Source organism: Anaerorhabdus furcosa (assembly GCF_900167375.1).
GTDB classification, from domain to species: Bacteria; Bacillota_I; Bacilli_A; order Erysipelotrichales; family Erysipelotrichaceae; genus Anaerorhabdus; species Anaerorhabdus furcosa.
In genome coordinates this window covers 57,672-173,014 of record NZ_FUWY01000002.1, presented here as the reverse complement: position 1 = coordinate 173,014, position 115,343 = coordinate 57,672, and the positions used below count along the sequence as shown (strand labels likewise).

Annotated in this window: 122 protein-coding genes, 1 tRNA gene and 1 pseudogene (2 of these 124 cut by a window edge); 42 read left to right on the top strand and 82 right to left on the bottom strand. The window is 31.4% G+C overall.

Features of this window, described 5'->3' with window-relative positions; genetic code table 11:
• Together B5D14_RS03970 and B5D14_RS03965 are read right to left on the bottom strand one after the other, a co-directional pair.
• Positions 1-299, bottom strand: partial view of an ABC transporter ATP-binding protein gene (locus tag B5D14_RS03970; protein WP_078711301.1) — the beginning only. The gene continues 391 nt to the left of window position 1, outside the view; 299 of the gene's 690 nt are visible here — the first part of the coding sequence; it begins with the start codon at positions 297-299; its stop codon lies off the left edge, out of view.
• The gene (locus tag B5D14_RS03965) at positions 296-1,207 is read right to left on the bottom strand and encodes an efflux RND transporter periplasmic adaptor subunit (RefSeq protein WP_078711300.1); all 912 of its coding nucleotides are present in this window, start codon (positions 1,205-1,207) and stop codon (positions 296-298) included. The genes B5D14_RS03970 and B5D14_RS03965 overlap by 4 nt, the downstream gene beginning before the upstream one ends.
• A 139-nt stretch (positions 1,208-1,346) precedes the next feature.
• Between B5D14_RS03965 and B5D14_RS03960 the strand changes: the two genes are divergently transcribed.
• Positions 1,347-3,080: an ABC transporter ATP-binding protein gene (locus tag B5D14_RS03960; RefSeq protein ID WP_078711299.1), complete on the top strand. Its 1,734-nt coding sequence runs from the start codon at positions 1,347-1,349 to the stop codon at positions 3,078-3,080.
• A 15-nt stretch (positions 3,081-3,095) separates the two neighbouring features.
• Here B5D14_RS03960 and B5D14_RS03955 read toward each other — a convergent pair whose 3' ends face one another.
• The gene (locus B5D14_RS03955) at positions 3,096-3,944 is read right to left on the bottom strand and encodes a Nif3-like dinuclear metal center hexameric protein (RefSeq protein WP_078711298.1); all 849 of its coding nucleotides are present in this window, start codon (positions 3,942-3,944) and stop codon (positions 3,096-3,098) included.
• 132 nt (positions 3,945-4,076) lie between these two features.
• On the opposite strand from B5D14_RS03955, the gene B5D14_RS03950 reads away from it, so the two are divergent.
• From B5D14_RS03950 to ytvI, 3 genes are all read left to right on the top strand, one after another.
• Positions 4,077-5,261, top strand: a complete 1,185-nt coding sequence (locus tag B5D14_RS03950; protein ID WP_078711297.1) for an ATP-grasp domain-containing protein — start codon at positions 4,077-4,079, stop codon at positions 5,259-5,261.
• Positions 5,262-5,278: 17 nt separating this feature from the next.
• Positions 5,279-6,031, top strand: a complete 753-nt coding sequence (locus B5D14_RS03945) for an esterase family protein (RefSeq protein ID WP_078711296.1) — start codon at positions 5,279-5,281, stop codon at positions 6,029-6,031.
• 88 nt (positions 6,032-6,119) lie between these two features.
• A complete protein-coding gene (ytvI, locus tag B5D14_RS03940) occupies positions 6,120-7,193 on the top strand; it encodes a sporulation integral membrane protein YtvI (RefSeq protein ID WP_078711295.1) in 1,074 nt (357 codons plus the stop codon).
• Between the two features lie 49 nt (positions 7,194-7,242).
• Here ytvI and B5D14_RS03935 read toward each other — a convergent pair whose 3' ends face one another.
• The 10 genes from B5D14_RS03935 to ygiD form a co-directional block, all read right to left on the bottom strand.
• Entirely contained in the window at positions 7,243-8,073 is an 831-nt protein-coding gene (locus B5D14_RS03935; protein ID WP_078711294.1) for a PTS system mannose/fructose/sorbose family transporter subunit IID, read from the bottom strand.
• Entirely contained in the window at positions 8,057-8,830 is a 774-nt protein-coding gene (locus B5D14_RS03930) for a PTS mannose/fructose/sorbose/N-acetylgalactosamine transporter subunit IIC (protein WP_078711293.1), read from the bottom strand. Before B5D14_RS03930 ends, B5D14_RS03935 begins: the two co-directional genes overlap by 17 nt.
• Positions 8,831-8,845: 15 nt before the next feature.
• Positions 8,846-9,319, bottom strand: a complete 474-nt coding sequence (locus B5D14_RS03925) for a PTS sugar transporter subunit IIB (RefSeq protein WP_078711292.1) — start codon at positions 9,317-9,319, stop codon at positions 8,846-8,848.
• A 4-nt stretch (positions 9,320-9,323) separates the two neighbouring features.
• The gene (locus tag B5D14_RS03920) at positions 9,324-10,058 is read right to left on the bottom strand and encodes a BtpA/SgcQ family protein (RefSeq protein ID WP_078711291.1); all 735 of its coding nucleotides are present in this window, start codon (positions 10,056-10,058) and stop codon (positions 9,324-9,326) included.
• A gap of 14 nt (positions 10,059-10,072) precedes the next feature.
• Complete coding sequence (locus B5D14_RS03915) at positions 10,073-10,492, bottom strand: PTS sugar transporter subunit IIA (RefSeq protein ID WP_078711290.1); 420 nt, start codon at positions 10,490-10,492, stop codon at positions 10,073-10,075.
• 67 nt (positions 10,493-10,559) lie between these two features.
• Entirely contained in the window at positions 10,560-11,291 is a 732-nt protein-coding gene (locus tag B5D14_RS03910) for a GntR family transcriptional regulator (RefSeq protein WP_159443718.1), read from the bottom strand.
• Positions 11,292-11,521: 230 nt separating this feature from the next.
• A complete protein-coding gene (locus B5D14_RS03905) occupies positions 11,522-12,721 on the bottom strand; it encodes an acetate/propionate family kinase (RefSeq protein ID WP_078711288.1) in 1,200 nt (399 codons plus the stop codon).
• A gap of 150 nt (positions 12,722-12,871) precedes the next feature.
• A complete protein-coding gene (locus B5D14_RS03900; RefSeq protein WP_078711287.1) occupies positions 12,872-13,315 on the bottom strand; it encodes a MerR family transcriptional regulator in 444 nt (147 codons plus the stop codon).
• Positions 13,316-13,413: 98 nt separating this feature from the next.
• A complete protein-coding gene (locus B5D14_RS03895) occupies positions 13,414-14,631 on the bottom strand; it encodes an acyltransferase family protein (protein ID WP_200804753.1) in 1,218 nt (405 codons plus the stop codon).
• Between the two features lie 165 nt (positions 14,632-14,796).
• Entirely contained in the window at positions 14,797-15,558 is a 762-nt protein-coding gene (gene ygiD / locus B5D14_RS03890) for a 4,5-DOPA-extradiol-dioxygenase (protein ID WP_159443717.1), read from the bottom strand.
• A gap of 184 nt (positions 15,559-15,742) precedes the next feature.
• On the opposite strand from ygiD, the gene B5D14_RS03885 reads away from it, so the two are divergent.
• Positions 15,743-16,069 carry a DUF898 family protein gene (locus B5D14_RS03885; protein WP_078711285.1) on the top strand — a complete coding sequence of 109 codons (327 nt, stop codon included), beginning with the start codon at positions 15,743-15,745 and terminating at the stop codon, positions 16,067-16,069.
• A 192-nt stretch (positions 16,070-16,261) separates the two neighbouring features.
• On the opposite strand, the gene B5D14_RS03880 is transcribed toward B5D14_RS03885, so the two are convergent.
• Together B5D14_RS03880 and B5D14_RS03875 are read right to left on the bottom strand one after the other, a co-directional pair.
• Positions 16,262-17,005: an ABC transporter permease subunit gene (locus B5D14_RS03880; protein ID WP_078711284.1), complete on the bottom strand. Its 744-nt coding sequence runs from the start codon at positions 17,003-17,005 to the stop codon at positions 16,262-16,264.
• Positions 16,998-17,912 carry an ATP-binding cassette domain-containing protein gene (locus tag B5D14_RS03875; protein ID WP_078711283.1) on the bottom strand — a complete coding sequence of 305 codons (915 nt, stop codon included), beginning with the start codon at positions 17,910-17,912 and terminating at the stop codon, positions 16,998-17,000. Before B5D14_RS03875 ends, B5D14_RS03880 begins: the two co-directional genes overlap by 8 nt.
• A 275-nt stretch (positions 17,913-18,187) precedes the next feature.
• Here B5D14_RS03875 and B5D14_RS03870 point away from each other — a divergent pair, with 275 nt between their 5' ends.
• The 4 genes from B5D14_RS03870 to B5D14_RS03855 all read left to right on the top strand — a co-directional run bounded on the left by B5D14_RS03870 (position 18,188) and on the right by B5D14_RS03855 (position 21,861).
• Positions 18,188-19,228 carry an alpha/beta hydrolase gene (locus B5D14_RS03870; RefSeq protein ID WP_078711282.1) on the top strand — a complete coding sequence of 347 codons (1,041 nt, stop codon included), beginning with the start codon at positions 18,188-18,190 and terminating at the stop codon, positions 19,226-19,228.
• Between the two features lie 105 nt (positions 19,229-19,333).
• Positions 19,334-19,975, top strand: a complete 642-nt coding sequence (locus tag B5D14_RS03865; protein ID WP_078711281.1) for a hypothetical protein — start codon at positions 19,334-19,336, stop codon at positions 19,973-19,975.
• Between the two features lie 148 nt (positions 19,976-20,123).
• Entirely contained in the window at positions 20,124-21,203 is a 1,080-nt protein-coding gene (locus tag B5D14_RS03860; RefSeq protein ID WP_078711280.1) for an SH3 domain-containing protein, read from the top strand.
• A gap of 421 nt (positions 21,204-21,624) precedes the next feature.
• Positions 21,625-21,861: a tyrosine-type recombinase/integrase gene (locus B5D14_RS03855; protein WP_245289554.1), complete on the top strand. Its 237-nt coding sequence runs from the start codon at positions 21,625-21,627 to the stop codon at positions 21,859-21,861.
• Between the two features lie 255 nt (positions 21,862-22,116).
• Here B5D14_RS03855 and B5D14_RS03850 read toward each other — a convergent pair whose 3' ends face one another.
• The 5 genes from B5D14_RS03850 to B5D14_RS03830 all read right to left on the bottom strand — a co-directional run bounded on the left by B5D14_RS03850 (position 22,117) and on the right by B5D14_RS03830 (position 27,859).
• Positions 22,117-23,265 (bottom strand): hypothetical protein, encoded by a 1,149-nt coding sequence (locus B5D14_RS03850; RefSeq protein WP_078711278.1) that lies wholly within the window; start codon positions 23,263-23,265, stop codon positions 22,117-22,119.
• A 93-nt stretch (positions 23,266-23,358) separates the two neighbouring features.
• Entirely contained in the window at positions 23,359-24,276 is a 918-nt protein-coding gene (locus B5D14_RS03845) for an HNH endonuclease (RefSeq protein ID WP_078711277.1), read from the bottom strand.
• Positions 24,277-24,281: 5 nt separating this feature from the next.
• The gene (locus B5D14_RS03840; RefSeq protein ID WP_078711276.1) at positions 24,282-26,180 is read right to left on the bottom strand and encodes an AAA family ATPase; all 1,899 of its coding nucleotides are present in this window, start codon (positions 26,178-26,180) and stop codon (positions 24,282-24,284) included.
• Positions 26,181-26,453: 273 nt separating this feature from the next.
• Positions 26,454-27,356, bottom strand: coding sequence for a recombinase family protein (locus tag B5D14_RS03835; protein WP_078711275.1), 903 nt, complete (start codon positions 27,354-27,356; stop codon positions 26,454-26,456).
• A gap of 11 nt (positions 27,357-27,367) precedes the next feature.
• Positions 27,368-27,859, bottom strand: coding sequence for a recombinase family protein (locus B5D14_RS03830; RefSeq protein WP_078711274.1), 492 nt, complete (start codon positions 27,857-27,859; stop codon positions 27,368-27,370).
• Positions 27,860-28,385: 526 nt separating this feature from the next.
• Here B5D14_RS03830 and B5D14_RS03825 point away from each other — a divergent pair.
• Both B5D14_RS03825 and B5D14_RS03820 read left to right on the top strand, forming a co-directional pair.
• Positions 28,386-30,302 carry a hypothetical protein gene (locus tag B5D14_RS03825; RefSeq protein ID WP_078711273.1) on the top strand — a complete coding sequence of 639 codons (1,917 nt, stop codon included), beginning with the start codon at positions 28,386-28,388 and terminating at the stop codon, positions 30,300-30,302.
• A gap of 72 nt (positions 30,303-30,374) precedes the next feature.
• On the top strand, positions 30,375-31,235 hold the full coding sequence (locus B5D14_RS03820; protein ID WP_078711272.1) for a hypothetical protein: 861 nt from the start codon (positions 30,375-30,377) through the stop codon (positions 31,233-31,235).
• A gap of 323 nt (positions 31,236-31,558) precedes the next feature.
• Here the strand turns inward: B5D14_RS03820 and B5D14_RS03815 are convergent, their stop codons facing one another.
• Positions 31,559-31,801: a helix-turn-helix domain-containing protein gene (locus B5D14_RS03815; RefSeq protein ID WP_159443716.1), complete on the bottom strand. Its 243-nt coding sequence runs from the start codon at positions 31,799-31,801 to the stop codon at positions 31,559-31,561.
• 418 nt (positions 31,802-32,219) lie between these two features.
• Here B5D14_RS03815 and B5D14_RS12125 point away from each other — a divergent pair, with 418 nt between their 5' ends.
• From B5D14_RS12125 to B5D14_RS03780, 8 genes are all read left to right on the top strand, one after another.
• A complete protein-coding gene (locus tag B5D14_RS12125) occupies positions 32,220-32,396 on the top strand; it encodes a hypothetical protein (protein ID WP_159443715.1) in 177 nt (58 codons plus the stop codon).
• A 501-nt stretch (positions 32,397-32,897) separates the two neighbouring features.
• Entirely contained in the window at positions 32,898-33,608 is a 711-nt protein-coding gene (locus tag B5D14_RS03810) for a hypothetical protein (RefSeq protein WP_078711270.1), read from the top strand.
• Between the two features lie 334 nt (positions 33,609-33,942).
• Positions 33,943-34,890, top strand: coding sequence for a hypothetical protein (locus B5D14_RS03805; RefSeq protein WP_078711269.1), 948 nt, complete (start codon positions 33,943-33,945; stop codon positions 34,888-34,890).
• 206 nt (positions 34,891-35,096) lie between these two features.
• On the top strand, positions 35,097-36,032 hold the full coding sequence (locus tag B5D14_RS03800) for a DUF2971 domain-containing protein (RefSeq protein ID WP_078711268.1): 936 nt from the start codon (positions 35,097-35,099) through the stop codon (positions 36,030-36,032).
• Between the two features lie 349 nt (positions 36,033-36,381).
• Positions 36,382-36,843, top strand: coding sequence for a hypothetical protein (locus tag B5D14_RS03795; protein WP_078711267.1), 462 nt, complete (start codon positions 36,382-36,384; stop codon positions 36,841-36,843).
• A 513-nt stretch (positions 36,844-37,356) separates the two neighbouring features.
• Positions 37,357-37,647 carry a DUF5411 family protein gene (locus B5D14_RS03790; protein WP_078711266.1) on the top strand — a complete coding sequence of 97 codons (291 nt, stop codon included), beginning with the start codon at positions 37,357-37,359 and terminating at the stop codon, positions 37,645-37,647.
• A 106-nt stretch (positions 37,648-37,753) separates the two neighbouring features.
• Complete coding sequence (locus tag B5D14_RS03785; RefSeq protein ID WP_078711265.1) at positions 37,754-38,554, top strand: RcpC/CpaB family pilus assembly protein; 801 nt, start codon at positions 37,754-37,756, stop codon at positions 38,552-38,554.
• A complete protein-coding gene (locus tag B5D14_RS03780; RefSeq protein ID WP_078711264.1) occupies positions 38,547-38,897 on the top strand; it encodes a hypothetical protein in 351 nt (116 codons plus the stop codon). The genes B5D14_RS03785 and B5D14_RS03780 overlap by 8 nt, the downstream gene beginning before the upstream one ends.
• Here B5D14_RS03780 and B5D14_RS03775 read toward each other — a convergent pair.
• On the bottom strand, positions 38,894-39,280 hold the full coding sequence (locus B5D14_RS03775) for a hypothetical protein (RefSeq protein WP_078711263.1): 387 nt from the start codon (positions 39,278-39,280) through the stop codon (positions 38,894-38,896). The genes B5D14_RS03780 and B5D14_RS03775 overlap by 4 nt on opposite strands.
• Before the next feature lie 636 nt (positions 39,281-39,916).
• A tRNA-Leu gene (locus B5D14_RS03770) sits at positions 39,917-40,001 on the bottom strand.
• Between the two features lie 235 nt (positions 40,002-40,236).
• Between B5D14_RS03770 and B5D14_RS03765 the strand changes: the two genes are divergently transcribed.
• Entirely contained in the window at positions 40,237-40,659 is a 423-nt protein-coding gene (locus tag B5D14_RS03765; RefSeq protein ID WP_159443714.1) for a potassium channel family protein, read from the top strand.
• A 10-nt stretch (positions 40,660-40,669) separates the two neighbouring features.
• On the opposite strand, the gene B5D14_RS03760 is transcribed toward B5D14_RS03765, so the two are convergent.
• From B5D14_RS03760 to B5D14_RS03745, 4 genes are all read right to left on the bottom strand, one after another.
• Positions 40,670-42,181, bottom strand: coding sequence for an aryl-sulfate sulfotransferase (locus B5D14_RS03760; RefSeq protein ID WP_078711261.1), 1,512 nt, complete (start codon positions 42,179-42,181; stop codon positions 40,670-40,672).
• A 143-nt stretch (positions 42,182-42,324) separates the two neighbouring features.
• Positions 42,325-43,530 (bottom strand): FMN-binding protein, encoded by a 1,206-nt coding sequence (locus B5D14_RS03755; protein WP_159443713.1) that lies wholly within the window; start codon positions 43,528-43,530, stop codon positions 42,325-42,327.
• 152 nt (positions 43,531-43,682) lie between these two features.
• Complete coding sequence (locus B5D14_RS03750) at positions 43,683-45,590, bottom strand: sensor histidine kinase (protein WP_078711259.1); 1,908 nt, start codon at positions 45,588-45,590, stop codon at positions 43,683-43,685.
• On the bottom strand, positions 45,580-46,257 hold the full coding sequence (locus B5D14_RS03745) for a response regulator transcription factor (protein ID WP_078711258.1): 678 nt from the start codon (positions 46,255-46,257) through the stop codon (positions 45,580-45,582). The genes B5D14_RS03750 and B5D14_RS03745 overlap by 11 nt, the downstream gene beginning before the upstream one ends.
• Positions 46,258-46,390: 133 nt before the next feature.
• Between B5D14_RS03745 and B5D14_RS03740 the strand changes: the two genes are divergently transcribed.
• Positions 46,391-47,572, top strand: a complete 1,182-nt coding sequence (locus B5D14_RS03740; RefSeq protein WP_078711257.1) for an alanyl-tRNA editing protein — start codon at positions 46,391-46,393, stop codon at positions 47,570-47,572.
• Between the two features lie 18 nt (positions 47,573-47,590).
• Here B5D14_RS03740 and B5D14_RS03735 read toward each other — a convergent pair whose 3' ends face one another.
• Positions 47,591-47,938, bottom strand: coding sequence for a tRNA-binding protein (locus B5D14_RS03735; RefSeq protein WP_078711256.1), 348 nt, complete (start codon positions 47,936-47,938; stop codon positions 47,591-47,593).
• Between the two features lie 93 nt (positions 47,939-48,031).
• Here B5D14_RS03735 and B5D14_RS03730 point away from each other — a divergent pair, with 93 nt between their 5' ends.
• Positions 48,032-49,315, top strand: a complete 1,284-nt coding sequence (locus tag B5D14_RS03730; RefSeq protein ID WP_078711255.1) for an HdeD family acid-resistance protein — start codon at positions 48,032-48,034, stop codon at positions 49,313-49,315.
• A 25-nt stretch (positions 49,316-49,340) separates the two neighbouring features.
• Here the strand turns inward: B5D14_RS03730 and B5D14_RS03725 are convergent, their stop codons facing one another.
• The 8 genes from B5D14_RS03725 to B5D14_RS03690 form a co-directional block, all read right to left on the bottom strand.
• The gene (locus B5D14_RS03725; RefSeq protein ID WP_078711254.1) at positions 49,341-49,769 is read right to left on the bottom strand and encodes a hypothetical protein; all 429 of its coding nucleotides are present in this window, start codon (positions 49,767-49,769) and stop codon (positions 49,341-49,343) included.
• Between the two features lie 72 nt (positions 49,770-49,841).
• Positions 49,842-50,528: a hypothetical protein gene (locus B5D14_RS03720; protein WP_078711253.1), complete on the bottom strand. Its 687-nt coding sequence runs from the start codon at positions 50,526-50,528 to the stop codon at positions 49,842-49,844.
• A 63-nt stretch (positions 50,529-50,591) separates the two neighbouring features.
• Positions 50,592-51,242: a CBS and ACT domain-containing protein gene (locus B5D14_RS03715; RefSeq protein WP_078711252.1), complete on the bottom strand. Its 651-nt coding sequence runs from the start codon at positions 51,240-51,242 to the stop codon at positions 50,592-50,594.
• Between the two features lie 4 nt (positions 51,243-51,246).
• Positions 51,247-51,951, bottom strand: coding sequence for an ABC transporter ATP-binding protein (locus B5D14_RS03710; RefSeq protein ID WP_078711251.1), 705 nt, complete (start codon positions 51,949-51,951; stop codon positions 51,247-51,249).
• Position 51,952: 1 nt separating this feature from the next.
• Entirely contained in the window at positions 51,953-52,714 is a 762-nt protein-coding gene (locus B5D14_RS03705) for an ABC transporter ATP-binding protein (RefSeq protein WP_078711250.1), read from the bottom strand.
• Positions 52,711-53,682: a branched-chain amino acid ABC transporter permease gene (locus tag B5D14_RS03700; RefSeq protein WP_078711249.1), complete on the bottom strand. Its 972-nt coding sequence runs from the start codon at positions 53,680-53,682 to the stop codon at positions 52,711-52,713. The genes B5D14_RS03705 and B5D14_RS03700 overlap by 4 nt, the downstream gene beginning before the upstream one ends.
• Before the next feature lie 9 nt (positions 53,683-53,691).
• The gene (locus B5D14_RS03695) at positions 53,692-54,570 is read right to left on the bottom strand and encodes a branched-chain amino acid ABC transporter permease (protein ID WP_210188160.1); all 879 of its coding nucleotides are present in this window, start codon (positions 54,568-54,570) and stop codon (positions 53,692-53,694) included.
• Positions 54,571-54,644: 74 nt separating this feature from the next.
• Positions 54,645-55,802: an ABC transporter substrate-binding protein gene (locus B5D14_RS03690; protein WP_078711247.1), complete on the bottom strand. Its 1,158-nt coding sequence runs from the start codon at positions 55,800-55,802 to the stop codon at positions 54,645-54,647.
• Between the two features lie 207 nt (positions 55,803-56,009).
• Here B5D14_RS03690 and B5D14_RS03685 point away from each other — a divergent pair, with 207 nt between their 5' ends.
• Together B5D14_RS03685 and B5D14_RS03680 are read left to right on the top strand one after the other, a co-directional pair.
• Complete coding sequence (locus B5D14_RS03685) at positions 56,010-56,492, top strand: hypothetical protein (RefSeq protein WP_078711246.1); 483 nt, start codon at positions 56,010-56,012, stop codon at positions 56,490-56,492.
• Positions 56,493-56,640: 148 nt separating this feature from the next.
• A complete protein-coding gene (locus tag B5D14_RS03680; protein WP_078711245.1) occupies positions 56,641-57,552 on the top strand; it encodes a DUF4396 domain-containing protein in 912 nt (303 codons plus the stop codon).
• A 73-nt stretch (positions 57,553-57,625) separates the two neighbouring features.
• On the opposite strand, the gene B5D14_RS03675 is transcribed toward B5D14_RS03680, so the two are convergent.
• Genes B5D14_RS03675 through B5D14_RS03665 form a run of 3 tightly spaced genes read right to left on the bottom strand, consistent with a single transcriptional unit; the run spans position 57,626 to position 61,089 of the window.
• Complete coding sequence (locus tag B5D14_RS03675) at positions 57,626-58,615, bottom strand: aspartate-semialdehyde dehydrogenase (RefSeq protein WP_078711244.1); 990 nt, start codon at positions 58,613-58,615, stop codon at positions 57,626-57,628.
• Positions 58,616-58,626: 11 nt separating this feature from the next.
• Complete coding sequence (locus B5D14_RS03670; RefSeq protein ID WP_078711243.1) at positions 58,627-59,934, bottom strand: aspartate kinase; 1,308 nt, start codon at positions 59,932-59,934, stop codon at positions 58,627-58,629.
• Positions 59,935-61,089 (bottom strand): homoserine dehydrogenase, encoded by a 1,155-nt coding sequence (locus tag B5D14_RS03665; protein WP_078711242.1) that lies wholly within the window; start codon positions 61,087-61,089, stop codon positions 59,935-59,937. It abuts the gene before it with no gap.
• Between the two features lie 80 nt (positions 61,090-61,169).
• Here B5D14_RS03665 and thrC point away from each other — a divergent pair, with 80 nt between their 5' ends.
• The 3 genes from thrC to B5D14_RS03650 are packed head-to-tail and all read left to right on the top strand — an operon-like array spanning position 61,170 to position 63,969.
• The gene (thrC, locus tag B5D14_RS03660) at positions 61,170-62,654 is read left to right on the top strand and encodes a threonine synthase (RefSeq protein ID WP_078711241.1); all 1,485 of its coding nucleotides are present in this window, start codon (positions 61,170-61,172) and stop codon (positions 62,652-62,654) included.
• Positions 62,655-62,657: 3 nt separating this feature from the next.
• On the top strand, positions 62,658-63,533 hold the full coding sequence (gene thrB, locus B5D14_RS03655) for a homoserine kinase (RefSeq protein WP_078711240.1): 876 nt from the start codon (positions 62,658-62,660) through the stop codon (positions 63,531-63,533).
• 1 nt (position 63,534) lies between these two features.
• Positions 63,535-63,969, top strand: coding sequence for an ACT domain-containing protein (locus B5D14_RS03650; protein ID WP_078711239.1), 435 nt, complete (start codon positions 63,535-63,537; stop codon positions 63,967-63,969).
• Positions 63,970-64,016: 47 nt separating this feature from the next.
• Here the strand turns inward: B5D14_RS03650 and B5D14_RS03645 are convergent, their stop codons facing one another.
• Positions 64,017-65,291 carry an L-cysteine desulfidase family protein gene (locus B5D14_RS03645; RefSeq protein WP_078711238.1) on the bottom strand — a complete coding sequence of 425 codons (1,275 nt, stop codon included), beginning with the start codon at positions 65,289-65,291 and terminating at the stop codon, positions 64,017-64,019.
• 149 nt (positions 65,292-65,440) lie between these two features.
• On the opposite strand from B5D14_RS03645, the gene bilQ reads away from it, so the two are divergent.
• The 5 genes from bilQ to B5D14_RS03620 all read left to right on the top strand — a co-directional run bounded on the left by bilQ (position 65,441) and on the right by B5D14_RS03620 (position 69,615).
• Positions 65,441-65,911, top strand: coding sequence for a bilirubin utilization transcriptional regulator BilQ (gene bilQ, locus B5D14_RS03640; RefSeq protein WP_078711237.1), 471 nt, complete (start codon positions 65,441-65,443; stop codon positions 65,909-65,911).
• Positions 65,853-66,959 (top strand): bilirubin reductase, encoded by a 1,107-nt coding sequence (gene bilR / locus B5D14_RS03635; RefSeq protein WP_078711236.1) that lies wholly within the window; start codon positions 65,853-65,855, stop codon positions 66,957-66,959. The genes bilQ and bilR overlap by 59 nt, the downstream gene beginning before the upstream one ends.
• A gap of 3 nt (positions 66,960-66,962) precedes the next feature.
• Positions 66,963-67,460: a flavodoxin family protein BilS gene (gene bilS / locus B5D14_RS03630; RefSeq protein WP_078711235.1), complete on the top strand. Its 498-nt coding sequence runs from the start codon at positions 66,963-66,965 to the stop codon at positions 67,458-67,460.
• Positions 67,461-67,495: 35 nt separating this feature from the next.
• A complete protein-coding gene (locus B5D14_RS03625) occupies positions 67,496-68,989 on the top strand; it encodes an amidohydrolase (RefSeq protein ID WP_078711234.1) in 1,494 nt (497 codons plus the stop codon).
• A 131-nt stretch (positions 68,990-69,120) separates the two neighbouring features.
• Positions 69,121-69,615 (top strand): hypothetical protein, encoded by a 495-nt coding sequence (locus B5D14_RS03620; RefSeq protein ID WP_078711233.1) that lies wholly within the window; start codon positions 69,121-69,123, stop codon positions 69,613-69,615.
• On the opposite strand, the gene B5D14_RS03615 is transcribed toward B5D14_RS03620, so the two are convergent.
• Positions 69,616-70,167: a chromate transporter gene (locus B5D14_RS03615; RefSeq protein ID WP_078711232.1), complete on the bottom strand. Its 552-nt coding sequence runs from the start codon at positions 70,165-70,167 to the stop codon at positions 69,616-69,618.
• The gene (locus tag B5D14_RS03610) at positions 70,167-70,718 is read right to left on the bottom strand and encodes a chromate transporter (RefSeq protein ID WP_078711231.1); all 552 of its coding nucleotides are present in this window, start codon (positions 70,716-70,718) and stop codon (positions 70,167-70,169) included. The genes B5D14_RS03615 and B5D14_RS03610 overlap by 1 nt, the downstream gene beginning before the upstream one ends.
• Before the next feature lie 99 nt (positions 70,719-70,817).
• On the opposite strand from B5D14_RS03610, the gene B5D14_RS12120 reads away from it, so the two are divergent.
• Both B5D14_RS12120 and pepD read left to right on the top strand, forming a co-directional pair.
• Positions 70,818-70,961 (top strand): hypothetical protein, encoded by a 144-nt coding sequence (locus B5D14_RS12120; protein ID WP_159443712.1) that lies wholly within the window; start codon positions 70,818-70,820, stop codon positions 70,959-70,961.
• Between the two features lie 18 nt (positions 70,962-70,979).
• Positions 70,980-72,410: a beta-Ala-His dipeptidase gene (pepD, locus tag B5D14_RS03605; RefSeq protein WP_078711230.1), complete on the top strand. Its 1,431-nt coding sequence runs from the start codon at positions 70,980-70,982 to the stop codon at positions 72,408-72,410.
• Between the two features lie 28 nt (positions 72,411-72,438).
• Here pepD and zwf read toward each other — a convergent pair whose 3' ends face one another.
• Genes zwf through B5D14_RS03590 form a run of 3 tightly spaced genes read right to left on the bottom strand, consistent with a single transcriptional unit; the run spans position 72,439 to position 76,187 of the window.
• Entirely contained in the window at positions 72,439-73,851 is a 1,413-nt protein-coding gene (gene zwf / locus B5D14_RS03600; RefSeq protein ID WP_078711229.1) for a glucose-6-phosphate dehydrogenase, read from the bottom strand.
• Positions 73,835-75,235: an NADP-dependent phosphogluconate dehydrogenase gene (gndA, locus tag B5D14_RS03595; protein WP_078711228.1), complete on the bottom strand. Its 1,401-nt coding sequence runs from the start codon at positions 75,233-75,235 to the stop codon at positions 73,835-73,837. Before gndA ends, zwf begins: the two co-directional genes overlap by 17 nt.
• The gene (locus tag B5D14_RS03590) at positions 75,228-76,187 is read right to left on the bottom strand and encodes a beta-propeller fold lactonase family protein (RefSeq protein WP_159443711.1); all 960 of its coding nucleotides are present in this window, start codon (positions 76,185-76,187) and stop codon (positions 75,228-75,230) included. Before B5D14_RS03590 ends, gndA begins: the two co-directional genes overlap by 8 nt.
• Before the next feature lie 94 nt (positions 76,188-76,281).
• Here B5D14_RS03590 and B5D14_RS03585 point away from each other — a divergent pair, with 94 nt between their 5' ends.
• Entirely contained in the window at positions 76,282-76,842 is a 561-nt protein-coding gene (locus B5D14_RS03585) for a GNAT family N-acetyltransferase (RefSeq protein WP_078711226.1), read from the top strand.
• Positions 76,843-76,854: 12 nt separating this feature from the next.
• On the opposite strand, the gene B5D14_RS03580 is transcribed toward B5D14_RS03585, so the two are convergent.
• The 9 genes from B5D14_RS03580 to B5D14_RS03540 all read right to left on the bottom strand — a co-directional run bounded on the left by B5D14_RS03580 (position 76,855) and on the right by B5D14_RS03540 (position 86,588).
• The gene (locus B5D14_RS03580; RefSeq protein ID WP_078711225.1) at positions 76,855-78,636 is read right to left on the bottom strand and encodes an ABC transporter ATP-binding protein; all 1,782 of its coding nucleotides are present in this window, start codon (positions 78,634-78,636) and stop codon (positions 76,855-76,857) included.
• 1 nt (position 78,637) lies between these two features.
• Entirely contained in the window at positions 78,638-80,368 is a 1,731-nt protein-coding gene (locus B5D14_RS03575) for an ABC transporter ATP-binding protein (protein WP_078711224.1), read from the bottom strand.
• A 51-nt stretch (positions 80,369-80,419) separates the two neighbouring features.
• Positions 80,420-81,817, bottom strand: a complete 1,398-nt coding sequence (locus B5D14_RS03570; protein WP_078711223.1) for an MATE family efflux transporter — start codon at positions 81,815-81,817, stop codon at positions 80,420-80,422.
• A 1-nt stretch (position 81,818) separates the two neighbouring features.
• On the bottom strand, positions 81,819-82,256 hold the full coding sequence (locus B5D14_RS03565) for a MarR family winged helix-turn-helix transcriptional regulator (protein WP_078711222.1): 438 nt from the start codon (positions 82,254-82,256) through the stop codon (positions 81,819-81,821).
• A 128-nt stretch (positions 82,257-82,384) separates the two neighbouring features.
• Positions 82,385-83,053, bottom strand: a complete 669-nt coding sequence (locus tag B5D14_RS03560; protein ID WP_078711221.1) for a helix-turn-helix transcriptional regulator — start codon at positions 83,051-83,053, stop codon at positions 82,385-82,387.
• 16 nt (positions 83,054-83,069) lie between these two features.
• Entirely contained in the window at positions 83,070-83,555 is a 486-nt protein-coding gene (locus B5D14_RS03555) for a PTS sugar transporter subunit IIA (protein ID WP_078711220.1), read from the bottom strand.
• A gap of 1 nt (position 83,556) precedes the next feature.
• Entirely contained in the window at positions 83,557-84,759 is a 1,203-nt protein-coding gene (locus B5D14_RS03550) for a pyridoxal phosphate-dependent aminotransferase (protein ID WP_078711219.1), read from the bottom strand.
• Between the two features lie 64 nt (positions 84,760-84,823).
• A complete protein-coding gene (locus tag B5D14_RS03545) occupies positions 84,824-86,200 on the bottom strand; it encodes a PTS transporter subunit EIIC (RefSeq protein WP_078711218.1) in 1,377 nt (458 codons plus the stop codon).
• Between the two features lie 13 nt (positions 86,201-86,213).
• Positions 86,214-86,588 carry a RidA family protein gene (locus B5D14_RS03540; protein ID WP_078711217.1) on the bottom strand — a complete coding sequence of 125 codons (375 nt, stop codon included), beginning with the start codon at positions 86,586-86,588 and terminating at the stop codon, positions 86,214-86,216.
• Between the two features lie 163 nt (positions 86,589-86,751).
• On the opposite strand from B5D14_RS03540, the gene B5D14_RS03535 reads away from it, so the two are divergent.
• Complete coding sequence (locus tag B5D14_RS03535; protein WP_078711216.1) at positions 86,752-88,200, top strand: glycoside hydrolase family 1 protein; 1,449 nt, start codon at positions 86,752-86,754, stop codon at positions 88,198-88,200.
• A gap of 83 nt (positions 88,201-88,283) precedes the next feature.
• Here B5D14_RS03535 and B5D14_RS03530 read toward each other — a convergent pair whose 3' ends face one another.
• The 3 genes from B5D14_RS03530 to B5D14_RS03520 form a co-directional block, all read right to left on the bottom strand.
• Positions 88,284-89,099: a putative manganese transporter gene (locus B5D14_RS03530; protein WP_078711215.1), complete on the bottom strand. Its 816-nt coding sequence runs from the start codon at positions 89,097-89,099 to the stop codon at positions 88,284-88,286.
• A gap of 75 nt (positions 89,100-89,174) precedes the next feature.
• Positions 89,175-89,588: a hypothetical protein gene (locus tag B5D14_RS03525; protein WP_078711214.1), complete on the bottom strand. Its 414-nt coding sequence runs from the start codon at positions 89,586-89,588 to the stop codon at positions 89,175-89,177.
• Between the two features lie 65 nt (positions 89,589-89,653).
• Positions 89,654-90,466 carry a C39 family peptidase gene (locus B5D14_RS03520; RefSeq protein ID WP_078711213.1) on the bottom strand — a complete coding sequence of 271 codons (813 nt, stop codon included), beginning with the start codon at positions 90,464-90,466 and terminating at the stop codon, positions 89,654-89,656.
• A 470-nt stretch (positions 90,467-90,936) separates the two neighbouring features.
• Here B5D14_RS03520 and B5D14_RS03515 point away from each other — a divergent pair, with 470 nt between their 5' ends.
• On the top strand, positions 90,937-91,980 hold the full coding sequence (locus B5D14_RS03515) for a hypothetical protein (protein WP_078711212.1): 1,044 nt from the start codon (positions 90,937-90,939) through the stop codon (positions 91,978-91,980).
• Between the two features lie 157 nt (positions 91,981-92,137).
• Here the strand turns inward: B5D14_RS03515 and B5D14_RS03510 are convergent, their stop codons facing one another.
• The 7 genes from B5D14_RS03510 to B5D14_RS03480 form a co-directional block, all read right to left on the bottom strand.
• Positions 92,138-92,584 (bottom strand): nucleoside-diphosphate kinase, encoded by a 447-nt coding sequence (locus B5D14_RS03510; protein ID WP_078711211.1) that lies wholly within the window; start codon positions 92,582-92,584, stop codon positions 92,138-92,140.
• A gap of 94 nt (positions 92,585-92,678) precedes the next feature.
• On the bottom strand, positions 92,679-93,086 hold the full coding sequence (locus tag B5D14_RS03505; RefSeq protein ID WP_078711210.1) for an arsenate reductase ArsC: 408 nt from the start codon (positions 93,084-93,086) through the stop codon (positions 92,679-92,681).
• Positions 93,079-93,396, bottom strand: a complete 318-nt coding sequence (locus B5D14_RS03500) for a thioredoxin family protein (protein ID WP_159443710.1) — start codon at positions 93,394-93,396, stop codon at positions 93,079-93,081. The genes B5D14_RS03505 and B5D14_RS03500 overlap by 8 nt, the downstream gene beginning before the upstream one ends.
• A gap of 10 nt (positions 93,397-93,406) precedes the next feature.
• Entirely contained in the window at positions 93,407-94,420 is a 1,014-nt protein-coding gene (locus B5D14_RS03495) for a permease (protein WP_078711208.1), read from the bottom strand.
• Positions 94,411-94,710, bottom strand: coding sequence for an ArsR/SmtB family transcription factor (locus B5D14_RS03490; RefSeq protein ID WP_078711207.1), 300 nt, complete (start codon positions 94,708-94,710; stop codon positions 94,411-94,413). The genes B5D14_RS03495 and B5D14_RS03490 overlap by 10 nt, the downstream gene beginning before the upstream one ends.
• Before the next feature lie 94 nt (positions 94,711-94,804).
• Positions 94,805-95,476, bottom strand: a complete 672-nt coding sequence (locus B5D14_RS03485; RefSeq protein WP_078711206.1) for an MBL fold metallo-hydrolase — start codon at positions 95,474-95,476, stop codon at positions 94,805-94,807.
• 1 nt (position 95,477) lies between these two features.
• The gene (locus B5D14_RS03480; RefSeq protein WP_078711205.1) at positions 95,478-95,846 is read right to left on the bottom strand and encodes a VOC family protein; all 369 of its coding nucleotides are present in this window, start codon (positions 95,844-95,846) and stop codon (positions 95,478-95,480) included.
• 150 nt (positions 95,847-95,996) lie between these two features.
• Here B5D14_RS03480 and B5D14_RS03475 point away from each other — a divergent pair, with 150 nt between their 5' ends.
• From B5D14_RS03475 to B5D14_RS03465, 3 genes are all read left to right on the top strand, one after another.
• Positions 95,997-97,307 carry an alpha-amylase family glycosyl hydrolase gene (locus B5D14_RS03475; RefSeq protein WP_078711204.1) on the top strand — a complete coding sequence of 437 codons (1,311 nt, stop codon included), beginning with the start codon at positions 95,997-95,999 and terminating at the stop codon, positions 97,305-97,307.
• Positions 97,308-97,404: 97 nt separating this feature from the next.
• The gene (locus tag B5D14_RS03470) at positions 97,405-97,755 is read left to right on the top strand and encodes a helix-turn-helix transcriptional regulator (RefSeq protein ID WP_078711203.1); all 351 of its coding nucleotides are present in this window, start codon (positions 97,405-97,407) and stop codon (positions 97,753-97,755) included.
• 117 nt (positions 97,756-97,872) lie between these two features.
• The gene (locus tag B5D14_RS03465) at positions 97,873-98,790 is read left to right on the top strand and encodes an exopolyphosphatase (protein ID WP_078711202.1); all 918 of its coding nucleotides are present in this window, start codon (positions 97,873-97,875) and stop codon (positions 98,788-98,790) included.
• Positions 98,791-98,858: 68 nt separating this feature from the next.
• Here B5D14_RS03465 and B5D14_RS12420 read toward each other — a convergent pair whose 3' ends face one another.
• The 9 genes and pseudogenes from B5D14_RS12420 to guaA form a co-directional block, all read right to left on the bottom strand.
• Positions 98,859-99,791, bottom strand: a complete 933-nt coding sequence (locus B5D14_RS12420; protein WP_425351955.1) for an ABC-F family ATP-binding cassette domain-containing protein — start codon at positions 99,789-99,791, stop codon at positions 98,859-98,861.
• A gap of 123 nt (positions 99,792-99,914) precedes the next feature.
• Positions 99,915-100,454 (bottom strand): annotated as a pseudogene (locus tag B5D14_RS12415) (ATP-binding cassette domain-containing protein); the annotation flags it as partial.
• A gap of 206 nt (positions 100,455-100,660) precedes the next feature.
• Positions 100,661-100,855 (bottom strand): YwbE family protein, encoded by a 195-nt coding sequence (locus tag B5D14_RS03455; RefSeq protein ID WP_078711200.1) that lies wholly within the window; start codon positions 100,853-100,855, stop codon positions 100,661-100,663.
• A 17-nt stretch (positions 100,856-100,872) separates the two neighbouring features.
• Positions 100,873-102,279, bottom strand: a complete 1,407-nt coding sequence (locus B5D14_RS03450; RefSeq protein ID WP_078711199.1) for a DEAD/DEAH box helicase — start codon at positions 102,277-102,279, stop codon at positions 100,873-100,875.
• 141 nt (positions 102,280-102,420) lie between these two features.
• A complete protein-coding gene (locus B5D14_RS03445; RefSeq protein WP_210188157.1) occupies positions 102,421-103,107 on the bottom strand; it encodes a DUF2461 domain-containing protein in 687 nt (228 codons plus the stop codon).
• Entirely contained in the window at positions 103,100-103,963 is an 864-nt protein-coding gene (locus B5D14_RS03440) for an RNA polymerase sigma factor (protein ID WP_078711198.1), read from the bottom strand. Before B5D14_RS03440 ends, B5D14_RS03445 begins: the two co-directional genes overlap by 8 nt.
• Before the next feature lie 174 nt (positions 103,964-104,137).
• Positions 104,138-105,019: an alpha/beta fold hydrolase gene (locus B5D14_RS03435; RefSeq protein ID WP_159443709.1), complete on the bottom strand. Its 882-nt coding sequence runs from the start codon at positions 105,017-105,019 to the stop codon at positions 104,138-104,140.
• Positions 105,020-105,134: 115 nt separating this feature from the next.
• Positions 105,135-106,046, bottom strand: a complete 912-nt coding sequence (locus B5D14_RS03430) for a restriction endonuclease (RefSeq protein ID WP_078711196.1) — start codon at positions 106,044-106,046, stop codon at positions 105,135-105,137.
• Between the two features lie 197 nt (positions 106,047-106,243).
• A complete protein-coding gene (guaA, locus tag B5D14_RS03425; protein WP_078711195.1) occupies positions 106,244-107,785 on the bottom strand; it encodes a glutamine-hydrolyzing GMP synthase in 1,542 nt (513 codons plus the stop codon).
• 189 nt (positions 107,786-107,974) lie between these two features.
• On the opposite strand from guaA, the gene B5D14_RS03420 reads away from it, so the two are divergent.
• Complete coding sequence (locus B5D14_RS03420; protein ID WP_078711194.1) at positions 107,975-109,264, top strand: DUF2130 domain-containing protein; 1,290 nt, start codon at positions 107,975-107,977, stop codon at positions 109,262-109,264.
• Positions 109,265-109,497: 233 nt separating this feature from the next.
• On the opposite strand, the gene B5D14_RS03415 is transcribed toward B5D14_RS03420, so the two are convergent.
• The 9 genes from B5D14_RS03415 to B5D14_RS03380 all read right to left on the bottom strand — a co-directional run bounded on the left by B5D14_RS03415 (position 109,498) and on the right by B5D14_RS03380 (position 114,997).
• Positions 109,498-109,824 (bottom strand): hypothetical protein, encoded by a 327-nt coding sequence (locus B5D14_RS03415; protein ID WP_078711193.1) that lies wholly within the window; start codon positions 109,822-109,824, stop codon positions 109,498-109,500.
• Between the two features lie 11 nt (positions 109,825-109,835).
• Positions 109,836-110,243, bottom strand: a complete 408-nt coding sequence (locus tag B5D14_RS03410; RefSeq protein WP_078711192.1) for a helix-turn-helix transcriptional regulator — start codon at positions 110,241-110,243, stop codon at positions 109,836-109,838.
• A gap of 317 nt (positions 110,244-110,560) precedes the next feature.
• Positions 110,561-110,878 carry a type II toxin-antitoxin system RelE/ParE family toxin gene (locus B5D14_RS03405; RefSeq protein ID WP_078711191.1) on the bottom strand — a complete coding sequence of 106 codons (318 nt, stop codon included), beginning with the start codon at positions 110,876-110,878 and terminating at the stop codon, positions 110,561-110,563.
• Positions 110,865-111,182, bottom strand: a complete 318-nt coding sequence (locus B5D14_RS03400) for a type II toxin-antitoxin system RelB/DinJ family antitoxin (RefSeq protein WP_078711591.1) — start codon at positions 111,180-111,182, stop codon at positions 110,865-110,867. Before B5D14_RS03400 ends, B5D14_RS03405 begins: the two co-directional genes overlap by 14 nt.
• A gap of 68 nt (positions 111,183-111,250) precedes the next feature.
• The gene (locus B5D14_RS03395) at positions 111,251-112,084 is read right to left on the bottom strand and encodes a class I SAM-dependent methyltransferase (protein ID WP_078711190.1); all 834 of its coding nucleotides are present in this window, start codon (positions 112,082-112,084) and stop codon (positions 111,251-111,253) included.
• A 289-nt stretch (positions 112,085-112,373) separates the two neighbouring features.
• Positions 112,374-112,778 carry a VOC family protein gene (locus B5D14_RS03390; RefSeq protein WP_078711189.1) on the bottom strand — a complete coding sequence of 135 codons (405 nt, stop codon included), beginning with the start codon at positions 112,776-112,778 and terminating at the stop codon, positions 112,374-112,376.
• A gap of 41 nt (positions 112,779-112,819) precedes the next feature.
• Complete coding sequence (locus B5D14_RS03385; protein ID WP_078711188.1) at positions 112,820-113,653, bottom strand: helix-turn-helix domain-containing protein; 834 nt, start codon at positions 113,651-113,653, stop codon at positions 112,820-112,822.
• A gap of 156 nt (positions 113,654-113,809) precedes the next feature.
• Positions 113,810-113,914, bottom strand: a complete 105-nt coding sequence (locus B5D14_RS12410) for a hypothetical protein (protein WP_425351954.1) — start codon at positions 113,912-113,914, stop codon at positions 113,810-113,812.
• A 150-nt stretch (positions 113,915-114,064) separates the two neighbouring features.
• Positions 114,065-114,997, bottom strand: coding sequence for a helix-turn-helix domain-containing protein (locus B5D14_RS03380; protein ID WP_078711187.1), 933 nt, complete (start codon positions 114,995-114,997; stop codon positions 114,065-114,067).
• A 226-nt stretch (positions 114,998-115,223) separates the two neighbouring features.
• Here B5D14_RS03380 and B5D14_RS03375 point away from each other — a divergent pair, with 226 nt between their 5' ends.
• A protein-coding gene (locus B5D14_RS03375) for a hypothetical protein (protein WP_078711186.1) crosses the window boundary here: on the top strand, positions 115,224-115,343 show its beginning. It continues 513 nt past the right edge of the window; 120 of the gene's 633 nt are visible here — the first part of the coding sequence; it begins with the start codon at positions 115,224-115,226; the stop codon falls past the right edge of the window.

The window sequence follows — 115,343 nt, the reverse complement described above, 5'->3', positions numbered from 1 at the left end:
TTCATCAAGTTAAATGATTGAAAAATAAATCCAAATTTCTTCAGTCTTAAATTGGTTAATTGCTTTTCAGAGTAACTTGTAACATTTTCACCATTCAAGTGATATTCTCCACTTGTTGGTTTATCCAATAAACCTAATGTATTCAGTAATGTACTCTTACCACTACCGGAAGCACCAATAATTGACACAAACTCACCTTTATGAATCTTGAATGATACACCTGCTAATGCATGCGTTTCATTAACACCAGGATTATAAATCTTTTTGATGTCTATACATTCAATAACGACTTCACTCATTGTCTTGGCACCGTTACGATTGCACTGTATCCATAAGGAACTTCTTCTGGTATTTCAATATCTACATTGTAGTAAGATGTATCTTGTGTTTCTAAGTTGTTTGGCATTGTATCTACTGCAAGCACTTTGCATGTATATGTCTTCCCTGTACTCTCAATCGCCACTTCAACATCTTGACCAACGGATACTAGTTGATATTCGTATTCAGATACGCTAATTCTTACTTTCTTTGATGTTGAATATAGAACAATATAAGCACTACCTGTTTTACTTGAAGGATCAATTGAATTCGATTCATTTACTTTATAAACAAGTCCACCAATATCTGAAATAATTTTGCCATCTTTTTTGACTTTTCTTAGATTTTCAATTTTAGCTTCAGCATTTGTCCATTCTACCTTGATTTCACTAATTCTTTTCTCTGCATTGTTGTATTCTACTTGTAAGAAATTAATATAAGATTTATCAGATTGATCTGCACCAGCAATTTCACCTTTTATATTTTCTAAACGAGTATAATAATCATCTAGCTCTTGTTGCATGTTAACAAAGTTTTTATCTAATACATCAATTTGAGCATCAATACTATTATCTACTTTATAATCAAAAAGGATTGTTTTATCTTCGATAATATCTCCTTCTTTTACATAGACTTTATTAAATGTTAACGTTGGATCTTTAGAATAGTAATAGGTATCCACGGGTACAACTTTTCCGTTATAGACAATCCCTTTGTCAGTTTCCACTAAATCACTTTGAGTTGTATTTCCCATCATCATACTATTCATTGTTTCAGTTAGTTCTTTATTCTCATCAGCGCTAGGTTTTGGCATTAATAAATTCAATGCAAAGAACCCCGCAACAACCACAACCAATATAATCCCAATCCATTTGAGTACTTTCTTCATATATCCTCCACTATCTCATTGTACTAGTTTATTAATACAATAGTAATTGTACCACGTTGTTATTCAATTGCAATGACAAAATCTATCATTTTAACAAAATTTATCGTAAACTAGATAAAGACTTAAGGGGGACAAATCAATGAATAATCGGGTTAAAAAATTCTTATCCTATTACAAACCATATAAAAAACTATTCTTTGCGGATATGTTTTGTGCTCTAGTTGTAGCAGCTATCTCATTAATTCTACCTTTATGTACTAGAGAAATTACCAATACAATCCTTGTAAAAACACCTATTGAATACAATGCTATTTTCATGATTGGTGCCTTTATGATTGGCTTAGTTTGCATTGAATTTGCTGCTAATTTCTTTATTACTTATAAAGGACACTTGATGGGTGTTTATATGGAACATGATATGCGTAATGACTTATTTACACATTATCAAAAATTATCATTTAGTTTCTATGATGAGCAAAAAACAGGAATTCTCATGTCAAGATTAACACATGATTTATTTTCACTTGCTGAATTATATCATCATGGTCCTGAAGATATCGTTATTTCAATAATTAAATTCGTAGGTGCATTTGTCATTCTATTGAATATTAATCCATTACTGACTTTCATCGTCTTCATAACATTACCACCTATGATTTTATTTACATTCTATTGCAATCGCAAAATGAAAACAGCTTTCAAGTTAAATAAAAAGCGTGTCGGTGAAATCAATGCTCGCATTGAGGATAATTTATCTGGTATTCGTGTTGTAAAATCATTCGCAAATGAATCAGATGAAATCGAAAAATTTGATTACGAAAACAACAACTATGTAAAAAGTAAAACGAAGAGTTATTTTGCAATGGCACAATTCCATTCAGGATTAGGTGCATTTATTACTTTAGTAACTGTCATTGTTATTATTGCAGGTTCGATTTTTATTGGTAATGGTACAATAATCCTTGGCGATTTACTTACATTCTTACTTTATATTGGAAATTTCACAGATCCTATTAAAAAACTAATTAACTTTACTGAGCAATTCCAAGAAGGAATTACAGGTTATGAACGTTTCATGGAAATTTTAGAAATTGAACCTGATATCGTCGATAAGAAAGATGCTGTTGATTTAGTTGATGTTAAAGGGGCTGTATCATTTAACAATGTTGGTTTTCGATATAATGAAAAATCAGATTATGTATTAAAAAATATTAATTTAAATGTTGCTCCTGGGGAATACATTGCCCTTGTAGGATCAAGTGGTGCTGGAAAAACAACACTGTGTTCTTTGATTCCACGTTTCTATGAAGTAAGTGAAGGTAACATCACCATTGATGGACACGACATTCGTGATGTGAAAATGAAATCACTTCGTTCTAAGATTGGTATTGTTCAACAAGATGTTTATTTGTTTACAGGTACAATTCTTGATAATATACGTTATGGTAAACCAGAAGCAACAGATGAAGAAATTATAGTTGCAGCTAAAAATGCAAATGCCCACGACTTCATTTTAGATTTACCTGAAGGATACAACACAGATATTGGGCAGCGTGGTGTTAAACTATCTGGTGGTCAAAAACAACGTTTAGCAATTGCTCGTGTTTTCCTAAAGAATCCACCAATCTTAATCTTCGATGAAGCAACAAGCGCTCTAGACAATGAAAGTGAAAAAGTAGTTCAAGATTCACTAGAAGGTCTAGCAAAAAATAGAACTACGTTTGTTATTGCTCATCGATTATCAACAATTAGAAATGCAAAGAAAATCCTAGTCCTTTCTGAAGAAGGTATCATTGAGGAAGGAAGCCATGATGAACTAATTCAAAATGGTAAAACTTATGCAAATCTATACAATATGCAATTTAGTAAATAAGGGCTTTCGCCCTTTTTATTTTGTAATAAAGTGATACATATCTCCAGATTGAATAAATTCTGAACAAATGTCTTCTTTCAAGATAGAAGGTAATAGAGTTGCAAAATAATTCATACCTGGTTCTTCTAGATTAAAATGACCTATTGCAAGAATAACTTTTGATTGTTCAAGCTCTGCTGCATCTTTAATATAACTTGCAACAGTAAAATCAATGCACTCCATCGCAAGCACGCAATCGACATTTTGTTCTTCAATTAATTCTATAATACGATAATCATTTTCTCCCATGATATGTTCTGCAATAAGAACTCTTTTAATTGTTGCATTTTCATTTCCAATGATTTTGATTCCATTTAGATTTAATTTATCTGTGATTAATGATGCTAACTCTTTTGTATTTGTTTCTGGAATATCAAATAACATTGGTGTTCTAATTGGTGCAATTAAATATTTCTCCCAATCTAGTATTTTCATTAAACCATAAAAAATACCATCCGTTAATTCGCCTTGATCATTTTTCATACCAGAGTGGATATAATCATGATTTCGCCATACAACAATTCCAAATTCTTCTAATAAACGCTTTTTCTCTACTAACGTTTTATTTCGATTCATACTTTCTGTGCTAGCCCCACGATTATAAAATGCTGATTCATGACAAATAATCAAATTCGCTTTCTTTTCTATTGCTTGCTTAATCACATTGATTGAACAATAACATGTTGTAACAATTCCTGTGCATTTTTGGTTAGTATTGCCATATAAAACTTGGTCTCTTGTTTTCTCATCATCAATTTTATTTCCATGAAAATCAATTCCTGCATAGTATTCCTTAATTGTTTGAATCACATCTTGAATTATCATATTTTACTCTCCTTTATTCATTGAATTCATTATATGTCACTCTTTCACTTTACTCAATCCAAAACAATACTGAATTCTATCTTCTATTTTCTTTTGTATTTGGTATAATATTTTAAAGAGAGGTATAGTTTGATGAATTTTATTTTTATTTCACCAAACTTTCCAAAGTCCTATTATTTATTTTGTGAAGCACTCAAGAATAATGGTGTTAGAACACTTGGAATTGGTGAAGATTCACTTGTACAATTAAGTCCTGCATGTCGGGATTCCTTAGATGATTATTATCAAGTACAATCACTAGAAGATTATAATCAAGTTTTCAAAGCGGTTGCTTTCTTTTCTTATAAATATGGAAAGATTGATTGGGTAGAATCAAACAACGAATACTGGCTTACACAAGATGCAAAATTAAGAACAGATTTTAATATCCAAACAGGTGTTCAATATAATGATATTCGGCCTTATAAATTTAAATCCGAAATGAAAAAGTATTATAAAAAAGCAAACGTAGTTACGGCTCGTCATCATTTAGTATCAACCCTTGATAAAGCAAAAGAGTTCATCCTTCAAGTAGGATATCCTGTTATTGTAAAACCTGATAGTGGCGTTGGTGCCTCTACTACTTATAAATTATCAAATGAAAAAGAAGTAATGAAATTCTTTAAAAATATCCCTTCCTATCAAGTCATTATGGAAGAATACATTGAAGGAGAGATTATTTCATATGACGGTATATGCGATGCAAATTCAAATATTATCTATGAGACAGCACATCAATTTCCAAATTCAATTATGGATATCGTTAATGAAAAAAAAGAAATATTTTATTATTCCTATAAGCATGTTCCATCTGATTTAAAAGAAATTGGACAACGTGTTATTCGTGCCTTCGATGTTAAAAGTAGATTCTTTCATTGTGAATACTTTAGATTATTGCATGATAAAGAAGGCATTGGTAAAAAAGGCGATCTTGTTGCACTAGAAGTCAACATGCGTCCTCCTGGTGGTTATACACCTGATATGATGAATTTTGCAAGTGATATCAGTGTTTATCAAATCTGGGCTAATATGATTTGTTTCAATGAAGGACAGTTTGATCCTGAACACCGTCCTTATGTTTGTGTATATTATGGTAGACGTGATGAAATTAATCACAAGTTATCACATAGTGATGTTTTAAAAAAATACAAAGATCATCTTTGCATGTGTGAAAGAATGCCTGAAATATTTCAAGAAGCAATGGGAAATCAAATGTATACAGCACGTTTTGAAACCACAAAACAAGCACTTAATTTTATTCATCAACTTCAACAATAAATTACAAGGAGAACAAAATGAAAATCGAACATTTTCAAGAGTATAGTTTTAATTTGAATCGTGATATGGAATTCAAAGTATATGGTCATAGTGGGAAACCTTGTATTGTATTTCCTGCTCAAGATGGACGATACTTTGATTTTGAAAATTTCAAAATGATTGAAGCCTGCCAAAGACAAATTGACCAAGGTTTGATACAGTTTTTTTGCGTAGATAGTATTGATTTAGAATCATGGTCAAATACCAACAAATCTGCAAGAGATAGAATCGAACAACATGAACGTTGGTATAATTACATCTGCGATGAATTTGTACCTAGAGTAAAACAAATTAGTAAAGATGCCAATGATCACAAGGATTTGGGTATTCTATTAACAGGATGTAGTATGGGTGCTGCCCACTCATTGAACTTTTTCTTAAGAAGACCTGATTTCTTTGATTCTGTCATTGCTTTAAGTGGTATTTATCATGCTGGCCACTTCTTCAAAGATTATAGTGATGATTTAGTCTACAATAATTCGCCAATTCAATATATCGAAAATATGCATTATGATCATTTCTACGTTGATTTATATCGCCAAAGAAATATCATCCTATGTGTAGGACAAGGTGAATGGGAAGATGAAATGATTGTTGATACGAGAAAAATGGAAGAACTATTTCGATACAAAGACATTCCCGCAACAATTGAATATTGGGGATTTGATGTAAATCATGATTGGCCATGGTGGCGTAAACAATTACCTTACTATCTAACAAAAATTATATAAATTTCAAAAGTCAGCATCTTGTTTGTTGACTTTAATTTTTGCTTACCCTAGAATTACATACATACCAACACTTTGGTAGGAGGTATTTGTGAATATAGAAAAAAAGAAGAACTTTATTATTAATTCATTATATATTGCAATCATTGCAATACTTGTATTTTTTGTTATTAAATATGGTTTAGGCTTGCTTGCTCCATTTATCATTGCATTTTTTATTGCTTATATTTTGAGAAAACCTACAAATTGGGTTACAAAAAAATTCAAACTGCCTTCGAAGTTAGCATCAATACTCATGGTTATTCTGTTTTATTCAACCATCGGGGTTGTTATCGTCTTGCTTACAATTCGTCTTGGTAGTGCAATAGCTTACGCTTTTGCTTTTCTACCTGAATTCTATACTACAGAATTAAGTCCATTGTTGATGAACTTCTTTGAGGCCATTGAAAATACTTTTAGAACTATGGATCCGCAATTGGTACAAACATTAAACGATTTATTTAATCAATCACTTAAAGCTCTAGGCGATTTATTATCTAGCTTATCGGTACAAGTGATTTCCCTTATATCAAGTTATGCAACATCATTACCTGAATTATTAATTAGAATACTATTTACAATTATTTCAACATTCTTTATTGCTTCAGATTACAATCAAGTTGTTTCATTTCTAAATCGTCAACTAACACCAAAAACTGCTAATTTATTAAGACATATAAAAGACTATATTGTTGGTACTCTATTTGTTTGTATTCGCTCTTATGCTTTAATTATGTTTATTACTTTTGTGGAGTTAGCAATTGGCTTAAGTATTATTCAAGTTGAGAATTCTATCTTTATTGCATTTTTAATCTCAATATTTGATATTCTACCTGTTCTTGGAACTGGTGGAATTATGATTCCTTGGATTATTCTTGTAGCATTCCAAGGTAATTATGCATTATCCATTGGTTTATTGGTGGTTTACCTTGTGATTACCGTTATTCGAAATATCATTGAACCAAAAATTGTAGGTCAACAAATTGGGCTTCATCCAGTAGTTACCTTATTAAGTATGTTTATTGGTACAAAGCTCTTTGGTATGTTGGGATTATTTGGACTACCAATTACACTTTCACTTCTTAAACATCTAAATGATGATGGAACAATTAAAATCTTTAAATAAGATTAATGCAAAAGAAAAGATGCCTAGGCATCTTTTTACTTTTACAATATTATAAACCAAAGATGAATGATACTGCACAACATACAACAACAAGTGATAATAAAATTGTTGTTGTTTTTACTTTTTTACCAAGAATCCAATACATGAATCCGAAGACACCAAGTTGAATTAAACAAGGCATAATTTGATCAAGGTAATATGTTAATGGTTGTGCAAAGTCTCCACTACCTACCATGATTGGTAAATCCAACCAGATTTGTTGACAAATCATACCACCAATAACCATTAATCCTACAATACCTGCATAATAAGATACTTTATTCATAATGCCGCTTTTTGCGATTTTTTCAATGAAGCTTGATCCAAATGAATAACCAAACTTCAAACTATACCAACGAATAATAAATGCTGGAATATTAAATATCAGCAAATAAAGAATAGGTCCTAAAATATTTCCTGCCGATGCAAATGAAATGGCAATACCTGCAGCAATGATACGTAATGTTCCTGGAATTAATGAATCCCCAATACCTGCTAACGGTCCCATTAATGAAGTCTTAACCGCGTTGATAGAGTTGCCATCAAAACTACTATTATTGGCATTTTCTTCTTCCATTGCAGCATTGATACCCATCAGTAATGGAGATATTTGTGGTGTAATTGCCATGAATTCAAGTCCACGTCTTAATGCTTCAATTCTCTTTTCTTCATCTTCTTTGTTTGGATATAATTTACGTACAACAGGAGTAAGTGCATAAGCATATGCAATGTGTTGTTGTCGTTCATAGTCCCACGAAATATCTAATTGACATGAACGAATAAAGATTTGATTTAATTCTTTTTTAGTAAGTTTCTTCATGCTACTAGAACTCATTGTCATCTTGTACACCTCCATCCATAACTACTGTATTGTTTCTTTTTTCATTGAAATATAAGAATGCTACGATACATGAACCAATTCCTGCAAGTCCAATAATTGGCATATTTAAATAGGCACACAATAAGAATCCAAGAAATAAGAAACAAGCTAATTGTTTGTTCATGATCATTCTTGCAATCATAGCAAACCCAATTGCTGGGATAATACCAGTTGCATAATTCAATCCACTATTTAACCATTGTGGAATGCTTGCAATAACACTTTCAATTACAGGTTGTCCAAAGTAGAATGCTAGAGCTACAATTCCTGCTTGTGGAATGATTTGAACTACTATTGCAAGATAATGCATCATATCAACACCGTTACAATCTCCTTTATCTGCATAGCGATCTGCTCTGTGTCCAATAATTGGAACAACGAACATCATCATGAAGTTTGATAATAGAGCTGTTAATGTTGCTACTGGAACTGCTAGTAATACTGCTGAAGCTACATCTGCTCCGGTAAGAATTACATAAGCTGTTCCAAGGATTGCACCAGAGGTATAATCTGGTGGATTGCTTGCTCCAATTGGGAATGCCCCTAACCAAACAAGTTCTAATGTTGCCCCTGCAATAATCCCTGTTCTTAAATCATTTAAAGCTAAGCCAACTAATGTGGAAACTACTAGTGGTCTACCAATGTTTGAACTTGCAAAAAAGCTATTCAAGTAACCAAAGGCAGCAATACAGAAAATCAATAATGCTTGTACTATCATTTTACTATCCTCCTTTTATTTAATAAGGTCCATTACATTTTGACCCTTATCTTCCGGTACCATTTTTACTTCTACTGAGATTCCTCTTTGGTTCATCTGGTTTAATCTTGCAATCTCTTCTTGAGAAACAAAGACTGCCATTGATATTTGTTTCTTCCCTTCTTCAGTTTTTACACCACCTAAATTAATATTTTTAATAGAAGGTACTTGTTTAGTTAGTTCATCCGCATCTTTAATTGATTCAAGTATAACCATCAAATGATATTTATCAGTTACCCCTGAATTTAAAGCTTGTACTGAATCTTCAATACTTTTAATCACTAGTTTCACACCACTTGGCGTTGCCATTCTTAGTGCAGACATTCTTAGATTATCTTTTGCAACTTCATCATTTGCGATAAGAATACAATCTGTACCTAAACTCTTAGTCCATGCAAAGGCTACTTGCCCATGAAGTAGACGGTGATCAATTCTTACTAGATTTATCATTTGTTTATCCTCTCATTCTTTTTATGATGTCAGTAATTTCTTTCACATGCTCAGCACATACATCACCTGTATCAACACGTGTATCTTTGAAATAGCTACCAATAATTGCTGCATCTGCTATAGTCATTTGTTCTTCTAATGTATCTTTTGTAATTCCTGCTGCTACAATAACTGGAAAATCTTTTACAACTTCTTTGAACTGTTTTATTTTTTCGATTGACGTATTTTCTCCAGTAGCATCACCAGTAACACAAATTCCATCACATCGTGTCATTGCTGTTTTCAAATCTTCCTCAACTGTATGAATCGATAATACAGGTTGATATTTAAACCTTACTCCACCAATTAAACAAGCTTCTGAGTTTTCTCTTTCCAATTTGAAGAATTCATGAAGCGAAGCTTCATCTCTTTCTCTTACATGACCCACTACTGAATCAATCTGAACAAATTGTGCATGATATTTATTCGCTAAATGAAAACCTAAGTGATCCACATTTAAACAATTAACACCATAAGGAATCGGAAGATTACTTTCTTCTACATAGCTTAATATTCTTTCCAGTTGATAGTAATTACCAAAATAGGTTTCTAAAATAATTCCATCAATTCCGTTACTTACATAAATTTCTATTTCTCTTTTTGCTCTTTCAAATACATCTTCGTCATCATCTCCTTTAAGATGAATCATACCAATAATTGGTTTCTCATTTTGAAATAGCGACAAAAAATCTCTACTCATTATTCTCCCTCTTTCTAAAAGTCATTTTCGACTTGATCCGATTGATTTTCAATTTCAATAAATTGAATACCATCTTGTGATTGATTTACCACCTCTTGTATTGTAAGTTGTGTTAATGGTTCAACATAACTCAAGAGTAAATTAAGTACCATGGATAAGCATAGTCCACTAAATAACTTAACATTTGGATTTAATGTCAATGGCATCATAGATGAACATACACTTGCACCATACAAATCAGTTACAATAACAAATTCTGTTTCTGGATTAGATTGAATTTCTATTTGTAATACTGCTGCATAATCCGAAGGTGATTGCCCAGGTAATAGACAATAAGTTTCTATTGATTCTGCTAAGTCTCCCGTGATTAACTTTGCTGCATCTTTCATACCTTCTGCTAGATGCCCATGTGATGCTAAGATTAACTTTCTCATACTGTTCTCCTCTTTTTGGGTACACTAAAAACATCTTTTAAAAATTATTTTTATTTATTTTGGAATACTACTTATTTGTTGATCTTACTGAAAATTTATAAATATCACTTCGAATATATTGTTCATTGTAGTAAAGTACTTGATTCATATCCCCTACAACTAACTGACTAATATAAAGTAATGGTGTCCCCACAACACAATCAAGATATTTTGCTTGCTCTTTTGTAGCATACTTTATTTCAATTACATCATCAAAGAATTTCGCAGTGTTTCCTGTATTTTCTCTTATTACATCTAGTAAAGGTTGTTGCTCAACATTTTTACTTAGCATAAAGTCAAAACTCGAGATGAAATAGTCTTCTTCTAACATACTTGCACGTCCATCAATCAATCTAAGACGCTGAATATGAATCACTTTTTCTTGTTCATCAATATTCAATTGACTACAAATACGCTTATCTACATTCCTTAATCCTTTAAAGATTATTTCAGTACTAGGTACTTGCCCCATTTGTAAACATGACTTTGTAAAACTACCTTCTGCACTTACCATTTCAGTATAAACAGGCAATGAAACAAAAGTTCCTTTTCCGTGTTTCTTAACAAGTACATTATCATCACAAAGTTTTTGAATTGCACTTCTTACTGTAATACGACTCACTTTATAAATTTGACTTAATTGTTCTTCAGAAGGAATTTGATTCCCTACTTGGTACTCACCAAGCGTAATTTTTTCCATGATTGCATCATAGAGTTGTTGATATAAAGGTGATGCAACATTACTGTGTAGATTACTCATAACATCCTCCATTGTATTTATCGTATTATATCATACATTCAATAATACGTGTTATGACATCTCTTTTATATAAGACATCATAACACATATTATTCCTTTGTCAAATAAAAAATAGCTTAAGTTTTCTTTTAAATCCAGCTATTTTTCATTTACTATAAAATTCTTTATTTCATTAATTTTCGCTTTTCCACATTACAAGAAGCGAATTAAATTATTATTATTGTTAAGCGCTATACTTTATTTTGAAATATCTCATAACAATCTCTAGCAATTACAATTTCTTCATCTGCAACCACGACAACAAGATTCACCATTGAATTTGTGGTAGATATTATCGCCTCACTTCCCATGGTGCTCGAATTTTTGTCATAGTCTAGTTCTATTCCAAGTGCCTCTTTTATTTTGTCTACTATGCACTCACGCATGCGATAGTCATTTTCACCAACCCCTGCAGTGAAGACCAAAGTATCTAAACCACCTAATTGAACATAATAGGCACCAATATAACTTGCAATTCTCTCTGCATACATTTCCAATGCTAGTTTTGATTGCTCATCACCATCATTCGCTGCTTTTCTAACATCACGTAAATCATTTGAGAGTTCAGATACACCTAAAATTCCACTTTCTCTATTTAATTGGTTTAATACTTCTTCAACAGCTATGTTTTCTTTCTGTGCTATGAACTCCACAATTGATGGATCAAGATCACCACATCTAGTTCCCATCATAAGACCACCTAAGGGTGTTAATCCCATAGAAGTATTAATTGACTTTCCATCTTTTATTGCAACAATAGAAGCTCCATTTCCCAAATGACAAGCTATGATTCTTCCACTTTTTTCTTTACCTAATATCTCCTCAACTCTTCGAACAACATTTCGATAACTTGTTCCATGAAATCCATATTTTCTCATTCCATATTTCTTATAGTATCGATATGGTATTGGGTAAGTATACACTTCGCTTGAAATATCTTGATGAAAGGATGTATCAAATACTGCAACATGAATCGCATGACTTAATATCTTCTTCATCTCCTCATATCCTTGAAGATTTATTGGATTGTGTAATGGAGCTAGATATTCGATTTCTTTAATTTTAGCAACAACATCTTCAGTAATCATCTCACTTTTTTTAAAATATTCACCACCATGGGCAACACGGTGACCACAAGCTACAATATCTCCAATAGTATAAATCACTTTATTCTCTATTAGTTTTTCTACAAGAAAATGAAAAGCTTCTTTATGATTGCTTAATTCTTGATGATAAACTGTTTTATTTCCATTGTAGATTAATGTTAATACAGCTTCTTTTTCACCAATTTTCTCTATTAATCCTGAGGATACTTTAACTTCATAAGGCATCTCAATTAATTGATATTTGATTGAACTACTTCCTGCATTAATGACTAATACTTTATCCAACTCGCTTCCCTCCATTAAAAAGGATGAATTTATCATCCTTTAGTTTTATTTCTATTATTTTAAGCATACACTACCCCTGAATATAATTGCAATCGTAAGATGAATCTTAGTTTAATCTAATTTAAAACCATCTCATTAGAGGTAAAGGTTTCATTCATCTCGATGTGCATTATCATAATGCTTTTGAATGTCTTGAGGTAGATGGTCTGGTAACATTTCATAGATTTCATCTTCACACCCATCCTCAATGGCCTTACTATAATACCAACATTTGTATTCCAGCATATCCATCACTTTTTCTAATTTCTTCATCTCTGCTTGAACAACTTGTTTTTGATTTTCAAACAATTGCTTACGTTGCTCATATGTTTTATTCCCTTGAGTGGACCATTCCATAAATTGTTTGATATCTTTTATTTCTAAACCCGATCTTTTCAAACATTCTATAATTCTCAATCTTTCAATTTCCTTTTCTGAAAATTGGCGAATCCCTGATATTTTTTGCATGTTTGGAAATAGACTTTCTGCATCATAATACCTAAGTGTTGATATAGGTAAGTTAAACATTTTTGATATTTGCCCAATTGTATACACGATCATCCTCCATGTGTTAATCTCAACACTAACCCTAAAGTTAACTTTATGTTATCCCATATTATTATGTTTTCAGGTGGATGTCAATTCAGGAATAATTAAAAGTTTAATCTCCCCTGCTTTCTTATTTTGCGTAATGTAAGTAAGTAACAGCTTGTAAAGCTAAGGAAGAAACATATACAAGAAGTCCATTCAAATTTAACCACAAATGAAGATGGTATTTGCTCATAGAAATAACTTGCAGTAATTGAAGTAAACAACATTCCAATAATTAATGAAAAGAAGATTGTTTTGCGTTTTAGATAGACTTGATGCAAAACAATGATAAAGCTACTTAGCATATGGGACAGAATTAAAATGAAGACTAAACTAACAATCCCACTAGCTAAAATAGGTAAATCAAAAGCCTTCCCAATTTCTTCAATAATAACAATGCATACAGGATGTATAAAGTAAATGTATTTCGATAATTCACGTACTCTACGTGTATCATTTTTAATCGCTATTGGACAGCTTAATAATGTGATAAAAGAAACAAAACTAAATGGAACTAACATGATTAGAAAATTCATATCTAAACCTGGTACATTGTAAATAGCAAACCCTTCAATGATTAAAAGTAGTGCACAAACTATTGTCGCTATTCTCATGCCTTTTATATTTCGCCTTAAATCTTCTTGATGATCAACTATATAAAATCCCAACGTTACAAATATCAATCCATAAAAAAGTCCACTTCTTGTTGTAAACATAAAACTAATTAATAAATCGAAGAAATCTTTAAACCATCCATTTTGCAAAAACCCATAATAAGTCTCAATACTACCAAATAAGAAAAATCCAAAGCACACGATAATGATTGTTTTATATCCAAAATATTTCAGTAATTTTGTAATCGCAAACAAAGAAAATATCATTGCTGGAATATACCATAGATGATAATAAGTACCGGTATGAAATAAGCCAACTAAAAATGCTATGGGCATAAGTTCTTCTGAAATTGTTAAGTTCTGTTGAATCCAATTTAAACCGATCGGTAGAAAAATAATACTCCATAATAAATAAGAATAAATCGATTTTTTCAAATACTTCCCCAAATACTTTTGATCCTTATTGTATCCCTTTCTAAAGAAATATGCACTGCTTATAAAAAAGAAAGGAACGGCTACTCGACATATAATTTGTCTAAAAAAGAAATCCAAAATATCAATTGGAAATAGTTGTGTACAATGAATACATACAATCATAATTGCCGCTATGTATTTAACATAATCAATTATTTTATAGTTTTGTAATTCTTTGTATTCTTCCATCATCCAACTTCCCCCCTACTCAAATATTGTATTATTGTGTTATATATATAATACAATAATACAAAGTAGAGATATTGTCAATTTATGAATTAAAATTCAATGTATCTTTTCATATAATAAAAACTGGATATATTCATTTTAACTTTATATCCAGTTCACCATTAATATTTACTTATTCCACACTACACACGTCATACTCAGTGATCCAGAGATGATCTTGTCATTAGTTATCAAAACAGAATCATGATTACTTGCACCCAGGCATACAATTAATGGTAGATAATGTTCACTTGAATTAACACTTAGTATCGCATCATTTCCCCATTGGCTATATTCGATGAGTTGTTCATCTTCATGATGAATCAGGCATTCATTAACTCGTTGGCGAAAGTTTTTTGCCCAGTCATATTCATTATTTTCATTTTCCCAATCAAGTACACGTAGATTGTGTACAATATTTCCACTTCCAACAATCAATACTCCCTCATCACGTAAGATCTGGAAACTCTTGCCAAGTTCGTAATGCTCTTGTGGTGAAGCATTTCGATTTAATGATAGTTGTATTACTGGGATATCTGCATTAGGAAACATATGAATCAAAATAGACCAAGCTCCATGATCATATCCACGAATATTATTTTCCTTTAAGGTTGGTAAAATTGATAAACATCTCTCTATTATCGTCTTATCCGTATGTGCAGGATAATCTACAGTATATAATTGATCTGGAAATCCAAACATATCATAAATCATTTTAGGATATAGATTAGTCGTAATCTCAAACTTATCACTTACCCAATGAGCACTTATCATTAAGATTGCTTTGGGATGAATATTTTCAATTAAATTCTTCCACTGCTTAGTAAAAATATTATTCTCAATCGCATTCATAGGACTTCCATGACCAATAAAGCAAACAGGCATTCTCATTACATCACACTCCTTTAATTCATTATATAAAGTCATGTTATTTATATCTACTAAAGTAATTTCATATCTCAACAACAAAATAGTTCATCTTCGAACTTATATTATTTCTAAATCACTTTAATGGAAATTAATCATCATTCGCCTTACTATAATATTATTCAATAAATATATTTGGAGGAATAAAATGACAAGTTTAAATAAAAGAGAATCATATTTTGATGGAAGTTTACTTGGTTTAGTAGGAATCAACATCATCACTGTCTTACTAGCTGTTATAACAATTGGTATCGCTTATCCTTGGATTATATGCATAAAACTTAGATGGGTGGCTTCTCACACGGTTATTGAAGGTAAAAGACTAGCATTTATCGGTACTGGTCTTGATTTGTTTTGGACGTGGCTCGTATGGCTTTTATTGACTTTGGTTACATTTGGTATTTACGCATTCTGGGTTGTCATCAAGATGAAACAATGGGAAGTTAAGAATACTGTATTTGAAGAAATTGAATAAATTACTTTTAGTATCACAAAAACATATATAAAAATGAGCACTTAATTAAATCGATATGATTTCATATGAATATCGAAATGATGAATTGCTCTTTTTAATTCTAACGACGGGAATTTTCATCTTTTTAACAATGTAGAATCGATTAAATGATTCAAGGATATTATTAAATAAAATGAGTTTACGTAACTTTTTTTACTTTAATTCCTTTTTGTTAAAAATATGCATTCCAACTAAATTTGTAATTAAAATCAAATATAAACAATAGAATCCCAATTTGTAAATCGTTAAATAATCAACAGTTGATATTTGGATTCCTTGTACAAAGGGATTGGCATCAAACAAAAATTGAACTGCTTCACTAAAAATAGATGAATTTAACCCTTGTAGAGATAAGGAGTAACAAATTAACCCAATCAACAAAAACATAAATGATACCAGAATACATGTTGTTGATGATTTTGATTTGCTTGAGCATAGCATTCCTATCATATTGAAAATTGAAGCAATTGAAACACATGATAACCACCCGATAATACTCGATACCAAGAAATGAAGTAGATCATAATTTCCATCTTTAGAAAACATGAGCACAATAAATACACCAACTATTAAACTCACAAAATACAATGCTGATATAGAAATAATTCCTATTAACAAACTTGCAGAATATATTGTTATTCTTTTGTGACCTGCAATAACCTTATTTCGAATCGTGCCATCGCTATACTCTGTTCCATAAAATAGTCCTATGAAAAATGATGTGATTATACCAATAACTAATAGAACTATAAACAATGTAAAATCAAGTGGTACTTCTCCTTGAACAACTAACATAAAAGTAAGTAATGCTTCTATAATTACGAGAATAAATAAATTAATCCAAAATGGTTTATATATTCTTAATCGATAAAGATTCGCTGATAAAAGTCTATACATCTTTCTCACCTCCTACAAGATTGATAAAATAGCTTTCAAGACTTTCTTCTTTTTCAAAAAGTGAAATCACTTCGCAATTAGCTCTATCTAAGGCAAGAACCAATTGCGTAATATTAACCGTACTAAATATTTTTGCTTTTGTAGAAGATAAAAGCTTATATTCAACATGCATATCATCGAGAGTACACATCAATGCTTTCGAATTATTTACTTCAATCTGAATATACTTTCCACAATGAGCTTCTAAATCTTTTGCACTAATTTCCTTAATTATTTCCCCTTGATTAATAAACCCATAATGTGTTGCAATTTTTGACAATTCATCTAAATAATGACTTGAAATCAAAAATGTGATGTGATAATCGTGATTTAGTTTCAAAATTAATTTGCGCATTTCTATAATTCCTTGCGGATCTAATCCATTTGTTGGTTCATCCAATATTAAGAAATCTGGATTACCCACTAATGAAATCGCAATCCCTAATCGTTGTCTCATTCCTAAAGAAAAATCCTTCACTTTTCGATTTCCAGTATCTTGAAGACCCACCAAATCCAATAACTTATCTATTTCTTCAAATGAAGTTAATCCTTTAATATAAAATTGCTGTTTTAGATTTTCAATGGCTGTCATTTCTTGATAGATTGATGGTTTTTCAACTACAGCACCCATTCTTCGCCTGGATACATTAAAATTTCCATCTGTATCTTTTCTATCAAACAAGGTAACATTACCCTTTGTTTTTTGTTGAAGACCACATATAATTCGTATCATTGTCGTTTTACCTGCACCATTCTTACCAATAAATCCGTAGATTGATCCTCTTGGTATTGTCATAGAACAATTTGATAAAGCCTTAAAATCACCATAATTCTTACCTAATGAATCCACTGTTAACACATTATCCATAAATTTACTCCTTACTCATATTATTTGTTTATTTGTGTTAACACAACAATACAACTGTTCATTTATTTAATCAACCCTTATTCAAAGATTTATTGAATTAAAATCATTCATATTTTGATTATTAAATTTAGTTTTTAGATCTAATGAGCAACATGAAAGGAGATTTATAAGACATATTATATAATTAATTTATAAGTTGAGATTCTTTGTTTATTACTTAATCTTGTATTTATATTCAAATTTCTATTCACCTCATATGAAAGGAGGTAACTCATATGAATATATTTGTTTATTTAATTATTGGTATTTTGATTTTTCTTCTTATATTTATGCTAATTACCTTTTTAATTTATAATAAGATCTTTAGCAAAAGATATGAAATGGCTGATAAACCGATGTCCATTTCTCTTTCACTTTATGATTTCCCAAATCTAAGAGCAACTCCCGTTTCTTTTCATACAACTGACAGTTTATTAAAAGGAAACTTTTACCATAGTTCAACTGTTTCTATTACACAAAAGTGCCTTTTAATTTTTTGTCATGGAATTTCAAATGGTAGTCGAGATTATTTGACTCAAATCAATTATTTTGTTCAACAAGGTTTTGAAGTTTTAGCTTATGATAATACAGGAACTCATAATTCATCAGGCAAAGGTATTCGAGGGTTACCACAATCACTCATAAATTTGCATGATGTACTAAATTTATTATCAACTCAAGATGAATTCAAACCTTATTGGAAGTTGCCTCTTATCCTTATTGGTCACAGCTGGGGAGCTTTTGCGGTGAATGCTGTTTTGAATTATAGGGAATTTAAAAATATAAAAGCTGTTGTAAGTTTTTCAGCTTTTAATCGTCCTATTGATATGTTAGTTCAACAAGGAAAACATCTTTTTGGTAACGCCATATTTTTATTTCGTCCATTCTTACAATTCATTGAATTTATTCGATTTAATAAAGTATCTCACTTCACTTCAATAGGCGGTGTAAATTCTTGTGATATTCCTATCCTCGCTATACATAGTAAGGATGACCCTATTGTTTATTTTGAAAACTCATTGGTATCTAAGAAGTTGCAATGTACTAATCCTAATGCAGTTTTTATAACTTTAGATGGATGTAAACATAATGTTACTCTTAGCCAAAACGCAAGAAATTATGGAGCTGAATTAAAAGCATCTATTAAAATTCCAAAGCACATCAACTCTCAAGATGAAATAGAGAAATATTTAATAAATATAGATAAAATGAGATTATATGAGTTAGATATGCATCGTATGAAATTCATAGAAAATTTCATAGTTAAAGCACTTTAGGTTCAATTTCTTAATATTTTTGTACACAATAATTTTTAATAATCAATAAATCACAAATTGTTTTATAATCAAAATTTAAGTATGATATAAAAAAGGAGTGTCATCATGAAAAAACTTGTTATTTTATTACTTATCATCTCTATAAGTGGGTGTGCGAAGAAAGAATTTAAATTTGAAACACTAAATCAGCCAATTGAAATTGAATATTTAACAGAAGCTGATAATACGGGACAAAAGTATGTCATTGAAACAAATGGTGAAATAGAAGAATTTAGCGGAATAGATACATATCCTTTGGGGTTGCAAACAGCTGAATATAAAGTTGAATTTGAGGGCAACGAAAAGATAATCCCAGTAGAATTTAAAGTTGTACTAAGTGAGTCACTCGATGATTATAAAGATGTACTCCCTTCAGGTAGATACTACAAGAGACTGGATGAAAATGGAGTACCAGTATATTTACGAGTAGACTTGAATCAAGAAAAGCTGGAATTATTAACCTACCCTTTCTCGAAATATGATTTTGCTGAAGATTATGACACTACACTTGTGAAAGAAAGTGCGACAAGATCTACATATGGGCAAATGGGTGAAGGTGATTTAGCAGTATATTACATTACTGAAGAAGCTATCTATTGGGTTCAAGGAAACTCCAGTAATTATGCGACTATTGAAAATGAAATTGAAGATGGAGATTATAGTAATATAATAATGAAGTATGATTTTGAATATATGCTTAATAAATAAATGTTTAAAAAGTATATTAGATATAAATTTTTGTGAACAATTACTGAAATTGGGGAATAACTGATATGTTACTCTCTTTTTTTTTATTAAGATATAAGAGTAAATATATTGCGCAAAATTTACATAAAATAGAAAGAAGGAATATGAAATGGAATATACAATTTTTCCAATGGCTTATATAAATATAACCCAACGTGTCGGTGGAACAACTTCTCATACATTTGAATATCAGGGAGTTGTTAGAGACCAATTAGCAATCGACATTGGAGGTGTTGATTCGGGTATTGATTTTGCCTATGCTCCAACAACTTGTAAAGTTGAAAAAATCATAGGTACAACTGTCTACTTTTCATCTTGTGATAGAAATGGATATTACAAAAAAGTTAAATGTGCAGATGGACAAGAGAGATATTTAACTTATGCATTAACACATATTGATAACACTTCATCATGTCCAGTAAATAAAATTTTTCTGGCGGGTGATAAGTTTTATCAAGAAGGATCATCAGGTGGTGCAAAAGCAAACCACATTCATCTAGAAGTAGCAAATGGATCAAACCAAAGTAAAACGGGAGTTAAAATTCGAATGAAACAATCGGATGGTTCATATAAACTCGAAGATGGTTTGAGTTTTGTTGAAAACGCATTGAATCCAAGAGATATATTCTTTGGATTGGAAGGGTTAACGACAATAAATTACAACGATTCTGATAGTGCTAATTTCTTACGACAAACAATTAGAAATAGAAATGGGCAAGGAACAGGAGGTGATTGCTTCTTGAAAGCTGTGAATATGGGCTTCAATCTTCGTGTATTACCTAGTTCTTCAAGTAATACTCGTGGTATGGTGCCAAAGGGTTCTCAAGCACGAGTATTGAGTTTTCAAGGTTTCCAATCTGATGGTTATCAATGGGCGATGGTAAGTTACAATGGTACTTACGGATATGCTCAAATTGACTTAAAAAATTGTTATCAACTTGCAAAAAACTCAGGATATAACATGATAATGTATGCGGTAGGAGATGCTTTCCGAATTCGTAGTACAACAAATCATGCTACTGTCTTAGAAGTAGTCCCTAAAGGTGATTTTGCTTATATAACAGGATTTCCTAACAGCTTTGATTCAAATGACTCTGGTTTATATCAATATGCTTTCACATATAAAACTCAATATGGTAAATCTCAATTGGATACTAAAGGCTATTATTTAGTAGATTTCATTTACTAATAATTGAACATAAAGTTAAATCTATAGTTTAGCAGATTAAAGTGGTGGGGCAAAACCATCTCCACCACCTATCACAACAGCAGATTACGTCGACTGTTAAAGGCTTTTTAAAGCATACAAACTTAATACATCATGGGTTATAAACTAGAGTTTGAGATTACAGTTAGAGTCAGAAATATACAGTGCTATTTGGTACGATAAACCGTGAGTTTATCGTACTTTATTGTGGGTTAATGATGGAAAAGGAGGTGAACTTCATTCAGCGAGTTGGACTCATTTGGATTCAACAAAGAAACAGAATGAATTAATCCTAGATTCAGTTCATAACTTCCCTTCTAATAAAGAATTAATTGAGTGGAGGTATTATCAACGATTAGCAAAATTAAATTTAGACTGAATCAACATAAAGGAAAATCAAGTTGTGCTTATTTATCACAAGACAATAGCAACTCGTCTTCTAAACTTAGGCGCAAACTTAAAGGATATACAGGAATGGTTAGGACATTCTACCCTATCCACTACCACAAGTATTTACACCCATTATAGCTATCATAACAAAGTAATCACCTCAAAGTTAATTGAGAGAGCATATGAAACAATCCCTGAACAAGCAGAGATTGAGCAGTTAGGAGGTACAATGGAGGTACAGATGCGGTAAATCGGCGGTACAGCGGAGGTACAACTCCAAAATAGTGGAAGATATCCTAGTTTTTATCAATACTGATGAATATGAAAAAAACGGCTTAATTAAGCCGTTTTATATGCAACTGAGTAGTCTGCGTATTAATGTTATCCTCTCATTTTTGATGAGGGATTTGAACTATCACGGTGGTATAAACATTAGGCGCAGCTCAAAAGTTACCTATTCTAGAAATACAGTGTTGTTGTTTTCAAATTAACATTACGCCCTTGCTTAATATAAAGGGCATTGCTCAATTTCATCCTTTGCAAATCCAATACACAGCAAACTCATATTCCTGATTAACTTGTCCAAGAGGATAATCAAATACTGCGTGTTAGGATCACTTTTGAAATCATAGTAATATGCGTATCCATGGGCAATAGTGCGCCTAATTTCCTTAATTTGCTCGCTGACTTTCTCCGAAGACATTTTATGGTTTGATAACAATTGCGGAAATTGGTTGAACATATACATCAACTCGTCTTTTAGGGTAAATTTAGAATTCTGAGCTTTTATATGATCCAGTTTATCGAACAAATACTCAAATGCCATAACCTGTTCCACAAACCGTTGTGGAGAAAACATCGAATCAACATTTCCCAAATGTCCTAACGGTACACTTTGCGTTATTTTATTTCCCGAATCTAATGCTATGTTATTCAAGATTTTGGGGACATATTTCATAACGTCAAGTTCATGGAAGAACCCATCCTGGCACGAGGATGCTTTATCCGAAATTAAAGGACAATAAAACCAGCCTGCTTTTAATCCCCTTTTATACAAGGTAATCAGTTTTAAAGGGACATCTGCATGGGACATCATAAACATTGCAAATCGATAAAAAACCACAGAAATATCATAGCACTCCTGTATGTCATTAGTTTGAAGCGAGAGCAGTAGTTCTCCCTTCCTATTAAAGTCTTCCAAAAGGCCAAGCCGATTATCATGTCCTATACGGAACTTCACTTCATATTGTCTATCACTCATAGAAAACGGTACTGTGTATACATCTTTTGGCTCTACTGCCAAATTGGAACCGGCTCTGACCATGTCCAAGTATTTATATTTGTACCTGAAAATGTCATCGAGGAAGGGTGATTGAATACCTATGGCGTCATATCCATCTTCATGCGTAAGCATGTTAATGATATAGCAACGCAAATAGCAGGTGCTCCCCATAGATTGTTCTACAAGGAAAGTTGATTTTTGTCCTTGGAAACCGTTACAAAAGCATTGCCCCTGAAGAATATAATTTGTCTTAAAATTATATTCCTTTGAAAAATCCTTCAGCAGACTGTTATCTGTAAACAGTTCCATACGATAATCATCAATTACGAATGGAATTTCACCTTCCTTGAAGAAAATGACTCCTTTTACCATTAAATTTCCTCATTTCATCTGTAGATTATGGCTTATTAAATAAACTGCACAGCTGATGCTTTATTGACTGTCTAACATCAGATCGGTTTAATTCTATTTTTGAAATTCTAACTTAATATCGTGGGTCAACTTTGACAGAATGCGTTTGTCCCAGTCTTCTTCGTTCAAAAAATTCATGTACACCAAATTTGCGGCTTCCTCTGGACTCTTAAAAAAATCAGGAAATGTTTCTGAGAGACTCTGAAGGTAACTATCATCATAGATGTAGGTAGTTTTAATAATGTCCTGAACATAATCAATATGTTTGTTATAGAGTTCCCGTAGATTTAATGTCTCAGCTGCTTTTTGCGCATTTTGTCCAGCATCACCATCAAGTCCTAAGATATCAATCTCAAAATTATTTGAGCTACCAAGCAAGGCGAATATGTCGTCTTCTATAGAAATGTCAAATTTAATTCTATCTCCATAAGAATCCGTGTGGGGGTATATAAAATTGGCGCTGTGTGTTTCAGTGTTAAATGTATTAAAATCTCTCTTTGCTTGGTTACATATAGCACAACATGGAATAAGATTATACATTGATAATGCAAGATATGGATATAGGGATTTTGGGAAAAAGTGGTCGTATTGTGGGCGTACCCCAGATTTTTTAAGCGTGAAAATATAACTTCTATTACAATATGGGCAAATCGAGACGCCTATCTTCTCTGCCCATGTTTTACCCAGCTTCCTTTTTGTAAAGTTTTCGTACAACCTATGAAAGCCGTCATTTTCACGTCTTGGCTGTATTGTGCCGATTTCTGTTATTGCATCTTCCAGCTTTGATATGTTTCCAACTAAAAGATCTGAAATTTTTTCATCATCGAGTTCCTCGCCATTGTTGAGATAGCCGATTTCTTTTTCATAATCCGGATTATTCTTTACAGAATTCAGGAATTGCTTGAAAGCAGGAAGAGTGTCTTTCAGATATTCGCTTTTACAAAAGTCGCTTATTGGCGGAATTCTAATCACTGTAATTACCGCCTTTCAAGCATTTCAAGCTGTCGTTCAATTTCTAATTTCTGCCGCTTTAAAAAGTCAATCATTTGCTGTCGTTCCGGAGCGGGTAGTTCCTCAGGCATAGGCTGACCAGCAACTTGAAGTAATTTTTTTCGAATAATGGGTTCACCAATCAGAGCAATTCGCTTTTTAGCTTCGTCTCCAGTATACCGACCTTCTCGCACATCAATTAGCAGTTGATTAACATACTGTTTTGCATACTCGCCCATAGCTAAGCCGTTTTTTATAAAGAAAGCGTCCTGATACAGCGTGTGAATGTTAGCCCCAAAGGTCTGCGCATTGTGTGGCACTTGAAATACTGGATCTGTCGCATTTTTGCGCTTTAGATAGATTGAGTTTTTGCAGGGAATATCTGACAAAACAATCGGCGAATGACTCGACAGTATTATTTGAAAGCTATGTCCTTCAAAATTTTGTTTCAACTCGTTTATTAAATCACGGAGTATCCGCCGCTGCCATTCTGGGTGAAGATACAAGTCAATTTCATCAATGAGCAGCAGTACATTTTCGTTAAATTTAAATCCGTTACCACCCATAAACCACTCAATTTTAGAAGAAAAATATATTCTTGAGGTGAAATTTAATAGTGCTCTTTCACCAGATGACATTTCCAAATCAATAACGCTTACGTACTTCAGCACAAATGATTTTCTTGTTTCAATGCTATTTTTGATAATTCTCCAAAGCTTTTGTATTCCTGTAGAAAAGAATTCCCGTCTCCCGAGGTCACCTTTCGGCAGGAAATTATCTAACCTGTCGCTTTCGGCAACAAGAGCGGATAATGCCTTTATTTCTTCAATGGCAAATAAATAGTAACTTTTTTGACCTTCGTCTGTAATATTACTAATATACTCAGTGCATTGAGAAAACGCTTCTTCCAGTGTAAGCCATTCTCCTTGCAGTTGAAATTTATATGAAAAGACTAATTCACAGATAAGATTAACAACTAAGTTTTCTTCATTTCCATTATTCAGAGAGAGTTTCCTTAACTCAATACAGGCCGCTTTATGAAATGCGTTTATATGCGCTTTCTCAGAAAACTTGGTGGTATAATTAGCCTGTTGTTCTTCATCCGGGATTGTTCTTAATATATGATCTATTGAAAAAGAAACAGTGTCAACCTTTTTCCCGCACAAGTCTTTCTTGTTCGTACAGATATAGTCTTGATACATTAAGTCTAATAATACTTGTATTTTTTTCGAACTCAACTTATTTGAAAAAATAAGTTGAAGGGCATTAAATGCCGTGTCGGCGATAAGTCCAAGAGGAGCATTAAAAATTGATTTAAAAAAATCAGAAAAAAGCGGCTTTAGCGCACCATTTGTAAGTGAAATATAATCAACAGCTTCTGAACGCATATTTAGGTTTGATGTATATTCACTGTTTGATATGTATATGTGCGAAATATTTCCAATATAGTTTTCAGCCCGAAACTCATCCCCACTATATGGATGAATCTCCTCTCCATGCAAGCTAATTTTTTCCACAGTATTATTGATTATCTTAATGTTGTGGGTGTCTCCTTCGGAATAAACAGCGATGAATTCTCCCAGCGCATTTTGATGTTCTTGCCAGGTTTCGTATCTCTGTTTTGCTTCTGAAAAAGGCATATTAGAAAGTGAAGTGAGATATTGCAGCAATGTAGTTTTCCCGGTCCCGTTTTCACCTATAATTGCGGTAACGTTAAGCAAGTTGTTTTGGCGAAAAATATTAATATCTCTCGTTTCGCTTATGCACAACACCCTTTGAGTAATATCGAAAGAAATATCAAATATGGGCGAAAAGTTAAAGCCCATTTGATGAAAACATCCGTTGGCATCCTGATTGATCCAAATATATATTAATTCTTTACACATGACTATCCTCCATCTATATAGGCTGGCTTGTCCTAAAGCAAATGTTGACGTAGTTCTTATAGTATCGCCGTTTGGTTACTTCACTTATGGCCATTGGCTTTCTGAAATATAAACTTCCTCTAATTGCTATTATTAGAACCTAACAAAAAACCGCACAAGGATACCCTTGAACGGTTAGCGTTGTAGTTCATATTATTTTTGCAGGCTTCAAAGCCTTCCGTTAACTAATTATACCAAATATCGACAGTTACTTCAATGAATATATAATTAATTTTAGTTGCTTTCACTATTAATTTGATAAAACATGTCTTCACTAACAATCGCCTGATGATGATTTCTCACAAGCACTTGCTGTAATTGACCATCATTTCTCAACTGCTTACCTTGTAGATAATCTTCCACATAAGTTTTTTGCAATAGAACTACACCAATATACTTCTCATTTTTCAATAGTTTACTCAGTGTTTCTCTGCTCCAAGTAGGTTTACCCGTTGGAGAGGGGATTTTCTTTTTGAGTAGGGTTTTAGAGATTTCACCTAAGCTTTTTTCATCAGCTCTCATCTCGAAAATCATTTTAATGACTTTCGCTTGCTTCTTATCAATTTTAAGACCATTCTTACCTTGCTTATATCCGTAGCAAGTAAAATCCATATAGCCGGATATACCCTCCTGAAACCCATGGCGAAGCCCCATTTTAATATTTAGACTGTGGCTATGGATTTCCTCCTGTGCCAAAGCGCAAGCAATTTCCAACTCCATCATCGTTTCAGGATCTGATAGTTTTAAGTTTTCCTTTTCAAATAGAACCTCAACGCCCAACAATCGAAGCTCTCGGCATACCTCCAACGCACCAATGGTATTTCTTGAAAATCGGCTAATCGATTTTGTAATAATCATATCCACTTTATGCTTGCGACATTTGGTAAGTAACTTTTTAAATTCTGCTCGCTTTTTAATATTTCTACCTGTGCCTGTTTCGGCATAAACGCCTATATTTCTCCAACCAGGGTTATCATTGATGTAGTCCGTATAATAGCTTTTCTGCACTTCTAAGCTGCCATACTGCTCATCACTTTGACTACTCACTCGGCAATATGCCGCCACATTTAAAATCTGTGACAGCTCCGTACCTATAATCGTTTTTGTTGCCGGAATAAAAGTTACCTCTTTGCTCACATCACTACCTCCTAAAAAGTTGCAGTCATGATTAATTCTTCTTTTGGTGCCTTTGCTCGTTCTGATTTTAACTGATGAGTTTTTGCAAATTCATCAAGACTGATAATAGCAGGGTGATGATTTTTCATTAGTACCTTGGCAAGTTCACCCTCGTTTTCAAACTGAATACCACAAAAGCTATGTGTCTTTTGCAGCATTACATTTCCAACATATTTTTCGTTAGAGAGAAGTTTAGAGATTGCCTCACGATTCCATTTTGATTTGCCGGTGGGCGATAGAATTTGTTTTGCCCCCAACTGCTTAGCAATTTTGCCTAAGCTATCTCCTTTATTGTAGCTTGCAAAAATAAATCTTACTATTTCAGCTTCCGTGGGATTGATAACCAGTTCACCATTTTTCGCTACTGTGTAGCCGTAGCAAATTCGGTTTGCCATTTTGCAACTTGTGTCTTGAAAGGATTTTCTTAACCCTTCGGTGATGTACTCGCTTTTTGTTTTATTCATCGTCTCATTCTCCTTGTATTATAATTTTATATTAAAAAAGCACAGCAGCTATCAAGCCACTGTGCCCATAATTTTGCCCAAAGTTAAAAAACACGACAGTCTATGTAAGACCATCGTGTCACCATTTTGTTCATTAAATTTTTAGGAATATGCTGTTTTGCGTGTTAGTTCAAATCCTGTTCTTCATTCTCAATAAACGCCAAAACCCTTGAAACCCGCATAAATAAAGGAAAAGTTGACAGATTTTCTTTTGAAAACCTGTCAACTTATCTTGGTGCGGGTGAAGGGACTCGAACCCCCACGCACGAAGGCGCTAGATCCTAAGTTGTGTCTAAGGATATGCAATGGTATTTATGAGTATTTAACCTTGAGTTATTATTCATTATTGAATTTTATAAATTAGTAAGCAAAAATTTGCTATTATTAGATAACAAATGATATGATAAACACATCAATAAGAAGAAAATATAGAACACAAATTTATTTATCTGTTGATTATAATACTTTCATAGAAGAGAATACGAGAATGGGAAGAATAAAATTTTATAGTAATCAAGATTTAAGCATTGGATATTATTTGAAAAAAATAGTTAGATATCTCGAAAAATTCGATAAATCAGAAGTAAGTCTTGATATTAATTTAATTTTAGAATTACATAATGTAAAGAAATACTTTAACGATGATTTAATCAAAAGATATGATATCGAAGTAGTTGATTTGTGGTATTATGAATCAAATAATATAAATCAAATAATTGATAACCTTCTTAAGCAAATTGACAATTCAAATTTGAAAAATTATTTAGAACAAACTGAAAAAATATATATTGAGGACTTTTTTGAATTATTCTCAAGTTACAATATTTATAGAAAAATAGATTCACAAATTATCTATGAAATTGCAATCGCAGAAGAGATATACCTATCTGAATTATTAAAAAATGATACTCTTGTGAAGTATTATGATATACCATTAAAAAACTCGCTATTAATAAGTGAATGTAGCATTAAGTTACTCTTAAATCAGTTTGCAATTGAACACACTATTGAAAGAAAAAAAACCTATTTTCCAAAATCATTGACAAAAAAAGACATTGATCAAATTATAAATGAATATTTGGAGAGAAAGGAGCACAACCTAGGCTATTTACAAGTATTATATAGAACAGATAGTAAGAAACTGAAAGTTAGTGATAGAGCTAAATCGAAGATTTTAAAAAGAATGCAAGAGTTAGAAACATTATTATTTAATGGAGAAACAACAATAAAGAATAATATTGAAATCAAATTTGAACATTTTAATGGAGATGCTGTAATAATTAGTGATAATCCAAACGAATGGAAATTTTTATATAATGCAAATTGGATAGATGAAAATTTAGATTATAATACTCTATTACAAAACTTTTATACTCTTTTCCTATTCTGCGACAGTCAAATGAGATGGAGTTTAATTAGTAAAAAAACACAAATAGGTACTTTTGAAAGTATTATAACAATTCGAACAATAAGCGACTATAAGACAAATTTAGCTTTCAAGTTATTGAACACAACCGCAGATTTTCAAATGCAATTATATACTAGCTATTTAGAAAATAAGAATATAAAGATGGAAAGAATCATAGAATGGTTTTTTGAGACGTATTTAAAAGATGAATTTCAAGTGGAAAACTTTAATATAACAATGTCGAATGAAGAATCATTATATTGCAATAAATGTAAAATCATAGCAACTGAAATAGACCGATGTATAAAAGAATTTAATCTCTTTGTGGAAGATGGCTGTATCGATTACGAATTATTGACGATTTCATCAAGTGTTCCTACATTTAAAAATGTTAAAAGTTTAGTTAAAAAGAAATACATATATCAAAATGAAGAGAAGACTAATTTTTTATTTTATTGCCTGTTCTCTAATCAGTGTATGCTAGCATATACTGAAAAATTCGAAGAAAAATATGGTAATTTTTTTGATTTAATTTTTAATGAAGAAGTTAAAATCAGTGATATCTCTAAGTATGAGTTAGATAAAATTGATTTTTTATTGAAATCTGAAGTAATTATTCTTACTAATCAAGATACAATAAAATTTAGAAATATTCAAGAAATATTAATAATGCTTGATCTTTATAAAAATGAATTTTTGGTATATTGGCATCATAGTGAAATGCAAAGAGAATTGATTGATAATTTGATAGAAAAACAGTATTTTACATTAACAAGTACTCTATTTTCTGAACAAGAGGCGGATTATTTAGATTTTTATTTGAACAATAGAAAATTTTGCAATGGATTTCAACTTAGAAACAGATATATTCATGGAAGTTATAAACCAAATGCGGATATCGATTATTCGAATTATATGAAGCTAACTAGGTTATTCATTATGATTATTATCAAAATTAACGACGACTTTTGCTTAAAAGAAAAGGAAGAATGTTGATTACTGTTCAGTTAAATGCTAATAAAGTAGCAATCAAAATATTGGATTAAAAATATAAGAAAGGGATTACATATGTATATAGATAAAACTAAAGTTTCAAAACTAATAAATGAGCTAATAGAGTACAATAATATGAAAGAAAGTAGCAAAACATTCTACATGCAAAGAATAAATATTTTTTTTGATGAATTTATGAATACTGAACAATATAAAAATACTAGGTTAGATGCAATAACATATGATATCGTTAATAGATTTTTATCCGAACGCTTCAATGGTAAAGAAAGTGAAAAGATGAATTATTATAATGCATTAAAATCATTTTTTCATTTCGCTTACGTAACTAATGAATGCATAGATGTCATGACACAAGTAGATAAACCAATTATTCAAAGAAAAGAACATAAATATTTATGCGATGAAGACATAGAAAAAGTAAAAGACTATATATTCAGTGAGGACAAAATAAATATAAGACTAATATTTGGATTACTTATATTTTCAGGATTAAGTAGGAAATACATTAATTCAATAACCAATTCAAGTTTTATATATAATAGAGGAGTTTATGATTTGAGACTCTGGGAAGATAAGGAAAATATGGAAGTAATTCTTCCATTAAAGATGGAATTACAATTGTTGATATATGAGTATTTAAGAACAAATCCCGTTGAAAAAGGTTTATCAAAACTAAGTTGTTATGGTGAAAATGAGATAAGCACGGTAGTAAGTAATAAAATAAAGGAGATAACAGGAAGAAAATATAAACTCACTGATTTAGGTAATACTTTTATAAAAATGAGTTTGAAAAAAGGAAATTATATCTGGGAAGTTGGTAAATTAACCTTACAAAGCACAGAAACAATTGAAAAACACTTAGATGAAAATGAAAGTTTATATATTCGCCAAAAAGCTATACTTAATAGTTTTTAAACACTAGCAAACAAAGTACTGCACACGAATATATTAATAAAATGTAGTTTATTTGTAATGAGATGAATTAATAACCCCTACATGCACCAAAACAATCATCGATGTATCTCGAGATTTAGCTTTTTATATGATTAAGATAAGTTTCTAAAGTGGAGTCCGTCTTGAGAAACAGAGTGACCTAAGCGAGAAGTATGTAAGACGTCTTCATAACGGAGTTGAGTCTTTTTAGGATCATAAAGAATTTTACTCTTGTGACAGGTGGTATAACGAGAACAACCCAAACAAATCCAAGGTACTTTTAATAAACGAGGGCAAGGTTCAAGTTAATAAAGCTTACAGGTTTGACTGCAACCGCGTTTAATACTTGGACAAGTACGAGCATGCGTACATAAGGTATCATTGTCATTGACCCGTTTACGATAACGATTGATTTTTAATTCGCGAGAAACAGAAGAAGGTGATTTACCTAAAATCATTCCAATCTTACACATACTATAATTCTTAGAAACAAAAGATAACAGTTGAAGACGATCATCGTAAGTTAAATGTTTATTTGTGCCAGTCATAAAATGACCTCCTTTCAAGACCATCACAAATCATCTCTTATTTCCATTATATTTCATTTATGTTTTCTTTCACTGTCCAATTTAACTTGATAATCTATAAGAAAATGTTATAAACTTTACATTTCTAGAGAAATGATTATAATTATAGTGTCGAAACAAATTTTTTAATTTGTTAACCGGAGGTTGCTTACTGGTTCTGATGATGACAGGCATTTTCTTGTCAATAATGATTTTTTACGTTGATGAGGAGAGTGATTTTATGAATCTAAATATTTATACTTTAATTAATTTATATACAAAACTAGCTTCTTTACTAGCAACCTCCTTCTCTAAGCTCAGCTTACTGATGAGTTGGTGAAACTCCAACGAAAGAGAATGTAAATAAGCTCTAAAATTCTACTTATAGTAGAATTTTTTAATGTTAAACATTAAAATGTCATATGAACAGATAGTTTTTGTTATTGATAAACTAATTATTTATTTTATGGAAAATAAATATGAAGGTAGATTAAAGAAAAAAGAAATAAACTTCATAAAAAATATTAATTCTACTATATTCCAATTTAAAACATTTAGAAGAAATAGAGAAGAATGAGATCTATTTCTGATTTTGCATACAACAGAAGATAGTTTGATAAATTTTACTCAGTTATTGAGAGTTTAAATAAAAAATTAATGGAAAAGGAAATCTGTGTTCTGATAGCAATGGCATCGCTAATGAAGTAAGAATTGAAATTCAAAAATTAGGAAAACATCACAATAAGATAATTGTTAATACAATTAAGATTATGCTGATTTTTTAGTTAGAACATGTTTTCATCAAGGAATGGATATTTGATTATAAATATTTAGTGACAAACTGTGCTCAATGATAAATAAGGAATAGTAAGTGATTTAAAACTCATGAACTCAATTAGATGGATACTTTATATGTAATTAAATTAATAAAGAATACATATAGTATTATCAAAAAATACTATAAAAATAAAATATAAGTCTATTAATTACACATAATACTGATGAGACTAGTTTTATATATTCTTTTAAATTGCTGTTTGAATTGTTATAATTAGTTCATATAATAAAGGGGATAATTATGAATTTTTTGAGAACATTACTTTCTGATATTTCAATAGCTATCACAATTGTTACATTTTTTGCTTCTTTGATGTCCAAAAAATCAAAAAAGAAATTGCTAATAATTTCAGTAGTATGTCTAGTAATATATGTGTTATTAAGCCTTGTAACGAGACTAAATGATAAAGTTGATGATGATATCAATTTTGAGTCTACCAATCCGCCTATTGTGAGCACTACCTCTATACCAACTACTAATCCAATAGAAGTGTCATCTCCTATTCCTACACCTTATATTAAGAGATTACTTAGTTTAGAACCTTTTGTTATTAGTAGTGGTAATACAGAAATCAAAACATCTTGTGAAGATAAGTTAGGAAACACGTTTGAACTTTGTGCTGTGCTGGGAAAAAGAACTGTAGATCCCATAGAACCATCAAAATATAGATATAATGCTGAGCCTCTTGAATATAATCTAAATAATAGTTATTCAAGACTTACAGGAACGATTGCTTTTTATGATGGAACAACTGAATCGTCAGGAAAGATTACAATATTTATAGATGATGAACTAATATACACATCACCAGATATAGATATGCGCACAGATCCGATAGATTTTGATATAGAATTGAATTATGGAAAATTTCTTAAAATATTGTGTCCGACTGATTCTACTGCATTCTATGAATCGAGTTATATAGTAACAAATCTTGTATTATATCAGTGATATTCGCCTGATACAAATTGATGTAATGAATTAAGACTATGAAAAAGTATATTGTAAACACAAACTAAGATTGTGAACTTATAATGTATAACAGACTTAACCGCTATGTTTATTAATAGTTCAATATAATAAAATAATAAATAGACTTTTAATAAAATTTTAGGATAATCCCTATTTATTGCTAATCAATAAGTTGTGTCTTTGAAAGCAAATATATATACGTATATATATTTGCTTAATTAATTATTCTTTTAAAATATCTTTGTAATATGATAGAATTTATAAATAGAAAATATTACATTACTAAGCTTCTCATATACTTTTCGGAGGTATTATGGCTAAAAAAAAGATCGATTTAATATGTTATGTTGAAGAAAAAATCAGACCATACACATTAAACGAAAAAGGAAAATCTTCATTAAAGAAATTTGAAACTGATTATGGAACTGATTTAATTATAGAATGTGTAGATACAAGTTTTTCTAATTATATCAGATATGATGCTAATGGAAAAATTACAAAAGATTCCGTTGAAAACTTTATAAATAAAATCGGTGGAATAGCTTATAACAAAAATTTGTCTCCAGTTGAAGCAAAAGTAAGACATGTGTTAAACATTGTTAAAACTAATTTTAATTACTACGATCAAAATATTGCTCGTTCACTCTTGAATAGATATATCAAGTCATTAAAAGAAAAGGACTACACTGAATTAGATTTAATTAGAGATTTTGATTCAGAATTAATCCCAATGATTCAAGAATGTAGAAATTGGTCTGATTGGTTCCAAAGAATGGAACAGTGGGAACAAGAAATAAATAACTGGGACAACAAGAGAAATGAAACAGAGGTAAATTATACTGATTGCATTTTACCAACTACGTTGTTTGAAAATTGTCCAACATATATTGCAAAAGTTTGTAAGCAAATAAACTGTAGTTTCGATAATAATCTTTTTGATTGTACTGCAGTAATGATGAGAAGATTATTGGAAATATTATTGATTTTGACATTCCAAAAGTTTGATATTGAAAATGAGATACTAAACCAAGATGGAACTTGTCATATTGTTCTCGATAAAATAATCAAAAATGCTCAAAATAGCAAAATAATTAATCTATCAGCAAGCAGTAAAAAAGATATGGAAAAGTATAAAACTCTTGGTAATTTTTCTGCACATAAAATATGGTACAATTGTACTGAGCCTGATATTCGAACTAACATTTTACATTTTCGAGTATTGATTGAAGAGTTAATGTACAAATCAGCAATAAAAGAGTAAGTTTTACCCGCTTCAGTTTGTTGGCAAAATATTAAACCCGAAAAGTTTTATTATTTTTATTAACATTTATTATAGGTTTAAATGGTTTTCCAATTAATGGCATGCAAAATCAGAAAATTTGTACTTATTTCATATTTTTATTTTCTTTAAAATATTGATGAATAAAAAATAATTAATTACTATCTAAGGATTAGTAGGGAGAACTTATGAAGAATATAAATACGGAAACTGTATATCACTATACATCACCAGAAGGAGTATATCAAATTCTGAAAAGTAAATCATTAAGATTTACCGATTGCCAATATTTGAATGACTCAGGTGAAATTTCATATATAGAACGCTTATTTAAGGAAGAGTATTGCAGAATTCTTAGAAATAGAAGTGAAGAAATATCGATTCCTAAATTTGTAAACCAAATATTTCAAAGTAGATTTGGAGAAGATCGGTTATTTTTTGGAGAGAACAAAAATGGTGATAATGAATTTTCAATCAAGAAATATCGTTACTATGTATTATGTGCATCTAGTGACTTTGATAGTTCAAGTATGTGGAGCTATTATATTAAAAACAATTCATACTATGGCTATAATTTAGGAATCGAGATTGCGACTTTAAAAAAATGTTTTGAAAACTCCTCCCAAAATTTAGATATTGAACTTCTTTCAGATAAGGTTGTATATGATGAGTTGGAACAAAGAAAAATAATTTTCAATAAACTTAATGAACTATTTCAAAACCTTGATAAGTCCACTGAATTACTTGATGAAAATAAGGAAGATAGAAGATTGATTAATGACTTTGTAGAAGGTATAGAGGAATTCATAAACATAAAGAAACTTTTTTTTAAAAACCCAGCATTTTCAAGCGAAAAAGAATATAGATTTGTATTGAAAATCCCTGAGAAATTCGATGGAAATAATTGTTTTAATTTAGATTATCGAGTAGGGAAAAGTGGAATTATCACACCATTTATTACATGGTTCTTTGGTTTAAATGAAAAAGAGTTGATGTTTAAGCAAATTACATTTGCACCAATGATAGAAATTGTGTTGGCTAGAGAGAGCTTCAGAAGATTTCTTGCCACATCAGTTTATGAAAATATTAAATTTGTGAACTCTTCAATGAATGTTAGATTTTAATTGTAGTTCATATTAAAATTTTGTGCTATTGTTACAACTCATTGTTCATTTTATACTATATAAAATTGTATTATTCTACTTTATTCGGTATAATTTTGCAATTATTTGATTCGAAATATAAAGTCAATAAATAGAAAAAATGGTAAAATTTGAAGTACTCCTAAATAATTAGACTAATAAGGAAGGTATAAATTGAACTAGTAGCATAAAAGTGGACAATAAAAAGTCTACTTATTCAATTGCAATAACAATTAAGATGATAAAAATTAAATAGTAACATAAAATCAATTTAACTTTTCAATTTTAAATTTTATTATATGATTCATTTGTATACTATAAGGAGATATTCATGAATACAAAAGATTGGATACTATTATTTACTCCGATTCTATGTAATGGAATTGTTGTTCTTGTATTGCAAAAAATGTTTGAGAGAAAACAACAGATTGCTAGAGAGAGGCGTATTTATGTGTCAGAATTGCAGAGAAAAATAGATTGTGCACTTTCATCCTTTATGAAGGTATTACAAACCTCAGGTAATGATATAAGTCAAGTAAATGCTGTAAATAATTTTGTCGAAGATTATTGTGCTGTATTCTATTATTATCAGCAAAATCAAAAGCTATTTGAAAAATTTTCTGTTAAAATGCAAAAATTAATAAATGAACATGAGAAAATGCAAGTTATACTTGATACACTACACAAAACAGGGCATTCTGATCAGCTAACTCACAACATGGAAGATTCATTGAGAAAAATATATGAGATTTTACAATCTATACAGCATGATTGCATTAATCATAAAGTATAAATTTTTAAATTATATTCTGATTTAGAATTATTCTTATTTAATGCTAATTACTAAATAAAGAGGTAAAGAATACGGAAAAAAATTAATGGTAAAAATTCTTCGAGTAAGCAATCAAAATTTATTGAAATCTTGAGTCTTTACAGTGAAAAGATGAATCTATCAGTAAAGTATCTCTAAAATTTGCATTTGCTTTTACAATGATTAGTATGATAAGTGAAGAATTAGCCCCAAATTGTTACAGCCAGTACCCTAAATAAAATATAAAATTAATAACAGAAAAGAAGGAATGACAAAGAGAACTACGTCGTTACTTTTTTTGCGTTGTTGTTGATCAATACGCAAACCACACAAGAAGGAGGTGAAAGTGAATGAAGGCATTTTTCGAAGAATACGGACTAGTCATTGTTGTTATTGCTTTTTCTTAGCATTTGCTAAAGGAGACTTTATGGCTCAATTAACACAAGGCATCTTAGACAGTTTCAATGGATTATTAGCGTAAACAGGAGGTAAAGAATGAGTGGTGCAATTGCATTTTATGGATTACTTATCTTTTTTGTCTTGGTGATATTCAGTGGTGCTGATTATAACAAGAAAATCATGATGGATGATGATGTCTATAATGCAACACGTACCACTCAGTTATCTGCTCTCCAAGATTCAATTAATATCGGTGATCTGATCGTTAACCATAAGTTATCCATGGATAAAGAGAAAGCCATGGAGTTATGGTTTGACAATTTTAATAAAAATAAGGATCTTAACTTAACCTATGAGATTGAAGCTGTTGGTAACCCCCAGCCATAGATGTTCGAGTAAAAGGATATAGTTCCTATTTAATGCTTGAAACAGAATGCATTGTCGACTATTTCTATCTTATCATCGTTGATGATCCCATAGAAAAGGAGTAACAATGAAATTACTAGAAACAATGAAGAAACAAAAGGTACTATCAACATTCATCTTAGTGCTGCTATTTGGTTTGTTGAGTTTTCTCAGCTTTAACCAAATCTTGAAATCTACGATAGACCTACAACCTATTCCGATTGCCAAAACATGCCTCAAGGAAGGCACAATCCTCAAACAAGACAACATTGCCATGAAAGAACTCCCAAGTGCTTCTATTACAGAGGGAGTCATTACAAACAAAGATTCCTTGATTGGGCAAGTTGTTGATTATGGGAATGCTTTAGCTGAAGGGTCTTCATTTTATGGTGATCTTCTTGCTGAAAAGAGTGATGTGAAAGATGCAGGATTATTTGAACTAGAAGAAGGACAAATTGCAACAACACTCGAAGTGAATGAAAAGACATCTTATTCGAATTCCCTAAGGGTTGGACATAAAGTTGATCTCTTCTTCAGTGGAACAGGAGTTGAGAATGAAGGAGAAAAAGAAAAAGTTATCTATGGCGAATTAGTCAAACAAGCAAAAGTACTTGCGATTTGTAGTGAACAAGATTCTGAGGAACAAGAATATCGTTCAACGAACTCACTTACTTATATCGTTGTTGCCCTATCCTATGAAGATGCTGACTTAGTTGGACGTGCCAAAGTCTTTGGGGAAGTATTTCCAGTTATTTCCTATGATGCCCTCCATAGTGTGGAAAACCCTGAGAATTATTATGATGGATTGAGAATGAAAGATGCAATCTATCAACGCACAATTGATATTAAACTCAATCCAATCATGGAAGGAGAAGTTCAAGATGAATGAACAACTTTTTCAGAGAATAAATCTAGGGATGTTGCAAAGTATTCTAGATCATGAAGATATTCGCGATGTGGTTTGTAATCCTAGTGGGAACATTGTTGTTACCTCCAATAAAATAGGAACTTTTACTTTGAAGGAAACAATCACAGAAGTTGAAGTTTCAAGGATATCGAATGATACTCATTTATCTGAAAGAACAGTGAGAAAACAACTCAAAATATTAGAACAAAAAAAGTATATCTTTCGCATTACTCGAAAACGAAAATGCAATGGATATACTAGTAATACATATTTTTTTGGAATGATTAAATGGTTTCAATCAGAATCAAGTATCTATTCAAGTTAACCTTTATTCCTTGATGTTCGAATACTCAAAATCATAATCACTAAAGTAACCAACACTACTATTATACTCACTGGAAGTAGATAAGAAAAATAAACTGAACTTTTCCAATACCCAATTCTATACAAATATAACCAATTCAATGTTGCAATTATTTCTAATACAAATAGTAATGAAGAAGCTGTTAAATATACTAATCCAAAATTTCTATTATTTTTTATAAAAAATCCTACTACAAAAAGAATAATTACCAGTATATACAGTGGGTTTGAACTAACATAATTCCCATAGATATTTGGTTCGTTAATTGAACTTAATGCACCCCAATAGGGTATACTTGTAAAAACTATATTTGAGATTGCTAAAATAAATATAATTATTTTCATAATGGTTTCCTTAATGTAATAATAACTGACAAGGTCTATGAAGTCAAACCTATAAAAATGTAGACTAAATAATTGATGTAAAAGTCAATTCGAAGAGAAGATAGTTTGAATTGAGTTCAAAGCGCTAAAAAATAAAAAGTATATCCTGCGCATTTCTCATAAACAAGAGTGAAGTGGATATACGAGTAAAATTTATTTATTAATGTAACTGACCACGTGAGACATGTAACTGAAATTCCAATTATTTACTAATTCTTAAAGTATGTTATTTATGGTAACAAAAATGATATTTATTTAGGGAGCAATGTCTTCAATCAACTTACAACATGCATGTTATGCGTTAGATGGTCAGTTACATTTATTAACTAAATATATCTTAATGATTATTTAATTTTTTAACCAAGACAAGTCAAATGCTTTTAATTAAGATGAACTTCTTAAAAATCCAATTATTTTAACTCAAGGCGTATGAATCTCCCAATGAACAAACAGATATTGAACAATTAGGAGGTACAATGGAGGTACAGATGCGGTAAATCGGCGATACAACTCCAAAATAGTCGAAGATATTCAAGTTTTTATCAATGTCAGCAAACATTAAAAAAACGGCTTAATTAAGCCGTTTTTGTATGCATCTGGTGCGGGTGACAGGGGTCGAACCTGCATGCCTCGCGGCGTTAGATCCTAAGTCTAGTGCGTCTGCCAATTTCGCCACACCCGCAGTGCTTTATTATTATAACAATCACCTATAGAAAAATCAAGAAGTTTCTTCTATGAAAATTAATAGTTTATCTTAGATTCATTCCTATGGATTAGCCACCAAATTAATGGATAACTTACATAATATTAACTCGAAGCAGTAACTAAGAAAAAGAATACCTATTAACTATGTATACATGTCATTGACTTGTATTCTTAACTTATTCCTAGTTATAATAAATTATGAGGTGTTTAGTATGAAAAAAGTCAAATTATTGTGGCAAGTCTTACGTTACACAGGTACCGATAAAATTGTATCTGGTTTCATAATCTTTTATTTTATCGCAACATTTTTAATTTTAATAACAGAACCAACCATTACAAACTATGGTGATGCTATGTGGTTTACATTTGTGACTTTCACTACCATCGGTTATGGTGAAATCGTGGTGAATAACCTGGTTGCTAGAATTATAACTGCATTCCTAGCTCTATATGGCATTATTGTTGTTGCACTAATACCTGGAGTTTTAGTGAGCTATTTTACAGAAATTAAATCTGTTAAACAAAATGATACAGTTATGCAATTCCTGAATAAATTAGAAAGACTTCCAGAGCTTACTAAAGAAGAACTGGAAGCCATATCGAAAAATGTTAAAAAACAAAAATACAAACTCTAAGAAATAAATTTTATTTGAATTTTACTACTCGATAACTATATTGCTCTACAGGTGGGATTATTTCACTGATTATCTTATTGGTATTGATATCAAGCTCTGACATGAGTGAATGATAACTTCCTAACCCCCAACCGATTACAATCGTATCACTTTCAGTTTTCATTGCGGAACCTGTAGCCATTGAATACTTTCCTTCAACTACATACTCTTTAAAATCTTCTAAATATAAATCTGATTCATTCAAAGTAAATTCTAAGACTCTAGTTTTCTCATTTGCATTTCCATTATCAAATAATAAAATTGTTCCATCTTTTGTGTATTTAGCATAATGTTGTCTTGAAAATTTTTGAGAGTCTTCCAAACCAAACATATCACCTACTCCACCTAGTATCCAATGAATATCACCTGTATCTCTACCTATTTTTATAACTTCATCTAGATTTCTAAAAGATATAACTAGATTATTATCAACAGGATCAATATTAATGCTATTGATATGAGCATAATCAGCTGCATAGAAATATTCATTCACATTCAAATAATCATTATTTTCAACTGATTGTGCAAATAATTCTGGATGATCCGAACTATCCCATTCAAAGATAACTTCACCTTCTTTTATTTCTTGAATATAAGCAGCTTTTACTCTAGTATATGTACCTAAATCATCCATATATACATTTCTATCAACTGCTCCAGTTAAAAGATAGTGATTTTTATCAATCATAATAAAATCATGATTTTCTACATAACCTCCCTGAGGTAATTTTTCTGATGGCAATAATTCAAGGGAGTCGATAACATGATACTCACAATCCATGATGTCAATTGCACCATATTCAATTCCAGTGAATGGTAGATGGTCTTTAAAATTCTCACTTGGATTAAAATATGAATAATATACTTCTCCATTAACATTATGCTTTTGAAAATTCATTAAAGAACCATGTTCATTGAATTCAGTAAAATAGAATAGCAAATCACCAGCACTGCTCATTTTAAATATAAAAGAATTTGATTCATCATTCAGTAAATCCCCATAGAAATCGCCTTCACTTGTACTATAACCTGTAAATTGAAGTGTTGGGAAATCTTCTGGTAATGTTTTAAGTTCTACATAGCGTACTTGTTGCCCATTTTTCATCATGATTTCCAAATTATTTAGAGGTGACAATTCATCAACCATAAATGTTGTATTTTCTTCAATTTTTTCACCATTGATATAAACTTCAGTTTTATTGTTTGTTGTAAAAGAGATTCGATTATTTATTTCAGTTGATAGCAATTTTGGAGTAGCAACTTGATGTAATTTTGTTAGATCAAGTTCTAAAGGAATATCATTGATTAGTATTTCTAACTCTGAAGTCGTTATTTCATCATATAGATGTTGTCCATCAAAAGATTGCACTGTGCTTTTATCATTCATTTGCTGGTTAAATCCCCAAAATAAAACAACTGCTAAAACTGTGACAGATAAAACAAACAGTGATAGTTTCTCCCAAACAACATTCTTTTTTTCCATAATAATCTCCTATTTTGCAAAATAAATGTATTTATACATTTCCTATATTTGATTAATATATTTTATCAAACCTTTTCATATTTATGTACTAAATTATGATTTTTCATAAAAAAAGCTATGGTTTTATCCACAGCTCTAAAAACTTATTTTAATCCTACGAAATATTCTTGTGCAAATTGTACAGCTTTTTTAAGTGCATCAGAAGTAACAGTTGCTCCTGTTGAAGCATCAACAGCTGCTATATCATCTTGCCCTGCAATTAAACTAGCAATGAAATCTGATCCATCAGCAGTTAATTTACCACCAAAGTCAGGAGTTTCTTGAGCATCTCTTACTTTGATATCAATAATTTTTCCATCTTTATCAAAAGTGATATGTGTTTCAACTTCTCCACCATAACCTTGAGTTACTACTTCAACAACCGTATTATCTGTTTCAGTGCTATGAGTTACTACACCTTCGAAGATTTCTCCGTTGATGGCAATATATACAGTTCTTGCAAAATCACCTACAAAGGCAATTGTAGCCCCTGTAACAGCATCTCTATCTTTGATTGCAACACTTTGTTGGTTCTCAGTTTTGAACATTTCATAAACTTGTTCAAGAGTCATTTTATTTTCTAAAATATGATTTACAATTGCATCGATTTGTTCACCATAGCTTCTTCCACCATTATAACCAGCAAAAGAAATACGTTTTGTTCCTTCAACATATGAACCATCTGCATACAATCCATGTTTACTTATTAAATCTTTAACCAATGTATCTTCTGTTAATGTTTCAATTCCAGCTTCTGTAGCTACATATTGGAAAACGATTAATGCTTTGTCCATTGGTACTTCAACTACTTTTTCTGGTGTTGAAGCAGCATCATTCTTAAATGTTAAATCTTTGAATGTAGTTTCATCAGTTAATTTATCAGTTGATGCTGATACCATAAATTGAGCAGCAGCTCCTGCATCATATGCTTCATCATAACCATAAGCAGTTAGTGTTGTTAATTTGTAATCATCACCAACTTTTTCAACAGTTGCATCAGAAATATTCATTAGATATCCCATGATATCTTTTTTAGAGTATTCTCCTTCTGTTCCTTTATTACGAATAATATCAAAGTTTAACTTTGTAATAATACCATCTGTAGTTTCTCCTTCGAATACAAATGTATCATTCTTTGGCTTGCCACTTGATGTAGTTCCAACCATTTCATACTCAGCAGCAAATGGTACTACTTCACCTGTTGTTTTTGCATCTTCTGGTTTTTTCTCTTCTGTTGGTTTTGTTGTACATGCAGTAAGTCCTAATACTAAAACTAATGCAAGTAAACTCTTCATTAAATTCTTCGTCATCTTGTCCTCCATTTTATTTAATGTATTCTAGCAACAAAATAATAAGTGAGCTAATTTTGTCGTAGATACATAATACCAAAATTTGATATCTAAAACAAACTATTTATAACGTTTATTTTTGTGAATTAATCAGTCTATCTCACAAGATGAGTTTAATTAAAAAATATCCTAAACTTTACCCCATCATTTGAATTTATAACATCATAGTGAAACCCATGTAAATCAAGGATGTTCTTACAAATTGCCAACCCCAATCCAGTCCCTTGTTTGTGTCCACTTTCAAATGCATTCCACAATACTTCCAACCTGTCATCGGGTATTTGTTCTCCTTCATTTTCAATACTGAATTCATTTAAACTTAATTCTATCTTTATTTTCCCATGATCTTTTACATGATGAATTGCATTACTAATCATGTTAGTGAAAACTGATTGCATTTGTTCCTCATCACAATGAATTATAGATTCTTTGATATTCATTTCCACTAAGATATGCTTATCTTTTAATAGACACTCGTATGAATCTATTATCTTTGTGAGTAATGATTCTATATCCACATCCTCTAATTTCAAATCAACTTTATGTAATTCTAATTTAGAGAGTTCTAACATTGATTTTACAAGCTTATTTATTTTCTGAGTTTCCTCATCAATAATCTTCAGATATTGTTTACGTTTTTCTTCATCCTCTGTTTCTTCAATCAATTCACTATATCCATTAATAATTGCAATTGGTGTTTTCATTTCGTGTGTAAAATTCGCTACAAATTCTTTTCTAGTTTTTTCAAGCAAACGAACTTGTTCAATTTCATTCTCTAAGCTACTCATTGTATTTTTCAATTTATCTGACATTTCATTAATGCTATCTGCAAGTGATCCAATTTCAGTAGAATCCTTAATTTTTAATTTTTCATCAAAATCATGATTCTCTATTTTCTTAGCAACACTTTGAATCTTTTTAATCGGATCTACAATAATTTTAGTACATAACCAACTTAATAAAACCGCTAGTATCAACGCTATTGAATAAGTGAACGCATTGTCTTTTACATATTGCAACGTCATATTGCTTGAAATCTTTGGATAGTAAAGTAGAAATATCATGTACCCTTTTCTTGTCTCATCGGTATCATCGTTAAGTGTTCCATTATAAATAGGTAATCTTGCATATAGATAATATTTTCCATCTATTTCTAATGGCATAAATTCATATCCACCATATATCTTACTTTTATTAAAACCATGAGTTTTATCATTTTTTATTTTTTCTAAAACATCATCAAATACATCATTTTGATTAATTAAGTTATATTGAAGATACATACTACCAGTTTGACCTTGTCCATACAAATAATCATCATCACTGTAACTATCCAAAAGTAAACTTTCCATCATATTTGACGTATCACCATCTATTATCGTATTTCCATTTATCGCAAGATATGTCGGGGAAATAATTTGAACATTTTTCTTATTATTTATCCATGTAGAATCCGCTAACATCATTTCTCCATGACTACTTACTTCACCTACGACTCTTCCATCAATATCTCTAACCTTATCACCATCCACTGAGTAATATTTTTTTTCAGTTTTAACTCCTGAAATATCTACTCTTGCTTCTTTTACATCTTTTAGACTATCAATGATATTTCGTTTTATATCATCACTCAGCGCTGATAAATCAATGTAATACGTATTTTGCTTATCCGTATTTGGATACTCAATTAAATCAATGTAGTTATGATTTAATTCCGATTCAAAGACAACATTGTAATCTGCATCTAAAATAAAACTTTTTTGACTATACCGTTCAAGTTGTTGAACAAATTGATCAATATATTCTTTAAATGATTGGTCGTATATATTATTACTCTTAACAATTAAGCTATTTAAATCATGATATGCTTCTCGAATCGGAATAAAATAATTTTGATTTGAATTCATAACGATATAGTTATTTACATATCCTTTAATTCCCTGATAGGCTTGAAGTGTCAACACAAGTACAAAAGAAGTAACAAATAATATCACCATTCTTACGCTTAGTTTATTCTTCATTTTGACTATCCTCAATACTAAATCGATATCCAGACTTTATTACAGTATGTATATAATTTGAACACCCTTTTAGATTCTTTCTTAACATTTTGACATAAGTATCTACTGCTCTAGCATCACCATAATAATCATAACCCCATATCTTATTTAGAATTTGGTCACGCGTTAAAAGAATATCTTTATTTTCAACAAAATACATTAGTAAACTAAACTCTTTGCTGGATAGACTTTTTTTCTCAAAATCAATTTCAATTTCATGTGTATCCGTATGTAATACTAAATCACCTACTTTGATAGTAGGTAATAACTTCTTATCACGTTTGATTAATGCCATGCACTTCGCATATAACAAAGAAGGTTTAAATGGTTTTGTAATATAATCATCTGCTCCTAGTTCATAAGCTTTTAGTTGATCTTCATCTTCAAATAAGGCACTAATAAAAATAATTGGAGTTTGTTTGATGTTTCTTATTTTTCTACATACTTCATACCCATTAAGATGAGGCATCATAATATCAAGGAGAACTAAATCAAAATCTTCTCTAAACAATTCAATAGCTTCTAGACCATCACTAGCTTCTATTATCTCAATCTCTTTCTTTGAAAAGTATTCTTTAATAAAATTTCTTATTAATTCTTCATCTTCTACTAAAAGTATTTTATACATAAGTTTATCTCCTCAAACTTATTTTATTTAAATTCTGTGTAATCTATGTGTAAATCATAAACTAAAATCAATCTTTTTTGTATTGTTTGTTTTTATTTGTACAACAGTTATAATAGTAATAGAGGTGATTGCAATGCTAAACAAACATTATGATAATTTATTTGAAGTTGAGTTGGATACAATGATTAAAAAGGAAAAGACAATTGATAACCAGTACCATACGGTATTTAACGATACTCTTTTTTATGTAAAATCTGGCGGCATGGAAAGTGATCGAGGATTTATAAATAATGAAGAACTACTTGATATCTATGTTGAAGATAACGAAGTTTGGCATGTCACTAAATCCAAGTTAAATGATCCAATCCATATTCAAGTTGATTTAAACTATCGCTTATTTAAATCTCAAATTCATTCTGCACAACATTTAATGTGTACCATTATGAATACTGATTACCACGCAAAAACGATTATGTTTAAGACTGGTGAATTAGAAAGTGAAATTGAAATGGGATTTGATTCACTAAATCGTGATATTTTAAATGAGATAGAAAGAAAATGCAACGAGCATATACGTGAAGATATATCTATTGTTATCTCATATCCAACGAAGGAAGAAGCACTTGAAAATATTTGGGAAGATTATGGTGATGACTTCGATTGGAATACCCAACTACGCTCAGTAGCTATTCCTGGAATTGATTATGATTTATGTGCTTGTATTCATGTGCCAAGTCTACGTTACATTCAAGGTATAAAATTTCTAGGTTATGAAAAAACAACACGTGGATTTAAAATAAGTTTTGTTGCTGGATCACAATTATTCGATTATATTCAAAAACATTATGATGTATTCCATGAAGCTAGTAAATCATTAGCAATAGCTCAGTTAGAAATCAATGAAAGTATTCAAAAGCTATTCCAAGAGAAAAAAGATTTAACTTCATCCTTAAATGATTACAAACAGAAATATTTTGATTTTCTTGCAAAAGATTTATGTGCTACTCCCAATACTTATTTGTTTGAAGAATTTAACTCAATGGATATCAAATCATTCCAACAACTTTGTTCAACAATCACAAATCACTATGATAAAGGAATTATCTTCGTTTTAAAAATAGATGAAAAATGTCATGTTGTTGTGGCAAAAAATAAATCAATAGATATCCAAGCAAATGAAATATTTAAAAGTATTGCTCAAACTTACGAATTAAAAGGTGGTGGTAACCCAGTCATCTCACAAGGTGGAGGTATCTATTCAAGTGATTTAGTTAATCACTGCAAATCGCTTATAAATAAAATGAATGAAGCCTAAACGCTTCATTCATTTATTTTACCCAAGTCTTGATCCGTTTGGAACTGGGAATTCTGGAATTGCCAATACTGGTTTAATTCCATCTTGATATCCAATATCGAAAATCATTCCTTCTGATACTTCACCACTAATTTTCTTAGGTCCTAGATTTACAATAAATACTGCTTGTTTACCAATAACTTCTGTTGGATCTTCTCTTTCTTGTTTAAACCCAACAAGAATATTACGTGTAAATTCACCAAAATCTACTGTAAGTTTTACCATACGTGTTGAACGAGGAACATCCTCTACATTTAAAATTGTACCTACACGTACATCTAATTTTTCGATATCATCAATTGTTATGATCGGTTTTACTTCAGCCATTTTCACTATCTCCTGTTCTTTTCTATATTTTATCACTTGCACTACTTTATTTCTATGGATAAATGAATTAAAATACTTATTATGCGAGGGTTTATGAAGAATAAAAGCAAAGTCATACCATTAATACAAAATATAATAGTGAGTCTATTCTTTTTAAGCATCGGTATTTTATTTTTTATTAATTATGAGTCCATTTGGATAGCACTCTATGTTCTTACTGTTATTGGACTAACACTTTTGGGTTTATCTCAACTTTGGGATTTCATAAAAGGAAGAAAAACTAAATCAATCATTGATTATTTTCCCATGTTATCAAGTTTTGGATTCGCAATTTTTATTTTTGTATTTCCTATTAACTTCTTTAGATTTGTTCACTTTGTCATTGGTTGGTGGATTTTAATTAACGCAATCATTGGTTTTATCAATTTTATTGTCTACCGAAGAGATTCTTTAAGAGGTGCTTCATGGGTATTTATTAAAAGTTTAATTGATTTAATCTTTGCACTAACTTTGATTCTTTCTCCTAGAAATAAACTTTGGATTCTTTCATTGTTTGCAGGACTCTATTTTATATTCTATGGCTTAATTTCAACTTCCCAATCAATTAAAGATGTATTGCCTGATAATACAAAAAATAAAGTAAGAAGACATTTAACAATTTCTGCACCTGTTCTTTTGGCTGCACTAATACCCCAACATTTTTTCTTCAGTATCAAAGAAATGGTTAAACAAAATAAAATGTTACTCGATACAAATCCATATGATGATTCTCTTTCCGATTTAGAAGTGTTTATCTACCTAAAAGAGTCTGGACCTGAATCACTTGGCCATGTTGATATCGCTTTGCAAGATAAAATTTATTCATATGGCTGTCACGACCCAGAAAACAGAGAATTGTTTGGTACTTTAGGTGATGGTGTACTCATTATTTCTGATCGAAATTCATTTATTCAAAATGCAATAGAACATGATGGAAAAACAATAATCGGTTATAAAATAAAATTAACTGACACACAGAAAGAAATTATACAAAAACGTTTAGATGCACTCCTTGATAGAACTGTTGAATGGAAACCAAAAGCCCAAATCGATATCGAGAATCATGTTGATCCAACACAAGATATTGATTATGCATCACGTGTCTACAAAAACTGTAAAGCTTCTATGTATAAATTTACACCAGGAAAATTCAAAACTTATTTTGTTTTTAGTACCAATTGTGTATTACTTGCGGATTATTTGATTCGTACTCCTGAGCTAGACTTAATTAAAACTAGTGGGATTGTAACCCCTGGAAGTTATATAAGTTTTCTAAATCAAGAATTGGCTCGTGAAAAAAGTTTAGTAACCGAAAGAACGATTTATCAAATAAAATAACTATCATAGAAATGATAGTTATTTTCTATTTATGATTAAACTCTTTAACTGCTGTTTCTATTATTTTAATATCCCCTGAATTTACATATAGATAGTGTGGTTTTCTACCATATTTAAATGATACTCGAAAAACATTATTTTGATTTTCAATTAATAACTCACTTATATTTTGTCTTTTATAAAGTTTTCCCATAATCACAATGCCTTCATTGGAAAATCCACTTTTTACCCTTAAATAACACAATCCAACGATAAAGACCACTGAACCTTGAATGAAATAGAAAAATGATTTCTCCCTTATTATCAAAAACAATGAAATAGCACACAAAATGAGTGTAATGTATTTACTAGATCCTGCATCTGTTCTAACTATTACTGGCTTTGAGTTTTTCAATAATCCAAACATAATCACAATAACTAATAAATCAATTCCATAAAATAGTAAATCTTCCATGATACCACTCACTTTCTATTCCAGTTATTTATATACAATTCTTTCAATACAATAAAAAGGCACTTCTGCCTTTTATTTTGTCAGTATTAATTTCATATCTTTCTCTAAGATATCCTTAATTAATTGTTCATAGAATGTACCCTTAAGCTTCTCTTGTGCTTTAAGAAGTGTTTCTTTACACAAACGACTTTCATTTTTGAAATAATAGCACTTCGCTGCACGATAGTAATAAATACCTGATGTAAAATCAGTACCTGAGCTTTTCGCAAGATCAAGCATTTCATTTAAATACTTTCCACTATGCTTAAGATTGATTTCATATGTATATTCAGTTTCTTTCATGACTGCTTCATAACTTGATTTATTTTTAAACGAATCATAAAGTTCACGCATACGTTGATATGCTTGAGTTGCTCTTTCTTCATCATTTAATTCAATGTAAAAAGCTACTTCTTTTTGTCTAACGTAAAATTCATCACCTGGACGAATTTTGTAAGAATTAATATCATTAAATAATTCTTTTGTCTTTTCGATATCACCTTTCATTAGATAAGCATCAATCTTCATCATAGCATGCATCTTCTTTGGAAAAAATAGTTTACTCATTACACTATTTAATTCCGCTAAGAATCCATCCGGATTATTGTCTTGATAAAGTAATCCTGTTAATTTAACAATTTGATTACGGAATAAAATAAAGTATAAAAAATAACTCCCCAATGAGATGGCACATAAAATTAAAAATAACATCCAGTTCATATACAGTCCTCCGTGCTAAATTATACCAATTAAAAGAGGAAATTTCCATTCCCTCTTTATATTTTAGTCATTTTCGTTTGATTCAATCGTTGAAACCACTTTATAGCCAGCATCATTTAATATTTTACCCATCACATGATGATCAACATTATTTGCACGTATTACCACATCAATGTGTTCAGGTTTTCTATATACAGCTAAATTTGTAATATTTGCATTTTGACCAAAGAATAATTCTGTAATGTTAGATAATATCCCTGGATGATCTTCAGCAATCTCCAATACGTAACGAGCTCCGCCAGTATAATAGCCTAGTAAATCTACAAAAGCATCAAAAATATCATTTTGAGTAATAATACCTACAATCTCATCACCTTTTACAACAGGTAAACAACCAATATCATTTTTTCTCATTTTTACAGCTGCTTCTTCTAACAAAGCATCTGGATTAATTGTTTGAACATCTTTTATCATGACATCCTTTACTGTTGTCTTTGAGAGTAAGTAATTCAATTCATAAATAGAAAGACTTGTTGCTTGGCTTGGTGTATTTGCAGTTATTGTTCCTTCTGTAATTAACCCAACAAGTTTTCCTTCTGCAACTACAGGAATACGATGGAAATCATTTTGAGCCATAATATCCAATGCTTTACTAATTGCAGTATCAACTGTAATGCAATATGGATTATGAGTCATCCTATCTTTTACATACATGCGTTTATCCTCCTAGATATGCTTTTTTAATCGCATCACTGCTTGCTAACTCTTCACCAGTTCCTGTTAAAACGATTTCACCAGTTTCAAGTACATAAGCACGATCTGCTATTCCTAATGCCATTTTAGCATTTTGTTCTACTAAAAGAACAGTAGTTCCTTGATTATTTATATCTTCAATGATTGAAAATATCTCTTTTACCAGAAGTGGGGCTAATCCCATACTTGGTTCATCCAATAAAAGGATTTTAGGTTTTGCCATAAGCGCTCTACCCATTGCCAACATTTGTTGCTCTCCACCAGATAATGTACCCGCTAATTGTTTTCTACGCTCTTTTAAACGAGGAAAACGAGTATAAATCATCTCTAAATCTTTTGCTATACCCTCTTTATCTTTACGTGTGAAGGCACCTAATTCTAAATTTTCTTCTACTGTTTGTTCTGCAAATACACGACGTCTTTCAGGGACTTGGGCTAAACCCATCATTACAATCTTATCTGCACCAGTTTTTGTAATATCCTTATCTTCTAATAATATTTTACCACCTGCTGGTTTCAACAAACCAGAGATTGCATGTAAAATTGTTGTTTTTCCTGCACCATTGGCACCAATTAATGCCACAATCTCCCCTTGTTTTATTTCAAATGAAACATCTTTTATCGCTTCGATAACACCATATCGAACATTCAAATTTTCTATTTTCAACATATTATTCACCTAAATAAGCCTTAATTACTTGTTTATTATTTTGAATTTCACTAGGTGTTCCACTAGCTAATACAGTTCCATAATTCAATACTGTAATCTTTTCACAGATTCCCATAACCAATTTCATATCATGTTCAATTAATAAGATTGAGATCTTAAATTGATCACGTACATGTTTAATAGTTTCCATAAGTTCTTTTGTTTCTTGTGGATTCATTCCAGCAGCAGGTTCATCTAGAAGTAATAGTTTTGGATTAGTTGCAAGTGCTCTAGCAATCTCTAACTCACGTTGTTTACCATATGGTAAATTAGAAGCTTTAATATGTGCATAAGAATGAAGTTTGAACACTTCTAATAATTTCATTGATTCTTTTTCGATGAAGTCTTCATCATGATGAAACGCTGGTGTTCTCAATATTCCTTGAAACAAGGAATAACGAACTTGATTATGCATTCCAATTTTTACATTTTCAATAACTGATAAATCACTAAATAAACGAATATTTTGAAATGTACGAGCAATTCCAAGTTTTGCAATTGCACTTGGTACTTTTCGATTTAATTTAACACCATTTAATTTAATCACACCATCCGTTGGTACATAAACACCTGTCAACAAGTTGAAAATCGTTGTCTTCCCTGCACCATTAGGTCCAATTAAACCATACAATTGATTCTCTTCAATTTCAAGATTGAAATCATCTACGGCACGCAATCCACCAAAGTTAATTCCTAAATCTTTAACTTCAAGTACTGTACTCATTCCTGTGCCTCCTTCTTTATGATTTTATTCTTAATTTTTCGGATTATCTCCTTAAATGCTGGTGAATTTTTCGCTAACATCATAATAATTAATACAAGTGCATAAATCATTGTTCTATAGCTAGATACACTTCTTAATAATTCTGGAAGTATTGTCAAGACAATTGCCGATACAATTGCACCCTTGATATTACCCATACCACCTAGTACAACCATAACAAGAATTTCTATTGATTTATTAAAAGTGAATGCTTTTGGTTCAATAATACCCATATAGTGTGCATATAATCCACCTGCTACACCTGCAAAGAATGCTGCAAAGATAAATGCTAAAATCTTATAATACGATGTATTGATACCACTAGCTTCAGCTGCAATCTCATCTTCCCTTACCGAGATGATTGCACGACCATGTCGCGACTTGATAAGCATGACAATGATAATAACTGTTGCTACTGCTAGAAAATATGCCCACATAAAGTTTGAATAACGTGGAATTCCTGAGTACCCTTTTGCACCACCAACAAATGACAAGTTTAATAAAATAGTACGTATTACTTCACCAAATGCCAATGTGATAATTGCTAAATAATCCCCACGTAATCGAAGTGTTGGTACACCAATAATCACCCCAAAGACTAATGCCAATAAACCACCAACAAGAAGTGCTAATGGGAAACTAACGATTGCAGGCAATGAAGCAAATACAACTTTTGTACAATATGCCGAAGCATATGCACCTACTGCCATAAATCCCGCATGACCTAGTGTTAATTGTCCTAAAAATCCTGTTGTTAGATTTAAACTAACTACTAAAATAATATTAATACATGTTGATAATAAAATACCTGAATAGTAACGATTAATAATTCCTTGTTGAGTTAACACTGTAATAATTGCAAATACACCAATGATTCCTAGAAGTGTAGCTAGGATTAATAATTTCTTATTTTCTTTTAGTTTTTTCATATTATCCTCCTACACTTTCTCTTTGCGGTTTTTGCCTAATAGACCCGCAGGTTTAAATACAAGAACAACAATAAGAACTAAAAATACAATCGCATCTGTCATTTGAGATGAAATGTATGCTTTTGTTAAGCTTTCAATAATACCCAAAATAAAACCACCTAAAACAGCCCCAGGTATAATTCCAATACCACCAACAACAGCAGCAATGAAAGCTTTAATACCTAAAGTAGAACCCATAAATGGATTAATAAGTGGATAAGATGAACTATATAAAATGCCCGCAACTGCCGCTAACGCCGACCCAATTGCGAAGGTGATGGATATTGTTTTATTGATATTGATACCCATTAACTGAGCAGCGCCTTGGTCTTCACTAACAGCACGCATAGCGCGACCAGTCTTAGTTAATTTTACAAATCGATCTAAAACAATCATCAAAATAACGGACACAACAAAAGTTAAGTAGTAATTTGCACTAATTGAAAAACTACCTAATGTTAATGGCGGAAGTTGAATGATTGTAGGAAATGATTTTGGATTGGATGTAAAAATCAATTGGAAAAGACTTTGCAAAAAGAATGATATCCCAATTGCAGTAATTAACAAATAGATACGTGAAGCATTACGCAAAGGTTTGTAGGCAACCTTTTCAATACAAATACCTAAACCTGCACAGACAATTATTGAAACTGGAATTGATAACCAAATTGGCATTCCCATCAAGGTTGTACACACAAAAACTGTGTAAGATCCAACCATTATAATTTCGCCATGTGCAAAGTTAATCAATTTCGCAATCCCATAAACCATGGTATATCCTAGCGCTACTAACGCATAGATACTTCCGATATTTAATCCATTGATTAACTGTAGAAAAAATTGAGAAATATTCATTTTTGTACCTCCCCTATAATTGAAAAGAAAAGAGAACCTTCCGGTTCTCCATTCTTATTCTTTAAACACTATTTTTGATAAGAAGTGTATTTACCATCTTTAATTGTAATGAATGCTAAATCTTTGATTGGATCCCCATTGTCATCAAATTCTAAGTGTCCTAATACTCCATCAAATGAAATATTATTTAAAGCATCAACGATTGCTTGTGGATCAGTTGAACCAGCTTCTTCAATTGCTTGAAGCATTAATTTTGCACAATCATAACCTAAGTATGCGAATGCAGTAGCATCTACACCATATTTAGCTTTGTAAGCTTCAGCCCATGCAATAATTTCTGGATCATCTGGTGAATAGTGATTAACAAATACTGAACCTTCTAAAACAGTTGGATCATCGCTAACACTTAATACGCCATCCCAACCATCACCACCGATGAATTGAGCTTCAATTCCTAATGCTCTAGCTTGTTTAGTAATTAATGCGATATCTTTATAATAATTAGGAATGTAAAGAACATCTACATTTGATTCTTTAATTTTAGTTAATTGAGTATTGAAATCTGTATCTCCTGTTGAATATCCTTCAACATCAACAACTTGACCACCTTTGCCTTCAAAAGCAGTTTTAAAGTTTTCCATTAATCCTTCTGAATAATCAGCACCTGTATCATAGATAACAGCTGCAGTTTTTGCACCTAATGTATCAAAAGCAAATTCACCCATCATTTTAGCTTGATATGGATCTGTGAAACATCCTCTAAATACGTTTGGTCCAGTTTCTGTAAATGCTAATGCAGTTGCAGATGGAGATAAGATTGGAGTTCCTACACCTTGAGATGCAGTACCAATCGCAGTAGATTCACCACTTAATACAGCACCAACAATAGCAGTTGCTTTATCACTATCTACTAATTTATTATAAGCATTTGTTGCTTCGGTGTTATCACCTTTAGAATCATAAGCCACTAGCTTAACAGTCTTGCCCAGCAGTGAATTCCCAGCCTCATTAAATTCAGTAATTGCTAGATCTATTCCGTTTTTAACAGCGATTCCATAAACAGAAGTGTCACCTTCGTAAGGACCGATTGCACCAATGATAATTGCATCAGTATCAGTTCCTCCACCTGCATTACCTGCAGTTTGGCCTGGTTCAGAGGAACACGCAACCATTGAAGCTGCTAATCCAAGAACAAGACCGCTTTTAACTAGTTTTTTAAAATTCATAACTTTTCCCTCGATCTTTCTCTATCCCTAAATGAGATGAACTTATTATATGAAATATATTTCACATTTTCAACACATTTATGAAATTTTTTTCTTTTTTTATGAAAACTTTTTCATTTATTTACATTTTTATTGAAAATATCCTTTTAAAAGGCTTTATTCTTGAACTAATTTATAAATGAGCTATAGTAATATTAAGGTGATATCATGAAAACTATTATCCTATTTATTTTATCTTTCTTACTTTTTATTGGTTTAAGTGGATGCAAACAAAAAGATGAGTTCAACTATAATCAATTGTCCGTTGCCAACCCTTATGAGTCTGTGGAATCATCAGATGCTTTTAAAGATGACTTAGACATTGTTATTAGTGCTCCCATTGGTGCTACAAATATAACCTACTATATTATCAATAAAAAAGTAGCTCAAATTGATTTTCTATTAAACGATGTCTTCTATACTTATCGTGCGAGTAAATCCGTAAGTTCAATGTTACATGGTAACTATGAAACAGTTAAGAAATATGAACAGTTTTTCATTGAAAACAATATCGAAGTAAACATTAACACTACAGAATCCGATAAAAAAGTCGTTACTTGGGAATATAAGAATATTAATTATTCATTAACAGCCGAAAGTCCAGTTAACAATGAAGACTTGTTGTCATTCGTTCAAAATTCATTAAATTAAGGGAGCATATCCCTTTTCTTTTTCTATAAATCGTAATTTATCACTTATTCAACTTTGTATTTTATAATAAATTTAGACCTATCATGAGCATCCAAATTAACCTTATATTACTTTTGTTCATGATAACTTCTTAGTTTTGGAGGAACTTATGAACTTTACTTATTTATCAATGTTTTTTATTTTATTAGGTATCTTTTGTGCAATCTTAATTACAATCGACATTCTACTTCATCCTCAAGAAATGAAAGTAATGAATTTTGTATGGCCTATCAATGCACTCTGGGCAGGGCCACTTTGTGTGTGGGCTTACTTCACCTTAGGAAAGCATCGCAAAATGAAAATGAATATGCCCGATATGAATATGGACTCTTCAAGTATGAAAATGGATATGCCTGATATGAATATGGACTCTTCAAACATGAAAATGGATATGCCTAATATGAACATGGATTCTTCAAGCATGAAAATGGATATGCCTAATATGAACATGGATTCTTCAAGCATGAAAATGGATATGCCTGATATGCACATGGATTCTTCAAGCATGAAAATGGATATGCCTGATATGCACATGGACGCTGCAAAGATGAAAACAAACATGCACAAAGAAAAATATTCATCCTATTGGCAAGGAATCATTGTCGATACTTTGCATTGTGGAGCAGGATGTAGCTTAGCTGATTTAATTGGACCTTGGATTTTCTTATTAATACCATTTACTTTATTCAATCATCTTATTTTTGGTGAATGGGTATTGGATTTTATTATCGCTTTATTAATCGGGGCTACATTTCAATATGCAGCAATTGCACCGATGAGAAAAGAAAAAGGGTTCAAAGTATGGATTCAAGCACTTAAGATTGATTTCTTTTCATTAACTTCTTGGCAAGTTGGTATGTATGGTTGGATGGCAATTTGTACATTTGTTCTTTTTGGAAAATTACCAGTAACAACTCCTGAGTTTTGGTTTATGATGCAAATCGCTATGCTTTGTGGTTTTATTACTGCTTATCCAATGAATTGGTATTTAGTGAAAAAAGGTATCAAATCTGGAATGTAATATTCAATATAAAAAGTAGATGCTATTAGAACTAATCATTAAATTTCTAATTCATCTACTTTTATTTTATGTCTTAATCAGTTTGTATTCCGCTTTCCAAAACTTCAATAATTTGTATTGCATTGGTTGCAGCACCTTTTCGAATTTGATCACCAACACACCAAAGTGATATTCCATTTTCAAAAACTAAATCATTTCTAAGTCTTCCTACATATACTAAATCTTGATTACTTACTTCAAGTGGTGTTGGTTCATTTTCTAAAACAATTCCCTTTGTTTCTTGAAGAGATTTTTTTATTTGTTCAAGTTCTACTTTTTCTTCAGTTATGCATGTAATTGAAATCGAATGAGATCGAATAACTGGAACACGCACACATGTACAGTTGACTAACAACTTATCATTATGAAGTATTTTTCTTCCTTCATTTTGCATTTTCATTTCTTCGCTCGTATAACCATTTTTATCATAACTACCAATTTGGGGAATACAGTTATATGCAATTTGTTTTGTAAAAACTTCTGGCAATACCACTTGCCCTTGAGCTAAGGCTCGAATCTGTGCATTAAGTTCTTGCATTCCTTTGACTCCTGCTCCAGATACAGCTTGATAAGTTGAAGCGATAATCTTTTCAATTTTAGAACATTTATTAATACCGTTCATCGCAACCATCGAAATAATTGTTGAACAATTTGGATTTGCAATAATTCCTGAATGCTTAAAACAATCTTCTGGATTAACTTCAGGCACAACAAGTGGCACGTTCTCATTCATTCTAAATGCACTGCTGTTGTCAATATAGACTGCTCCAGCATCCACCACTACTTGAGCGATCTCTTTTGATAAATCTGCTTCCAATGCTCCCAAAACATAATCCAAGCCATCAAAATTTTTATTGGTCATATTTTCAACTTCAATTATTTTCCCATTGAATTCAAATGTTTTTCCAACACTTCTTTCACTTGCAAATAATCGAAGTTCTTCGATATCTAACTTTCTCTCTTCCAGTACTCTCATCATTTGTTGACCAACTGCACCAGTACATCCTAATATTCCTATTTTCATTTATTCACCCCTTATGCAAATGTGTCATATAAAACGCGAATCGCTTTTTCAAAATCTTCATTTTCAACACCAACAATAATATTAATCTCATCACTACCTTGTGCAATCATGCGAATATTAATTTCATGCTCACCTAATGTTTTAAACAATTGTCCTGATACACCAATATGTTTCGCCATGTTTCTACCTACAATTGCAAGTAGAGATAAATTATTTGTTACTTTAATGTTTTCTGATTCAGTAACTTGTTTCAATTCACTAACCACATCATATAGAACTCTTTCAATCATTTTACTTGATACAACAATCGAAAAGTTATCAATACCACTTGGTACATGTTCAACATTGATACGATATTTTTCAAACACCTCAAGTGCTTTACGAAGTAATCCCACTTCATTGGAAGCATTATGTCGATACAAAGTAATAACAGTAAAATCTTTTTTACCTGCAATTCCTGTAATGATATTTTTTGAATCATCATGAGGTATTGTTTCACAAATCATTGTACCTTTAAATGTAGGTTCATTTGTATTAAGAATTAGAATTGGTATATTCAAATCTTTTACAGGGTAGATTGCATCTTCATGCAATACATTAGCTCCCATATAAGATAATTCTCTTAGCTCACTATACGTAATTTTTTCAATTTGTTTTGGGTGCGAAATGATCGCTGGATCAGCCATTAAAATCCCTGATACATCTGTCCAATTTTCATACACAGAAGCATTTATTACTCTCGCTAAGATACTACCCGTAATATCAGATCCGCCTCTTTTCATTACATGGATTGTTCCGTCAGGATAAGCTCCATAGAATCCAGGAACTACAATTTGACCATATTGTTCAACCGCTTCCTTTACCAACATTTCAGTTTTCTCAAAATCAATTGTTCCATCATAGTTAAATAGAAGTATATCTTTTGCATCTACGAATTTATATCCCAAGAAATCAGAGAGAAGGATTCCTGTAAGATATTCTCCTCTTGATACCAAATAATCGATTGGACAACGCTTTGTAAGTTCTAATTCTAACTCTTCTAAATCCACAAGAATATTTGTTTTTAAATTTAACTCTTCTTGAATTTTTAAGAATCGATTGCATATAGAATTAAATAAATCTTTAAATGAAACTGAATATTGAAGATGAGCATGGATTAAATAAAGAAGATCAGTTATCTTATTATCCCCTTTATATCTTTTGCCAGAAGCACTTGTTACGACAATCTTTCGCTCTGGATTTTGATTGATTATTGATTTTACTTTATGAAATTGTTCACTTGAGGCTACTGATGAACCACCAAATTTAGATACAATCATTTAATCTTCCTCTTTTCTTAAACAAACACATGTCTTATCCAACTGCATAATACAGTTCAAATATTCATTTCTTTCTTCAGGTGTTATTGGTTTGGATGTTGCGATTCTTCTTCCATCAACTTCTATTTTATTTTTAATTATTTCATCATCAAATTGATATTGATTTGCACAAAACACATAAGTAAACTTGCACATCGTTTTATCCATATTAAGTTTCTTATCAAATTCAATTTTGTTTACTTTATGTTCAACTATATCCAAAAGATCTTGAATCATTGCGTTTGCAGTTGGTAATTGTCCTGCTCCTTGACCGACAAATTGAAGGTAGCCAATACTATCACCATACAGTTCAATCATATTATTGTTTTTATCAACACTTGCAAACAAACTATCATTTCTTATTAATACGGGTTCAACACTTCCATACATTTGGTTGCCTTTCGTTTTTGAAAAACCTATGTATTTTATTGTATATCCCTTTTTCGAAAAGAATTCTAAATCAACTAATTTTATCTTTCTTAGACTTATGCAATCATATTCTTCAAATGGAATAATACTTTCATAAGCAAGTGATGATGAAATCATAATTTTACGTTGAACATCAAAACCATCAATATCAGCCGATGGATCTGCTTCTGCATATCCTAATCGTTTTGCTTCTTGCAAACAAACATCAAAATCAATCTTTTCCTTAGCCATTCTATCTAAGATATAATTTGTGGTTCCATTTAATATCCCTTTTATCGAATGAATTTGGTCAACACGTTTAGCCTTGATACAAGATTCAATCCAAGGTATACCGCCTCCAACACTAGCTTCAAAGCGAAATTGAACGTGATTTTTAGTTGCTAAATCTATATATTCTTGTAAATGAGCAGCTACTGTTACCTTATTGGAAGTAATAACATGAATACCTTTACTAAGCGCTCTAACAATTGTTTCATATGTTGGGCTATCTCCCACAATCATTTCCATCAATACATCAATGTCTTCTAACAACACATCAAAATCAACAGTAAAATGATCATCAAGACACTCTTCTTTACTTCGCACTAAAATGTGTTTTATCTCAATATCACTGCATCTTTCTTCAATCAAATGCACAACACCCTTACCCACGGTACCATATCCAAGAATTCCTACTTTAATCATCATATGTTCCTCTTACGAATACACTTGTATTTCTATGGTGGACATTGTATCATAAGTCTATAAACAAAACAAGGAGTAAAAATATGACTGGTAATTATACAAGCACTCGAAATAACGAAGTAAGTTCAACATTTTCAAACGCTGTCCTTCTTGGCATAAGTGAAAGTGGCGGTTTATTCGTACCCAAAGACATTCATCATTACAAAATTAGTCTTGATCATTTACTTTCGCAATCATATCAAGAAATGGCTTCAACCATCCTTAAATGCTTTGCGGATGATTTTGAAATTGAAGAAATTAAACAATGTATTCATAGTGCTTATACCAATACTTTCGATACAGAAGATGTCGTTAAACTAAACTCATTGGATGATATCCATCTTCTAGAACTTTACCATGGTCCAACTTCAGCATTTAAAGATGTTGCACTTCAACTATTACCTTTCTTGATGAAAGTGGCTAAACGAAAACATCAAATAATTGATGATTTCTACATATTAACCGCTACATCTGGTGATACAGGAAAAGCAGCGTTGGAAGGATTTAAGAATATTGATGGCATAAAAGTTATTTGTCTCTATCCAAATCAGCTCGTATCAAATATTCAAGAAAAACAAATGCTTTCAACAAATGGTAACAATACCTATGTCTACGCTGTAAAAGGTAATTTCGATGATTGCCAACGAATGGTCAAAGAAGTGTTCAATGATATTGAATTCAACCAATTGTGCCACGAAAAACATATTCAACTTACAAGTGCAAATAGCATTAATATCGGACGTTTATGTCCACAAGTTGTTTACTATTTCTATGCTTATATTCAATTAGTAAAAGAAAATAAAATTAAATTGAATGATGAAGTAAACTTTGTTGTTCCAACTGGAAATTTTGGGAATATACTTGCAGGTTATTATGCTAAATGCTTAGGATTACCCATTCATCAACTTATTTGTGCATCCAATAAAAATGATGTACTTACAGAATTTATTCGTACTGGTACATACAATAGAAATCGTGAGTTTCATAAAACGATATCCCCTTCAATGGATATACTAGTAAGTAGCAATGTGGAGCGCTATCTATATGAATGTACCCACCATAACACATCACGCGTTTTGGAATTGATGAATCAATTATCTGAAAATGGAAATTATTCACTAAATACATTAGAGTTTGATGAATTAAGTTCATTGTTCAAAGCATACGCTTGTGATGATATGCAAACAAGAAAAACTATCCAAAAATGGTTCAACCAATCAAATCATATCATTGACCCTCACACTGCTGTTGCACTAAATAGTTACCATCAATACAAAGAAGAATTCAACGATGAAACACCAACAGTTATATTGAGTACTGCTTCTTGTTATAAATTCCCAGTTGATGTTGTTGAATCTATTCTTGGAATTAAGTGTTCAAATGAAAATGAAGCCATTTTGCTTTTAAAACAAAATGGAATGGAAAAAATCCCTTCAAACATAGAAAATTTGTTAAATGATAAGATATTACTACCCAAGATCATGAAGCAAGATGAATTAAAAGAAAAAATAATAGAAAGGATGGAATAGCATATGCCTCGAGTTGTAGTTCCAGCCACAAGTGCTAATTTAGGACCTGGATTTGATGTCCTTGGGCTGTGTTTTGATTTATCCAATACATTTACCTATTCGATTGAATCCGATTTCCAATGCACTGGTTTTAGCTCAGAATATGACATGGATCATAACTTAGTCATCAAAAGTTATAAAACTATATTTGCACTTTTAAGCCAAGATCCCATTCCTATTCACTTGCATGCACAGTGTGAAATTCCTATTTCGAGAGGATTAGGTTCAAGCTCATCTTGTATTATTGCAGGTTGCGTTATTGCGAACGAGGTTTTAAATCATCCTTTTACAAAAGAAGAAATCGCAAAATTTGCAACAACCATCGAAGGACATCCAGATAATGTTATACCTTGTTTATTTGGCGGATTAGTTGCATCCAAATTCAATGATAATCATCTTTTCACTGTATCATATCCAATCTCTACAAAATTACATTTCTTAGTTCTTATTCCTGATTTCGAACTCGAAACAGCAACTGCACGTGAAATCTTAAAACCAGAAATATCAAGAATAGATGCAATCTCTAATATACAAAATACCTTATTATTGCTAGAAGGTTTAAGAACTGGAAATGAAGCATTAATTCATGAAGGTATCAATGATACAATTCATGTCCCTTATCGCAAGACTTTAATAGAAGATTATGATATTCTAAAACATATTGTTTATAAGCACGGCGGTATTGGATTTACAATTAGTGGAGCTGGTCCAACATGCCTTGCAATATTTACAAATGAAATTCCAATTGATGACATTAACATTGAACTTGTAACATGCGCACATCATTGGAAGATTATGGAAATGTTTATCAATATGAATGGTACAAGAATCGAGGTCTAACATGGAAAAATATTTAATTGTAAATTCAAAAGTATTACCTGACTATTTTGAGAAAGTTCTAGAGATTAGAATGTTTGTAGAAGCTAATCCTTCGATTGGCATTAGAGAAGCATGCAAAAAAATGGGTATTTCACGAAGTACTTATTATAAGTATAAAGATCATGTCTTTAATTTAAGTAACAATATGTTTGGAAGAAAAGCTGAACTGCATCTTTTATTAAGTCATCAACAAGGTGTTTTATCTGAAGTTCTAAAGACAATCAGCGACAATGCTTGCAGTATCTTGTCAATCAACCAATCAATTCCATTAAATGATGTTGCTTCTTTATCCCTTCTTATTGATATTTCTAATATCACAACGCAAATCGATAATTTAGTAAAGTCACTTGCGGATGTTAAGGGTGTAAAGAAGTCAAAATTAATATCTCTTGAATAGAAAAAAATCCTCATCGGATTTTTTTATTTTATTAAGTTTCGGATAGACTAATTTTCTTTGCTTTTTGTCATAATATCTAAAATTAAGTTGTCTGTTTGCTTCATACCTTCTTGTCCTAAAGTTCCAACAACTTGAATTGTATGCTCAACACAATCTTGAACAATTCCACATGACTCTTCAAATACACGCAAATTCTTAGCCATTTCATATCCTAACATTGCAGAGAAAAGTGCAGTTGATATTTTACTTGCACATGATTCTTTTGCACCATCACATATAATTCCACTAGCTGTAGCTAAACCATTGGTTACAAGGTTTTCAATTACACCAAAATTATCATGATTCAAATAGGCTATCCCTGCAAAACTAGCAACCGCTGCACAAACTACACCACAATATGCAGAAAGACGACCAATTCCTGTTTTTAAATGAATTGTAACTAAATTCGATACAACTAAAGCACGATATAATTCTTCATCTGAATATTTTTGTTCACGAGCATACACAATAACCGGAACAGAGGTCGTAATCCCTTGATTACCACTACCCGAATTAGTCATAACTGGAAGTTGACACCCACTCATTCTTGCATCACTCGCTGCTGCAGCCATACCAATACAAGATGAATATTTCCCAGGAATGTTCTCAATAATTGTTTTACCCACACATGCACCATAGCCTTGAGCAATTCCTTCATTCGCAATCAACATGTTGTTCTTGATTTGTTTAATAATCAAATCTTGAATTCTTGATAAATCACATGTAGCAGCAAATTCAACAATATCTTTTAAATTCAAACATGTACGATCTGTCAATGCTGAATTAAAGTTTTCTAAATCACAAGGTTTTTCAAAAATAATCTCATCATTCTTTATAATCTTAGTAATGTTTGTATGAGTATGCATCAAATATACATCCACATAGTCATCATCACATTCCATATGGATATGAATGCTCAGATTAGGCTCATCTTTTAAGCACACAACTTCAACAAGGTTTGTATTTGATGCTTCCTGTATTCGTACCTTTTGATCATCACTTACAATCGAGATAACTTCTAACTCTTTATCTCCATCCCCCGCAATCCATCCTGCATTGACTGCAGTAATGATTCCTCTACTATTGTTTGTATTGGGTATTGTTACACTCTTTACATTTTTAACAACATTAGCACTGCAATACGCAATAATCTTTTTTGGATCTTTGCCTAAATATTTTCTTGCAATAGCACTTACATAAGCTAAAGCAATTGGTTCTGTACAACCAGTAGCTAGCACTAATTCTTCATTTAAAATTGTGTAATACTTACTAAAATCTGTCATAATATCACCTTTTTCCTCCTTAATGATACCATTTACACTCTTACTATACAATCTTTGAAAATCGATTCTACATTTTTTTGTATAATGAAATTTTGACAAAATATAAAACTAGGAATATACTTGATTTAGTCAAGTATAGGAGAAGAAATATGGAAAAGACGTTAGCTTATTATGTAACCGTATTAAGAAAAGATTTCAAAGAATATTGCAGTTCTGAACTACAGAAATTGGGATTAACTCAAGGACTATTCTTTTTTATTCTTTATATCGGTAAACACCCAAACTGTTCACCTTCAGAATTGAGTGAACGGTTACACATGGATGCAGGTCATACGAATCGGACATTAACTAAACTTGAAAATAGTGGCTTTGTTTTACAAGATGTTAACCCTGATGATCGCAGAGCCCATATACTCAAGTTAACCAAACAAGGTGAAGAAGCTTTTAAGATAGGACATAATCTATTTTCCGCATGGGATAATCACATCTTAAAGGATTTTTCAAAAAAAGAAAAACAAGATTTTTTGCAAACATTGGATTCATTATTGAAAGAAGGCGACCATTACGTACAACCAAATATGCAACCCCTTAACCATAGGAAATGTAACATTAAAAAATAGAATTATATTTGCACCAACAACGCTAGGTCTAAAAAAAGAAGAGTACTTTAAAAAAATACAAGAAATTGCTCGAGGTGGAAGTGCAATGATTATTATCGGAGATGTTCCTGTATCTAAAAAAGGCCACTTATCACTTCATCAAAAAGCAGGATTTAACTATTACAAAGAATTAGCTGACCTAGTACACAAAGAGAATTGCTTACTTAGTGCTCAGTTACATAAATCAGATAGTAATTTTAAAGGAATGATTAAATATATTCCTGGAATACTGACAAAGAAAATTACACCAAATGATTTAAGAAAGTTATTAAATGATCAAGTAAAGGTATTAATTAATGAACTTCCCACTTCAAAAGTAAAAGAAATTACTTCCTCATTCGGCGATGCCGCAAAACTAGCAGTAAAAGCAGGATTTGATATGATTCAAATTCATGGTGATCGCATGTGTGGTAGTTTCTCATCCACAGTTTTTAATCAAAGAACTGATGAATATGGTGGAAGCATTGAAAATCGAGCAAGATTCGCCATTGAATCAATCGAGGCAGTTCATGAAGCAGTACCAACAGTTCCAATCGATTATAAACTAGCTATTAGACAAGAAAATCCTCATTACGGCAATGCTGGCGTACTGCTTGAAGAGTGTTCTACCTTTGTACCACTATTAGAGAAGGCAGGTGTTACAAGTTTTCATATAGCACTTGCAAATCATAGTGAATTAAGTGATTGTATTCCACCCTATAATCATCCATATTTCAATCAAGAAGGATGTTTTCTACCTTATGTTGATGAAGTCCGCAAATATACCAAATTACCTTGTGCTGCCGTTGGTGGCTTAGTACATCCTGAATTCATCGAGAAGAGCATAAGTGAGGATCGCTTTGAACTTGCTGCAATGAGCAGACAATTAATCGCAGATCCAAACTGGGTGAACAAAGTCATTAACAATCAAGCTGATCAAATTCATACTTGTGTTCGCTGTAATAAAAAATGCTTAGGTGGCATGCAGGAGCACAAAGGTGTTCACTGCATTTATGAAAAGGAGAATTAGAAAATGAAATATTCTATCATTTATTCAAGTAAAACTGGAAATACCGAACAATTAGCAAACCATCTTAAAGAAATTTTACCTCAAGATGATTGCATCTATTATGGCAAACCCAATGTCATCGCAAAAGATGCAGATCTTCTATTCATTGGTACATGGATCGACAAAGGAACATGTTCAGAAGAAATCCAACTATTTCTTAAAGATATCGAAGACAAAAAGATTTTCCTATTTGGGACTTGTGGGTTTGGTGAAAGTGAACAATATTTTTTAGATTTAAGTGAGAGGATTCAAAAAAATATAAATCCTTCATGTTCTGTTCTTGGATCTTTTATTTGCCAAGGTAAAATGCCAATGATTGTCCGCGAACGATACAGTACAATGTTTGCCAACGATCCAGAAAAAGCAAAAAATCTCATTGATAACTTTGATCGAGCACTATCTCATCCTGACGCAAATGACTTAATCAACCTAGAAAAAACAATCTTAAATTGCATTGAATAAGTTCCATTTTAAAAATAAAAGCGTAAAATAAAGTTATGAAAACAACAATAATTAACGCAAAAATATATACCGCTAACAAAGACATGCCAATAGCCAAAAGCATGTCTTTTGAACACGATAAAATCATTGCGATATCAAAAAACAATTTAGAAGGCGATCAACTTATTGATGCTAAAGGAAAATTTGTTTGTCCCTCGTTTTTTGATATCCATATGCATCCACTTTGGATTGCCGAGAATCTCAATAAATTCGCATGCTTACCCCCGCTTATTTATTCTATCGAAGATTGTCTAGCCGAAATAAAAAGAAGAACTTCTAATGATTGGATTCTTGGTTGGGGATTTGACGAAGGAAAAATAAAAGAACATCGACTTTGTAGTAAAGATGATCTAGATCGCGCATGTACAACAAAACCTGTAGTCATTGAAAGAACATGCAATCACATTTGTATGTGCAACACAAAAGCATTGCAAGTCTTAGGATTTGATCCAACTCATCATGATGGCATATTAAAAGAAACTGATAAATTTGAAGCATTCAAGAAGATTCCAAGTCTTTCTATTGAAGAAATTCAAATCAATTTGAAGAAACTTAGTGAAGATTGCATATCAAAAGGAATTACGACAATCTCCGAAATGCTAGGTACACCTGAATCTCTTCAAATTTATGATTCATTTAACGGCGCAGTTAAACAAACTATATTATTTTCTTATGACTATCAATCAATAAAACAGCTTGATCACCTGCCCAAGCCAACACAACCCCACATAAAATTACAAGGGATTAAAATACTTGCTGATGGAAGTATTAGTGGCCAAACAGCTTGGTGTAGTATTCCTTATAAAAATAGCCAAAATGTCGGATTATGTACCATAAATGATAGTGACATAAAAAACGCATATGATTTGGCAAGAAAAAATCATCTTCAACTTATTGCACATGCTATGGGAGATGAAGCAATTCGAACGATTTTAAAGCACAAAAATGATGATTGGTTGGATATTCCTTCTGTACGTTTAGAACATTATACAATCACAAACAAAGAATTATTAGAACTTACATCGAAGAACCATGTTGCTATTGTTTCTCAACCTATCTTTATGTATGCAGAGATAGAAAGTTATCTAAAAAACTTAGGTGATGAATTCAAAGCTTATTGTTATCCATATAAATCAATATTAAATCATCAAATTCCACTTGCTTTTTCTAGTGATGCACCTGCTACTTCTTGGTCTGATGCATATAATCCATTCATAGGAATTGCATCTAGTTGCAATAGAAAGAGCTATAATGATATCGAAACTGGAGTTCAAGAAAAAATATCTATTCAAGAAGCAATTGATTGCTATACAATCAATGCAGCAAACATTGTTGGATTACTTGATCAAGGCTCACTCACTATAGGAAAAAAGGCAAATTTTGTCATTCTAAATCAAGATTTACTCGATTTAAACATAACAATTGAAAGTACCAAAGTTGTCGAAACATACCTAAATGGAATATCAGTTTATAAATCAAAATCTCTTTAGTTTAGACACCCATAACCCTCCCGCATGCATTTAACCTTAATTTGTGCTATAATAAGAATATAAACCGAGTAGCTAATTCAGGCGTAAGTCCAGTTATTTAGCTACTCGTTCTATTTACAAGGAGGGTTATTATGTATAAAGTTGGAGAGAAAGTGCTTTATAAACATGAAGTATGTACCGTAAATGAGATTAAGAAAAACTCACTCAGTAAGGAACCTTACTATATCTTAGTACCTATCTTTAGTGGTGGTTGCCAAACCAAAATCCAAGTCCCTGCATCAAACAAAGCAGGTAATGTAAGAGATCTTCTTACTATAAAAGAAGTTGATGAATTGTTTGCAGCTATTCCATCAATTCCTTTATGTGATTCAAAAGATCCAATGATTAAAAAGGAATATGAAATTTTGCTTAAATCTTATAAAGCTGAAGATCTTGTTTGTATCATTAAAACAACTTATTTAAAAAATAAAGATCGTATTGATAACAATAAAAAAATCAGCTCCGTTGATGATTCATATTTCCACGAAGCTGAACGTATTTTATATAGCCAATTAGCTGTAGTTCTAGATAAAAGTATTGATGAAGCACGTGCTTACCTTATTAACCAATTAGGTATTGATCATTAATTACAATTGAAATAATACACCAAGAATCCCTGTAGCCACAATCACGAGTATCGGATGTGGCTTTTTCCATTGGTAAAGAGCATATAACACCACAAATACACCTACATGAATCCACTCTATTCCCGCAAAAGATAAGGTAAATCCATCTTTGAAGAAAGTAGTAATGAATATACTGGAACATGCAACAACAATCAACGCAACGACTGCAGGTCTTAATCCATAAAATAATCCCTGTACAATTTTGCTTTCTTTAAACTTCGTAAGCATTTTTGCAATGATACAAATCACAATAATACTAGGCGCAACCAAACTTAAAGTTGTAATGATTCCACCAACGATACCCACTAAATGAGTTCCTACATAAGTTGCCATATTCACACCCATAGCTCCTGGTGTTGATTCTGATATTGCAATCATCGTTGTTAATGTTTCTATAGAAAACCAGCCATATTTGTAAGACATTTCATAAAGGAATGGAATCGTTGCTAATCCACCACCTATTGCAAATAATCCTGTTTTAAAGAATTCTATAATCAATTGAAGAAGTAACATTATTCATCTACCTCCTCAAGTTTTTTAATATTCGAAAAAATTAAACCACATACCCCTGCAAGAATAATTACCCAAACAGTTGCGGTTCTAAATATAAAGGCAATAGTAAGTGATAAGCAAAAAATAAAAATACCTACTTTATCTTTTACACTACCTTTCCAAAGTTTGAGAATTGATGTAACCATTAAAATACAAACACCAATACTAATTCCACTTAATGCATGTTTTACTACTGGTAAATCTTGGAATGTTGGAAGTAAAGTAGCAATAATTGTAATAATTACAATTGAAGGTGATACAACACCTAAAGTAGCTACTATTCCACCTAATATTCCTTTTTGATAATACCCGATAAATGTAGCAGTATTAACTGCAATAATACCTGGTGTACATTGCCCTATTGCATAATAATCTAATACTTCATCTTGTGTTGCCCAATGATGTTTTTCTATAATTTCTTTTTCAATTAATGGTAACATTGCATAACCACCACCAAATGTAAAGAGTCCGATTTTAAACCATGTGCAAAATAAATCTACATATATTTTCATTTTATTCCCCCATTTTTACTAAATCATTATACCCCTTGGTTTAATTAATTGTAAGACACTTTGAAATAATCTATAATTATTATAGAAAGAAGGTTTACTATGGATATCGTATTTCAATCAGTTGTTATGGGATGTTTAGTAATACTAGCAACATCCTCTATTGTATTTCCAATTTTATTTTTAGTTCAAAGAGGAAAATACAATAAAGCAAAACTCGCTATTCTAGCAAACAATAATAAATAGAATACATAGGAGGACAAAATGGCTATTCTAGACGCTACAAAAAGTTATCAAAAAATCTTTGAAGAAATAACAAAGATACCTCATGGATCTGGTGAAGAAAAACAAATTAGTGATTATCTAGTAAGTATTGCAAAAGAAAACAATTTAAAAGTAATTCAAGATAATGTAAACAACGTCATTATTTTTAAAGATGCGAGTATAGGTTATGAAAATCATGATGCAGTTATCTTACAAGCACATATCGACATGGTAAATGAAAAAAATGGTGATAGCCATCATGATTTTTCTAAAGATCCATTGGATTTAGTAGTCGAAGATGGTTTCCTTAAAGCAAAAGGAACTACTCTTGGTGCTGATGATGGTGCAGGAGTTGCGTATATAGTTTCTGTCCTTTTAGATAGTAATTTAAAGCATCCACCACTTATCGGATTATTTACAGTAAATGAAGAGGCAACAATGGAAGGTGCTTTCAATGTTGACATGAATTTGATTAACGCAAAAAAATTAATTAACATTGATGGTGAAGAAGAGGATTCTTCCATCACTGGCAGTGCTGGAGGAATGGATATTACAATATCTCATCCAATCACCCACACCAAAGAAAATAAAAATGGCTATAGTTTAAAAGTTCGTGGTTTGCTTGGTGGTCATTCAGGTGCCGAAATTAACAAGGAGCGCGGAAATTCAAACAAGATTATCGCACGTATACTACATGTCTTATCAAAAGAGAGCCCTATCCAATTATCCACATTAAAAGGTGGTTTAAAAATCAACGCTATTCCTCGTGAAGCCGATGCAACATTCATTATGGACAATGATGCAAAGTGCCAAGAAATCGTCAACCAATGTATAACTGAAATTAAAAAAGAATTAGAATTTACAGATAGTGGTCTAACCATTACACTTGAAACTACAACCATTGAATCGATTGTAGATGCAGAAACTAGTCAATCAATCATTGATTATTTATATCTTGTTCCAACAGGATTAAGACATAAATCAGATCACTTACAAGGTCTTACTACCTCATCTGAAAATCTAGGTATTGTTGATTTAACTGAAACTACTTTTGAATTTGGATTATCAGTTCGTGGTGCCTTGGATTCATATGTTCAAGATTTGGCAGATGAAATTCAAACACTCGCAAAGGTATTTGGGTATAACGCTATCACTGAAAACTGGTATCCTGCTTGGGATTATATGGACAATAGTCCAATGAGAGACACTATGGCCAAAGTATACAAAGAAGTTCACAATGGTAAAGATATTCAAATGTATGCTGTCCATGGCGGTTTAGAATGTGGTATCTTCAAAGAAAAATGTCCTGATCTTGATATTGTTGCAATTGGACCAAATATCTACGATGTGCACACTCCAGATGAAAAGTTAGATTTAGCCTCATTTGATAGAACATATACATTCTTATGTAAATATTTAGAAAATTTATAAAAAATAAAAAAGCATCCTAGATGCTTTTTTACATTTTACATATGAGTTGTGATTGCGCCCAAACATGAGATTCATCATTCAAGATTTGATCAACTTCTCTTGGACCTGTACTATTTTGTTCATATTCATATATAGGTAGTTCTTGTTTTTTGTATTCTTCTTTTAGCTCATCAATGTATTTCCAGCTAAGATAAATTTGACCCCATTCTGAAAACCACGATTGATCACCTTGCATACATTGAAGCAACAATCTTTCATAGGCTTCTGGTGTATTAATTCGATTTCTTGCGATACAGCTTTGACAAAAGTCCATTTCAGTTTGTATAACTTTCTCACTATCACCAGGTTCTTTCATATTAAACTTCAAACTAATACCTTCTAAGGGTTGAATTTTAATCGTTAGTACATTTGCTTGTACATCTGGATTAACTTTTTTAAATGTTATAATAACATTCATTTCTCTACTACCCGTTTTTTTACCTGTTTTAATGTAGAATGGAACTTCTTTCCAACGACGATTATCAATGAATAATTTTAGCGCAGCATAAGTTTCAGTATTTGAATCCGAAGCTACATTTAATTCATTCTTATATCCTTCATATTGACCTAACACAAGTGAGTCTTCAATAACCAAGCTACCAACTGATCGAAGTGATTTTAACACCTCAACTTGCCGATCACTTATGGATATATCAGCAGTTGGTTTCTCCATTGCAACAAGCGTTAATATTTGCATTAAATGATTTTGAACCATATCTTTTAATGCACCTGCATGATCATAATAATTACCACGCGTTTCAACACCAACTTCTTCTAACGCTTGAATCTGCACATTTTCTATTCCTTCATAATTCCAATTGTTTGCGAAAATTGGATTATCAAAACGAATCGTTTCAATGTTTCTAATCATTTCTTTTCCTAAATAATGATCAATTCGATAAATGTTTTCTTTACCAAAACTCTTCTCAAGTTTTTCACTAAGTTGATTTGCTTGTTCAAGTGAATCACCAAATGGTTTTTCAATAATTATCCTTCCATGACAACACTCTTGAATGCTCATAACACCATCTGTAATTACCTCAAAATATTCTGGTGCTACTGCGTAATAGAAAATGGGGTTTGTAATCTCTTTTTGTTTAAAGTATTTCGCTAATGCTTCATACTCATCTAATTCAGTGAAATTCATTTTATAATAGAAGACTTTATTTGAAAATTCCAAAAATGTTTTCTCATCATATTTAATTCTTGAATATTGTTTAATCCATTCATGAATAATATGATGATATTCCTCTTGTGTGTATTCTCTTCTACCTATCGCAATAATCTTGTCATTTCCTAATTTACTTGTACCAAATAAGTTGTACAGTGCTGGCATTAGTTTTCTATATGCTAAATCTCCTGTACCACCAAAAATAACAATGCCACTATTTTTCCCATTCATGATGATTAATTCCTTCTTGGTCGATGCGTTCAAATGTATGAGCACCAAAGAAATCTCTTTGGGCTTGTATCAAATTTGCACCAACACTTCTACTTCTTAATTGATCAAGATACGTCATTGCGCTTGTAAGTACAGGGGATGGTACACCTCCTCGAATTGCTAAAGAGGAAACAACTCTTAGTGATTGAATATTACGTCTCACTATTTTAATTATTTCTTCATCCAACAACAAGTTCTCTAAATCTTGATTATCTTCATAACTTTTCATAATCACTTGTAATAAATCTGCTTGAATAATACATCCTGCTCTAAAAATGGATGCAATTTTTCCTAAATCTAAATTCCAATCATATCGTTTGGATGCATCTTTCATTAGCGCAAAACCTTGTGCATAGGCAACAATTTTTCCTAAATAATATGCTTTTCTTACTTCCTCTTGAAATACATATGGATTTACTTCCTTTGTCATTGGTTCATCAAACAAACTTCCATAAGCTTCTTTTAATTCAGTAAAGTTCGATGTTACTCGTGCTAAGACTGCAGCCCCAATTAATGAAGTATTTTGATCTTGTTCAAGTGTTTCCATACTAGTCCATTTTCCTGTTCCTTTTTGACTAGCTCGATCCACAATAAAATCAAGTAACTCAAGTCCTGTAATTTCATCTTTTTCTCGAAGTATCTTTGCTGTAATTTCTACCAAATAACTTTTAAGAGCTGTTTGATTCCAAGACTCAAAAACAAGTGCCATTTCTGAATTAGTAAAATGGCCTACTTTTTTAAGCAACAAATAACTTTCCGCTAGTAGTTGCATATCTGCATATTCAATGCCATTATGAACCATTTTAACATAGTGTCCTGCACCGTTTGGGCCAATGTATGTACAACAAGGTTCTCCATCTTTCTTTGCTGCTATCGCATTTAAAAATGGCAATACTTCTTCAACTACTTCTCGATTGCCTCCTGGCATAATACTCGGTCCATTTCTTGCACCTTTTTCACCACCTGAAATACCAATACCCAAATAGTTAATCTTCTTATCTTTCATATATCCATGACGACGTATCGTATCTTTAAAATAAGAATTACCACCATCCATTACAATATCGCCTTCCTCAAGCATCCCCATGAGTTGTACACAAGTTTCATCAATTGCCTCACCTGCTTTAATCATCAGTAATACTTTTCTTGGCTTTTCTAATGAATCTATAAAGTCATTTAAATTTTCAAATCCTTGAAAATTCTCATATCCTTCTTCCATCATTTCTTCCGTTACATGATAGGTACGATTAAACCCAGCCACTTTAAATCCACGATTCATAAAGTTAATTGATATATTTTTACCCATCGTACTTAATCCAAGTACGCCAATTTGATTTTTAGTCATTCAAATCACCCTCCATCGCTATTGATACACCTTCTGGTAATTTTACTTTCGAACTTACTACACCTATTCTACCTTCATTCAATCGATACGATAACAACTCATTACTAAAACGATTTAACACCAATAGATATCGATCATTTGCTACATCTAAGATATCTCTTGGATGATTTCCTCCAGCTGATTCATATTGAATAATCTTCGGTATTTCTGCACCAATATCAATAACAGTAATCAAATCTACACCTCTTGTTGAAGCATATAATTTTCTTCCATTTCTACTTATCCTCAAAGCAGCACTTCCTTCTTTATGTGTTTCATAATTAGGCAATATTGATAATTGTTGAACTTGATGGAAATGATTGTTTGCATAATCAAAAGTAAATAATTCATTACTTAGTTCAGTTAAAATATAAAGTCGCGTATCATCCGTAGAGATAACACCATGCCTTGGTCCTGATCCCTTTGGCAACATAATCTCATTGATAAGATTTAAATCCTCATCAAAGATGAATACTTTGTCCATGAATAAACAAGGAACCAAAATCATATCTTTAAAGAAAATGACTTGATGACATCCCGCCTTTCTTTGTACTGTATATTTTTTAATAAATGTGAGTTTCTCATTTTCATAATGTAATTTTGATATCGTTCCTTCATGATAATTTGCGGTATAAATTGTATTTCCTTTTACAGCAATATGAGCCGATGTCACTTTTTCAAAAATCAAAGATGCAAGTGTAATTCCATCCTTACCAATAACCATAACTCCTGAACCATTTTCATCGTCATACAAGCTATACAAAAGATCATTTACAAATACCAAATACTTTGAATTCTTTATTTTTTTAAATAGAATTGGCTCTTCTAAATGCCCATTATTTTCATCCAATCCTATTTTGTATATTCCTTCACTTAAATCTGAAGTGTATGTTCCTACATAACCAGTAATCATATACATTCCTCCTTAAGTTTAGTGTATCATATTTCTAACACTTTACATGTGATAATGCACCGTGGTAGGATTTAGCATATTGGGAGAATATCATATGAAACTTTTACTCGACCACGGTTGCAAAATACTATCCACCCCTCGTTGCATTTGTAGACCTATAAAGGAAGATGATATCCACGATTTATTTCGATACATTAACCACAATAAAAATGTATTACAATACTTTCTAGCTCCTTACTTTGAGCATATTGAAGACTATTCCATTGATTCTTTGATTCAACGATCTAAGGATGGAATATTAATTTGGGTGATTGAAGTTAATTCAGAAGCAATCGGGTTCATCATTGAACAAACACGTGATGAATCAGCTCGCTCTATCGAATTAGGTTATGCTATTGGTGAGCCTTATTGGAATCAAGGATACATCAGCGAAGTAATGCAACACATCTGTACATATCTCTTTAATGAGTGTAATTTCCACAAAATAAGTTTAAGTGCACTAATTGATAATCTTGCTTCCATTCGTGTTATGGAAAAACTTGGTTTTATGAAAGAAGGTATATGCAGAGATGAAGTGTTTTACCATGAAAGATTTCATGATGTAGTTTATTACTATAAAATTAATCCAAGCGAAACAAAAGGTGATTCAAATTGAATCACCTTTACTTTATCCATTATTCTCTGCAAATTGACTATTATAAAGTTTAGCATACAAACCGTTGGCAGCTAGTAAACTTTCATGAGTTCCAGTTTCTTTGATATCACCACTTTGCATATAGATAATCATATCAGCATCACGAATTGTAGATAATCGGTGGGCAATAACAAATGAAGTTCTACCCTTCATTAGTGTTGCCATTGCATCTTGTATCAACACTTCAGTTCGTGTATCAATACTTGATGTCGCCTCATCTAATATCATGATTGGTGCATCTGACAAGATAGCACGAGCTATTGTTAGTAGTTGTCTTTCACCTTGTGCAATATTGGTCGCTCCTTCTTGAAGCACCATATCATAACCACCTGGTAACATACGAATGAACTCATCAGCATGGGCTGCTTTTGCAGCATTTATAACTTCTTCATCTGTCGCATTTAGTTTGCCATAGCGAATGTTTTCTCTAATTGTTCCTGTAAACAACCATGTATCTTGAAGTACCATACCAAAGATTTCTCTTAATTCTGCTCGTTTCATCTTTCGAACATCAACACCATTCATTCTGATTGATCCATCATTTATATCATAGAATCGAAGTAATAAATTGATTAATGTTGTTTTACCTGCTCCTGTAGGGCCAACAATCGCTACCTTACTTCCTGGCTCTACATGCAATGACACATCATGCATAAGTGTTTGATATGGTAAGTAACCAAATTTCACATGTTCAAAGTCAACTGTTCCATCCACAACTTCAGGGAACTCACTTGGATTTGCTTCAGCTATTTCTTCTTTCTCATCTAAGAATTCAAATATACGTGCTGCAGCTGCAGCTGTTGATTGCAAGACATTTGATATTTGAACAGTTTGATTAATCGGTTGAGAAAATTGACGTAAGTATTGAATAAATGATTGAATCATACCTACTGTCATCTTACCAGAAATAACTAAAATTCCACTGACAACCGCAACACCAACATAACCTAAGTTTGTCATTGCTTGGGTAATTGGCATTAGTGTACTCGACAAAAATTGTGACTTCCATCCGCTTTGATACAATTCATGATTAGTAACTTCAAAATCTTGAATCACATCTTCTTCCTTACTGAATGCACTAATTACATTATGTCCTGTATACATTTCTTCAACATAACCATTTATATCACCAAGTGTGTCTTGTTGTTCTTTAAAGAAACGTTGTGCTTTTTGTGCTATCTTCATTGATATCACCAAAGCCATTGGCACTGTAATAACACCGATTAATGTTAAAACAGGGCTAATCGCAAGCATCATAATCAAAATAAATATTAATGATGTTACAGAGGTAACAATTTGATCTAGACTTTGTTGAAGACTATTTGAAATTGTATCCACATCATTTGTAATTCTACTTAAAATATCACCATACGTATTTGTATCAAAATAATTAAGAGGTAACTTCTTTAGTTTATCATCTACTCTATTACGAATATCATAGATTGTTTTTTGTGATACTCTAACCATAATGTGTGTACTAAAATATTTAAACACTGAGTACAATGCATAACAGATACTCAATACAATTAAAATTGTAATAAAGTTTTTTATTCCTACACTAGAGGGTTCTCCACCTACTACTAAATGTATCATTGCATCGGTTGCTTTACCTAAAATAAATGGTGCAAAACTGTTAAACATTGATGCTAAAACAATGAATATGATTGAAACAATTAATCCTTTGCGATATGGTTTCATGAACGCAAACAAACGTCCGAAAATAACTTTGAAATCTAATGTTTTACTTTTTTTCATCTTATGCTTCCTCCTTACTTAATTGAGAGTACACAATTTCTTTGTATACATCACATGTTTTAAGAAGGTCTTCATGCTTACCCATACCTACACATTGACCATTTTCCATAACTAAAATACGATTGGCATGCATGATTGTACTAACACGTTGTGCTACTAAAATTACTGTAGCCTCTTTTGCTTCTTTCATTAATGCACTGCGTAGTGCAGCGTCTGTTTTAAAATCCAGAGCAGAAAAACTATCATCAAAGATATAGACTTCCGGTTTTCTAACAATTGCACGCGCGATAGCTAGTCTTTGTTTTTGACCGCCTGAAACATTCGAACCACCTTGTGCTATTGGCGCTTCAAATCCACCTTCCTTTGCAGTAACAAAGTCATAAGATTGTGCTATACGAATTGCTTCTTCTATGCGATCTTCAGATGCATTTTCATCTCCAAATTGAATATTATCTGATATTGTTCCTTTAAATAAAAATGCCTTTTGTGGAACATATCCTATTTTCTTTCTTAAATCTTCTATTTTATAATTCTTAATATTAATTCCATCTAATAAAATCTCTCCACTGAGTACATCATAGAATCTTGGAATTAAATTAATCAAAACTGATTTACCACATCCCGTACTTCCAATAATTGCAGTAATTTCTCCTGGATTGGATGTAAAACTAATATTTTTAATGACAGGATGATCAGCACCTTCAAATCCGAAGACAACGTCTTTGAACTCTAATACACCTTTTTCTTGTGGAATAGAAGCAGGGATTGCAGGTTCTTGAATTGCTTCTACTGTATCCATTACTTCATTGATTCTAGCGGCTGATACTGCAGCTCTTGGATACATTACAAAAATCATAGATAGCAACATAACTGACATCATGATTTGCATCACATATTGAATTACCGCAATCACATCACCAATCATAATTCCATTAATGGTTGTGACGATTTGATAACCACCAAAAGCCAGCAACGCAACTGTTGTTGCATAAAGAACTAAAGAAAGAACAGGTGTCATAGCCCCCATAAGGGTATTCATTTTAATTGAATTCTTCATGAAATCTGCATTCACTTCTTTGAATCTCTCTGTTTCATAATCTTCTGTACCAAATGCTCTAGCAACTCGAATTCCTGTTAATTTTTCACGTGTTACTAAGTTTATCTTATCAATTTTTTCTTGCATCTTCTTTGATAGTGGTGTTGCAAATTTACCAATAAGTAAAACAACAACAATCATCACCGGCATTGAAATTAATAGAATCATTGACATAGTTGCACTCTTGCTTAATGCCATGATAATACCACCAACAAACATAAATGGTGCCATTAGGCTAACACGTAACAACATATTAATAAAGTTTTGTACTTGAATAATATCATTGTTCGTTCTTGTTATTAGTGAAGATGTTGAAAATTGATCAAATTCTGTTTGAGAAAAATATTGAATTTTTCTAAACACATTGCTTCGCATATTTTTACCTAGACCCATAGAAACTTTAGAAGAAAAATATCCCGTTGCAATGTTACATACTGCACCAATCAATACAAAAATTAGCATTGTCCCACCGATAGAAATAATTCCAAGAACATCCTTATTCGGTATTGATTCATTAATGATTGTTGATAAATAATTAGGTAAAGCTAGACTTGCAATTACATTACCAATAACTGTAATTACAATGAAGATTATCCCAATTTTAAAATGCCCTAATTCTTTAAATACTTTGGTCATATGTGAGTCTCCTTCTAAATTTATTGTAGTCAACTCCCCTATATTTTACTATTAAAACGATTTTTCAAGTTCTGGTAATACTTCCTCTTCTTCCCCTAATTCTCTTAATGCTTTCTTAAACTGTGTTACAAAAATTATAATAGTACATGTTACCGCAATGATATCAGCAACTGGTTCCGCAAAATATACCGCCATTGTTTGATTTTGGAGAAAGATATTAGGCAATATATAAATTAGTGGAATAAGTAATAGTATCTTCCTTAGGATGGCAATAAATACTGAAGCCTTTACATTTCCTATTGCAATCAAAGTCATTTGACATGAAATTTGAACTGAGAAGATAACTGAAACCGCCATATAAATACGCATAGCTGTTTTTGTGAAATCAATTAATTGTTGATCCGGTGTAAACATACCTGCAAATAACTGTGGGGCAACCATGATTGCTACCCATAAAATTGCTGAATAAATAAAACTAGCAAATAATAATTTTTTAAATACTTCTTTTACACGCTGCTTATTCTTTGCTCCATAGTTATAACTTGTAATTGGTTGAGCACCTTGTGATATCCCTTGAAGAGGTAGCATCGAGAATTGCATAACACTTGTTAGAATTGTCATAGCTCCAACTGCAATATCACCTCCATATGTCAACAATGATGAATTGAAACATACCGCAATAATACTTTCTGTTGATTGCATAATAAATGGAGACATTCCCAATGCAATACATGGTAATACAAGTGATGGTTGAAGTTTCATATCTTTTATATTTATTTTTAATATTGTCTTCTTACCCATTAAGAACCACACAACCCATAAAGCTGAAATTGCTTGCGATATAATTGTCGCTAGTGCTGCTCCCTCTACTCCCATATTAAAGCCAAAAATTAAAATTGGGTCTAATATAATATTGGTTATTGCACCAATTAATACAGTAAGCATACTTGTTTTTGCAAACCCTTGTGCTGTAATAAACGCATTCATTCCTAGTGCAATTTGTACAAATATTGTGCCAAGAGTGTAAATACTCATGTACTCCATAGCATATTGAATTGTGTTACTACTTGCACCAAACATCAACAACAAATCTTCTTGAAAGAAAAATAAGGTACCTGTAATAATCACCGCGATAATAATCAACATCGTGAAGCAATTTGACATGATTTTTTGCGCAGTTTTATGATCGTGACGACCCATAAAAATAGATGCCCGTGGCGCTCCTCCCATACTCACTAAAGCTGCAAATGCTGAGATTAACATGATAATTGGCATACATACACCAACACCAGTTAGTGCTAAACTACCTATATCTGCAATATGTCCAATATAAATTCGATCCACAATATTGTATAGCATGTTGATTAGTTGAGCTGTTATTGCTGGTAATGCTAATTTAAATAGTAATTTGCCAACGGGTTCCTTCCCTAAAAATTCACTGTTCTCCATTTTATCTGACTCTCCCTATTCCACTCATAATGTTATTTATCATTCTCGATATAAATTCCCCAAATAATTCTTCTTCTTCTTTTGTGAACCCACTCATTAGATTCTCAGAAAATTGTCGTTGCATTTTCTTGATATCTTTTATAATTGGAGTTGCTTTTGCTTTGATTATTAGATGAATTTTTCTTCGATCATCTTTGTCTTCTTTTCTTTCAATTAAACCTTTTTGAATTAGTTGTTCCACCATTCCAGATACATTTGATTTAGTAAACATACGAATCTCTACAATATCACTCGCTGTATCATGCTCTGGATGATTAGCAAGAAACGCTAAAATATCAAGTTCCATTTGTACTAGCTGATGTTTCTTACAAACATCTTTACAAAAACTTTCATAAAACTTCAAAAAATATCGATCTACTAATAATAAGTTGCTATCCATACTCCCTCCAAATTAGTTCTATTTTGAACTATTCGCATATGAACTATTTTACACTTCTACAATAAATTGTCAACTAAAGAAAAAAAACATGCATTTCGCATGTCTCTTGGTTTACTACGTATTTGAAATTAGTTAGATTCTTTTTTATTTCTTATATGCATATAGACAGTATTCTTCGATATATCAAGTAATTCAGCAACTTTTATAACTGCATCTTTTATATTAAAAATACCATAATCATCTAATGTATAAACAATAACCTTATTTTTATTGGAAACAGCAATTGTTGAATCCGCATAAACTTTTTCTTTTATACTTTCAAGTGTTGATTCAATTAATTCATTTGAGTTATCAACGAAATTCTCTTTAGATGTTTGTTGACGAACCAATTGGCCTTGAGGAATTAGCGTATCAATAATATCAATCATTGGTGTATTTAAATACAAATTCATACAAACAAGTCCGATGATGCGATTTTGTTCCCCTCTTATTGCAATCGTTGTTGATTTAAGAGGTTCCCCTTTTTTATTAGTACTGAAATAAGTTATATAATCTTCCTCACAAACAGCAATTTTATCAAGCATATCCAATGCTAAATCGGTAATTGGTGCTCCAACACTTCTTCCAGTATGTTCTCCATTAATAATATTAATTACTGAATGCTCATAGTTTTCTAGACTATGTAATACAATTTCATAGCCACACCCTAAATAACATGCTAATCCATTAATCATATTGGAATATGAGTTTAGAATTTCTCTATCGATAATTGTCAATTCAACTGCTTGTTTAGCCATTTCAATTCCCTCATATCTATACTTTTAAAGTATACTTTCCTATTACTGTTTTACCACAAACTGCATCAATATCAAAATTTATATCTAGACTTTGTATTTTATCCATATTGGTAATAATACAAGGTGTCGTTAAATCATAACCCCTTGATTCAAAATAAGCTCGATCAACTTTTACTAATGTTGAACCTTTTTTCACTTTAGTTCCTACTGTGACATAGGATTCAAATCCATTACCTTTTTCATTAACTGTATCAAATCCAATGTGAATTAATACTTCAATACCATCTTGAGTACGGATACCAATTGCATGATTTGTTGGAAACACTACAATTACTTCTCCAGTTACTGGGGAAACAACATAATCTGACTTAAGTTTTATTGCGAACCCATCTCCCAACATTTTTTGAGAAAACATTGGATCATCAATACTTTCAAGTTGAACAACGTTCCCATCACTTGGTGCAACAATTTCACAATTGTCTTTCTTCATAAAATTAAACATCTTATTTCTCCTGTATTTTTATTAATGCATCTTTGATTCTTCGAAGTGCAGCAACCACTTTATCATTGTCTTTGTAAACACCCAATACAATTCTTAAATGACCCTCTCCACCAAGCCCATAGTTCTTTCCATCATTAACTGAAACCTTGGCTTCTTTGACAAGGTAATCTACAATGTCTGAAGATTTTCCTAACTTTGACACATCTACCCAACACAAAAATCCTGATTCTGGCATTTTCATTGATACATTGGGTATTGAATTTAATATTTCATATGCTTTTTTTCTTCTATAATCAAATGCATCTTCAAATTCCTTCATAAACGAAGGATCTTCTAAAGCAACAATCATAGCTTCTTGGCAAACTGTATTCGTAGCTCCTAGTACTGATACTGCATTTGCAAACATTGAATCCATAATTTTATCTGAGCAAACTAGATAGCCTACTCTTAAACCACTTAGACCCATTCCTTTTGAAAAAGAGAATACGGTGATTGTTCTTTCAAACATCCCTGGTAAGCTAGCAGGTGTAACAAATTCATTTTCATAACAGAAATCTTCAAATGCTTGGTCACATACTAATATTAAATCATACTTGATAACAATTCTAGAAAGAATATCTAATGATTTTCTATTAAATACGGTAGTTGTTGGATTATTTGGATGAGTGATAATTATCATTTTTGTTTTCGGGGTAATTAGCGTTTCAAAATCTTTTTCGATAAATTGATAATCATTTTCAACCTTTAATGCTAACGGTACTACTTTTCCACCCATGATTTCTATATTCAAGTAATTATTAGGATAACTTGGTGAAGGGATGATAACTTCATCTCCATCTTCAATAAAAGGTAAAATCGAGAAATATAACCCTGAATCAGATCCTGGTGTAATCAAGATATTTCTTAACGGATCAACTTTTAAATTATTGCATTTTAATAACTTCTCTGCAATTTTTTCTTTTAATTTTTGATTACCAATTGGTGCAGTATAATGCGGAGCAATCGGTGTTTTTATTGCATGAATGAGTGCTTCTTCAACATGCTTTGGCATTGAATAATCTGGCATGAACGGATCTGCCCAGCCCATTAGTGCTACTCCCTGCTTTTCCATTTCTTGATACGAATTTCCAACATCTGCTTTTTCTACAGAAGAAAACAAACCACCTTCAGCATTTTTAAATGCATTTATCATTTTTTCTTTCATATTCACCTCATCAAAAGATGGGTTGCTAATGGCAACCCAATTATTAATTCTATTTTAATATAAATTACATGTTTTCATCAAATCCAAATACAACTGTTAAGATGGCAGCTACGATGAACGCAATTGCGAATGCAGCCATAACCAACCAAACATTCGATGGATTATCACCAATAAACATTGCAAAGTTAAGGAATGATGGACCACCCATTGCAAATGCTTTTAGCATGAAGAATGATGCAAATCCTCCACCACATGCTCCACCAATTGCAGCGGCTAAGAATGGTTTCTTGAATTTAAAGTTAATACCATAAATTGCTGGCTCTGTAACTCCTGTAACTGCTGCAATTGTTGCAGATGCAGCAATAGTTTTTGTTTTTGGATTCTTTGATTTTAACCATACACCAAATGCAGCTCCTGCTTGTGCCATATTAGCAGAACCACTTGTAGGAGAAATATAGTTAAATCCTTGAGCAGTAATTCCTTGTACTAAAACTGGAACCATACCATGATGAATTCCAAGAACAACCATTGAAGAATAAATACCACCATAAATGATACCTGCAAAAACGCCACCTTTATCAAATATAATTGTAACAACATTTGCAAGTTGTAATCCAACCCATGTTGCAACTGGTCCAATTGTGATTAGGGCAATTGGTGTTGCAATAAGCATTGTTAAACATGGAACTAAAATAATTTTTAATGCACCTGGAATAATTTTATCTACTAGTTTTTCAACATATGATGCAAACCAAATTGCAAACACCATTGGTAATACTGAAGAAGCATAATTAACTACAGTAAATGGAATCATCAAGAATGAAAATGATGTCGTTCCCTCAGCAATAAGTCCAGCCCAACTAGATGACATCATTGCTGCACAGATTGTTAATGCAACAAATTGATTCATTTTAAATTGTTTTGCTGCTGATACAGCTAGTAAGAATGGTAAGAATGTAAAGATACCACTTGCAATTGTATTAATTACAAAATATGTATTTCCACTATTATCTAGTCCACATACAACGGCAATTGTTAAGATTGCCTTAACAAGACCAGCACCAGCTAAAGCAGGTACAATCGGATTGAATATACCAGCGATTGTTTCAAAGAATTTCGTTAATAGATTTCCTTTTTTATTTTTCAAATCAGATTTTACATCATCTAGGTTTTCATCAACAGCATCTTCCTCTGTTAAACCTGTGATTTCAATAAATTCTCTATAAACATTAGATACCTCTGGTCCAATAACAATTTGAGTCTGAGATCCATTGTTAACAATTCCCATGACACCATCAATTTTTTTGATTTTCTCTTCATCAACAACTGATTTGTCTCTCAATGTTAATCTTAGTCTTGTTAAACAATGTGTTGCACTTGCGATATTTTTAACCCCACCAACTTGATTTAAAATATCATTTACTAATTGTTCATGTTTCATAATTTTATCCCCCTTATTTATGAGCAATTATTTCAACTTCACACAATGCACCTTTTGGTATTCCTAATACCGCAAAACATGATCTTGCAGGTGTTTTGGTAAAGTAGTTACCATATACTTCATTAAATGCTGCAAAATCATCAAGTGTAGATAGAAAACACGTTGTTTTGATTACATCATCTAAAGTGAACCCACTTTCCTTTAGTATACTGTTTAAATTTTCCATTACTTGTGTTGCTTGTTCTTGTATTGTCTTAGCTTCAATCACTCCACTTTGAGGATGAATTGGTAATTGACCAGAAGTATATAAGAATCCATCTACCTTTATTGCTTGTGCATATGGTCCAATTGCTTCTGGAGCATTTTTAGTATTTACTATTTCTTTCATTTCTCTCCCTGCCTTTTCAATGAAATATTTTTTACTAAATAAACCTTAACACTAAATTTTTATTCAGTCAATATTAAAAATGAAATATTTTTTATTGATAATCCAAATAATTATGCTACAATATGGCTATTAATGAAATATTTTTCATTTAAGGAGAGTTGATATGGAAAAAATTAAAAATTTCCCACCCAATTTCTTTTGGGGAGGAGCAACCGCAGCAAACCAATGCGAAGGTGGATGGAACGTAGATGGTAAAGGGGTTAGTATCTCTGATATTATGACCTCTGGCACTCACAAAGACCCTCGTCGCATTACACCTAATATCGATGAGAATGCTTATTATTACCCTTCTCATGAGGCAGTTGATTTCTACCATCGTTATAAAGAAGACATTGCATTATGTGCCGAAATGGGATTTAAAATGTTTAGAATGTCGATTAACTGGACAAGAATTTTCCCAAATGGTAATGAAGAAGAACCAAATGAAGCTGGGCTTGAATTCTACGACAATGTATTTAGAGAACTAAAAAAATACAATATAGAACCACTCGTTACTATCTATCATAACGAAAATCCTCTTGCGCTTACTTTCGAATGCAATGGTTGGGCAGATAGAAAGTGTATCGACTATTATTTGAATTTTTGTAAAGTCTTATTCACAAGATACAAGGACCAAGTAAAGTATTGGATTCCATTCAACGAAATTAATTGTTTAACTACAAAACTTGGAAACTGGAATCATGCTGGTATTTTACATAAAGGAACAGAATTTTTCACAAGTCAAGTTGATGAGCCAAACATGCGTTTCGCAGCTTTACACCATCAATTTGTTGCAAGTGCTAGAGCCGTTCTACTTGGAAAAGAAATAAATCCAAACTTTCAATTTGGAACTATGATTTGCCATATAACTGTTTATCCTCTTACTTGCAATCCAGATGATGTCATCCTTACTCAAGAAGAAGATTTAATGAGAAACTGTTTTAGTGGTGATGTACAAGTAAAAGGAATTTATCCATATTACATCAAAACATACTTTAAGAAAAACAACATTCACTTTGAAATCACTGAAGAAGATTTAAAAGTGATTAAAGATGGTGTTGTTGACTTCTATTCATTTAGCTACTACATGTCAAATTGTATTACTGCAAATAAGGATGCTACACAAGTTTCTGGAAACATTATGGGTGGTGCAAAAAATCCATATCTTGATGCAACAGAATGGGATTGGCAAATTGATCCAAAGGGATTAAGATATACGCTTAATCATGTTTATGATCGTTATGGCATTCCTATCATGGTTACAGAGAATGGATTAGGAGCACGTGACACACTAACAAGTGATAATCAAATTCACGATGATTACCGAATAGATTACATTAAAAAACACATCGAACAAATGCAACTTGCTATTGATGATGGAGTAGATTTAATTGGATATACCCCTTGGGCAACAATTGATTTGGTGAGTGTATCTACTGGCGAAATGGAAAAGCGTTATGGCTTTATCTATGTAGATAAGAATAACCAAGGTGAGGGAAGTCTTGACCGCTATCGTAAAGATTCATTTCATTGGTATAAAGAAGTTATTCGTTCAAACGGAGAGAATTTGTAGTTTATATCTATCAAACATAAAAAATCATCATTTAAGAAATATATTCTTTAAATTGATGATTTTTTATTTATTTCATTTTTTAATTAAATCAAAAGACCGACTACAATCCCAACAAATAATAAGATCGCAATAATCTTCATATTTTCTTTCATGTTTTTATTAATTCTAAACAACACCAACAAACCTACCCCAGCATTAGTTAATAACCCTGCCATCATTGCCCCAAAGCTAAGAACTCCTTCTAAATACAGTTCAGTCAATACAATGGATGCTGCACAATTTGGAATCAATCCTATAATTGCAGATATAAATACCGTTAAAGTAGGAGAAACAACTAATAATTGCTCTAAATGAACACTAGCAATAACAACATTCAATAAGTAGGTAACAATTAAAATATAGAAACTAATCTTAAGAGTATGTTTTAGTGCTGAAACAAGTATTCCATCTTCATCACAGTTACAATCCTCTTCTTCACAAAATGCATCAATGTGCATTTCTTCTTTTTTCGTCTTTCTACTCACAAAATCAATGATATAACCCACAACCATACCAACAACAAATTTAATACCTAATACTTTCAATATTAAATCAAAAGGTGCACTATTTGATATCATGATTGGTAACATTTCATCTGAAGTTGCTAAATAAATTGATACCAATGTCCCTAGAGTTAAAACACGTGTGACATACAATGTAGAAGCAATTGATGAAAATCCACACTGTGGTAGCAGCCCTGCTGCACTTCCCAGTAGTGGACCAAATTTGGCAGACTTTTGAATACCAATCGCTATCTTGTCACTTGCTTTATGTTCTATCCATTCAATAACCAAATACGTTACAAATAAAAAAGGCATTATTTTTAAAGTATCAATTATTGCATCTAATATAAGTTCCATTTTTTTACCTCGCTTGAATTGTAGCACAAAATAAAAATGATTTCATTTCAGATGAATTGAAATCATTTCATTAAACTACTTACATTTCTTTTCTATATGGTGAAATAATTTATCAATACTACTTTCAACGATTTTATCACCCGCAACTTTCATCACAAGGATATTTGCAATCGCCCCTGTAAATAATTCAAAATCAATTGTTACATCACATCCACCATCAACTTCTTTTAAACTGATTTTAAATGCATCATGTTCTGATTTATATTTTGAACTTTCACTTTGAATCGAAACTGTTTTTGTAGCCTCATCAATTTTAGCAACACAACGATTATCTACAGCTTCTCCTGTATGTTCTATCCATTCCAAGTCTGAAACAATAGTTGTCTTCACATCACCATGTATCGCTAAAAACGCAGGCTTCTTTATTACATCCCATGCTTTATTTGCATCGATATTCAAATGCTTCGTAATAACTTTTTCCTTTTCCATATCCAACTCCCCTTTTAGATATTGTAGCACTTATACTATAAGGAGCCTAATAAAATCTAACTTGATTACTCAGAAATAGGTGTAACTGTTATAAATAAACGATCTCTTTCGTTGATTCCATAATTTTCAGTGAAGAAATCATACATTGTCCAGTTATAAAAGAAACGCTCTGCTGGGTAAATACCATAACCATCTTGATTATGATCAGTTGTATCATAAGAATCTGCAACAATGATCACATCATCTTGTTGTGTTTCTGTACCCATGTCATCATATCCGATAATAACTTGCCAGTGTCCACCCCAATCATTCCAAGCTACCATCATTGGAATGTTATTCTTAATATTCTCTTGAATGAATTCTAGACTAATATCCTCAAAGTTTTCTTCTGTATAGTCATATGTTGAATTAATTTCAAATCCACCCACACCTTCAAAAATCTTAATCATTGATTCAAGTGATGTTGCTGCATAATCTAAACCATTTGTACGGAATTTTGCTAGTGACTCTTCATTATAATCACCAAGGGCACCATAGTATTCCAATACCATCAATGCGGATACAACACCACAACTCCACTCAGAGGTTTGTTGCATTGTTTTAAACTTAGGTAAAATTGTCAATGTATCTGTTGATTCCATATTATAAAAATCAAGTTGATTAAAATATGGTGATCCTGAATGATCCCCATCTCTTTCTACTGAGTCTGCTCCATATTCTTCTAAATCTACTGCATATGGAATTTTCATTTCATCAGTATAATTTCCTGAAACTACTTTCGCTTCTGGTGTAGGTGTTGCTACAACTTCTTCTTTCGGTGTAGTACTACAACCCACTAATAAAGCTAACGCTAATAAACATACAATAATTTTTTTCATTTACTTTCTCCTCATAAAATAAACAAAGTTATTGTACTTGTAGTTATCCTATTGGTTTTATTTATTATCATTTCTGTTTTATTTATACTTCTTAGGTTTCTTGAGTCTATATAGTAAATAATTACTTTTACTACTCTTATTGTTTTTACAAGCACTTAAACTTATAAATGAGTTTCTTAAACTCCCAACAAGAACACTTGTCGCTAATTCGGCATTTGACCCAGCTGTCCGTAGCCTATTTGTTTTTCAAAACTTCGGTCAATTGTCAAAGACTCTCGTCTTCAAAAATGGATTACTCCATTTAAAAATTAGGATGTGAATGACTCAATCGCCCCTCCTTTATTCAATCACGAAAAAAAGTATATCATACCTCTAGTAGATTACAACAATTTTTTACACAAAATTTCCCTTATTCAATTTTGGTACTAAATCATGTTAAAATGAATCTATTACTTACATAAGGAGTTTGTATGACTATAAAACATATAATCAAATCCATTCTGTTATTTTTGTTTAAGATTCTACTTTATATTCTTTGCTTAACTTTATTTTTATTTTTTCTTATTTTCTTAAGACGAGTTCTTCACTTTCCAATAACAGGTGATATTGCCTTAACCTTGATGGGTATATTTTTCATTATTTTACTTGTTTCAAGGCATTTTTATAAAACTCAAAAATTTAATAAAAAGAAAGAGGAGTTAATTAGTATATTCCAAAGCTCGGAATCATTAAATGTTAAAATCTTTAGATATGATCAGTTCATTCAATCACAATCCAATCAATCCCTAATTAATCTTTGTCTATATTACAAAGCTTGCCTCTATTACGATAATAAGGATTATGATAATAGTTTCGCTATTCTTGATCCTCTTAAAAACAATCCACCTATACAAAAAGAAGTACTATTGAAAATGATTTCTACATGCAAAGATAATCTCTTAGGTAACAATAGATTCACTACCAACAATGCAAGATTTCCAAAATACGTAATTCCCTATAACCTCACCTTTGATATTAGATTATCAATATTACTCATCCTCGCGCTTCTTGCTGTTATATTTTTAAGTTACTATACTTTCTTTGAAGGCAAATACATTCGATTTGTTATTTTGTTTCTTATCTCTTTTTCAATCATGATTGCAATATTTGAAACAATCATACGTATTACAAAGAAACCTATTTTCTTATCCATCGATTCCACTGGTATTCTTATCAATTCAATAACAAGTAAAACAAATACTCCTATCCCCTGGTCAGCAATTGAAGATATCATTTATAAACAGCAAGCATCAGCATTCGTTGGAGGAAACTCGGTGTTTATCCTCCTAAAAAACCCACACGATTTCTTTAAAGAATTCAGCCTGTTAAAGAAATTTTTCTTTAACATAACAGGAAAAACATATTCCAATAAATACCTAGTAATTAGTTCTTACCCTAAAATTGATACTGTTACCGCTTATGAATTTTGCACTAAATACTGGCGTGATTACCACATCGTAAAAATAGATATTTAATTTTGAGTAATTAAATCTAACAATTATTAATTATTTTTATAGATTCATCATTTAAACAATAGAATTTCACTCAGATCAGGAGAATAAAATATGTAAAAAAAGAAAGTTTACACATGGTAACTTTCTTTTATTTGCATTTCTACTTGTAATTTCTAAATTAATTAAACCACAGCATTAACTCTTTTTCAGCATTTTCTTCGCTGTCAGAAGCATGTACTAAATTATTTAACATTCTTCCTTCTGCTTTGGATTTCTCCATTGAATCATTCCCATATTTACCGCGTATTGTTGTAGGCGCAGCTTTAGCAGGATCTGTAGGTCCTAATAATTCTCTAAACTTAGCAATACAATCACCCGTATTATTTGTGATTTGCATTGCAATAACTTTTTTACCTACAAATGCGTTTAAAATTGATTGCTTAAATGATTCAGAGTTTAATCTTTCTATTACTTCAGCATAATGTTGAAGAATTCTATCTTCATCAACAAGGACTTCTTTACTCTTCTCAATAATGAACCCATTTTCTTCTATTGTCTTAACTAGTTCATCAGATAAATCTCTTTCAATACAATCCGGCTTAAACATAACATAACTTCTATTCATTCTATACCTCCTTCAGTTACCACTATCATACGATATCCAGTAATTTAGTGCTAGACATCCAGGATCACTTAAGGAATTTTACAACAGTTTCAACTTATTTTAGGACTTCAAAATGACGATTCCCTAATTCCTTGACATATTTGTCAATAAGTAAAATTATGCGTTTAAATTCTTCATCATCTTTTCCTGTAGGATCATCTAGACCCCAATCTTCTCTGTATGAACAAGGAAGATATGGGCAATTCACATTACAGCCCATTGTGATCACAATATCTACAGGTGGTATTTCATCAATAAGTTTTGAATACTGTTCCTTTTCCATATCGATTGAGTACAAATCTTTCATCAGTCTTACGGCATCTTGATTTATACTGGGTTTAACCTCAGTTCCAGCAGAATAAATATCATATTGGTTTGCTATATATTTCTTCGCAAGTGCTTCTGCGATTTGACTTCGACATGAATTATGAACACACACAAAAGCAATTTTCAATTTATCCATTTACCATACCCGAATCTAATATAAATTTCTTTGCATCCTCACAAGTAATAAGTTTTCCATAAGTTACTACTTTTTTATCAATTACTAATGCAGGAGTTTGCATTACTCCAAAACTCGCAATCATTCCATTATCTCCTATATTAGAAACTTCTTCATTTAAATTTAATTCCTTAACTGCTTGGCAAACATTTGCGTAAGAATCTTGGCTTTTTTTACAACATGCTCCCAAGACAAGAATTCTTGCGTTTGGATTTTCATTTCTGTTTTGACAACTACATTCTTCTTTTTTTCCTAAATTAAATAATTTCATTTTCTTCCTCCTAAATGAACATGAACTGCAATGCATTAAATAAATAACCAATGATAATGATTCCAACTGTAACAATACCCACAAAAATAATTAGTAACTTTGGTTTCACAGCTTTTCTTAACATAATTATTGATGGAAGTGATAACGCTGTAACAGCCATCATGAATGATAAAATCGTACCTACGCCAACACCTTTTACAAATAATGCTTCTGCGATTGGAATCGTACCAAATATATCAGCATACATGGGCAAGCCTACAAGCGTAGCAATGATAACTGAGAATGGATTTTCACTTCCTAAAATACGTTGAATGAATTCTTGAGGTATCCAATTATGAATAAGTGCACCTATTCCTACACCAATTAAGACATAAACAAGAACTTTCCTAACAGTTTGAAATGTTTGTTCCTTTGCATATTCTATGCGATCTTTTTTAGATAAATTAGGTTCTTCTATATTTATTGAAGTAATTTGATGAACATAATCTTCAACATAGTTATCTAACTTTAACTTATCAATTAAAGTACCCCCTACGATTGCAAGTATTAATCCTACCACAACATAAATCAATGCAATTTCAAATCCGAAAATACTTACCAATAAAATGAACGCACCTAAATCAACTAATGGAGAACTAATTAAAAAGCTAAATGTAACACCCAAGGGTAGTCCTGCATTTGTAAATCCTATAAATAGTGGTATTGATGAGCAGGAACAAAATGGGGTCACTGTTCCCAAAAGAGCTCCTAATGTATTGGCGAATATTCCTTTATACTTTCCGAGAATTCGTTTTGTTCTCTCTGGCGAGAAATAACTTTGTATATAAGAAATAATAAAAATTAAGATAGAGAGTAATAATAAGATTTTAATTACATCATAAACAAAGAATTGGATACTTCCACCTATTCTTGTCGTTATATCAATTCCAATTAACTCTAAAACATAGCCAATAGAATCATTCAACCACCTCATACCCAATACTTGATTTTGGATAAACAATAAAATATTTTCTATTATTTGCATGAGCAATCCTTATCCTTTTTTGTTGTCAAATAGGTCATTAGGTATGCATTTGCCTCATTTATCTTGTGCTCATTAATCGAATAATGAGTCCACTTTCCGTCTTTTCGAGCAATTACAATTTCACTTTCACTTAGAATTTTCATATGATGCGATAGTGTTGACTGACTTATTTGCAATTCTTCTAAAAGAATACAGGCACATTTCTCGCCATTTTTTAATAATTCCATAATTTTTACTCTATTCTCATCACATAGAGCTTTGAATAGTACTGCGATTTCATTGTATTTCATAATTACCTCAAATCGATAGTTACCGATATATAGATTATATCATCATATCGATAAGTGTCAATATGAACAAAAAAAAGAATCTTTCGATTCTCTTTTAGATATTGAATTCTTGTCCCTCATAAGTAATTTCATTTACTTTGATACTATGCGTTTGATTGTATTTTTGAATTACGCTGTAATCTTTCCAAAAATGCATTGGGAATATTTGATTCACTTTTACTTTATCCACAAACGCTTCAATACCACCTTCAGTATAAATTTCTTGTCTTGGATCTAATGGTAAAAAAGCGATATCAATACCATATGGAGAAATCAAATCTATTTCTTTTAGATACTGAGCTTCCATCTTTTTATTGTAAGCATCACTTTCTTCTTCCCATTTCCATAAATTTAAGTCACCCGCATGATAAATGATTTTGTGGTTAATTTCTACAAGAAACGCTACTCCTTCATCGGTTGATTTGAAGGTTCTTATAACTATGTTTTCAAGTTGAAGCATTTCATTTGGATTCATTTCATAAACATTTTTCATTTTATTATCCACAAGTGGAATATCCGAAGATAAAATGTATCTTGTTTTTTCATTTGGATGATTCAATTTCCAAATTTTTGGGTTGTAGTGATCATGGTGATTATGACTTGCAAAGACAATCAATTCTTTGCTTTGATCAAGATTAGGGATAATTCCTTCAAAGTAATCAAACAAAAGATAGTTGTCTTCTAATTCAACTAGAAAACCACTATGACCAATATATGTGATTTTCATATTATCGAGTTGGTACTACTTCTAACCAATAGCCATCTGGATCTTCGATAAAGTAAATACCCATTGATGGATTTTCGAAACATACACAACCCATTTCTTTATGCTTCTTAAATGCTTCTTCATAGTTATCAGTTTGGAATGCTAAATGGAATTCGCAATCCCCTAAATCATAAGGGCGATCAAAATCTTTTAGCCATGTTAATTCAAGTTCAAAGTCACTTTGACTATCACCTAAGTAAACAATAATATAAGATCCATCACCCGCAACCTTTCTTCTTTTTTCAATTAATCCTAATGCCTCATTATAAAAAGATAGTGATTTCTCTAAATCTTTTACGTTGTAATTTTCATGAATCATTTTAAACTTCATTTTCATTTCCTCCATACCTTAGATTGTACACTATGATTATTCTAATTCAAGTATTTAACCTCAATGCTTAACATCTATTATTCACTTAATCACTTTAATCTATTATAATTTACATAACAAAGTTAAATACAAATAATAAAGGAGATTTCTATGTGGTTTGATGAATGTGTGTTTTACCAAGTTTATTCACTCGGTTTTTGTGGTGCACCTAAAATTAATGATGGGTTCACACAATCAAGAATTACAAGCTTTAATGCTTGGATTCCACATTTAATTAAGTTAAATGTAAATGCTGTATATTTTACACCTGTCTTTGAGTCAGACTCTCATGGCTATAATACTCGTGATTATCAACAGATTGATTGTCGACTAGGAACTAGTGAAGATTTTGCAAAGGTATGCAATGAATTAAAGAAAAACAATATTCGTATTGTTCTCGATGGTGTTTTTAACCATGTTGGTCGAGGATTTTGGGCATTTCAAGATGTAATTAAAAATAAACAAAATTCTATTTACAAAGACTGGTTTTATATTCATTTCGATGGAAATTCTAATTATGATGATGGTTTCTACTATGAGGGATGGGAGGGCCATTTTGGACTTGTAAAATTAAATCTAAAAAATGAAGAAGTCATTCACTATTTATTAGAAAGTGTTGCTAAATGGATTAATGAATTTGATATTGATGGATTGCGTTTGGATGTGGCATATTGTTTAGATCCAGATTTCATAAAAAGGCTACATCACTTCGTTTACAAGCAAAAATCGGATTTCTTTTTAGTTGGTGAAATTATCTCTGGTGAATATAGAAGAATAGTAAATCCTGAGATGTTAGATAGTTGTACTAACTATGAATGTTTTAAAGGAATTTACTCAAGTCTAAATGATATGAATCTATTCGAAATTGCTCATTCTTTAAACCGTCAATTCTCAAATGATCCTTATGCATTATACAAAGGACTTAATCTACTTAGCTTTGTCGATAATCATGATGTATCACGACTTGCAAGTAATCTTAAAACTAAAGAACACTTACCACTTGCTTATGCTATTCTTTGCACAATGCCTGGAATTCCTTGTATCTACTATGGATCTGAATGGGGAATTGAAGGACTGAAACAAAAAGGAAGTGATGATAATTTGCGGCCATTTATTGACTCTCCACAATGGAATGACTTAACCACAACAATAAGCAAATTAATACAAATTCGCATAAATACAGATGTTCTCGCTTGGGGAGATTTCAAAACACTTCTTATTATGAACAAGCATTTAGTTTACAAACGAACTTATGAAAATAAGTCGGTTTATGTATTTATTAATATTGATGAACATGATGTTACCCTTAATACCAACCAACTATCATTACCACCAAATTTAACAAATCTAATCACAAAAAACGAAATAAATCTTACCCAGGAAATAGTTTTACCAAAATATTCTTTCTTAATATGCCAGTAAACAGAGCATGTTAAGAAAAATTGCGTACTTTCCACCGGGAATTGGTAGAGTGGTTTTACTGAATTAAATACAATTTCTAGTGAAAGGAGTAAAATTTATGAGTATTGGAACAAAACTATATGAATTAAGAAAAAAGAACAATCTATCCCAAGAAGATGTAGCAGAAAAATTAAATGTTACTCGCCAAACTATCTCTAAATGGGAATTAGATGAAACTTCACCTGATTTGAATTACGCTAAGCAATTATCTATTCTATTTAAAGTTAGTTTAGATGATTTAGCTGATAATGATATCCAAAATATAGTTGTTGAAAAGGTAAGTAATACCGAGAAACTTGCTGGTATTATTATTGATACTTTAAGATTCTTTGGAATTATTATCATCGTTGGATTCGTTATCACGATTGTGATTGCTTTTATTGGTTCAACATTTTATGGCATGAACTAAAGAAAATTGTTATTTATAGACACTGAATCAAGCATAAACTATTGCTTGATTTTAAATTTATGAAGTATCATTTTGGTACCATAGTGGTATACTGTATTTATAGATGGAGGTACAAACATGAGACTGATAACAAGATCAGACTTTGATGGTTTAGCTTGTGCCGTTCTACTGAAATATAAAGGAATTATAGACAACTTTAAATTTGTCCATCCAAAAGATTTACAAGATGGTATTGTAGAAATTGGACAAGATGATTGTTTAGCAAATGTTCCTTATGTAGAGGGTTGCGGACTATGGTTTGATCATCATTCGAGTGAGACAGAAAGAAATGCTTACAAAAGTAAATACATTGGTGAAAGTAGATTATGCCCAAGTTGTGCGCATGTTATTTATGATTACTATGGTGGTGCTGAAGCATTTCCTAATTTTGAAGCTTTATTAGAAGCAGTAGATAAAGTTGATAGTGCAAATTTAACAATTGAAGAAATTTTACACCCAAAAGATTGGGTACTCTTAGGATTTATTATGGATCCAAGAACCGGACTTGGTAGATTTAGAGATTTTAGAATTAGTAATTATGCGCTTATGGAAGATATGATAACTTATTGCGCTAATCATACAATTGAGGAAATCCTTTCTCTTGAAGATGTTCAAGAAAGAGTGGAATTGTATTGGCAACAAAATGATAAGTTTATCGAAATGGTAAAAGCTCATACTCTTATTGAAGGCAATACGATTATTTCTGACTTAAGAGGTCTTAACCCAATTTATGCAGGAAACCGTTTCCTAATTTATAGTCTATATCCAGATGCAAATCTTTCTGTTTGGATCGTCAATGGTAAAGGTGGATTAGGTTGTAGTGCTGCAGTTGGTTATAGTGTTTTAAATAAAACATGCACTGTTGATGTTGGAAAATTAATGCTCAAATATGGTGGTGGTGGCCATAAAGTTGTTGGTACATGCCAATTCAGTGACGAAGAAATGAGTACTAAACTTCCTGAATTACTCGAAGAAATTAAACAATTAAACAAATAAAAGAACCGATTATCAAAATGATAATCGGTTTTATTATGTTTAGAATCAATAATAGATTAATTCTTAATTTACTCTTCAATTCCTAATTCTTTTTCTAAATACTCATCATATGTACAACGATAATCTTGCATCGTACCATCTTCACGAATCACTAGGATTCGATTCGCGATTGTTTGTAAGAACTGGTGGTCATGTGAAGTAAACAGCAATTCAGCTTTTGTATTTATAAGACCATCATTCAAGGATGTGATTGCTTCTAAATCAAGATGATTTGTTGGATCATCTAGCATAACTAAGTTAGGTGATTCAAGCATCGCTTTACTTAACATACAACGTGCCTTTTCTCCACCCGATAATACTTTTACTTGTTTCAATGCTTCTTCCCCAGTAAACAACATTCTTCCTAGGAACCCTCTTATAAATGACATATCATCGTTATCTGTATAACGAGATAACCAAGTACAAATATCATCATCTGTTTCGAAATATTTAGAATTATCCATTGGGACATAGGAAGGTGTAATCGTTTGTCCAAAACTAAACTCACCACTATCTCCATCCATATCACCGTTAATGATTTTTAATAACGTAGTACACGCAACAGGATTTCCAACTAAAGCTACTTTATCATCTTGTAGTAAAGAGAAACTCACATTATTTAATATTGTTTCACCTTCAATTGTCTTTGATAATCCTTCAACATTTAATATTTGTTTTCCAGATTCTCTTGCTGGTTTAAAATCAATGAATGGATAGCGACGTGTTGATGGTTTTAAATCATCCAATACTATTTTATCTAAAATCTTCTTACGAGAAGTTGCTTGTTTTGACTTTGATGCATTTGCAGAGAATCGTGCAATGAATTCTTCTAATTCTTTGATTTTATCTTCTTTTTTACGATTTACATCTTTTAATTGTTTCGCCATCAATTGACTTGATTCATACCAGAAATCATAATTCCCTGAATAAATTCTAATTTCACCAAAATCAACATCCGCAATATGTGTACATACTTTATTTAAGAAGTGTCGGTCATGTGAAACAACGATAACTGTATTTTCATAGTTAATTAAGAAATGTTCTAACCAAGAAATTGCTTTAATGTCTAACCCATTGGTAGGTTCATCTAGAAGTAATGTATCAGCACCAGAAAATAATGCTTGTGCCAGTAATACTTTTACTTTTTCACTTCCAGTTAATTCTTTCATGAATTTTTCATGATAATCGCTATCTATTCCTAGACCATTAAGTAATATAGCTACTTGGCTTTCAGCATTCCATCCATCAAGCTCTGCAAACTCAGCTTCAAGATGCCCGGCACGCTCACCATCTTCATCAGTAAAATCTGTTTTAGCATACAATGCTTCTTTTTCTTCCATGATATGATGTAATCTTTCATTCCCACGTAAGACAACATTCATTACTTTTTCATCTTCAAAAGCAAAATGATCTTGCTTCAATGTAAAAAGTGTTTCTCTACTTCCCATGTATACTTCACCAGTATCTGGTTGTAATTCTCCACTTAGAACTCTTAAAAATGTACTTTTTCCTGCACCATTAGCACCTATAAGTCCATAACAGTTCCCATTTGTAAATTTTATATTTACTTCCTTGTAAAGTGTTCTTTGTCCAAAACGAACACTAATATTGTTTGTACCTATCATAATTTTTACCTCCAAACGCAATATTGGAATTATAGCATGAACAAGCAAATTATGCTAACTTCATAAGAAAATCATCTTCATTTAAATTTGTTATTAGATCATTCTATATTCTCAATACGCTTCATAGACTTCGGTTACTACTCGCAATACATCATTCAAAAAAAAATCCAGCAAAATCTATACTGGATTTATTTTATATTTATCAATTATGATTCCTCTTGCATGACTCTTCCCACAATTCCACCCTCAAGCATAACTTTAATACCTCGCGGATGATTTGGTGAATTGGTCAATATACGGGTAACAATTCCTTTTGTTAACTTACCTGTTGCTTGATCTTGTTTTTGTACAACTTGTACAGAAGCACCAAGTTGGATTTGATTGCGGTTGGTTATAGCCATAAATAGTTTCTCCTAACTTATCTTCCCCGAGTTGCTTGCTTCGGTTTTCTTTGTTGATTCGCCTTCGGTTTACTTGCATAATTTTTTTCTGCTGTCTTATTCGACTTCTTTTTTTGATAAGGTTTGTACTCAGATTTTTTATCACCTGTACTTTTACTCTTGTTATTCTTACTAACTCTTTCATCCTTGTTAGTTTTATTGCTAGTCACTTTTGAACTTGATGATTTTGTATTCGCTGGTTTTGTACTTCTAGTTTTTGGAGAAGAACTTCTTGATTTCTTCTTTGGTGTTGGTTCCATAACCATCATTGGATAATCATGCTCTTTGATTACTGGTATATTTTGACGAATTAGTTTTTGTATATTTTTCACTAAATCAAGTTCATCTATATCTGCAAATGAAATTGATGTTCCATCATTTCCTGCCCTACCAGTTCTTCCTATACGGTGAACATAAGCTTCTGTGTCAGTAGGAATATCATAGTTAAATACATGACTTAACTCATTGATATCTATTCCCCTTGCCGCAATATCTGTTGCTACTAAAACTTTAATTTCGCCATTCTTAAATTTTGACAAGGCAATCTGACGTGCGCTTTGTGATTTATTTCCATGAAGAATACCTACTTTAACATGCGCAGCTTCTAAAAACTTACCTAAACGATTTGCATTGTTTTTAGTACGTGTAAATACCAACGCACTTTCTACTTTTTCTTTCTTCAATAGATTTAAGAGTAAATTCTTTTTATTTGCTTTATCAACATAATAAAGAGATTGTTTGATAATATCTACGGTAGATGATGGTGGGGTAACCTCAATTACTACAGGATCATGTAGTAATGTTTGTGTTAGTTCTTTTATTTCCTTTGGCATTGTTGCACTAAAGAAAAGTGTTTGTTTCTTTTGTGGTATAGCAGCAATAATTCGTTTTACATCAAATAAAAATCCCATATCTAACATACGGTCTGCTTCATCTAAGATAAACACTTCAATTTCATTGATGCGAATGATTTTTTGTTTCATTAAATCTAGCAAACGACCAGGGGTAGCAACAACAATGTCAACTCCTTGACGAATTGCTTTTTCTTGTGGTTTTTGTGGAACACCACCGAAGATGATTGCACTTTTTATATTTGTATACTTAGCATACTCAAGAAAGTTTTCTTCTATCTGTATTGCTAGTTCTCTTGTTGGCGTTAAGATTAAACTTCTTATCTTACTTGGGTCATGTTTCTTTAATTTTTGAATCGTTGGAATTAAAAATGCTGCAGTCTTTCCTGTACCCGTTTGTGCACAACCTAAGATATCTTTACCTAACAAGGCATGTGGTATTGCTTTTTCTTGAATGGGCGTTGGTTCAGAATAACCCTTTTCTTCTACTGCTTTTAAAATTGATTCATTGATGCTTAATGTGTTAAATTTCATATTTTTCCTTTTCAACAAGCGAATAAAAAGCGATACATTTAAGTATCGCTCTCTCGCTATTTGTTACTGTATGTACATTGCATAGTATATCATATTTGTTAAGAAAAGGATAGTTTTAACCTTTATCTACAAATTTAATACCTATCTCAAAGGCATTTGAAACTCTTTTAGTGCTTTATTTAAATACGTATTAAATGGAACCATAGCTTCAAATTTTTTAACTGCATCATCAATAAAGCACTCTGCATTAAGAATTTCACTATCCTGAATATATGATTCTAGATAGAAACTTTTATATTTTAAAAACTCTGCAACATCACTATCCGGATCATATCCTTTTGGAACATTTTTTAACTTAGTACCTAAAACAGAAAAATAGTTCATAAATTCTTTGTCATTAATTATTTGCAAAAATTTCTTAGGATGAAGAACAAGATAATTTCTAATCATTTCTGTTGCATCACTAAACATATCCGCAAACAGTCCACCACCCAAAAAACTCATATGATCAGGACTTATCGATATAAAATAACCAACAGGTATAGGAAGTTTTCCCTTCGATGAAATATGAGCTCTAAATGTAGGATTGTATGGCGATTTATCATGACTAAAACGAGTGTCTCTTACAAGTTTAAATGTTAAATCTTTTGGATTATTATGTAGAATACTCTTATCAAATTTTCCAATCCTCATAATTAACTCTTGTATTAATTTTTCAAACTCTTCTTCTGCTCTTTTACGTTCTTCTTTATGTGCTGCATACCATTCTTTGTTATTATTTCTTTTTAATTCTTTAAGATAATCCAGTATTAACTTTGTATTAATCATATGTCTCTCCACTTTTAAAATTCATTATTTTCTTCATATTCTCTGATTGCAACAAATTATTTATAAATGTTTTGCATTCAACAGGTGCTTTATAATTTGGTAACTCTTCAAAGATCAATGTTTGATCATCTATTTTCTCCATAGCATCTTTGTATTCAAATAGTAAATCATTGTTTAAAACTTTCAATTTCTGAAACTCTAGATTTTCAGGATTTAATCGATGTTGTTGTATTGCGTATTCAACTCTTTTTTTGCAACAACAAAAACCTGTTTCAGTTAAGCCACAGTGCGTTGCGAGAAAATCGCCTACTTTCTTTCTAGCTCTTGATAACTTTTGACGATAATTATCAGGAGAGATACCTAGGATTTCTCCAGCAATTTTACTATCTATTTTAAACATTGTTCCTAGAATAAAAATACATCGTGTTTGAGGATCCAAACATTGCAACAAAACATTGGTGCAAGACAATTTTAATTCATCGGCTAATTGTTCCCTGCTTACACCCAACATAATTTCTTCTACATCATCAACATAACCTAATTTAATATCATTGGAATAAAAATCAAAATCTAACGGATGCTCAGAAAACATACTCTTTTTGTAATCAATTAAGTAATTTGTAGCGATACGATACACCCAAGTTTTAAATGCTGATTTTCCTTGAAATGAGGATAAATGTGTCACAATGCGTATTAAAATATCCTGAGTAGCATCCTCAGCATCCGCAACACTTCCTAACATCCTTAAGGATAAATTAAATATTAAATCCTGTACTTCCAACAAAACCTTTTCTAGTGCCCCACTATCACCCATTAAAGCCTGTGATATTGTCTCATCTAGTTTGTCTCTTTCCATAATCTTACCATTCTTCCTTTCTATAAATTAGACTGATTTTTTATAAGTTGTGACAAAGTAATTGCAAATATAGATTATTTATGTTGTTTCAAGTGATATTTATTTATATTTTTATTCTAGCATTTCTAAATCACAAGAAAAAGACCTATCTCAATAAGAGAAAGGTCAAGAATCTTATCTCAATTCGCCTTCTTTTTGTATAAATTCTAGTATTTTATGATTAATGTAATCCGGTTTGCTGACTGGTAACAAATGAGATGCTTCTTCTATAATTTCTAGTTTTAAATTTGAGATTGAACTTTTCGCACGCTTTGTTGCTTGTGTGATTGAAAATGCAAATTCATTTTCTCCAAGTAAAACCAACACAGGCATATTGATATTGAGTAGATGTTCTTTCTTAAGCCACTTAGGAAAACTCGCGTTTGCATTCATGTTCATCACCGAAATCGTAAATTGTTTAATTATACTATCCGGTAATGGCTCTTCCTTTTCATTTCCCCATCCAATATATTTTTCAACATTTTCTCTAGTTGGATGAAATCCCATTTTCATAATCTTCATAAAAAAGGAGATATGCATTTTCGCAAATGTTTGAACTGGACTAAGCAAAATCAACTTCTCAACTTTTTGAGGAAAATAACCTGCATAATTAGCAGCATTCCATCCTCCAATTGAAAGCCCACAAAGGTGAACCTTATTCAACCCAAGACCATTTAATGTTTCATCCAACCATGTTGCATTATCATATGCTGTTGCCATTTTCTTTGTAAGAATACTTTTTGATGATTCTCCTATCAAATCAATTGCATACACACTGAAATATTGACTCAAAAATGGAAGGTTCTTATACCAAATTGGTGACCCACAACTTGCTGCATGGAGTAATACTAAAGGTGGGTTTTCTTTATTTCCACTGCAGATCACATGACTATCGCCAAAAGTAGTTGGAACATACACTTCCACTATGTTAGAGTTTATCAGTTTTAGGGATTCATCATAAGTTTCATAATACTCATTTTGATACTCCATTGTTCTAAAATTTAATCCTTTTCTCATTCTACTCCACCATTGGTTCTTTGCATTCACTACATTCTTTATCATGCATAGATATTATACCGCCACATTTAGAGCAACTATACTTTGCTTTTTGTTCCACCATATATTTTAATTTCTATATTTCTTCTTCAAAATAATCATTATCTATTTGCTTTAATTCGTACGTTTTAATAACACTAACACCTAATCCATACTTAATCATCAATTCTGTTAATTTTTCACCATCCACTAAAACCAGCTTAACTTGTAATTGCTTTTCAGCAAATGCAATTGCATCCTCACTAAATCTAGAGGTTGTAATAAATAAACCTTTTGTACCACCTTGTCCAGCAACTGCACCAAGAAATTTTTGTATTTCTGGTCTTCCTACAACACCAGTCCACCTCTTGGCTTGTGTATAAATACTATTAAAGCCAAATCTATCTTCTTCAATTATTCCATCTATCCCTTCATCATTTGTGTATGATGTACTTTTAATAGATTCTTTATTAAATGCATATCCCATCTTATCTAATAAATCCAAGACTAGACTTTCAAAAAACCGAGGATTTTTCGAAAATATTATTTCTAGTAGCTCACTACTTAACCTTGCGTTAATAATCCGAATTGCACTTTCTATACTCTCATCAGGAGTATTTGTATTGTTGATTTCTTCAATTTTTTCTATATTAGATAAATCGCCTAAATTAGCAGGGCGAAAAAAATCAACAAAACTTGGATAATTCATCAGAAATTGGTTATCAATCTTCTTATCCAAATTGATTACTCTTTTTCCTTCTTTTGTTATTTTGTACACTCCTCTTTTTACTGACTCAACTAAACCTGCTTTTACTAGATATGTTTTCGTCCAAGCTAAGCGATAATAGATTACTGATGATTTTTTATTTCCCATTAGTTCATTTCTTTCATCTTCAGTAAGCTGTAAATCATCCGAGATTTTCTCAACTAAATCTTTAAATTTGAAATCACTTCCCTCACTCAAAACTGTTAACAATTCATTGTACATTTCGTTATATTTAGGTATCACTGATATATCCTCCCCATGTTGAATTATAGTTTAATTATACTATTTTATAATTACCCTGAGAATAAATTTCACTAATCCTCATTGAAAATCATTAACTAAATAAGCAACTTCTTTTTATAATCCTGTATTTTAATATTTTTCAGTGGTAATACGTAAAAAATCTCGATAAAAATCGAGATTCTCTATAAAGAAATAAATTATTCCCACTCAACAGTTGCTGGTGGTTTAGAAGTAATATCATAGCAAACGCGATTTACATTCTTTACTTCATTTACGATTCGTGTAGAAATTTTATCTAGAATTTCATATGGTATTTTTGCCCAGTCTGCTGTCATTCCATCAATTGATGTAACTGCACGGATCGCAATTGTGTAGTCATATGTTCTTTGATCACCCATAACACCCACTGAACGAATATCTGGTAAGCATGTAAAATATTGCCAAATTTCTCTTTCAAGATGCGCATTTGCAATTTCTTCTCTTAGAATTGCATCTGATTCTCTAACAATTTCTAATTTCTCTTCCGTAATTTCTCCCAACACTCGAATGCCTAGTCCTGGTCCTGGGAAAGGTTGTCTCCATACCATTGATTCTGGTAAACCGAGTTCAACTCCTAAGGCACGTACTTCATCTTTAAACAATGTATTCAATGGTTCAATTAATTTGAATTGCATATCATCAGGTAACCCACCTACATTGTGGTGTGATTTTATTGTTTGTGCAGTTTTTGTACCACTTTCAATAACATCTGTATAGAGTGTTCCTTGTGCTAACCACTTAATATTTTCACCTTGAACTAATTTCTTCACTTCTTCATCGAAGGTATAAATAAATTCATTACCAATAATTTTGCGTTTTGCCTCTGGATCACTTACACCTTTTAGTTTATCTAAGAAGCGTTTTGATGCATCAACTTTTGTTAAATTGATTTTCATGTTTTCGCCAAACATTTGCATTACACTTTCGGCTTCACCTTTACGAAGTAATCCATGATCAATAAACATACAATATAAGTTGTCACCAATTGCTTTATGTAGTAGTGCAGCAACTACTGATGAATCCACTCCACCAGATAGAGCTAGTAAAACTTTATCATGTTGAACTAGTTCACGAATTTTACTTACTTCCATGTCTACAAAACTCTTCATGCTCCAATCATTTTTTGCATGACAAATTTTAAACACAAAGTTCTTTAGCATATCCAGACCAAAATCAGAATTTCTAACTTCCGGATGATATTGAACTGTATAAATCTTCTTTTCTTCATTGCTTGTTGCAGCAAATGGACAAGTATCACTTGAAGCATCAACTACGAATCCTGGTGCAAGTTTTGATACTTGGTCACCATGTGACATCCATACTGTTTGTTCAAGTGGTAAACCATCAAATAATAAGGATTGATTTGATACCTTAATTGTTGCTCTACCATACTCCTTTGTTTCGCATGCTTTAACATCTCCACCATTCATATAGTGAGTCATTTGCATTCCATAACAAATTCCTAGAATAGGTAATCCTGACTCAAAGATAGCTGGGTCACACTTAAATGAATCTTCATCATAAACACTATTTGGACCACCACTAAAGATAATCCCTTTAACATCTCCCATAGCTTTAATCTCATCGATTGTTAAGGTATTAGGATGTAGTTCACTATAAACACCAAACTCACGTATACGACGTGCTATTAGCTGATTATATTGACTACCAAAATCAAGTACTATAATTTTATCTGACATTGTAAATCTCCTCGAATTGTTCTTAATATTACACTATAAGAGAGTATTCGTAAATACTTTTTATCTATAGTTTTAAAGAGTTATTTCTATCTCTATGTATTCTTTATCATAAATCTACAGCTCATTTCATCTTTATACCTATTTTATGATATGATTTACTCAATCATATGTTATAGGAGGACCAGCAAAATGCATGAAATCAAATGTCCACAATGTGGCACCGTATTTACAATTGATGAAGTCAATTATGCAGATATTTTAAATCAAGTACGTACTAGTGAATTCAATCAAGAAGTTCATGAAAAATTAGAACAGATAAAAGCACAATACAACAGTGAAATTGCACTCGTTGAAGAAAAATCACAAAATCAATTGCAAAAAGAACTCGCAAAAATGGAACAAGTAATTTTTGAATTACGCGCTAAGAATGATGCAAGTAATCAGTCAGAAAAGTTGGCAATTGCAGCCATAGAAAAATCTATGCGTGAGGATATCATCGAAAGAGATAAACAAATAGCCTTACTCAACAGTAAACTTCAAACTTTAGAAGAAAATAAAAACTTTGAAATTAACCATGCTGTTTCACAAAAAGAAAGAGAACTTTTAGAGTCACAACATAAAATAGAACTTCTTCAAAAAGAAACAGAAATAGAGAAGTCATCCATCAAGGAAAAATTTGAACTTGAACTACGACAAAAAGAAGAAACTATTGCATTCTATAAAGATTTTAAAGCTAAACAATCTACCAAGATGATTGGTGAATCACTTGAGCAACATTGTGAAATTGAATTTAACAAACTGCGAATGACTGCTTTTAGAAATGCAAGTTTCTCAAAAGATAATGATGCCAAGTCTGGTAGTAAAGGAGATTATATCTATCGTGAAAACGATGATCATGGTATTGAAATCATTTCAATCATGTTTGAAATGAAAAATGAAGAAGACCAAACAACAACCAAGAAAAAGAATGAACACTTCTTTAAAGAATTAGACAAAGATCGACACGAAAAGAAATGTGAGTACGCAATCCTTGTTTCTATGTTAGAGCAAGACAATGAGTTGTACAATACTGGTATCGTCGACGTATCCTATGAATATGATAAGATGTATGTCATCCGTCCACAATTCTTTATACCACTTATTACATTACTTAGAAATGCAGCACTTAATTCACTACAATACAAACAAGAAGTAGCACTAATGAAAGAACAAAATATTGATATCACTAATTTTGAAGATGACCTCAATGCATTTAAAACAGGTTTCGCTAAAAACTTTGAACTTGCAAGTCGTAAGTTCACAACTGCAATTGACGAGATAGACAAAACAATTACTCACCTTCAAAAAACCAAAGAAGCTTTACTATCTTCTGAAAATAACTTACGTATCGCAAATGATAAAGCTGAAGATCTAACAGTTAAGAAACTTGTTAGGAAGAATCCTACAATGAAAAGTAAGTTTGAAGAATTAAAAAAATAATGAAATAAAAATGAGATTTCTTTTATTAGAAAATCTCATTTTTTATGTTTGATTTAAACTATTTTTTCAAATATCTTTCTACCTTTTTTGAAGATGACCTGTTGTCATTACATGTGCTCAACTTAATATCATGAGGATCGATTCCAATAAAACCTGCCTGAGTTCATAAATTGTATTCTTAGTCTAAATTTTTATAATCATCTATTCACTTGATCATCTCTTTTTGAATTATTTTAAAATACACCATTAAGTAAAGCCGTTGCCATCGTACCTAATGCTCCAACAACAATAAAACATAGTGACACTAATGCGTATTTTTTACGTTTTTCCATAACTCGCCGATCTGTCTCACTCATATTTGAGATATATTTATTTCTACCTAATAAATAAAGTAATAATCCACCACTACCATTATTGCCACCCATTGAAAATATTCCCCAAAATACTGGATGTTTCAAATCTCTACTCTTCGCATCCAAATAAATCATTTTAAACATTTGATATGCCAAAGTGACTGCACCCAGCATCATCACAAATATAAATATTCCGATATACCACATAACTTTTCCTCCTATATTTTTTTAATAATTTGATAAAATAAAAAACTTGTACTTAGTATTCCAACAAACATTGCGACAAATATAAATGAGTGATTTGTTTCAATGATTCCATTGAATAGAATAAAGGTAATTACTAATAAAATGTTCAATACAATCGCCAAAATAAGTTGTCTATTACTTTTAACAATATTTGTCGATTCTTCTAGATGTTCAATCATCTTTTCATCTCCTTTTAATAGCTCATCGAGAGTTACACCATAGAGACTACTAAGTTCAATAATGTTGATGATATCGGGATAACTTCTTTCATTTTCCCAATTGGACATTGTTTGTCTTGTTACCCTTACTTTATCCGCAACATCTTCTTGTGTTAATCCGGAGTTAACACGTGCTTCTTTTAACTTTTTTCCAATCTCCATATGATCCTCCTTGAGTAACTAAATCATGTCATTTTAATGATTTTTCGTCTATCAAATATTTTTTACATTGTCATTTTTATAGGTTTGTCCAAAATTTTGGTCATCTAACTTGTGATAAATCGGTTGCTTTTTATCAAAAGTACAATAAAATTCAAGTCCAGATTAATTGCATCATTCACAATTGATTCTCATTGTAAATTAGTAATCAAATTTCACACCTAATCCTGCTTATCAGATTTTCTTCTTATATTATATTAGTATAAATAATAAAACTTTGCACTTAGTTGATACTAGGCAAAGTCTTATTTATTTCGTATTTAAGTTTTACTCACATCAAAATATTGGTTAAATTCAATCGTACTATATAACACATTAGTTACAATAACATCGTCATCTTGAATTAAATAAAATACAAAGTAGTTATCAATTTTCATTCTTCTTAATTGATTAAGTCCTTCCATTTGAATTATCTCAAATCGTTCTGGTAATGTAACTAGACTCATAATTTTATCTGTTATTCTAGAATACTGTTTAATCGCTATTTCAGGTACCAACAAATCAAGAGCAATGTAGTTATAGATTTCTCCCATATCTATAAGAGCATTTTCTGTTATTTTAATTTTATATTTTTTCACGCTTTACTTTTCTTTTAAATTTATCAAATGCTATTTGGGCATCTTCTACATTACCATTCTTAACATCATTCAATCCTTGTTTAAGCTTATTGAGTAATTCATCATCTGTCATACCCTCAATGTTGATATTAGGAGAAGGCTTAGGAAGTGAAATAGCGAACGGAATACCGCCAGTCATAGATATTTGATTTAAATACATATCAATGGCAATTGACATTGGAATACCTAATTGGTTTAAAACTTCTTCCGCCCGTTCCTTTACAATAGGATTTACTCTTAAATTTAAAGTTGCTGTTTTTTTCACAATCATACCTTCTTTCATGTCATCATTGTAACGCATTTGTCGTTACATATCAATTGGATTAATACAAACTATTTTCTTGCTACAATTGCCATAGTATTTCCCTTGCCAGTATATAACTCACCACAAAGTTCATTATAGAATGTACAGGAGCTAAAACCTGCCTTCAATAAATCATTCCTAATTTCTTCTTCAGTAAATACATGCTCCCAAACCATATAAGATTCAATATTTTTATTCTCTTCTTGTACAATAATATATTCATTTAAAAATGTACTTTCTTTTTCATAACGATAAAAAGCATGAAGCAATAAATGATCTTTTTCACACCAAAACCCACTTTCATTGAAACTCCACTTCTTAAATTCAGGTTTATTTGTATACTGTTCCTTAGTAAATACATCAAAGATAAATACACCACCTTCATCAAGCACATGAAGTACTTTCTTCAATAAGTTTACTCTTATATCTGGTGCTAAGACTCCAAAATCACAATAAATCATGGTTACAAGATCCATCTTTTCATCAAACTCATGATTTGTATAGTCACCATGAATATAATGGATATTAAGATTTTGTTTTATTGCAGAATCTTTCGCATAATCAATAGAACGCTTCGAAATATCGATACCTACCACCTCATATCCTTGGTTTTTAAATCGCTCACAATAAATCCCTGGTCCACACCCTAAATCAAGCAATTTATGATATGTCTTACTTGGTGCTATTGAAGATATCCAATCTATAGATTTTTCTACAATTTCTAATTTGCGAGTTGCTCCTTCAAATTCAGTATCCAAATGTGCTTCTAACATCCCTTTTGATATATGAGAATCCTCCCATATATTTTTTGATTGTTTGTATAATTCTGGTTTATTTTTTATTAGTTCAAATAATTTTTCCATATTTCCCTCTTCTAACGATAGTTACAAAATAAAAGACCGTGTAATTTCACAGTCTGCTTATACTCTAGATGTGAAATTCAATAAATAATCAATTTGACATGATAATAACACCTAGATTCTAGGTAGTTAACCATCAATTTTGATTACTTATGTTTTCCACGTTTCATTCACGTTACTGATTATGTAACATCAAATGCGCCGGATTCATCATCTCCCTTTGCTTTGTAACTATCGTAATTGTATTATAATTAAACTTTTCCATTAATACAACTTTATATTTTATCAACTACTAAACTGTAGAATCCATGAGTTCAAATAAGTTACCTTCTGTATCTCTAAAATAGGTGCATCTCATTCCCCAATCTTCAATTAACTGTGGCTCACCTAAGAAGATGACACCCGCATCCTTTAATCTTGCATAATCACCATCTAAATCATCCGTTGGAATTACTGCAACAATTGTATCTGGTTGAGCATTTGTTTGAGGTTGTGTGTATCCTTGGAACATGCCCATTGCGTCCCCACTAAATATTGCAAAACAAGGTGCACTATCTTGTGCTATTGAAAATGAAGTATAAGGCCCATTTCTATCACCCCATATTGGATAAAGTCCCAATTTTTCTGAATAAAAATCAAAGCATTCTCCATAGTTCTTTCTAACTAAAATACGAATCGTAGTGTCTTGAAATCTCATCTAATCATCCTTCTTTCTAATAAGTTATTGATATTATATGCTTAATATTTGGTGATTTCATTGTAAAAATCGGACATGTTCTCTCGATATTGTTGCGGTGATAATTTACACACAAGCTTAAACTCTCTTACAAAATGAGAAACATCATAGTAATTTAATTGTTCGCAAATAGTAAACAATGAATTATCTTTTTCATTTAATAATTGTATCGCTTTATTCATTTTAACAATCCTAGAGAAGGATTTCATACTGATGCCTAGGTATTGATTGAATAGACGATTTAAATGCCGACTGCTGTAGTATGAATGATGTGAAAGATAATCGACATTTACCATACCTTTCATTTCTATAATTTGTTTTATGACTTCTTTCAATTCATTAGGATATTCAAACAACAAATGTTTTTTGAGTGTTTCTTCCATTCTACTCAGTAACTCTTTAACCGTTAAACTACTGATAAAGATATCACATAATTTCTTATTTAATGTTGAATCAATGTATTCAAAAGGAATGATTTTATCTTTCAATTCATTTTGTCTAAGATTACTAAACGAATAAAATCCTGCAGGTTGAAATTCTATAATAAAGATAACATCACATTGATTCGCAAGTTGTCCAACACATTGTGGTTTTGTAGAAGGTCCAAAAAGAAAACTATAACTTTCATTTTTATAATGAAACAAAACTACGGTAACACTTCCATGAGGTAGAACAGTATATGAATTTGATATCATTTCAATTGTTGGAAAAGTAATCGTGATATTTGATATATAGGGTTTTAGTTCATCACATGGATACAAATAGGCGTAGTCTTCCTCATATTGTAATACTTCTCTATGCTTTAAGGCTTGCTTAAGTGATGTTTGATTTATCATAAGAACTATCCTTTTCTATCTTAACTATACTATATCATTGTTACTTATTCTTTCTTTATCTTTTTTAAATGCTACACAAAATTGTCATCTTCTCTTACACATTTCTTTTTTACCACCACACATAAAGCAAGCCTTACATGACTTTATCTCTTCATTTTAGAGATGAATTAATTCAGTTTTAATATTTTCTTTATGTAACTTATCAAAAATTCTCTTAATCAATATTTTTGTATTTCCTTTTATTCTAGCACTACCATTAATAGCAATTACTTACATACACATCCTCCTTAGATACTTTGCCTTTCTTAAAATATAAACTTAACTATTAGAAATAAATAATCCCTAGTTTGAACAGTGTCTAACGCTTTATAGTTATATTTTTTTAAATGCTTAAAATAAAAAGAACATGAGTTAAGTTTTCATGATCTTTCTTATTGGCAACCAAAATTTACGTTCAATTTGCATTGATTCATGATTTTCTTCTATAAACCACTCTCTTGGAAATAGATGTTCTTCCAAATAGGTTCGATTATCAAAATCCAATTCATAATCTTTAAGTTCTAGCATACATTGATAAATTACTTGAGATGAACTCTTCATCGATTCTCCTATATCTATGTTTCCATCCTCGTCAAATTCATTTAGAACAACATCCCCTACCAAAAATAATCCACGTGGCATACTTGTAGTATTGAGATCAAAAATAGAAGTGTCATGACTTTCATCATTGGTTAGCAACATTGTCGAAATATATTCATGTTCATTATCTGAACTATTATTGGGATGATGTCCCATTGGAGCATATCCAAAATATCTCCTTGCTGAATAATCATTTAAATTTTTTGTAGCCCATCTACGCATTTTATTCCACGCGTCTTTTTCAGGTGTATCACTCTTTGCACAAAAGATAATTGCTGTTTCTTCTGTTATCTCTTCAATTCTCACAACTGGTTTATCTCCCATAAGCATACAATCTTGAAAAAGATGAGCAGAAAATACGATAGGTTTAAATATTTTATATTGTCCTGATTTTCTCACTCCACTTGGTGAGTTACCATGAAATCCTTGAAATGCTCTAGTAAATGATTCAGGTGATTCATATCCATATTTAAAAGCTAAATCATATATTTTTATGTCTGATTCAACTACTTCTTTTGCAGCCTCACTCATCCTTCTAAATCGAACATACTCACTTATCGTTATATCTGCCATGAAAATAAACATTCTTTGAAATCTTGTCAACGAACAACATCCTATTTGAGCTACTTCACAATAATCAATTTTACAATTCAAATGATTTTCAATAAATTTTAATGCTTCATTCATTTTATTTATCCATTCCATTTCACACTCACCTCTACTCTTAATATAACATTTCTAGTAAACTAAAACCTTGCATTAAAAATATTTCCCTGCAAGGTTTATTAGTAATATACCATTTACAGGGGATGGGAATACGCTATGACAAAAAGTGGGGATTAAAAATCCCCAGTTGTTGTAAATAAACACAATTCAACTATCATGATAAACTACTTTCGTGTGGTCTAATTCACAAATAGGTAGTTTTATTTTGGAAAAATATGAAAAGTTAATTTTAGACCTACTTAATCTAAAACCCAGTTCTATCAAATCTATCGATAGTTGTAAAACAGAAGATGACATATTACTTATTCGTCTTGTATTAAGTAAA

Bases quoted from the DNA above. Each gene is read 5' to 3' on its own strand.
- B5D14_RS03485 (WP_078711206.1), bottom strand. From the start codon at position 95,476: ATGAAAATCACATATATTGGTCATAGTGGTTTTCTAGTTGAATTAGAA.
- B5D14_RS03665 (WP_078711242.1), bottom strand. From the start codon at position 61,089: ATGATGATTAAAGTAGGAATTCTTGGATATGGTACCGTGGGTAAGGGT.
- B5D14_RS03470 (WP_078711203.1), top strand. From the start codon at position 97,405: ATGAGTATTGGAACAAAACTATATGAATTAAGAAAAAAGAACAATCTA.
- B5D14_RS03570 (WP_078711223.1), bottom strand. From the start codon at position 81,817: ATGGAGAACAGTGAATTTTTAGGGAAGGAACCCGTTGGCAAATTACTA.
- B5D14_RS03830 (WP_078711274.1), bottom strand. From the start codon at position 27,859: ATGAATAAAACAAAAAGCGAGTACATCACCGAAGGGTTAAGAAAATCC.
- guaA (WP_078711195.1), bottom strand. From the start codon at position 107,785: ATGTCAGATAAAATTATAGTACTTGATTTTGGTAGTCAATATAATCAG.
- B5D14_RS03850 (WP_078711278.1), bottom strand. From the start codon at position 23,265: ATGGTAAAAGGAGTCATTTTCTTCAAGGAAGGTGAAATTCCATTCGTA.
- B5D14_RS03805 (WP_078711269.1), top strand. From the start codon at position 33,943: ATGGCTAAAAAAAAGATCGATTTAATATGTTATGTTGAAGAAAAAATC.
- B5D14_RS03755 (WP_159443713.1), bottom strand. From the start codon at position 43,530: ATGACGAAGAATTTAATGAAGAGTTTACTTGCATTAGTTTTAGTATTA.
- B5D14_RS03590 (WP_159443711.1), bottom strand. From the start codon at position 76,187: ATGATTACTGGTTATGTAGGAACATACACTTCAGATTTAAGTGAAGGA.
- B5D14_RS03615 (WP_078711232.1), bottom strand. From the start codon at position 70,167: ATGTTACTTCTTCAATTGATTATAGAATTCTTTAAAACAGGATTATTT.
- B5D14_RS03580 (WP_078711225.1), bottom strand. From the start codon at position 78,636: ATGAAAAAAAGTAAAACATTAGATTTCAAAGTTATTTTCGGACGTTTG.
- B5D14_RS03765 (WP_159443714.1), top strand. From the start codon at position 40,237: ATGAAAAAAGTCAAATTATTGTGGCAAGTCTTACGTTACACAGGTACC.
- B5D14_RS03730 (WP_078711255.1), top strand. From the start codon at position 48,032: ATGAAGAATAAAAGCAAAGTCATACCATTAATACAAAATATAATAGTG.
- B5D14_RS03550 (WP_078711219.1), bottom strand. From the start codon at position 84,759: ATGAAAGAAAAAATGATAAATGCATTTAAAAATGCTGAAGGTGGTTTG.
- B5D14_RS03690 (WP_078711247.1), bottom strand. From the start codon at position 55,802: ATGAATTTTAAAAAACTAGTTAAAAGCGGTCTTGTTCTTGGATTAGCA.
- B5D14_RS03670 (WP_078711243.1), bottom strand. From the start codon at position 59,934: ATGATTGTATCTAAATTTGGTGGTTCATCAGTAGCCTCAAGTGAACAA.
- B5D14_RS03800 (WP_078711268.1), top strand. From the start codon at position 35,097: ATGAAGAATATAAATACGGAAACTGTATATCACTATACATCACCAGAA.
- B5D14_RS03960 (WP_078711299.1), top strand. From the start codon at position 1,347: ATGAATAATCGGGTTAAAAAATTCTTATCCTATTACAAACCATATAAA.
- B5D14_RS03555 (WP_078711220.1), bottom strand. From the start codon at position 83,555: ATGTTTAATTTTATGAAGAAAGACAATTGTGAAATTGTTGCACCAAGT.
- B5D14_RS03410 (WP_078711192.1), bottom strand. From the start codon at position 110,243: ATGGAGATTGGAAAAAAGTTAAAAGAAGCACGTGTTAACTCCGGATTA.
- B5D14_RS03885 (WP_078711285.1), top strand. From the start codon at position 15,743: ATGACAAGTTTAAATAAAAGAGAATCATATTTTGATGGAAGTTTACTT.
- B5D14_RS03445 (WP_210188157.1), bottom strand. From the start codon at position 103,107: ATGATTAATACAAAGTTAATACTGGATTATCTTAAAGAATTAAAAAGA.
- B5D14_RS03945 (WP_078711296.1), top strand. From the start codon at position 5,279: ATGAAAATCGAACATTTTCAAGAGTATAGTTTTAATTTGAATCGTGAT.
- B5D14_RS03515 (WP_078711212.1), top strand. From the start codon at position 90,937: ATGACTATAAAACATATAATCAAATCCATTCTGTTATTTTTGTTTAAG.
- B5D14_RS03675 (WP_078711244.1), bottom strand. From the start codon at position 58,615: ATGAAAATAGGAATATTAGGATGTACTGGTGCAGTTGGTCAACAAATG.
- B5D14_RS03895 (WP_200804753.1), bottom strand. From the start codon at position 14,631: ATGATGGAAGAATACAAAGAATTACAAAACTATAAAATAATTGATTAT.
- B5D14_RS03955 (WP_078711298.1), bottom strand. From the start codon at position 3,944: ATGATAATTCAAGATGTGATTCAAACAATTAAGGAATACTATGCAGGA.
- B5D14_RS03910 (WP_159443718.1), bottom strand. From the start codon at position 11,291: ATGAGTAATCTACACAGTAATGTTGCATCACCTTTATATCAACAACTC.
- bilS (WP_078711235.1), top strand. From the start codon at position 66,963: ATGAAATATTCTATCATTTATTCAAGTAAAACTGGAAATACCGAACAA.
- B5D14_RS03420 (WP_078711194.1), top strand. From the start codon at position 107,975: ATGCATGAAATCAAATGTCCACAATGTGGCACCGTATTTACAATTGAT.
- thrB (WP_078711240.1), top strand. From the start codon at position 62,658: ATGCCTCGAGTTGTAGTTCCAGCCACAAGTGCTAATTTAGGACCTGGA.
- B5D14_RS03820 (WP_078711272.1), top strand. From the start codon at position 30,375: ATGTATATAGATAAAACTAAAGTTTCAAAACTAATAAATGAGCTAATA.
- B5D14_RS03565 (WP_078711222.1), bottom strand. From the start codon at position 82,256: ATGGATAGCAACTTATTATTAGTAGATCGATATTTTTTGAAGTTTTAT.
- B5D14_RS03875 (WP_078711283.1), bottom strand. From the start codon at position 17,912: ATGGATAATGTGTTAACAGTGGATTCATTAGGTAAGAATTATGGTGAT.
- B5D14_RS03585 (WP_078711226.1), top strand. From the start codon at position 76,282: ATGAAACTTTTACTCGACCACGGTTGCAAAATACTATCCACCCCTCGT.
- bilQ (WP_078711237.1), top strand. From the start codon at position 65,441: ATGGAAAAGACGTTAGCTTATTATGTAACCGTATTAAGAAAAGATTTC.
- B5D14_RS03395 (WP_078711190.1), bottom strand. From the start codon at position 112,084: ATGGAAAAATTATTTGAACTAATAAAAAATAAACCAGAATTATACAAA.
- B5D14_RS03625 (WP_078711234.1), top strand. From the start codon at position 67,496: ATGAAAACAACAATAATTAACGCAAAAATATATACCGCTAACAAAGAC.
- B5D14_RS03650 (WP_078711239.1), top strand. From the start codon at position 63,535: ATGGAAAAATATTTAATTGTAAATTCAAAAGTATTACCTGACTATTTT.
- B5D14_RS03840 (WP_078711276.1), bottom strand. From the start codon at position 26,180: ATGTGTAAAGAATTAATATATATTTGGATCAATCAGGATGCCAACGGA.
- B5D14_RS03505 (WP_078711210.1), bottom strand. From the start codon at position 93,086: ATGGATAAATTGAAAATTGCTTTTGTGTGTGTTCATAATTCATGTCGA.
- B5D14_RS03705 (WP_078711250.1), bottom strand. From the start codon at position 52,714: ATGAGTACAGTACTTGAAGTTAAAGATTTAGGAATTAACTTTGGTGGA.
- B5D14_RS03935 (WP_078711294.1), bottom strand. From the start codon at position 8,073: ATGACAATGAGTTCTAGTAGCATGAAGAAACTTACTAAAAAAGAATTA.
- B5D14_RS03760 (WP_078711261.1), bottom strand. From the start codon at position 42,181: ATGGAAAAAAAGAATGTTGTTTGGGAGAAACTATCACTGTTTGTTTTA.
- B5D14_RS03795 (WP_078711267.1), top strand. From the start codon at position 36,382: ATGAATACAAAAGATTGGATACTATTATTTACTCCGATTCTATGTAAT.
- B5D14_RS03530 (WP_078711215.1), bottom strand. From the start codon at position 89,099: ATGGAACTTATATTAGATGCAATAATTGATACTTTAAAAATAATGCCT.
- B5D14_RS03965 (WP_078711300.1), bottom strand. From the start codon at position 1,207: ATGAAGAAAGTACTCAAATGGATTGGGATTATATTGGTTGTGGTTGTT.
- B5D14_RS03620 (WP_078711233.1), top strand. From the start codon at position 69,121: ATGTATAAAGTTGGAGAGAAAGTGCTTTATAAACATGAAGTATGTACC.
- B5D14_RS03720 (WP_078711253.1), bottom strand. From the start codon at position 50,528: ATGAACTGGATGTTATTTTTAATTTTATGTGCCATCTCATTGGGGAGT.
- B5D14_RS03535 (WP_078711216.1), top strand. From the start codon at position 86,752: ATGGAAAAAATTAAAAATTTCCCACCCAATTTCTTTTGGGGAGGAGCA.
- zwf (WP_078711229.1), bottom strand. From the start codon at position 73,851: ATGAATGGGAAAAATAGTGGCATTGTTATTTTTGGTGGTACAGGAGAT.
- B5D14_RS03925 (WP_078711292.1), bottom strand. From the start codon at position 9,319: ATGATAAATCTAGTAAGAATTGATCACCGTCTACTTCATGGGCAAGTA.
- B5D14_RS03930 (WP_078711293.1), bottom strand. From the start codon at position 8,830: ATGATAGTACAAGCATTATTGATTTTCTGTATTGCTGCCTTTGGTTAC.
- B5D14_RS03750 (WP_078711259.1), bottom strand. From the start codon at position 45,590: ATGAAGAATAAACTAAGCGTAAGAATGGTGATATTATTTGTTACTTCT.
- B5D14_RS03680 (WP_078711245.1), top strand. From the start codon at position 56,641: ATGAACTTTACTTATTTATCAATGTTTTTTATTTTATTAGGTATCTTT.
- B5D14_RS03815 (WP_159443716.1), bottom strand. From the start codon at position 31,801: ATGACTGGCACAAATAAACATTTAACTTACGATGATCGTCTTCAACTG.
- B5D14_RS03950 (WP_078711297.1), top strand. From the start codon at position 4,077: ATGAATTTTATTTTTATTTCACCAAACTTTCCAAAGTCCTATTATTTA.
- ygiD (WP_159443717.1), bottom strand. From the start codon at position 15,558: ATGAGAATGCCTGTTTGCTTTATTGGTCATGGAAGTCCTATGAATGCG.
- B5D14_RS03865 (WP_078711281.1), top strand. From the start codon at position 19,334: ATGAAAAAACTTGTTATTTTATTACTTATCATCTCTATAAGTGGGTGT.
- B5D14_RS03545 (WP_078711218.1), bottom strand. From the start codon at position 86,200: ATGAAACATGAACAATTAGTAAATGATATTTTAAATCAAGTTGGTGGG.
- B5D14_RS03700 (WP_078711249.1), bottom strand. From the start codon at position 53,682: ATGAAAAAACTAAAAGAAAATAAGAAATTATTAATCCTAGCTACACTT.
- B5D14_RS03500 (WP_159443710.1), bottom strand. From the start codon at position 93,396: ATGAAATTATTTAATTTAGGAAAAAAAGAAGAATGTAGTTGTCAAAAC.
- B5D14_RS03915 (WP_078711290.1), bottom strand. From the start codon at position 10,492: ATGAGAAAGTTAATCTTAGCATCACATGGGCATCTAGCAGAAGGTATG.
- B5D14_RS03645 (WP_078711238.1), bottom strand. From the start codon at position 65,291: ATGACAGATTTTAGTAAGTATTACACAATTTTAAATGAAGAATTAGTG.
- B5D14_RS03740 (WP_078711257.1), top strand. From the start codon at position 46,391: ATGCTAAACAAACATTATGATAATTTATTTGAAGTTGAGTTGGATACA.
- B5D14_RS03525 (WP_078711214.1), bottom strand. From the start codon at position 89,588: ATGGAAAAGGAAAAAGTTATTACGAAGCATTTGAATATCGATGCAAAT.
- B5D14_RS03490 (WP_078711207.1), bottom strand. From the start codon at position 94,710: ATGAAATACAATGAAATCGCAGTACTATTCAAAGCTCTATGTGATGAG.
- B5D14_RS03495 (WP_078711208.1), bottom strand. From the start codon at position 94,420: ATGCAAATAATAGAAAATATTTTATTGTTTATCCAAAATCAAGTATTG.
- B5D14_RS03810 (WP_078711270.1), top strand. From the start codon at position 32,898: ATGAATTTTTTGAGAACATTACTTTCTGATATTTCAATAGCTATCACA.
- B5D14_RS03790 (WP_078711266.1), top strand. From the start codon at position 37,357: ATGAGTGGTGCAATTGCATTTTATGGATTACTTATCTTTTTTGTCTTG.
- B5D14_RS03785 (WP_078711265.1), top strand. From the start codon at position 37,754: ATGAAATTACTAGAAACAATGAAGAAACAAAAGGTACTATCAACATTC.
- B5D14_RS03385 (WP_078711188.1), bottom strand. From the start codon at position 113,653: ATGATAAATCAAACATCACTTAAGCAAGCCTTAAAGCATAGAGAAGTA.
- B5D14_RS03860 (WP_078711280.1), top strand. From the start codon at position 20,124: ATGGAATATACAATTTTTCCAATGGCTTATATAAATATAACCCAACGT.
- B5D14_RS03880 (WP_078711284.1), bottom strand. From the start codon at position 17,005: ATGTATAGACTTTTATCAGCGAATCTTTATCGATTAAGAATATATAAA.
- B5D14_RS03825 (WP_078711273.1), top strand. From the start codon at position 28,386: ATGGGAAGAATAAAATTTTATAGTAATCAAGATTTAAGCATTGGATAT.
- B5D14_RS03465 (WP_078711202.1), top strand. From the start codon at position 97,873: ATGAGACTGATAACAAGATCAGACTTTGATGGTTTAGCTTGTGCCGTT.
- B5D14_RS03450 (WP_078711199.1), bottom strand. From the start codon at position 102,279: ATGAAATTTAACACATTAAGCATCAATGAATCAATTTTAAAAGCAGTA.
- B5D14_RS03520 (WP_078711213.1), bottom strand. From the start codon at position 90,466: ATGAAAAAAATTATTGTATGTTTATTAGCGTTAGCTTTATTAGTGGGT.
- B5D14_RS03560 (WP_078711221.1), bottom strand. From the start codon at position 83,053: ATGGCTAAACAAGCAGTTGAATTGACAATTATCGATAGAGAAATTCTA.
- B5D14_RS03725 (WP_078711254.1), bottom strand. From the start codon at position 49,769: ATGGAAGATTTACTATTTTATGGAATTGATTTATTAGTTATTGTGATT.
- B5D14_RS03415 (WP_078711193.1), bottom strand. From the start codon at position 109,824: ATGTGGTATATCGGAATATTTATATTTGTGATGATGCTGGGTGCAGTC.
- B5D14_RS03475 (WP_078711204.1), top strand. From the start codon at position 95,997: ATGTGGTTTGATGAATGTGTGTTTTACCAAGTTTATTCACTCGGTTTT.
- B5D14_RS03540 (WP_078711217.1), bottom strand. From the start codon at position 86,588: ATGAAAGAAATAGTAAATACTAAAAATGCTCCAGAAGCAATTGGACCA.
- B5D14_RS03735 (WP_078711256.1), bottom strand. From the start codon at position 47,938: ATGGCTGAAGTAAAACCGATCATAACAATTGATGATATCGAAAAATTA.
- B5D14_RS03710 (WP_078711251.1), bottom strand. From the start codon at position 51,951: ATGTTGAAAATAGAAAATTTGAATGTTCGATATGGTGTTATCGAAGCG.
- B5D14_RS03575 (WP_078711224.1), bottom strand. From the start codon at position 80,368: ATGACCAAAGTATTTAAAGAATTAGGGCATTTTAAAATTGGGATAATC.
- B5D14_RS03610 (WP_078711231.1), bottom strand. From the start codon at position 70,718: ATGAAAATATATGTAGATTTATTTTGCACATGGTTTAAAATCGGACTC.
- B5D14_RS03510 (WP_078711211.1), bottom strand. From the start codon at position 92,584: ATGAATAGAAGTTATGTTATGTTTAAGCCGGATTGTATTGAAAGAGAT.
- B5D14_RS03435 (WP_159443709.1), bottom strand. From the start codon at position 105,019: ATGAGAAAAGGATTAAATTTTAGAACAATGGAGTATCAAAATGAGTAT.
- B5D14_RS03440 (WP_078711198.1), bottom strand. From the start codon at position 103,963: ATGGAAAGAGACAAACTAGATGAGACAATATCACAGGCTTTAATGGGT.
- B5D14_RS03745 (WP_078711258.1), bottom strand. From the start codon at position 46,257: ATGTATAAAATACTTTTAGTAGAAGATGAAGAATTAATAAGAAATTTT.
- B5D14_RS03780 (WP_078711264.1), top strand. From the start codon at position 38,547: ATGAATGAACAACTTTTTCAGAGAATAAATCTAGGGATGTTGCAAAGT.
- thrC (WP_078711241.1), top strand. From the start codon at position 61,170: ATGACTGGTAATTATACAAGCACTCGAAATAACGAAGTAAGTTCAACA.
- B5D14_RS03380 (WP_078711187.1), bottom strand. From the start codon at position 114,997: ATGGAATGGATAAATAAAATGAATGAAGCATTAAAATTTATTGAAAAT.
- B5D14_RS03480 (WP_078711205.1), bottom strand. From the start codon at position 95,846: ATGAAGTTTAAAATGATTCATGAAAATTACAACGTAAAAGATTTAGAG.
- pepD (WP_078711230.1), top strand. From the start codon at position 70,980: ATGGCTATTCTAGACGCTACAAAAAGTTATCAAAAAATCTTTGAAGAA.
- B5D14_RS12120 (WP_159443712.1), top strand. From the start codon at position 70,818: ATGGATATCGTATTTCAATCAGTTGTTATGGGATGTTTAGTAATACTA.
- B5D14_RS03685 (WP_078711246.1), top strand. From the start codon at position 56,010: ATGAAAACTATTATCCTATTTATTTTATCTTTCTTACTTTTTATTGGT.
- B5D14_RS03715 (WP_078711252.1), bottom strand. From the start codon at position 51,242: ATGTATGTAAAAGATAGGATGACTCATAATCCATATTGCATTACAGTT.
- B5D14_RS03920 (WP_078711291.1), bottom strand. From the start codon at position 10,058: ATGAGTAGAGATTTTTTGTCGCTATTTCAAAATGAGAAACCAATTATT.
- B5D14_RS03390 (WP_078711189.1), bottom strand. From the start codon at position 112,778: ATGAGATTTCAAGACACTACGATTCGTATTTTAGTTAGAAAGAACTAT.
- gndA (WP_078711228.1), bottom strand. From the start codon at position 75,235: ATGACTAAAAATCAAATTGGCGTACTTGGATTAAGTACGATGGGTAAA.
- B5D14_RS12125 (WP_159443715.1), top strand. From the start codon at position 32,220: ATGTTAAACATTAAAATGTCATATGAACAGATAGTTTTTGTTATTGAT.
- B5D14_RS03870 (WP_078711282.1), top strand. From the start codon at position 18,188: ATGAATATATTTGTTTATTTAATTATTGGTATTTTGATTTTTCTTCTT.
- B5D14_RS03775 (WP_078711263.1), bottom strand. From the start codon at position 39,280: ATGAAAATAATTATATTTATTTTAGCAATCTCAAATATAGTTTTTACA.
- B5D14_RS03455 (WP_078711200.1), bottom strand. From the start codon at position 100,855: ATGGCTATAACCAACCGCAATCAAATCCAACTTGGTGCTTCTGTACAA.